The following is a 115,343-nucleotide window of genomic DNA, read 5'->3' on the forward strand; positions in this document are numbered from 1 at the left end:
GATCGAGTACTCCGCGATCGCGGGCAGCATCGGGGCGGGCGGAATCGGATACGTCGCGGTGACCTACGGCTATCAGCGCTTCGACAACGGGGTCATGTTGGCCACGATCATCGTGCTCGTTCTGCTCGTCGCGGCCGTGCAAAAGCTCGGCGACACCTTCGTCTTCCTCACGACGCCCCACGCCCGCACGCGGCGTTCTCTTCAGCCGAGTCGTCTTCAGCCCACCCCCTAGCCCCAAACTCGCACAACACCCCAGGAGATATCTGCCATGACAACGACACAGGACACCCGCACCACACCGCCGAACGACAACGACCACGGGTTCGCGGTCAAAACCCGTCGGCGCTGGCCATGGATCGTCGGCGGCGCGGCCGTTGTGGCCGTGATCGGCGCCGCCGTGGTGGTGCCGCTTCTCAACCCGACCCAGTCCCCCAACGAGATCGCTGGGGCAACGCTCGAGATCGCCACCGCCGAGGGCAACGCCTCGGAGCAGGCGCTCGTGGAGTTCATCGCGAAAGAGGTCGCTCCCCGGTACGGCCTCACGATCGCCTTCCGCGGTCTGGCCGACAGCAACACCATCAACCGCGCCGTGAGCGAGGGCGAGGTCGCCGGCACGATCTACCAGCACAAGCTCTGGCTCAGCCAGGTTCTCGAGGCCAACCCGGACTTCAGAGAGACGGCCGCGGTTCCCGTCTTCCGATGGGGCTTCGGCGTGTGGTCGGACAAGTACGACGACATCAGCGAGATCCCGGATGGCGGAAAGATCTCGCTCTACTCCGACCCCGCCAACGAGGCACAGGGTCTCTGGGTCCTTGAACGCGCGGGCCTGATCACCCTCGATCCATCGGTCGACAAGGCTTACGCCACGCAGGACGACATCGTTGCCAACCCCAAGAACCTCACGTTCGTCTTGCTGGACTTCGCTGCCCAGTCGCGAGCGCTTCCCGATCTCGACGCGGCAGTGGGCTACACCGAGTATTACCTCGCGGCGCAGATCGACATCGACAAGCAGATCTACGCCCCCGCCGCACCCGACGAGTTCGCGGGACAGCTCACGATCGGCTCGGACTACGCCGAAACCGACAACATCAAGAAACTTGTCCAGGCATTCCAAGACCCGGCCGTGCAGGAGTTCCTCCGCACCGACCCGTCGGTCAAGGACATCCTGCTGCCGATCGACGCACAGTAGCCATCGCCGGGGGGCGGGTTCTCAGCCCGCCCCCCGGGCACCTTCGTGGCAAGGCACGGGGGCACCGACGGGTACCGTGGACGGGTGCGTCTCGTCATCGCCCGCTGCTCCGTCGATTACTCCGGCCGTCTCAGCGCGCACCTACCCCTCGCCACCCGTCTTCTCGTTCACAAGAGCGACGGGAGTCTGCTGGTGCACTCGGATGGCGGCAGCTACAAGCCGCTCAACTGGATGAGTCCGCCGTGCTCGCTGGTATCGCAACAGCCGGGCGACGATGCCCGCGAAGCCGGCGTCATCGAGCAGTGGCGTGTCACGCACGCCAAGTCGGGCGATGCCCTGCTGGTCAACATCTACGAGATCATCCACGACACGTCCCACGAGCTCGGCACCGATCCTGGCCTGCAGAAGGATGGCGTCGAGGCCGACCTGCAGCGGCTGCTCGCCGAGCAGGTCGAACTCATCGGTGACGGCGTCACGCTCGTTCGACGGGAGTTCCCGACGGCGATCGGGCCGGTCGACCTGCTGCTGCGAGACCCCGCCGGCGGAACGATCGCGGTTGAGGTCAAGCGTCGGGGAGACATCGACGGCGTCGAGCAGCTCACGCGCTACCTCGCCCTGCTGGGTCGCGACCCTCACCTGGCACCGGTGACGGGCGTTTTCGCCGCGCAAGAGATCAAGCCGCAGGCGCGCGTCCTCGCGACGGACCGAGGCATCCGCTGCGTCACCCTGGACTACGACGACATGAAGGGCATCGAGTCGGGGGTCCCCCGCCTGTTCTGACCCGTCCGGGCGGATCAGCGGCTCCCCGTAGGCTGAATCTCATGCCCGACATCTGCCCCTGGTCCTGCATCCTCTGGGATGTCGACGGAACGATCGTGGATGCCTCGGACGGCATCCTGCGCCGACTGACCATCACGCTCGAGCACTTCGGCCGACCCGCGCCGACGCGCGCCGAGCTGGTGCACTGGATCGGTCCGCCCATGTTCGAGTCCTTCCAGGCCCAGGCCGGGATGTCGCCCGAAGAGGCGACGACGGCGGTCTCGTGGTATCGCGAGCTCGGGGCCCGCGACGGCTACACGACAGGGGCGCGGACCTTCCCCGGCATCGTCGACCTGATCCACGATCTGCACCGCGATGGGGTTCCCCAGGCGACCGCGAGCAGCAAGCCCGAGAACCAGGTGCGAGAGCTGATGCAGTTCTTCGGGCTGACGGACGACTTCACCACCATCGTGGGCGCAACCCCCGATGAGCGGACACTGAGTGCCAAGTCCGACATCGTGGCCGAGGCCCTGCGCCGGCTCGAGGCCGCGGGAGTCGACACGTCCCGACCCGTGCTCATCGGCGACCGACACCACGACGTCGAGGGCGGCGCGGTGCATGACGTGCCTGTCATCTTCGTGCGCTGGGGCTTCAGCTGGCCGCACGAGTCCGAGGGCGCCTCCGCCGTCGCGGATGACATGGACGCCCTCCGCGCGCTCCTGCTTCCCGGCGCGTAGGGCGCCGGGGCGGGCATCCCTCGCTACCCTGACAGCGTGAGCGACCCGAAACATCCGCACCCCGCACGCACCTTCGCGCGGCTCGTCCGCGCCATGCCCGGGACGCTGACGCTGCTGGTGTTGATCGTCGTGGTCGGCATCGTCGGGCAGGGTCTCTGGCGCCCGGTCACCGAACAGCCCTGGTTCGAGGCGGTCGCGTACGGTCTGCCCGCGCTCGAAGCGGGTCGGTGGTGGACACCCTTCACGGGCACGTTCTTCGTCGCGCATCCCGTCGTCTACATCCCCACGCTTCTCAGCCTCGCCGGCCTCGGCTTCCTGGAGATGAAGCGGGGTACGCGCATCGCGCTGCTGTACTTCGGTTTCGGTCAGCTCTTCGCGATCTTCGCCGCGGCGGCGTTCCTGATGTTCGGCCGCCTCCTGCCCTGGCCCTGGGCGATAACCCTCGCGGGGCAGCTCGATGTCGGCGCGTCCGGCGGAACGATGGCCTGCATCGCCGCCTCCATCGGTCTGCTCGCGGCGCCGTGGCGCCAGCGCGGCTGGGTCATCGTCTTCGCGTATGCGGCGATCAGCCTGTTGCTGCTGGGTTCACTCGCCGATGTCGAACACGCCTTCGCGATCACGCTGGTGCTCGTGATCGACCGTTCGTTCCGCATCCAGCGCACCACCGTTCGCGAACAGCGGCTGCTGGCGTTCGCGGTGATCCTCTCGCTCGCGGTCATCCAGATCCTGTCGCTGCTGCTGCCCACGAACGGGCCGTTCGGGCCGACCGCGCCGCTCGATGGTCCGTGGCTCGACGTGGCGATCGACACGGTCGTGGTGCTGCTCGTGTCGCGCGGGCTCCGTCTCGGTCGTCGGTGGGCATGGATTCTCACCGTCCTGTGGGCCGGTGTGAACCTGCTGGTCGCCGCCGCGATCATCACCCTGTTCGCGCTCTTCCCCGCCGAGGTCTACGACGTTTATGGCGACCCGGATGTCGCACTCGCCACCTCGCTGCTGTGGGCGCTGTTCTTCGTCTACCTCATCATGGCCCGTCGGGCGTTCCGCGCTACCCGCCGCCGACGCATCGGTGAGGGATCCGCGGTATCGACCGACAATGTCCGCGCACTGATCCGCGCGGAGGGCGGCGGCAACCTCTCGTGGATGGCAACGTGGGAGGGGCTTCGCTACCTGCGCACCGGCGACGGCATGGTCGCCTTCCAGCCGCGGCTCGGGGTCGCGATCGCTCTCGCCGATCCGCTCGGGCCCCCGGCATCCGTCCCCGATTCTGTGAGCACGTATGTCCGTACAACCGAAGGCCAGGGACTCATCCCGTGCTTCTTCAGTTGCAGCCAGGTCACCCGGGATGCGATGCCGGACGGATGGCGCGCGCTGATCATCGCGGATGACACGATCGTCGATCTGCCCGGGCTAGAGTTCACCGGCAAAGCCTGGTCGTATGTGCGCCAGGCGCTCAACAGGGGCGAGCGCGACGGGATGACATTCCGACTCACGACGCTGGCCGAGGAGCCCTGGGGCGTGCGTCAGCAGTTGCGCGCGATCTCGGAGTCGTGGGTCGGCGACAAGGGCCTGCCCGAAATGCGGTTCACGCTCGGCACCCTGCAAGAGGCTGCGGATCCCGACGTGCGTCTGGCGCTCGCGATCGCCCCGAATGGCGACGTCGACGGCTTTCTGTCGTGGCTGCCGGTCTACGGACCCGGCGGCGCTGTGCACGGCTGGACCCTGGACCTCATGCGTCGCCGCGAGGGCGGCTTCGGGCCGGTCATGGAGTTCTTGATCGGATCGTCCGCGCGGGACTTCGCGGCGGAGGGTGCGCTGACGCTCTCGCTATCGGGCGCACCTCTCGCGCACGAGGTGACACCGGACGAGGGCGCGATCGCCCAGTTGCTGGGTTCGCTTTCGAGCGCGCTCGAGCCCGTCTACGGGTTCCGGTCGTTGCACCGCTTCAAGACGAAGTTCAATCCGCGCTACGAGCCCATCTACCTGCTGTACCGCGACGAGGGAGACCTGACCCGGATCGCGGCGGGGCTCACGCGCGCGTTCCTGCCGGACGCGACCCTCCGCCAGTTCGCCGCTGCCGGAGTCGACATGCTCCGCCACGACTGAGACCACGCCGGAAAAGCAGAACGCACCCCAGAGCGTGAGCTCCGGAGTGCGTCCTTGTGTGATTCGCCCTTAGACGGGGCGGATGTTCTCGGCCTGCAGACCCTTGGGGCCCTGAGCCGTCTCGAACTCCACGCGCTGGTTCTCCTCGAGCGAGCGGTAGCCGCCCGCCTGGATAGCGGTGTAGTGCGCGAAGACGTCGGCGCCACCCTCATCGGGGGCGATGAAGCCGAAACCCTTTTCGGCGTTGAACCACTTGACGGTTCCCGTGCTAGACATGCCTTGCCATTCTCTTCAGCCGCGCTAGCCGGAGCCACGCGGGTATAGTCCGCGAGTCCGAAGATCCGCGGGGTTGTGGTACCACGCTACCCCGATCAGGGCAACATCGCGCAATGCCTTCGGAAGAAGGAGACACAAACGTTGCCCGAACGTGACCACGGAGGTCCTCTCGCGGGCCCCGCTCCTCGCGAGGAAGGCGACCCTCACTGCCGGTACCTTGCGCCCGTGCGTAAGATGACTCGAATTATTCAAGCGGCGGGTTTCCGCCGTGCCTTACCCGAAAAAGGCACCCGAAATGCCCCTTGATGCACCCGCTGAACGCCTCGAGGCCAGCGGTTCCGCGCTGGCCGACGACGTATATGCCTTGCTCGCTCGCGCCATCCTCGACGGGCGCCTGGCGCCCGGCGAGCGCATCCGCGATGTCGAGATCGCCGACCTGTACGGGATCTCCCGCACCCCGGTACGTGAGGCCATCCAACGCCTCGCCAATCAGGGCCTGCTCGAGATTGCAGCCCACCGCTATACCCGGGTGACGATTCCCGACGATTCCAGCCGCGCGGAAGCCATCGAGTACATCGGTCAGCTCAGCGGAGTCGCGGCCCGTCTTGCCGTGATGCGAGCGACGGATGAGGAGCTCGCGGAGATCAGCGAGATCCTCGATCAGGTCGCGGTCGCGGCCGCCGACGCCGATCCGCGTGAGCTGTCGACGCTCATGGTCGCGCTGTTCCGGCGAATCACGCATGTATCGCGCAATCGGATGCTCATCCAGACGCTCCGCGAGATCCACCTGCCCGTCGCGCGCCTACTCGTCGGGTGGACCCCGCACCCCGATGATCCGATCCTGCGCGCCGATTCGTTCGTGCGCCTGCGCGACGCATTCCTTGCGCGCGACGCAGATGAGGCAGAGCGGATCGTGCGCGAGCAGCATCCGCTCGCCTGATACGACTCTGGCCCAGTAATCCCGAAGGACTCTGGGCCAGCTGCGCCACCGGATGTCTCGAACCTCTCGACATCTCTGGTGCGCGAGGGGGGAGTTGAACCCCCACGCCCTTTCGGGCACTGGCACCTGAAGCCAGCGCGTCTGCCTATTCCGCCACTCGCGCGAATCTCGGGACTAACGCCCAAAACTCAACCTTGCGAGAATATCACGGGTCTACGGCAGCGCGAGACGAGGATTCCGGCGGCTGAGGAGGACCATGAACGCAGTAGAGCCCTCCTCTCGCGCCGATCTCCTCCCGCGACGGACAGCCCTATCGCGCACAACTCCCCGATCGTCGGGGCCTATCCAGCCTCGCTGACTACGATGGGCCTACCATCCGCCCCGCCTGAGGAGCCCCGTGGGTCTACTTGACAGCTTTGAGAAGGGTCTCGAGCGCGCCGTAAACGGTGCGTTCGCGCGCACCTTCCGCAGCGGCATCCAACCCGTTGAGATCGCCTCCGCCCTGCGCGGCGAGCTCGACAAGAAGGCCGCGGTCGTCAGCCGCGACCGCATCCTCGCGCCCAACACCTTCATCGTTGAGCTCTCGCCCGACGACCACGCCAAGATGGCGGCGCTCGGCGACACGTTGCTGACCGAGCTCGACACTCTCGTGCAGAAGCACGCGAAGGCACAGGGCTACACGTTTGCGGGTGCCGTCAGCATCCGACTCGGCGTCGACCCGAATCTCGCGGCGGGAACGTTGCGCGTCAGCTCCACGACCGAAGAGGGCCGCGTTTCGTGGCGTGCCGTGGTCGACATCGATGGCAAACGTCACCCCCTGACCTCGAGCCGAACGGTGATCGGCCGCGGCAGCGACGCTGACATCACGATCCCCGACGCCGGCACGAGCCGGAAGCACGTCGAGATCCTGTGGGACGGCGAGCGCGCCATGGTCCGCGACCTCGGATCGACCAACGGGTCTTCCCTCAACGGGCAACGCGTCACGCAGGCCGCGCTCGAGCCGGACTCGACGATTCGGATCGGACGCACCGACATCGTCTTCCGCGTCGTCGCGCAGGCGCGACCCCCCAAGCCGCCACCACCGCCGCCCGCCGATGTAACCCGAGCCTTCGACGCGCTCGGCGGAAACGGGGCGCGATGAGCGAGCTCACACTCCTCCTGCTGCGGATCGGCTTCCTCCTCCTGCTGTGGGCCTTTGTCTTCGTGGTCGTCTATTCGATGCGCGCGGATCTCTTCGGCGTTCGCGTGCGACGGATGCCTGAGCCCGCGGGTGAAGCCGCCGTCGTCGCAGGAGCAGGCGCCGCGGGGGCAGCTGCTTCAGCCACCGCGCAGGTCCCTCCCCCCGCCGCGCCACGCGCCCCATCTACGCCCGCCCCAGCGGCAGCGCCCTCTCCCTCGCGCCCCGGGAAGAAGGGGGGCGCTGCGACGACCGAGTCGGTGCAGCGCATCGTCATCACGTCGGGGCCGAAGGCCGGGCTCGAACTCCCTCTGACGAACGAACCGCTGACGATCGGCCGCTCGAGTGAATCGGGCCTGGTGATCCGCGACGATTACACCTCCAGCCATCACGCGCGCCTGGTGCTGTGGGGCGAGCAGTGGATGATTCAGGACCTCGATTCGACGAACGGCACCTGGCACGACGGCGCCCGCGTGCAGGCCCCTACCCCGGTGACGATCGGCGCGCCGATCAAGGTCGGCGCAACCACCTTTGAGCTGCGGAAGTAGTTGATGGTCTTCGAGGGCTCCGCGGCGGCCCTGTCCCACACGGGCAAGGTGCGCTCCAACAACCAGGACTCGGGTTATTCCGGGTCCAACCTCTATGTCGTCGCCGACGGCATGGGTGGTCACGCGGGCGGCGATGTTGCATCATCCATCGCGATTCGGCACCTCGAAGATCTCGATCGGCCCTTCGCGAGCACGGCCGAAGCCGAGCGCGTGCTCCGCGACACGATCACCGAAACGGCATCCGCTCTGATCGATACGGTCGAGCAGCGGCCCGAGCTCTCGGGGCTCGGCACCACGGTGAGCGCGCTTTTGATGATCGACGACCACGCGGTCATCGCCCACATCGGGGACTCGCGCATCTACCTCTTCCGTGACGATCAGCTCACACAGATCACGACCGACCACACCTTCGTCCAGCGCCTCGTCGATTCGGGCCGCATCACCGTCGAAGAGGCGCGTTTCCACCCCCGGCGCTCCGTGCTGATGCGCGTGCTCGGCGACATGGACGCCCACCCGGATGTCGACACGTTCATCATGGCGACTCAGCCCGGTGACCGTTGGCTGCTGTGCTCGGACGGTCTCTCCGGCGTCGTCGACGATCCCCATACGGCGAAGGCCCTCGCGCAGGGGCTCACACCCCAGCGCACCGCCGACGTGTTGCTGAAGCAGGCCCTCGACGCCGGCGCACCCGACAACGTCACCATCGTCATCGTCGACGTGGGCGGATCTCATCCCGTCGTGGTGGGAACGCCGACCATCGTCGGCTCGGCGTCGACCCCGCTCGACTTCGATGTTCCCGCCGCGCGCCCGGGTCGCAGCAGCTGGCTGCACCCCAATCGTCAGGCTGCGAACGAACCGACGCACTTCGAGCCGGCGGCCGAGTTTCTCGAAGAACTCATCGAAGAGGACCGCCGCCGTGCCCGTCGTCGCCGGATCGGCTGGATCGTCGGCGCCGTGGTCGTGGCCGCGCTGCTCGTCGTCGGCGCATTCCTCGCATACTCGTGGACGCAGACGCGATTCTTCGTCGGTGCCGATCAAGAGATGGTCGTCGTCTACCGGGGCATTCAGCAGGACATCGGCCCGATCTCGCTGTCCGAGGTCTACGAAGAGACGGGGATCGATCTCGACGACCTGGACGAATTCACGCGACAGGCGGTCGAATCGACCGTTTCGGCGGGGACGCTGACCGAGGCCCGTGAGATCGTCGAACGCCTGCGCGCCACAACCGAGCCATTGGGGGTGAACCCGTGACCTCGACCCAACAAGGCGATACCGCCGAACTCAAGGCCGACACGACCGTCATGAAGGCGCTCCGCACGCTCCGGATGCCTCAGACCCAGCGCAACCGCGAGCTCGGTCTGCTGCTGCTCGCCTTTGCGGTGAGCGGATCCGCGGTCGCGCTCGTGCAGCTGGGTGCGATCGGTGGCATCGAGTGGACGATCCTCTACTATTTCGGTGCCCTCGCCGTCTTGGTACTCACGCTGCACATCGTGCTGCGGTTCCGGGCACCCAACGCGGATCCGATCGTCGTACCGATTGCAACGACCCTCACGGGCCTCGGCCTCGCAATGATCTACCGCATCGATATCGCCATCGACGCCGAGGGTTGGGATGGTGCATCCACCCGCCAGATCGCCTGGACCGGCATCGCCGTCGCCGGTGCCGTGGCCGTGGTCATCCTGTTGCGCAACTACCGCGTGCTTTTCCGATACACCTACGTCTCGGGATTCGTGGGGCTCGTTCTGCTGCTCCTGCCGGCAATCCCCGGTTTGGCTCGGGAAGGCACGGGCGCGGCAGTCTGGGTCTCGATCGGTGGCTTCTTCAGTTTCCAGCCCGCTGAGTTGGCGAAGATCGCCCTGGCGATCTTCTTCGCCGGTTACCTCGTCCGCACGCGCGAGAGCCTCACCTCAACCGGCCACCGTTTTCTCGGCATGACCTGGCCGCGTGCACGCGAGATCGGGCCGCTGCTGATCATCTGGGTCGTCTCGCTCGCGATCATCGTGCTGCAGCGCGACCTCGGCACCGGCGTACTGATCTTCGGCATGTTCATCGCGATGCTCTACACCGCGACGGGCCGCACCAGCTGGGTCGTGATCGGGCTGGGCCTCGCGTTCGCCGGTGTGTTCATCGCCTCGCAGGTCATGACGTACGTCGGGTCGCGCATCTCGGCCTGGTGGCACGCCTTCGATCCCGAGGTCATCGAACGCACCGGGGGCAGCTTCCAGCTCGTCGAGGGCATCTTCGGACTCGCGCAGGGCGGCCTGATCGGCACCGGCCTCGGGCAGGGTCGCCCCTACCTGACGCCGCTGTCGCAGAGCGACTACATCGTCCCGAGCCTCGGCGAAGAGCTCGGTCTCATCGGTGTTTTCGCGATCCTGTGCCTGTACATGCTCTTCGTCAGCCGCGGCATCCGGATCGGACTCGCCGGCCAGGATGACTTCGGGAAGCTCCTCGCGACCGGTCTCGCGTTCACGATCGCGCTCCAGGTGTTCATCATGGTCGGCGGCGTGACCCGCCTGATCCCGCTGACGGGGCTGACGACGCCGTTCCTCGCCGCCGGTGGTTCATCGCTCGTCGCGAACTGGCTCATCGTGGCTCTCTTCTTGCGCATCTCGGACGCCGTGCGCTCACGTCCCCGGGTGGTCATCGGATGAACAAAGAACTCCGCCGCCTATCGGTCGTCATCCTCGCGATGTTCCTCGCGCTGTTCGGTGCGACCAGCTGGATCCAGGTCGTCCAGGTCGACGCCCTCGCCGAGAATCCCGCGAACACGCGTGCGCTGTACGACGCCTACCAGGTCCAGCGCGGCGCGATCATCGCGGATGGTGCGGCCATCGCGTATTCGGTGCCTTCGGACGACATCTACTCGTTCCAGCGGGTCTACACCGATGCGGCGATGTGGGCCCCCGTCACGGGGTACATCAACCCGCTGCTGAACTCCCGGACCGGGCTCGAGAGCGCGATGAACCAGGAGCTCAGTGGCACGTCGGGGTCGCAGTTCCTGCAGCGCCTCGATCAAATCATCACGGGCCAGAAGCCTCAGGGCTCAAATGTCGCGACCAGTCTTCTGCCGCGCGCGCAGCAGGCCGCCTGGGACGCCCTGCAGGGATACGAGGGTGCGGTGATCGCGATCGAGCCGTCCACCGGCCGCATCCTCGCGATGGTCACGACCCCGAGTTTCGACACCAACCTGCTCGCCGCGCACAGCTCATCCGAGGTCAATGACGCCTTCGACGTGCTCGACCTCGACCCCCTGCGTCCTCTCTCGAACCGCGCCATCGCGGGGACACTCAACCCGCCGGGCTCGACGTTCAAGCTCGTCGTTGCCTCGGCCGCACTGTCTTCTGGTCGCTACACGCCCGAATCGACCTTCGCAAACCCCGCGCAATGGCAACTACCGGGATCATCCGACTTCATCAACAACTCCGGCGGCGGCACCTGCGGGCCGGGCGAGACCGTCACCTTGGCCGACGCCCTCCGCCTCTCGTGCAACATTCCGATGGCCCAGCTCGCGGTAGAACTGGGCGACAACGCGATCCGCGAAGAGGCCGAGAAGTACGGCTTCAACTCGTCGTTCACGATGCCGCTCGAATCAACCGCGTCGACCTACCCGCGTGCGCTCGAGGATGCCCCAACGGCTCTCACGGGCTTCGGGCAGGGCGATGTCCGCGCTACCCCGCTGCAGATGGCGATGGTCTCGGCCGGAATCGCAAACGACGGCGTCGTGATGAACCCCCGCATGGTCGACCGCGTGATCGGCCCCGACCTGTCGGTGCAACAGACCTTCGATGACACCGAATTTGCAACCGCCCTGAGTGAAGAGGATGCAGCAACCATGACCCAGATGATGGTGGCGAATGTCCAGAACGGCGTGGCGTCGGGTGCAAGAATAGACGGCGTAGAGGTGGCTGGAAAAACCGGCACGGCGGAGAACGGTGCGACCGCTCCGTACACCCTCTGGTTCACGGGCTTCGCGCCCGCGGATGACCCGCAGGTAGCGGTCGCGGTTGTGCTGGAGAACGGCGCAGGGCGGGGCCAGCAAGGCGGATCGAATCTGCTCGCGGCCCCGATCGGCAAGGCGGTCATGGAGGCGGTGCTGGAGCGATGAGACCCACACAGGGAGTGTCCTTCGGCGGCCGCTACGAGCTGATCTCGCGCATCGCCATCGGTGGCATGGGCGAGGTCTGGGAGGCCACCGACCACGTCATCGGCCGCACCGTCGCGATCAAGATCCTTAAAGACGAGTACATGGGCGACCCGGGCTTTCTCGAGCGCTTCCGCGCCGAGGCGCGGCACGCGGCCCTCGTCAACCACGAGGGCATCGCGAGCGTCTTCGACTACGGCGAAGAGAACGGCAGCGCCTTCCTCGTCATGGAACTCGTTCCCGGCGAGGCTCTGTCGACGATCCTCGAGCGCGACGGCACCCTGTCGACCGACAAGACGCTCGACATCGTCGCTCAGACATCCGCCGCTCTCCAGGCCGCCCACGCGGCCGGCCTGGTGCACCGCGACATCAAGCCGGGCAACCTGCTGATCACGCCCGATGGGCGCGTGAAGATCACCGACTTCGGTATCGCCCGCATCGCCGACCAGGTGCCCCTGACGGCCACGGGCCAGGTCATGGGAACCGTGCAGTACCTCTCGCCCGAGCAGGCCTCGGGCCACCCGGCCTCAGCGGCGACCGACATCTACTCGCTCGGCATCGTCGCCTATGAATGCCTGGCCGGCAAGCGTCCCTTCACGGGCGAGTCGCAGGTCGCGATCGCGATGGCGCAGATCAACGAGCAGGCACCTCCGCTTCCGCCCACGGTCGCGGTCCCCGTGCAGAACCTGGTCTTCGCCATGATCGCGAAGAAGCCGGAGGACCGCCCGAGCTCGACCGCCGTCGTCGCGCGCGCCGCCACCGCCCTGCGTCGCGGGGACATCGCGGCGGCCGCCGCCGCGATCCCGGCGATCGCCACGGGTGTCGTCGCGACGGACGAGGCAACTCAACTGCTGACCGCTGCGGCACCCCTCGATGCCGCCACGCGCCTTCTCACGCCGGGTGATGCCACGGGAGCCACGGCGACGGCGGTCGACGAAGCCCCGCCACGCAAGCGCAGCCCGTGGACCTGGCCCCTGGTCGCCCTGATCGTTCTGCTGCTGCTCGTACTGGGCGGTGCCGTTTGGGCGCTGCTGGCGAACCAGGGCGGCGGCGCGGATCCGACAGGCTCACCCTCGTCAACCGCGCCGACTCCGTCCACCTCGAGCACCGAGCCCGCGCCGACGCCCACGACGGTGAATGTCGACGCGCTCGATCTCGTCGGCCAGGAGTGCGAGGCGGCGCGTCAGATCCTGACGGACGCCGGCATGAACTCCTCGTGCGTCGACGGCAACGCGGCGACGACGGAGGATGAAGTGGGGCTCGTTTACGACGTGAACCCCTCCGGCCCCAATGTCGCCCAGGGCACGACCATCGAGTTGACGCGGTACGCCTCGATCACCCCGATGAACACTCCTGGCGCCCCGACGATCCAGGACGGCGGAGCACCCGTCACCACCGTCACGGCAAATGACACCGTCGACGTCCAGTGGTCGGGGTACAGCTGCGCCGCGGGTACCGGGTCGGTACTCTCGTACAACCTGACGGCCTCGAACGGCCTGTTCTCGAACGGGCAGTCGTCGATCGTGATCGCCGCCAACCAGCGGACCGCACCGATCGAAGTCAGCGCGAACGCCGGCCAGTCGCTCATCGTCAAGTACACGGTGACGTGCACGGGCGGACCCGGGGGCGACCGCACGTCTCCGGAGTCGGCCGAAGCGGCCGCGACGATCGCCCCCGCGTCGACCCCCACGCCGAGCGCACCGAACCCGTAGGTCGCGTCGCCGCAATCCGATCCATAGCCGCCACCTAGGCTAGGAAGTCCCCCTTCCCCATCGACGAGGAGTACCCCGTGACGAATGAGCCACGCGTGCTGTCCGGTCGATATCGCATCGACGAGCTCGTCGGGCGCGGGGGAATGGCTTCCGTCTACCGCGGCTACGACCTGACACTCGGTCGCGCCATCGCGATCAAGATGCTCAAGCGCGAGCTGGCAGACGATGCGGCCTTCCGCACGCGATTCCGCCTGGAGGCCCAAGCGGCGTCGCGGATGGCGAACCCGACGATCGTGCGCGTGTTCGACGCGGGAGAAGAAACCGAGCGCGACGGCGACGGATCGACGCATCCGGTCCCGTACATCGTGATGGAACTCGTCGAGGGCGCCCTTCTGAAGGATGTCATCGACGCCGGCCCGGTCCCCGAGGCCGACGCCGTGCGCTACGTCGACGGGATCCTCGAGGCGCTGGAGTATTCGCACCGCGCGGGTGTCGTGCACCGCGACATCAAGCCTGGCAACGTGATGATCACGGATGCAGGACAGGTCAAGGTGATGGACTTCGGCATCGCGCGCGCGGTTTCGGATTCGTCGTCCACCGTCGCCGACACGACCGCGATCCTCGGTACGGCCGCGTACTTCTCTCCCGAGCAGGCCAAGGGTGAGGCCGTCGACGGACGCGCCGACCTGTACTCGACGGGCGTCGTGCTGTTCGAACTCCTCACCGGTCGCGCTCCGTTCCGGGGCGAGTCCCCGGTCGCGGTGGCCTACCAGCACGTGAGCGAGACACCGGATGCTCCCTCCGAACTCAATCCCGAGGTCTCACGCGCGCTCGACGCGGTCGTGCTGCGTGCACTCGCGAAGGATCCGTTCCAGCGATACCAGTCTGCCGAGCAGTTCCGCGGCGCTTTGTCGGCGGCCGTCGGCGGCGCCGCACCCAGCAAGCGTCAGCTCGGCGCACTGACCACCGAGCTGTACGGCGCGAACCCCCGCCAGGCGGCGGAGACCGCACGCTCGCTGCGTCAGTTGAGCACCGACGACACCATGGCCCGCACGCAGAGCGGACCTCCCGCGGCCTGGATCTGGACCGGGGTCGCCGTGCTCGCGGTGGTGATCATCTCTCTCTTCTTCTGGATCGTCACGATCCAGCCGCAATCGGAGGTTCCCTCTACGGCCCGGGTCGTCCCCTCCGTCGTCGGTCAGACGTACGAGGCAGCGAACAGCGCCCTCGCCGAAGCGGACCTGAATGCGGTCCGCCGTGATGAGGCGAGTGACACCGTCTCCGAGGGTTCGGTCGTGCGCACCGTCCCGGCGGCGGGCGTCGGCGTCACCGTGGGCCAGGACGTCACCGTGTACGTCTCGACGGGCGCGGAAACGACACCTGTCCCGCCCCTCGAGGGCTTGTCCGAGGCAGACGCCCGCGCCGCGATAGAAGCAGCCGGGCTCACGGTCGGGCAGATCACGTCGCGAAGCGTGCCGGGCAAGGGCGAGGGCACGGTCATCTCGTCATCGCCCGTCGCGGAAGAGAGCGTCATCGTCGGGTCGACGGTCAACCTCGTTACCGCGACCGGGCGGGTGCCGATCATCAACTACGTCGGATTCACACTGCAGGCGGCGACGGACAGCATCACCGGGCCGAGCATCCAGCTTACGGTCAGCCGCATCGAAGACCCGAGCTGTGTAGCGACGGATCCCGAGATCGTCACGCAGCAGTCGATTCCGCCGGGCGAAGCAGCGGTCGGTTCGACGATCGCGCTGACGGTCTGCACGGGCGTCGCCCCGTAACCACGCTCCGCGGAGCGGGCCGCGACTTGAGAGCGAAGAGCCGGCTACGCAGAGCCGACGAGCGGATGCTTGCCGTCCGCCGCGGCGACAGCATCAGGCATGCCCGACTCGGCGAGCCAGTTCGCGAGCAGACGGTGCCCTCCCTCGGTGAGCACGCTCTCGGGATGGAACTGAACGCCGCGGAGCGGCGCTTCGCGATGTTCGAGCGCCATGATGACGCCGCCATCTGTTCGCGCGGTCACGCGGAGTTCGGAGGGAAGAGAACCCTCCAGCACGGCGAGCGAGTGATACCGCGTCGCGGTGAACGGCTGCATGATGCCGTCGAACAGACCGCTGCCGTCGTGCACGACGGTCGAGGTCTTGCCGTGCATCAGCTCGGCGGCTGTAGACACGACGCCGCCGAAGGCCTCGGCGATGGCCTGGTGCCCGAGACAGACACCGAGCAGGGGCATCCGCATCTCTTCCGCGGCGCGGACGATCTCGATGGACGCGCCGGCCTCGCCCGGTGATCCCGGTCCCGGCGAGAGCAGAACCGCATCGTGTTTGCCCAGGATGTCTCGTACGGATCCAACCGGGATGTCCCGGCTCCGGACGACCTCCACCCGCGCGCCGAGCTGGGCGAGATAGTCGACAAGCGTGAAGACGAAGCTGTCGTCGTTGTCGACGACCAGAACGCGGAACGTCACTGGACCGTGACCTCTTCGGGCGTGATCCATACCGCGACGACGGGGAAGACGTAGAAGAACAACGCGTAGACGATCGCCGCAGCAGCCACGAGCAGAATCAGCGTCCGGATCCACCACGGACCGGGCAGTACACGCCACAGTGCGCCGTACATCAGGACACCGCCGATTCAGAGACAGGCGCCCCGGGTACACCCTCGGGAGGCCCGTCCGCACGAGGCTGGAAGGATTCGAAGACCGAGTACGCGATGATGCGCTCGGCGATGGTGTGCTTGGGTGAACAGCTCGTCATGGTCAAGTAGCGCCCACCCGCACCCGTGAGCGTGTCTTGCGGCACCGGGGCCAGTACGTCCACCGCTGAAGGCCGCACGTACTCGAGCGTGCGGAAGTGGTACGTGTACCAGCCGTCCTGGGTCTCGATGATGATCGAATCACCGACGCGCAGCTCGTCTATCGCGTAGAACGGCGCCCCGCCGAAACCGGTGCGGTGGGCGGCGACGGCGAAGTTGCCGACCTCGCCGGGCATCTGTGTCCCCGGGTAGTGCCCGATTCCGATCGTGTCGAGGGTGCGGGCACGCGAGACGCCGCCACCGATGCGCGCAGCGAAGTCCGCTCCGAAGCGCGGGACGTACATGATGCCGAACTCTTCGCCATCGTCGGGCTCGGCCGCGATGACGGGTTCGACGGGTGCGGCGGGCTCTTCAGGCTCGTCAGGCGCCACTGACGCAGACGGGCTCGGGTCCGCAATGGGTGGCGGGGAGTCCTGCCATTCTTCCGCGAGGGCCAGCGCATCCGCCCTGTTCTGGGCCGCCGCGATCTGATCGCCGATCCACATCTGCCACCCGACGAACAGCAATACGACAACGCCCGCTGTCAGAAGCAACTCGCCGGCGACCCCGATGACACTGATCCTGCGAGCGCGCCGAGCACGACCCCGCCGTGTGGCCGCGTCCGAGGGTACGACCGTCTCCGAGCTCGCCGGATCGGCAGCTGCTCGCTGTCCCCCCGGTTCGCGCATATCCACCCGCCGATCCTAGGCCACGGTGCTGTGTGCGGCTTAGTGCTGTGTACGGCCGCCCCGCTACAATGGCTCTCATGTCCCGATCTGACGACGTCGACCCCGGCGCGCCCCGTCGCGACGTCGACGCCCCCAATCCCGTTTGGTTCCTGCCGGTCATGGTCGGCTTCATGCTCCTGGGCCTCGCCTGGGTCCTCGTCTTCTACCTGAGTAACGGCACACTGCCCGTTCCGGGTATCGGTGCGTGGAACCTGGCCATCGGCTTCGGCATCGCTCTCATCGGCTTTTTGATGACGACACGTTGGCGCTGAGAGAACTAGTTACACGCGTGTAATTCTCCACAGCTGTGCAGAACCCTGTGGACAACGGCTCTCAGCCGATGAGCGCGGGCACCGCGCAGAGCGCGAGGAGCACCGCGGCGAGCCCGGCGAGCAGACCGTATTGCAGCCCACGTTGATCGGCACGACGGGTTCGCGCGAAGATCAGACCCGCGAGCGCTCCCGCGGCGAGACCGCCGACATGTGCCTGCCACGAGATCGAGAAGCCCGGCAAGAACCCGATCACCAGGTTGATGCCGACGATGATCAGGATGCCGGTGATGTTGGCGCCGATGTGCCGACCGATCACGAGTAGCGCTCCGAGCAATCCGAAGACCGCTCCCGATGCACCGATCACGGACGTCAGCGGCGCGAGCAGCGCGACCGCGACCGAACCCGCGAGGCCCGAGAGGAGGTACAGGAGAAGGAATCGGATGTGGCCGAGCAGCGGCTCAAGGCTTCGTCCGATCATCCAGACGGCCAGCATGTTGAGACCGACGTGCCAGAGCCCGGAGTGAGCCAGCGTGTCGGTGAAGACTCGCCACGGCTGGAAGAACCCGAGCGAAGGATCGAGGTAGGCGCTGTTGAACAAGAACGCGCTCGTCAGGTCGAGCCCGGGGATGTAGTCGAGTACGAACAGAGCGGCCGTCACCCCGATGATCCAATAGGTCACCAAGGGACGACCGCTCATTGCGCGGACCGATGCGCGAGCGCGCCGGACAGCCGGGGGTGTGTCCGCCCGCTGTGCTTTCATGCACTCGGGGCAGATGACCCCGACCGCTCCCTGTGTCTGGCACTCGGGGCAGATGGTGCGCAGGCACCGCTGACAGAGCACGTAGCTCCGGCGATCGGGATGCCGGTAGCAGAAGTCCTCGGGATTACGTGCCCCGTCAGCGCTCACGCGAGTGCGTCAGACCGTAGCGATGTCGACCGACTGCAGCACGACGGGCTCGATCGGCCGGTCGCCGCCCGCGGTGGGAACGGCGCCGATGGCGTCGACCACGGCGCGCGAAGCGTCGTCCGCGACCTCACCGAAGATCGTGTGCTTGCCCTGCAGCCACGGGGTCGGGTCGGTCGTGATGAAGAACTGCGAGCCGTTCGTGCCCTCGGCCTTGCCCGTGATGGCGTTGCGACGCAGGCCCGCGTTGGCCATGGCCAGCACGTAGGGCGCGTTGAAGTTGAGCTCGGGGCTGATTTCGTCGTCGAAGTTGTACCCCGGTCCTCCGGTGCCCTGTCCGAGCGGGTCGCCGCCCTGGATCATGAAACCGGGGATGATGCGGTGGAAGACCACATCGGTGTACAGGGCGCCTTCGCCGGGCTTGCCCGTGGCGGGGTCGGTCCACTCGCCGGTTCCGTCGGAGAGCCCGATGAAGTTGCGAACCGTGCGGGGAGCGTGGTCACCGTAAAGGTTGACGACAATGTCGCCGTGGTTGGTGTGGAGTGTGGCGACAGCGGTGTGATGCGGCATTGATCCATTCTGGCATAGGAGTTTGCCGCGAACTCTGGCCTCGCGGGCTCACCGTGGCAAGATGGGGAGGGGCGCATCGTCGCCCCCGACGAACAAGGAGGCAGCCGTGGGCCTGAGTCGTAAGCGCAAGAAAGAGCTCCGCAAGCTGCAGGATTCCGCCAACAAAGTGTGGCAGACGCAGCAGGTGCTCGTAGGAGAAGCCGCAGGTATCGCCCGTGAAGCGAGCCGTCAGCTCGGAAACTACTCACGTGAGCAGGTCGGCCCCGCCGTCCAGGCGACGTACGAACAGCGCGTCATGCCCGTGGTTCACAAGAGCGCAAAGGTCAGTCGTGACGTCCTCGAACACCGCGTCGTGCCGGCGGTCGGCGGAGTCGTGGGGGGCGCGCTTTCCGTATGGGACGCCGCGAACGACACCCGTTCCCGCCTGGCGAGTGGCCGCGGATTCTCGCTACCTGACGCCCGCACGTTCGGTAAGAATGCGGATTCGTACAGCAAGAAGGCCACCAAGGCCCTGTCGAAGAAGCTCGCCGTGCTGGAGCCCAAGAAGCCCGGCATGAGCACGGGCAGTGTCATCGCGATCGTCCTCGGAGTGATCGCCGCTGCTGGTGTGCTGTACGCCGCGTGGCAGACACTGCGTGCCGACGACGAGCTTTGGGTCGCGGACGACCCGCTTCGCTCCCCCGATGAGTGATCCGGATGCCGCCACCGCACGTGTGCGGTCGGCGGCATCCGATCTGGGTCTCGACATCGAGATCCGCGAGCGTCCGGAAGCCGGCAGCATCCATGAGGCTGCCGGCTTGCTGGGCGTTGAGCCACGAAACATCGTCAAGACTCTCGTCGTGAAACGAAGTGACGACACCTACCTCTTCGCTTTGATTCCCGGGGATCGGCAGATCGCGTGGGCGAAGTTGCGCGCCGTCGTGGGCGTGAACAAGCTGCAACTGCCGGATCCGGAACGAGCCCTCGCTGCGACCGGATATGAACGCGGCACGATCGTTCCCCTCGGGAGTTCGACAGCGTGGCCCGTCTACGCCGACGAGAACATCTCGGGGCGCGTGGCTCTCGGAGCCGGCGCTCACGGCTACAGCCTCTTCGCCGACTCAGACGCCCTGCTCCGTGCGCTCGGTGCAACCGTGGCCGACATCTCGCAACCGAACGGCTGACGAGTCAGATCAGTCCGGCCATGCCGAGCGCTATATCCACCAGCTTGACGCGATGCAGCGAGCGAATGGACGCGAGCGTGAACCAGTCCGCCCGATCGGTCGATCCGCCCACCTCATTGCGCAATCGACCACCCGTGACCCGGGCCCGGTAAACGATTCGCAAAGCGTGGAGCGGATCCGGCGGTCCCAACGGGATCCTGCGGGAGGCCGGGATCACGCGGGAGTGGATACCCAAGAGGTCACCGACCGCTACGCGGTAGCCCGTCTCTTCGCGGATCTCGCGGCGCGCGGCATAAGTCGGATCTTCACCCTCTTCGAGGCCCCCGCCCGGCAAAGTCCACGCGGCGCGACGACCCTCGTTCCAATGAGCCAAGAGCACGCGACCGGAAGAGTCGAGAACGACGCCGTAGGCCGCGACGCGGATGTCCATGGTCACGACACCATCCTCAGTCGCTGTCGACCAGAAAAACTGTGGAGCCTAGGAGAATCGAACTCCTGACATCCTGCTTGCAAAGCAGGCGCTCTACCAACTGAGCTAAGGCCCCGCGGGGACGGATTGGTGGGGCTACCAGGACTTGAACCTGGGACCTCTTCATTATCAGTGAAGCGCTCTAACCGCCTGAGCTATAGCCCCGCAACCTCCAAGACTTTACCCGACCTGCGCGCTCGGCGCGAATCGCGGGTGGCGTTGTCGTTTGCATGCCGAAGCGATTGACTGAGCCCATGACAGATGAGGTAGCCGGTCACGTCGGCGAGGCACACACGGGCGGTATCGGTCAGCGCCTCAATTGGCTCCGCGCGGGCGTGCTCGGAGCCAACGACGGCATCGTTTCTGTCGCCGCTCTTGTGGTCGGCGTTGCCGGCGCAACCACGGACTCGTCGGCCCTCCTCATTGCCGGAATCGCGGGGCTCGTGGGTGGGGCGATTTCGATGGCACTCGGCGAGTACGTCTCGGTGAGCAGTCAGCGCGACAGCGAGCGAGCGCTGATTGCGAAAGAGACGGCCGAGTTGCGCGATATGCCCGACGAAGAGCTGGAAGAGCTCGCGGGGTTGTATCGAGACCGCGGGCTCTCTGAGGCGACGGCGCGACAGGTCGCCGAAGAACTCACCCAGCACAACGCCCTCGCCGCACACCTCGAGGTAGAGCTACACATCGACCAGGACGACCTCGTCAGTCCGTGGCAGGCCGCACTGTCGTCTGCTGTCGCCTTTACGGTCGGCGCACTGCTTCCTCTGCTCGCGATCCTGCTTCCCCCGCCCGCTTGGCGCGTGCCCGTCACGTTCGTGGCGGTGCTGATTGCACTGGCGATCACCGGATGGGTCTCCGCCATCCTCGGTGGTGCGAGCCGCGGCCGCGCAGTCCTCCGACTGGTCGTCGGAGGAACGCTCGCGCTGGCCGTGACGTGGCTGATCGGTTCCCTGCTGGGAACCAGCGGGGTGGTGTGATCCGCCGCGATTAGTTCGAGGTGAATCCGACGAGCAGGCCGCCGGTGATCTTCACCGCGAGGTTGTAGATACCCGCGACCACAGCACCGAGCACCGTGACGACGATCAGGTTGAGGATCGCGACCACGGCGGCGAAGGCCATGACCTGCGGTAGGCCCACGAGATCGGAGATGCGGACTCCGTTCTCGGAGAAGCTCTGGAAGAATTCGTCGAATTGTCCGATCAGGCCCGTCGTCTGCACGACCATGAAGATCAGGAAGAACGACACCACGGTCACGATGGCGATCGCGACAGCAGCAAGGAACGACAGTTTCACAGCCGACCAGAAGTCGATGTAGACGAGTCGCAGGCGGACCTGCTTGGAGCTCCCCTGTCGGCTCGACTTCTTGGCCAGCTTGTCGGCAACGGTGCTCATGCGTCAGAACTCTCTTCCGTGGGCGTAACGGGTGTCGACTCCGCGATGTCGGTGGGGATGGATTCGACCGGCTGCTCCACGTCGACGCTCCTCTCCCCGTTACGGGCGATCGCGATGATCCGGTCGTCGTCGCCGGGACGGGCGAACACGACACCCATCGTGTTGCGACCCTTGGCGGGCACCTCGGCCACGGAGGAGCGTACCACCTTGCCGCTGGCAAGAACCACCAAGACCTCGTCGTCCTCACCCACGATCAAACCGCCCGCGAGCACACCCCGATCGTCGCTCAACTTGGCCACCTTGATGCCGAGTCCGCCTCGTGATTGACCGCGATATTCGGCCACCGCGGTGCGCTTGGCGTAGCCTCCGTCGGTCACGACGAAGACGTAGTGACCGGCAGCGCCGCCGTTCTGGGGGGCGACGCTCGCCGACAACAGACTGTCGTCTCCGCGGAACGACATGCCCTTGACCCCGGCGGTCGAGCGACCCATGGGACGCAGCGCATCGTCGTCCGCTGTGAAGCGGAGTGACATGCCGTGACGCGAGATGAGCAGGATGTCGTCGTCCGCCTCGACCAACAACGCGCTCTCGAGTTCGTCACCCTCGCGCAGGCTGATCGCGATGATGCCACCCTGGCGGTTGGTGTCGTACTCGGTCAGACGCGTCTTCTTCACGAGGCCGCCGCGCGTGGCCAGCACCAGGTGGGTCGCGACACTGTAATCGCGGATGTCGAGCACCTGCGCGATCTCTTCGCCCGGCTGCAGCGCCAACAGGTTGGCCACGTGCTGACCCTTGGCGTCGCGTCCGGCCTCGGGCAGCTCGTACGCCTTGGCGCGGTACACGCGGCCTCGGTTCGTGAAGAACAGCAGCCAGTGGTGGGTCGTGGTGACGAAGAAGTGCTCGACGACATCGTCTGCGCGCAACTGCGCACCCTTGACGCCCTTGCCGCCGCGATGCTGGGCCCGGTAGTTGTCACTGCGGGTGCGCTTGATGTAGCCGTCACGCGTGACGGTGACGACCATCTCTTCTTCGGGGATCAGGTCTTCCATCGACATGTCGCCGTCGAAGCCCATCAGGATCTCGGTGCGGCGGTCGTCGCCGTGCTTGGCCACGATCTCGGTCAGCTCATCGCGGACGATGGTGCGCTGACGCACGGGGCTGGCGAGGATGTCCTGGAAGTCGACGATCTGCGCCGTGATCTTCTCGGCCTCATCGATGATCGCCTGACGCTCGAGGGCCGCGAGGCGCCGCAGCTGCAGTTCGAGGATCGCACGAGCCTGCAGATCGTCGATGTCGAGGAGTTTCTGAAGGCCCACGCGCGCCTCGTCGGCCGACGGCGAACGACGGATGAGCGCGATGACCTCGTCGAGGGCGTCGAGCGCCTTCAGGTAGGCGCGCAGGATGTGCATACGCTCTTCGGCCTTACGCAGGCGATAGGTCGTCCGCCGAACGATGACCTCGATCTGGTGCGTGATCCACAGCGACACGAAAGCGTCGAGCGAGAGCGTGCGGGGCACACCGTCGACGATCGCGAGCATGTTCGCGCCGAAGTTCTCCTGCAGCTGCGTGTGCTTGTACAGGTTGTTCAGCACGACCTTCGCGACCGCATCGCGCTTGAGCACGATCACGAGACGCTGACCCGTACGACCCGAGGTCTCATCGCGAATGTCGGCGATGCCCGAAATCTTGCCGTCGCGGGCGAGGTCGCGGATCTTGATCGCGAGGTTGTCGGGGTTGACCTGGTACGGCAGTTCGGTGATGACCAGGCACGTGCGGCCCTGGATCTCTTCCACCGAAACGACGGCGCGCATCGTGATCGAGCCGCGTCCCGTCCGGTATGCCTCGTGGATCCCGCGAACACCCAGGATCTGCGCACCGGTCGGGAAGTCCGGACCGTGCACCCGCTGAATCAGGGCTTCGAGGAGCTCTTCGCGCGAAGCATCCGGGTTCTCGAGCGACCACAGCACGCCCTCAGCGACCTCACGGAGGTTGTGCGGCGGAATGTTGGTCGCCATGCCGACCGCGATACCGACCGAACCGTTCACCAGCAGGTTCGGGAAGCGGGCGGGCAGAACCGTCGGCTCTTGCGTGCGACCGTCGTAGTTGTCCTGGAAGTCGACGGTCTCTTCTTCGATGTCGCGCACCATCTCGAGCGCGAGCGTCGCCATCTTGGTCTCGGTGTAGCGGGGCGCGGCCGCCCCCATGTTGCCGGGAGACCCGAAGTTGCCCTGACCATCGGCGAGCGGGTAGCGCAGCGACCACGGCTGCACGAGACGCACGAGGGCGTCGTAGATCGGCGAGTCACCGTGCGGGTGGTACTGACCCATGACCTCGCCGACAACACGTGCACACTTCGAGAAGCCCTTGTCAGGACGGAAGCCGCCGTCGTACATGCCATAGATCACGCGGCGGTGGACCGGCTTCAGACCGTCACGAACGTCCGGCAGCGCGCGGCCGACGATAACGGCCATCGCGTAGTCGAGATAGCTACGCTGCATCTCGGACTGCAGGTCGACCTGGTCGATCCGGCCGTGATCGTGAACCGGCGTTGCGTCGGGGCGGTCTTCGTCAGTCATATCGTCTTTTCTTCGTCTGCGTCAGGTTCGGCGGGATCCGGATGTCGGACCTAGATGGCGGATCTAGATATCGAGGAACCGGACATCCTTGGCGTTCCGCTGAATGAATGTGCGTCGGGATTCGACGTCCTCGCCCATCAGGGTCGAGAAGATCTCGTCGGCGGCCGCGGCATCCTCGATCGTCACCTGCAAGAGCGTGCGGGTCTGGGGGTCCATCGTGGTCTCCCAGAGCTCTTTGTCGTTCATTTCACCGAGACCCTTGTAGCGCTGGATCGCGTTGTCCTTCGGGATTCGCTTGCCCTCGGCGAGGCCCGCGGTCAGCAGCGCGTCGCGCTCGCGGTCGCTATAGACGTACTCGTGTGCCGAGTTCGACCACTTCAGGCGGTACAGCGGTGGCTGCGCGAGATACACATATCCCGCCTCGATGAGCCCGCGCATGTAGCGGAACAGGAGGGTCAGGAGAAGGGTCGTGATGTGTTGGCCGTCGACGTCGGCATCAGCCATCAGCACGACCTTGTGGTATCGCGACTTGGCGATGTCGAAGTCTTCGCCGATGCCGGTGCCGAAGGCCTGGATCATCGCCTGGATCTCGTTGTTGCCGAGAGCACGGTCGATGCGCGCGCGCTCGACGTTCAGGATCTTTCCGCGGAGCGCGAGGATCGCCTGCGTGTGGGGGTCGCGTCCCTGCACCGCGGAACCGCCGGCCGAGTCACCCTCCACCAGGAAGATCTCGCTGATCGAGGGATCCTTGCTGGTGCAGTCCTTGAGCTTGTCGGGCATCGACGCCGACTCGAACACGCTCTTGCGTCGTGCCGTCTCGCGGGCCTTGCGCGCAGCGAGCCGGGCGGTCGCCGCGTCGATCGCCTTGCGAATGATGTTCTTGGCCTGCGTCGGGTTGCGATCGAACCAATCGCCAAGCTGATCGCCGACGACTTTCTGCACGAAGGCCTTGGCTTCGGTGTTACCGAGCTTGGTCTTCGTCTGACCCTCGAACTGTGGCTCGGAGAGCTTGACCGAGATGACCGCCGTCAGGCCTTCGCGGACGTCATCGCCCGACAGATTCTCGTCCTTCTCCTTGAGAAGGTTGTTCGCACGCGCGTACTTGTTGACGAGGGTCGTCAGAGCGGCGCGGAAACCCTCTTCGTGCGTGCCACCCTCGTGCGTGTTGATGGTGTTCGCGTAGGTGAACACGTTCTCGGTGTAGCTCGTCGTCCACTGCATCGCCATCTCCATGGCGATCTTCTTGTCCGGAGCCTCGGACTCGAAGTCGATGATGACGTCGTTGACCGCTTCGGCCTTACGCACCTTGTTGAGATATTCGACATAGTCGACGAGGCCGCGCTCGTAGAGGAAGCTATCGGTCGGCTGCTGCAAGACCAGCTGACCCTCGACCTCTTCGTCGTACGCCTTCTCGGGCCGTTCGTCGTGCAGGTCGATCCGCAGGCCCTTGTTCAGGAAGGCCATCTGCTGGAACCGGGTGCGGAGTGTGTCGTAGTCGAAGTCGACCGTCTCGAAGATTGTCTCGTCCGGCCAGAACGTGATCGTCGTCCCGGTTTCGGAGCTCTCTTCAGCTCGCTCGAGGGGCGCTTTGGGTACACCGCCGCCGCCGTAAGACTGGCGCCAGACATATCCCTGACGTCGAACCTCGACCTCGAGGCGCGACGAGAGCGCATTGACGACGGACGATCCGACACCGTGCAGACCACCGGACACCGCGTACCCGCCGCCGCCGAACTTGCCACCCGCGTGCAGAACGGTCAGCACGACCTCGACGGTCGACTTTCCCTCGGTGCGGTGGATGTCGACGGGGATGCCTCGCCCGTTGTCGATCACACGTACCGCGCCGTCGGGCAGGATCGTGACATCGATCGTGTCGCAGTAGCCGGCTAGTGCTTCGTCCACAGAGTTGTCGACGATCTCGTACACCAGGTGATGCAGCCCTCGGGGACCCGTCGAGCCGATGTACATACCGGGGCGCTTGCGTACCGCCTCGAGCCCCTCGAGAACCTGAATCTCGTCCGCGCCGTACGCGTGAGGTTCGGGCGCGGTCTTGCTGCCGGATTGAGCGCTATCGAATGAGTCAGAAGTCATAGAGAAGAGGCGCTCCAAATAGGGAAAGTCGTCTCTTTCAGTCTATCGGAGCGAGGACCGATATTTCGCATCACACGCCTCTCTGCGGGGATGAAATCGCTTACGGCACCCCAAATGCTCATTCAGCCGTAGGTATCGCGTGGACCGCGCCCTGGAATAGTCCTGGGGCCCCATTTCCACGAGGGAACGTCCGGCCCTACAAAGCGCACCGCCGTGATGCCCGCATCCGGGTGCTCGCGGATGATCCGCGTCAGGATCTCGGCGCGCAGACTCGAGAGCTGCCGCGCCCACGCCGTCGAATCACACTGAACCGTCATGATTCCGCCCTCGAGCGAGACCGGGCGGGCATGTTCCGCGGTCTGCGATCCCGCGACATCCGCCCAGCGTCGCAGTACGTCCTCGCTCGCCAGATGCGTATTCCAGCCGGCCTCCCGCGTCAGATCGGCCATGACATCCCCGAGACCATGGGGATCGCGTCCCGGCGCGAACGGAACGTTCTCGCCCTCGGCATCCCGAATCCTGCGGCGCTTGCGTGATCTCGGTGCCGCGATCCCCCGCAATCGCAAGTACGTCGCGACCGTCAGGGGAGGGGCATCGACCGTGTCCTCCCCCGCCGCGGGAGAGTCCTCGTCAGACACCGGATGCCTCGTCGGGCGGACCGGAGGGATCGGGAACGATGCGCCCGTTCTCGATACGGACCGTTCGAAGCCGAAGTGCCTCGGGGACGTCCTCCCACACGGCTGCGGTCACGATGACCTGTTCGAACTGGGCCGTGAGTTCGGACAGTCGCGCGCGCCGCTGGGCATCCAGCTCAGCGAAAACGTCATCGAGAATCAGTACAGGATCGCCACTGCGCGACTCGGCGCGCAACAGTTGCGCCGAAGCGAGCCGCAGGGCGAGTGCGACCGACCACGATTCACCGTGCGAGGCGTAGCCCTTGACCGGCAGACCCCGAATACTCAAACGGAGGTCGTCGCGATGCGGACCGACGAGGGTGAGCCCACGTTCCAGCTCCGCCGTGCGCTTGTGCGCCAACGCCTCGCGGAAGAGTTCCGCCGTTGCCCCGATCGGCGTCGTGCTTCCCGCTTCGTCGCCATCTTCCGGGTCCGCGCCACGGACCGACAGAACCCATTCGAGCTCCGGGTGGTGGTCCTCGCCGGCAATCGCGGCGTAAGCGGCCTCGATCGGTGCCGCGAGTTCGCTCGCGAGCACCTGACGCGCGTCGATGATCTCCGACCCGAGCGCGACGAGTTTGTCGTCCCACACGTCCAGTGTCGACAGCGTATCCCCCCGGATTCCACGCGCCCGCGCGGACTTCAGGAGTGCCCCGCGCTGACGCAGGACCCGGTCATAGTCCGCAAGGACCCCGGCCATCCGCGGCGAACGCTGCACGAGCAGCTGGTCCGCGAAGCGGCGTCGGGCGGACGGATCACCGCGGACGATACCCAAGTCTTCGGGAGCGAAGACGACCACCTGCGCGTAGCGCGGCAGCTCGGCCGGGCGAACATCGACGCCGTTCACCCGCGCACGATTGCGTCCGGTCCGGTTCAGCTGCGCCTCGAGCTGGACGCTTCGCTCGGCGTGGGCGACACGAATCCGCAAGATCGCGGACTCAGCGCCCGCTCTGACGAGTGCCTGGTCCCCCGAAACCCGGTGCGAACCGAGCGTGGCGACATAGGCGATCGCCTCGGCGAGGTTCGTCTTGCCCTGTCCGTTACGGCCGACGAACAAATTGGGTCCAGCGACCAACGCGACATCCGCGGTCGCGTAGTTACGAAAATCAACCAGGCTGACGTGCTCGACGATCACGTCAGCGCAGCAGCAGATTCGGTTGCAGGAGGTACTTGAAGGTGTCGGCGCCCGCCTTGTCGACCGACGTCTGGCTCGTGATGAGCACCGGGCTCAGCTTGTTGGCGTTGTCGGACGACGTGAACGTGATGCGGACGAATTCGCTGCGCACGGCGGTCAGGGCCTCGAGCAGGTACTGCGGATTCAGGCCGAGAACGACGTCTTCACCGTCGAGGTGTGCGTCGACGGACTCAGAGGCACGCGCCTGATCTCCTCCGGAGGCATCCATCGTCACGCCCTCGGACGAGAACGTGAAGCGGAGGGGAGCGGAACGATCGAGCACGATCTGCATGCGCCGAACGGCTTCCATGAGTTCGCCCGTGTTGACCACGGCGTGGTGAGCATTCTGGTCCGGGAAAAGCCGACGGACGGGCGGGAAGTTGCCCTTGATCAAGAGCGAGGTGACGGTGCGGTCGCCCGACGAGAACGCGATGATCTCGCGGTCGCCCGACCCCGAGAAGGCGATGCGGATGTCCCCCCCGTGCGCAAATGTCTTGCCCACTTCCTGCAGGGTGCGGGCCGGGACGAGTGCGGATGCCTCGCCCTCCCGCGCAGCGGCACCATCCCACGGGATCTCACGCAGTGCCACGCGGTAGCGGTCGGTCGCGACGAGGCTCAGTGTCGTTCCCGAAACCTCGAGTTGTACACCCGTCAGCACAGGAGTCACGTCATCGCGCGAGGCGGCGAACGCGACCTGAGCGATGGCGGTCGCAAAATCCTCGGCGGGCACAAGACCCGGCTCGGCCGTGACCTCGGGAATTGCGGGGTACTCCTGGACGGGCATCCCGGGGAGCGTGAACCGTGCGGAACCACAGCTCAGAACAATTCCGCCGTCATCGTCGACGACGACCTGGATCGGCGCATTCGGAAGGCGGTTGGCGATCTCGGACAACAAGCGACCGTGAACGAGGATCGTGCCAGGGCTGTCGACAGTCGCTTCGATGACGGTACGGGCGGAGGCCTCGTAGTCGAATGCGGAGAGGGAGAGTCCGTCAGGACCCGCCTCGATCAGAACACCCGCCAGGATCGGCTGCGGGTTCCGCTGCGGGAGCAGCTTCACAACGAAAGAGACCGCGTCGCTGAAGACATCGCGATTCACGTGGAACTTCACGGTCACTCCTTTGTCCTGTGGAGGGTTGTCCTGTGGATGTTTTGTCGTCCCAGGTCTGGGCTTACCCATGCTAGTGCCGGGCCATCGTTGTCGTGAGTCGTTGCTCGTTCCACAGCCTGCGCCGTAAAGGTGAGGGGAATCGATCTCTCAGAAGAAGAAGTAGTTAATGGTGTTAACGCCTGTGGATCATGTGGATAACTCCTGACTTGCCTGTCGGGAGTATGGAACTACACGCGTGTGACTTGTGGACGAGCTGCGAATGCCCGGGTTTACGCGGGAGCGGTGCCTCGTGGAGTTTCGCGCACTCTCCACAGGAGAACCCCAAGAGTGCACAGTCTGGACGTATTCCGTGAGGCTTATCCACAGGTTATCCACACTGTGAAATCGGAATCTTGGCGGTTCGGATCGACGCGTGTCAAGCGCGTATCGCGGCATATACGGCAGCGCGAAGCGTGACCGACGAGGCATCCGTCGGTCACATCCGTGGATCAGCGGCCCGCGCGGCCGATGATCGTCGTGATCTCGGTGACCTGGTTGTACAGCGAGCGACGTTCCTTCATCAGGTCACTGATCTTCTTGTATGCGTACATGACGGTTGTGTGGTCGCGGTTGCCAAAAAGCTGACCGATCTTGGGCAGGGAAAGGCTCGTCCGCTCGCGGCACAGATACATCGCGATCTGCCGTGCGGTGGCAACGGCTTGCGAGCGGCTCGAGCCGTACAGGTCGTCGACAGATAGCTTGAAGTACTGCGCGGTCGCCGTGATGATGTCTGTCGGCGAGACGACGTTCGCATCATCCTGATCGACGATGTCGCGCAAAACGGTCTGAGCCAGCTGCACATCGAGGGATGAGCGGTTCAGGTTGGCGAATGCCGAAACCCGGATGAGCGCACCCTCGAGTTCTCGGATGTTGCTCGACACCTTGGTGGCGATGTACTCGAGGACATCATCGGGTACCTGCAGTCGCTCGCTTTGAGCCTTCTTCCGCAGGATGGCCTCACGCGTTTCGAGGTCTGGCGCCTGAACGTCGGTGATGAGGCCCCACTCGAAGCGGCTGCGCATACGGTCTTCGAACCCGGTGAGGTGCTTGGGCGGTAGGTCGCTCGTGATGACGACCTGTTTGTCGTGGTCGTGGAGCGTGTTGAAGGTGTGGAAGAAGGCTTCCTGGGTCTCGGCTCGGCCCTGCAAGAACTGGATGTCGTCGATCAGCAGGATGTCGACGTCGCGGTATCGCGCCTGGAACGCGGATCCGCGGTTGTTGGCGATCGAGTTGATGAAGTCGTTCGTGAACTCTTCGCTCGAGACGTAGCGAACACGAATGCCCGTATAGAGATTGAGGGCGTAGTCGCCGATCGCGTGGAGGAGGTGCGTCTTACCGAGGCCCGATTCTCCATAGATGAAGAGCGGGTTGTAGGCCTTGGCCGGAGCTTCGGCGACGGCGACGGCCGCGGCATGGGCGAAACGGTTGGATTGGCCGATGACGAAGTTGTCGAACGTGTACTTGGGGTTCAGGCGGGTGTCGTTACGCGAGGCCGAAGCGGGAGTCTCGGGCGGCGCGTCGACGTAGGAACGCAACCCTGATTGAACCGGCGCCGGCGCCGGCGCGTCCTGAGCCGTCTGAACGGCGGGGCTCGAGCGGGAAACGACGTGGGCCTCGGCGAGATCGGGGTTGACGACGACCCGGAATGTCACGGCGCCGGATGCATGATCGATGCGTGAGAGTGCCTCGAGGATGGAGGGACGCATCCGCTTGTTGAACTGTGCGGCCGTCAGATCATTGGGAACGTCGAGATACAGCGTCCCGGCCATGACCCCCTGAGGGACGGCCAGGCTCAAGAATCCATAGAGCTGTGGAGTGATCCGGTCGTCCTCCGTGAGGGAGTCGAGCACGGCCGCCCAGATCGAGATGTCTGGAACATCGTGCTGTGACATGGGTCCCCCGGGGATTCGCGGCTATCTGTCAGCAACCTTGTCCGGGGGCGGTAGCGCCATCTTCGGACCTGTGGATAACTGTCGCGCCCACGCTAGCCAGGCGGTGCGGCGGAGCAAAATCCACTGTAGGACCTGGCGGCGTGTCGGTGCCACGCCGGAGTTCTCGAGGTGGGGATAATGCCTCGCGCTCACGCTCGGTTTGTGACCTACTCTCGAAGGACGTATTCTTACCAGGTTGACTTATGCCCTCGCGGCATCCTTCTTCCGCCTAGCATCGTCTCCGGTCGCCACGTCCCGGCGACTCGTCTCCCGGAGTGACTCTTATGACCAAGCGTACTTTCCAGCCCAACAACCGTCGTCGCGCCAAGAAGCATGGCTTCCGCGCTCGGATGCGCACCCGCGCGGGACGCGCCATCCTTTCGGCGCGTCGCACCAAGGGTCGCACCACCGTCTCGGCCTGACCCATCCCGGTGCTCTCCCGAGCGAATCGCCTCACCCTCGGTGTCGACTATCGATCCGTCGTCCGTCGGGGCACTCGCTGCGCCGGGGCGCACACGGTGACGCATGTCATGGCGCGATCGGATGACGACGTGCGCTTCGGTTTCATCGTTTCCAAGGCAGTCGGCAACGCGGTCGTGCGCAACACGGTGCGACGTCGACTGAAGGCCGTCTGTCACGAAGCTCTCCCTGAGCTCGATCCGGGTCGGGATGTCGTGATCCGTGCTTTGAACCCCGCGGCGGGTGCTGATTTCGCGACGTTGCGAGCCGAAGTACTGCGGTGTCTACGACGAGGTCGGGCATGAGCGCCCCCCTCCCCACGGCGATGACCGGTGACGGCCACTTTGATGTGGCACGCGGCTGGCGCGCCACCTGCCTGGTCCCCCGCAATGCCGCGATTGCTGCACTGATCGCGTATCGCGCAACTATTTCTCCGATCTACGGGGATGTCTGCAAGTACTACCCCACGTGCTCGGCCTACGCGGTCGGTGCCATCCAGCAGTACGGCGTCGTTCGTGGGTCCGTGATGGCTGCAACACGATTGGCTCGATGCCATCCGTGGGCGCAGGGTGGCATCGATGATGTCCGCCCGCGCACTGACTTCCGGGATGAGCTGACCCTTCACGGGTTCGTCGTTCCGTCGCCCCGAAGAAAGGACTGATCCGTGCCGGATCTCATCGGAATCGTCCTCTGGCCACTCAAATGGGTGGTCGAGCTGATCCTCGTCGCATGGCATTGGGTGTGGACCTCGCTGGGGTTCGGCGCTGCGGATGGCATCACCTGGGTTCTGTCGATCGTCGGGCTGGTGATCGTCGTTCGTGCTGCCTTGATCCCCCTCTTCGTGAGGCAGATCAAGAGCCAGAGAAAGATGATGGAAATCGCCCCTGAACTGCGAAAAGTTCAGGAGAAGTACAAGGGCAAGCGCGATCAGCTCTCCCGTGAGGCCATGAGTCGCGAGACCATGGCGCTGTATAAGAAACACGGCACGACCCCGGTCTCGAGCTGTCTACCGCTCCTGGTACAGATGCCGATCTTCTTCTCGCTGTACTCCGTGCTGTCGTCGATTGGTTCGCACGTCGACCAGGGGGTTGGTGGCGTCGGTGTTCTCTCCGCAGACCTGACACAGCAGTTCTTCGACGCCAAGCTGTTCGGCGTCGCTTCCCTGCATGACACTCTCGCCGGTGCGTGGGAGACACGACCGGATGGTTGGGAAGCAACCGTCGGGATCCTGGTTGTTCTCGTGATCCTCATGATCGCGTCGCAGTTTTTCACGCAGCTGCAGATCATCTCGAAGAACCTGTCGCCCGAGGCCAAGACGGGCCAGGCGTATCAGATGCAGAAGATCATGCTCTACATCCTCCCGCTGGCCTTCATCTTCTCGGGTGTCTTCTTTCCGCTGGGTGTCGTCATCTACTGGTTCGTCAGCAACGTGTGGACGATGGTCCAGCAGTTCATCGTCATCCGCGAAATGCCGACCCCGGGATCGGATGCCGCGAAGGCCCGCGAGGAGCGTCTCGCGCGCAAGGGTAAGGCCATCAACTCCGAGGGCAAGATCGTCTCGATGGAGCGCTACGTCGAAGAGCAGGCGCGTCTTCTGGCCGAGGCCGAGAAGAAGAAGGCCGTCGCCCCCAAGCGACAGCAGCCTGTGGGTAAGCAGCGCGCGAAGAAGCAGACGCGTCCAGGCACGCCGGGCACGGCATCCGCTCCCCCGGCATCGTCCCCTGTCAACGGAACCTCGGCTCCGGCCGGTGCGACCGTGGGTGGCGCATCCACAGGATCGGCGTCCGAGAAGGCGAATGCATCGGACGAGCCCTCGTCGCTGACGCCGCCCCCGGCAGCAGGACAGGCGGGATCTTCGACGAAGAACGCCAAGCAGAACCCCAAGAAGCGCCGCTGACGGCGCGAGGAGCTCACGACATGACGACTACATCTGACGCACAGATCCCTCAGGAATCCGCTCCCGACGAGACTGCCTCACTCGCGCACCTCGAGCAGGAGGGCGATGTCGCAGCGGACTACATTGAAGAGCTGCTCGACATCGCTGACATCGATGGCGACATCGAACTCGATGTTCGTGCGGGTCGCGCCTACGTTTCTGTCGAGGCACCGGCGGGCGGCACTACGCTCTCCGTTCTGTCGGACCCCGAGACCGTACGTTCCCTTCAGGAACTGACTCGCTTGGCCGTGCAGAACAAGACGGGTCGCTTCTCCCGTCTGATCCTGGATGTCGGAGGTTCGCGCGACACACGCCAAGGCGAACTCGAGCAGCTGGTGAACCGTGCCATTGAGCGCCTCGAAGAGGGCGCCGGGCAGGCTTCGCTTCCCCCGATGTCGAGTTATGAGCGCAAGCTCATCCATGACATCGTCGCCGATCGCGGGTTTGTGTCGGAATCGTATGGCGAGGGTGCCGATCGGCACACTGTCATTCGCCGGTCCTGAGCCGTTTCACGTGAAACGGTGATCGACGTAGAAGCGGAGCCGCAGGCCGCCGAGGATGTCTTCGGTGATCGCATCGATCTCGCGCGGGTGTTTGCGAAGCAGCTCGCAGAACACGGTGAGCAGCGGGGGTTGATCGGTCCGCTGGAACCTCCGCGGCTGTGGTCGCGACACATTCTGAACAGCGCGATTGTCGCGGGTGCGTTCGACGCACAGAGTCGTGTTGCGGATATCGGCTCAGGCGCGGGACTTCCGGGCATCGTTCTGGCAATCGCTCGCCCTGATGTCTCATGGATTTTGATCGAGCCCATGGAGCGTCGCGTTGCCTGGCTTGACGAGCAGGTGGGTCTGCTGGGTCTCGATAACGTCGAGGTCGTGCGCGCACGCGCGGAGGACTACCCGGCGAAGGCCGGCTTCGACGCGGTGACCGCGCGTGCCGTTTCCGCCCTCCGCACCCTGATCCCTCTCACCGCTCCCCTGGTTGCGCCGGGTGGGCAGCTCATTCTCATGAAGGGCGCATCGGTTCAGGCTGAGATCGATGCAGCGGATAAGCAGATTCGACGCTTTCGGATTAGCGAGGCGAGGGTTGAGTCGTGGGGCGACGGCGTTCTGGATCAGCCAACCACGCTGTTCCGTGGGACCGTGGGTTCCGCGACGCGGTAGGTTCGCGCGATGTTCCACGTGTAACCGGGACCTAAGGCGAGTCGAGACGACTGCTCGGGGCTCTGTCTGTGTGCGTTTCGTTTCGCTCGCTGAACCTACGGAGTCGCTCACTGAGCGAGGGTGTGGCCCGAGTCGAAACCCGAACCCGAAGATCTGTGCAGATGTGTTTCGTCTCGCTTCGCTCGCTCAACGGACGGCCCTGCTGTCGAAAGGCGCCCGCGTTTCACGTGAAACGGTGCAGCCATTCCCGGCCTAGGTCGTTGCGAGCGCGAAGCGAGTCGAAACGCGAACCGCCCGTATCTGACGGCGTTGTTTCGTCTCGCTTCGCTCCGCTTGCTCAACGCGCGGCGAGGCCGTCGAATGGGGCCTGCGTTCACGTGAAACAGAACGCCGACCGTTGGTGCCGGACGTCGGAGCGGGCCGAGTCTCGTTGGTTGGGTGATCGTGAAGCGCGAGTCGGAAACGAAGCCGAGCATGTGGCGGTGCGCTCCTTCTCGCTTCGCTCACTCAACCAGCGGCGCGGATATCGGATGGAGGTCTGCGTTTCACGTGAAACAGCAGACCGGCTTGCTGTCAGAGCCAGCATGATCCGCTCGTCGCTCGTCGCTCGTCGCTCGTCGCTCGTCGCTCGTCGCTCGTCGCTCGTCGCTTGTCGCTTGTCGCGAACGCGGAGCGCGGTTCGAAAGCGAATCTGAGGATCCGGGCGGCGGGGTTTCGTCCCGCTGCGCTTGCTCGACAAACAGAGACAAGTGCACCTGCGGAAAAAACATCGACACGCCGCGTTTCACGTGAAACGCCGTGCGACCAGGGACGACGTTCATGAGGGAAGTCTCATGATGCACGGATGTGATTTCCGGCTGAAGTGCGCACCTAGAGTAGAGGTCGTCCCCCTGCCGCGAGTGGAGCGTTTCACGTGGAACATGCCCGACGTTCGGATGTCCGATCATCCGCACAACTGATAGATGACACCCCGCTGGCACGAGAGATTGCAGACCTCAGCGCACGGCGTAGAGCTTTGGAGGGAGTCGCGATCGAACTACCGAACAAGACACGCGTCCTGACCGTTTCCAATCAGAAGGGCGGGGTCGGTAAGACGACCAGCACGGTCAATGTTGCGGCCGCGCTCGCCTCCCTGGGTGCACGAGTCCTGGTGATCGACCTTGATCCGCAGGGAAACGCGTCAACCGCCCTGGGTATCCCCCATGACGCAGATACGCCGAGTGTCTACGACGTACTCATCGATGAGTTTCCCCTCGCAGACATCGTGCAGGTCAGCCCCGAGTCTCCCAATCTTTTGTGCGCGCCCAGCACGCTTCATCTTGCGGGTGCCGAGATTGAACTCGTGTCTCAGGTTGCCCGCGAGCACCGACTTCGCGGCGCACTTCAGGACTACCTCGCAACGAGTGCTCTTCCGATCCATTACGTGCTGATCGACTGCCCCCCGTCGCTGGGGCTGCTGACCATCAACGCATTCACCGCAGCGGACGAGGTGTTCATCCCGATCCAGTGCGAGTACTACGCGTTGGAGGGGCTTACACAGCTTCTCGGAAGCGTCGGCATGATCCAGCGACACCTCAACCCGGGGCTTCAGGTGTCCACCATTCTGCTCACCATGTATGACGGGCGTACCCGCCTCGCGCAGCAGGTTGCCGATGAGGTCCGCGCCCACTTCCCCGGCGAGGTGCTCCAGACGGTGATACCCCGGTCGGTACGTGTTTCGGAGGCCCCGAGCTTCGGACAGACCGTCATCGCGTACGACGGGCAGTCGGCGGGTGCCGTCGCCTACCGTGAGGCCGCGATCGAGATCAGCAAGCATGTTCCCGCGGCGTCCGGCGCTGAGAACACCAACAAGGAAGGCACGCTCTGATGTCCACGAAGAGAACGGGACTGGGCCGCGGAATCGGTGCGCTCATCCCGACCAGTGAGGCTGAGAGTCGCCCGGTCGACGTATTCTTCCCCGGAGCTCGTCGCCTGGAGGCTGTCGAAGCGCTCCCCGCAGAAGAAGAGGTCGTCGAGGAGCAGCGGTTCGCAGAACTCGTGGCAGTGCCGGGCGCGCGCCTGGCGCACATCAACCCGCAAGAAATCGTCCCCAACCCGCGGCAGCCTCGTAGGCACTTCGACGCAGATGACCTGGCAGAACTCGTCCATAGTGTGCGCGAGTTCGGCGTGCTGCAGCCTGTTGTGGTTCGGCCCCGCGCCGAGGATGGCACGTACGAGCTCATCATGGGCGAGCGACGAACCCGTGCGGCTCGCGAGGCGGGCCTGGTGAGCATCCCCGCGATCGTCCGAGACACCGCCGACGAGAACCTGCTGCGCGACGCACTGCTCGAGAACCTGCACCGTTCACAGCTGAACGCCCTGGAAGAGGCTTCCGCCTACCAGCAGCTCCTCGAGGACTTCGGCATTACGCAAGAAGAACTCGCGACCCGCATCGGCCGCTCGCGTCCCCAGATCAGCAACACGATCCGGCTCCTTCGCCTGCCGGTGCCGGTGCAACAGCGGGTGGCCGCGGGCGTTCTCAGCCCGGGACACGCTCGTGCGCTCCTGGGCCTCCCCGATGACGAGGCCATCCAGCGCCTCGCTGACAAGATCGTGAACGAAGACCTCTCGGTTCGCGCCGCGGAGGCCATCGTCAAGGGGCGCCCGGACGCTCCCCAGCGGGCCACGAAGCCTCAGGCCGGTGCCCGCCGTGGCCATCTGGACGAGGTCGCCGGTCGCCTGGGAGACCGGCTCAATACCCGCGTCCAGATCTCATTGACCGCACGTAAAGGCCAGGTCAAGATCGATTTCTCGACCATTCAGGATCTCAACAGAATCCTGGGTGAAATGGGTGTCGATGGCTTCGGATCGGACTGATGAGATCAGCACTGCTGTCATAGCTACAAGAAACGCCCCGACTCTGAGAGCCGGGGCGTTTCTTGTAGCTGCTGAAGCAGATATCAGCCGATGAACGCGGCGAGATCCTTCTCGAGCGCGAACTTCGGCTTGGCACCGATGATCGTTGTCTTGACCTCGCCACCCTGGAAGACCTTCATCGCCGGAATCGACGTGATCTGGTACTTCATGGCGAGATCGGGGTTCTCGTCGACGTTCAGCTTGAGGATGGTGATCTTGTCGGGGTGCTCGGACTGGATCTCATCCAGAACGGGGGCGACCATGCGACACGGACCACACCACTCGGCCCAGAAATCGACTAGTACGGGGCCCTCGGCATTGAGAACGTCCTGCTCCCACGTGCTGGAGGTCGTGGCTTTGGCGGTCATACTCTTCTCCTTCTTTCGGAAGTCTCAGGTACAGGAACGTCGAGACGCCCTCGAATGTTCCGCGGCTCGACTCAGCCGACGCTGACGGGGTCTGCCTCGGGCAGCCCATCGATCTGCGCGACATCTTCTTCGGGTGCTCCCGCATCGTCGAGCGCAGCCAGGTAGTGCTCCGCGTCGAGCGCGGCGACAGTTCCCGAGCCCGCGGCTGTTGCTGCCTGTCGGTAGGTCGGGTCGATGACGTCACCGGCCGCGAAAACACCGGGCACGGAGGTGCGTGACGACCGTCCATCGACCCAGATCGTTCCCTCGGAGGTGAGCTCGAGCTTGTCGTGAACGAGGTGTGTGCGCGGGTCGTTGCCGATCGCGACGAACAAACCCTCGAGGGGCAGTTCGCGGGTGGTGCCATCCGTTGTGTCGCGCAGCACGACGCCGGAAACTGCCTCGTCACCGAGGATATCCGCGACCTCGGCGTTCCAGATGAACTCGATCTTGGGGTTCGCGAAGGCGCGCTCCTGCATGATCTTCGACGCCCGCAGGCTGTCCTTCCGGTGGATGACGTACACCTTGGAGGCGAAGCGTGTCAGGAAGGTGGCCTCTTCCATGGCGGAGTCCCCGCCACCGACGACGGCGATGACGCGGTCGCGGAAGAAGAAGCCGTCGCACGTGGCGCACCAGGAGACGCCGTGCCCGGAGAGTCGCTCTTCACCCGGCAGCCCGAGCTTGCGATACGCAGAACCGGTGGCGTAGATGATGGCGGCGGCCTCGTGCTCTGCGCCGCTGCCAAGCTTCACACGCTTGACGGGTCCGTCGACCGAGAGCTCGACGACATCGTCGTACAGGATCTCGGCGCCGAACTTTTCGGCCTGCTCCTGCATCTTGGCCATCAGTTCGGGGCCCTGGATAGCCTCGGGAAAGCCCGGGAAGTTCTCGACCTCGGTCGTATTCATCAGCTCTCCGCCGACCTCGACCGAACTCGCCACAACGAGGGGTGAGAGGTTTGCGCGTGCCGCATAGGTAGCCGCGGTGAAGCCCGCAGGACCCGATCCGATGATGATCACGTGACGCACTGTGTTTCTCCCTTTTGCTTGTCTCTGGGCTTCAACCCATGGTAGACCGGCAGCATTCCAGCCCTCGGTGAATTCCACGTGCTGGAACGCGGCGTGATCGCCGTACTCGTTAGCTCAACGCCGACGCAACCGGCGGAGGAGAGGCGCAACCACCGCGAGCTCGGGCGCACGCATGACCGCCAGGATCGCGATGTACACCGCCAGCGTCACCCCGCCGACGAGCGCGGCGCCGCCGACGCCAAGATAGATGGACGAGGCCGTCCACCCATCAAAGCCCCCGAGAAGCAGGAAAAGAACCCAACCGATGGCGGCCGCCGGCACCCCGGCGACAAAGAATCGTCCCAGAGCCAGCGCGGGTGCACGAAGGCCGAGCCGGCCGAGCCGGCCGCGGAGCAGAAAGACGGCGATCACGAGCTGAACGATGCCGGCGAGAGACTGGCCCAGCGCGATTCCCGCGGCGAGATATTCCAGCGGCAGAATGGCGCCGGCGAGCAGTGCGGTCACGACGACGAGAACGGCCTGCACGAGCGTGAAGACGAACGGGCGGAACGTGTCGCCATACGCATAGAAGGTCCGCTGCACGACGTACAGGATCGACAGCGGAACCAGACCCACGAGATAAGCACCGAGCACCAAAGCGGTGGCCACGGCATCCGAGGCACTGTTGCTGAATATGCGCGATACGGGAACTGCTGCCGCCACGACCGCGGCGAGGGCGCCCACAAGGAAGAAGCTGATCGTTCGGATGCTGGTGCCGAGGTCGGCACGAACGTCGTCGTCTCGTCCGGCCGCGGCATGCTCGCTGAGCTGTGTGAAGTACGGGGTCCCGATCGATACGGCGATCACCGAGTACGGGAGGATGAAGATGAACCACGCGAATGCCATGGTCGCTGCGGAAGCAGCGACGTCGGAGGCCGCGCTGACCACGCGGGTCTGGATGAGGCCCGCGACCTGCCCCACCACGACCATCCAGAACGTCCACCACGCGAGGGTGCCCATCGTTCGCAGGCCCATACCGCGCCAGGCGAAGTCTGGGCGGAAGCGCAGGCCCGAACGTCGCCAGAACAGCAGCAGAACGCCCGCCTGTACGGCGATTCCGAGAGTCGCGGTGCCTCCCAAGAGCGTGATCATGTCGGGCGTCCATGTCAGGACGTCGTTGCGCTCAGGCCCGAACAGCACGATGAACGTGACGAAACCGGCGATCGAGACGATGTTGTTGACGATCGGCGCCCACGTGTACGGACCGAACACGCGGCGGGCATTCAGTGTCTCGCCGACCAGGGCGTAAAGACCGTAGAAGAAGAGCTGTGGGATGCACCAGTACGCGAGGGCGATGGCGAGAGCCAACTGTTCGTCGGTGAACCTCGCGTAGAGCTGCATCAGCAACGGGGCCGCCAGGGTGGCGAGGCCCGTCACAACCACGAGGACGACGGTGCCGAGCGTCAGCAGCTTGGAGACAAAAGCTCCCCCACCATCCGCGTGCTTGGCCGCGCGCACGATCTGGGGAACGAGCACCCCGGTGAGGATGCCGGTGGAGATGATGGCATAGATGTTGTTCGGGAGCTGATTCGCGATGGTGAAGGCGTCGGCGGCACCACTGCCGACTGAGCCGAGGGCGGCCACGAGAACGATCGAGCGCACGACCCCGGTCAGACGCGAGACGAGGGTGCCCGCCCCGAGGATCGCGCTGGCGCGCCCGAGACTACTCATCGCGGCGGTCCACGGGTCGATCAGGCTCCGGCTCGCGTGCCGTGTTCTCTTCGGTCGTGCCCTGGTCGATCGTCGGCCCGTCCACACCCTCGGCGGCGCGTGTGCGGCGACGTCGGCGAATGGTCCGGATGAAACCCGCACCCAGCAGCAGGACGATGATGGCGCCCAGTCCGATGATGCCAATGCGCTCCCACTCGGCGCGCACGGTCACCTGAGCGCGCTGGACGGGCCCGACCTGCTCGAAAGTGGGGCTCAGGAGCCGCAGTTCGATCGTCACCTCGCCGCTGCCCACCCGCGCGCGGACGGGAACCTCGACCCGCGTGTTGACACCGGGCTCGGCTCGAACCGTGAGCGTCCGTTCGACATCGAGGCGCAGATTGTCGGGAGTCGAGACGAGGACGACATTGGCGGCGAACGGCAGATCGTTTCGCACGAAGAACGGCAGCACCGCTTCGGGGCTGACCAGTTGCACCGTGCTCGGCTCCTGAATCGCGACCGACGTCAGCGTGGTCGTTGTCGCCTCGGCGTGTGCGGTGAGCGCGGCCTGCCACGCGTTCGGCTCGTCGCGCCAGCCGGCGCCGATCAGCTGCAAGAGGTCGGAGCGTTCGGGCGCGGTCAGCAGCGACGGGTCGTCGATGATCGACGAAAACTCGGCGATGCTCGTCTCACCCGCCAGCAGCGTGTCCAGACGCGTCGCGGCCTCCTCGTCGGGCTGCGCGGCGCTCTGCGCACCGGCGGGCTCCGCGCTCAAGAGGGCGCTGAGAGTCGTGGGAACGACACCGGGGTAGCTGAAGACCGTGTCGATCGCGGCGCGGAGCGATATGGCGCTGACCTCAGCCATCCGCTCTGTCGTGACCAACAGGGGACCGCTCGGGCTCGACGCCTCGAGCGCAATCTGTGCGGATATGAGGGCGGACGCGGCCTGGGCGCTGCCCTCCGTTGCGGCGGCGGTTGCTCGTATCGCGCTCGATGAACCGGCTTCGTACACGAGCAGGGGTGCACCCTCGGCGGACGAAGCGGCGGCGCGGGCCTCGGACCGCTCGGTTTCTGCAGAGCTGAGCAGGGTGGTCGCCGGAGAGCCCGTTGCCGAGGGCTGTTGTGCCAGCACGTTCACGGCATTCGCGTCGGCGCGGCCCTGCGCGGGCCAATACATGGCGGCCCGTGCCCCGGGTACGGCGCGAAGTTCGTCGAGGTCGGGCAACGGAACGGTGTCTGTGTCTGTGTCACCGCCCTCGTCGGTCTGGGCGTCCGCAGTTGCCGAGGGGTTCGGACTCGGGGTCGGCGTCGCATTCACGAAGTCATCCTCGGACATGGCGTAGTCCAGGCTCGTGGGCTCGAGCAGGGTGGTGAGTCCCGCATCGGCCTGGACCGAGACATCCGCGTCGCCGAACTGCAGGGCGAAGCGCTCATTCGGGAGGGCTGCGAGCCGATCCAGCCACGCGAGAGCGCTGGCGGGCGCAGAATCCCCCATAACGCGGATCGATGCGAGCAAGGCGGGGTCGACAGCAAGGATCGCTGAGGTGCCGGCGACGCCGGCCAGGATGTCGGTGAGGCGACCATCTGTGCCCGTGAGTGTCGTGAGGTCTTCCGCGGAGAGCAGTCCGTCCGTCTGTGGGCCGGCCGTCACCGCCACGATCACGCCGATTGCGGCGGCCGTCGGGGTGTCGCCCTGCAGCACGATGGCACTTCGCGAGACGACGTCTCCACCGTAGGTAGCCGACAGCGCATATACACCGGGAGTTCGTCCTGCCAATGCCTCGACGGCAACCGTGGACACGACGATCTCGCTGTCGCCCGCGACGATCGCGGGCACGGCGGGGCGATCGATCACGGATGCCTCGGTCGCGAGTTCACCGTTGTCGATCCACTCGTCCAGCTCGGGGCTCGTGGTGAGCGGGCTGTCACTGAGCTCGACCGTGAGCGATGTCGGCGCGAGATCCGTCGAGGTCGGATTGGAAACCTCGATCGTGGACGTCAGCGCTGCGCCGGCCGCCACGACACCGTGGGCGAGCGGTGCGAGAACGAGGGTCGGCTCGGCCGGTGTGGGCGTCGGTGTCGGACTGGGCGATGCGACAGCTCCCGTGGCGCCGGCGAGAACGAGGGTGGTGGTGACCGCGAGGAGGGCGGCCGTGCCGCGTAGGCGCTCGACGACTCTGCGCCTGGCTGTGCTCATGGTTCCGGCGCCGAGACGGCTGTGGATCGTGTCTCGCCGCACGCCGAGCCCTCCGGGCGCGGAGCCGCGCCGCACGCCGGAGCCGAAGAAGAGGTGCTTCACGGTGTGTCCGGGGTTGTCATCGAGTGCGAGAGTTCGCACATTCGGCCCGATTCTACGGCGCACGCCTTCGCGTCACCGGTGCATCGCCGTGCGGCAGCGGGGTTCAGTGACCATCGGCGGCGTAGTTCTTCACGAGGCACGATTGAATGGGGGGATGATCCCCGAACCCGATCCGGCTCTGGCGCGCTCGCTCGCCGACGACCTGGCCGCGGCCGGCTACACCGGTGCGCGATTGCGTGCGCTCTGGGGTGTCGCGGCGGACGAAGCGATCGGGCGCGGCCGCGCGCTTCCGGCTCGACGAGAGGCAGCCGCGACGGACTCTGCGGTCGCCATTCTTGCGCGGCTCTTCTTCCTGGGGAGCCCGGTCCGTGAATCCGAGGCGAGCGCGGCCCTAACGAACGTCACTATCGACGGTGCCGAGAGGCTCGGCCTCGTCCGAATGAGTTCGGGGTCGGTCACGCCGTCGGTGATGATACGGCCGCAGGCATACGTCGATGAGCACGGTGCGGGCGAATGGTGGATAGCGAGCGATATCGACGAGTCCGTGCGCCCGGGACCTCTCCCGGAGGACCACGTCCTCGGCGTGGGAGGGGCTTCCCTGACGCTCGCGGGGCTGCAGCTCCCGACATCCGCCGCTCGCGTGCTCGACCTAGGTTCCGGTTGCGGCATTCAGTCGTTGCGCGCGCGCCGCGACAGTCCCGATGTCACGGCAACGGACATCTCGGAGGCCGCCCTGCGGTTCACCCGCCTGAACGCACAGCTCAACGCCGTGGACGGTATCCGCACCCTGCGGGGCAGTCTCTTCGACCCGGTACAGGGTGAGGTCTTCGACCGAATCGTGTCGAATCCTCCTTTCGTGATCACGCCGCGGGGCGCAGACGTTCCCGCCTACGAGTACCGCGATGGTGGCCTGACGGGCGATGCGCTCGTCTGTCACATCGTCATGGGGGCCGGAGTCCACCTCGTACCCGGAGGTATCGCGCAGCTGCTCGGTAACTGGGAGTACGTCGACGGAGAGGACGGACTGCATCGCGTGCGCGACTGGATCGCGGCATCTCCTGTGCCCCTGGATGCCTGGGTGATCGAACGAGACCGGATGGATCCGATCGCGTACGCCGAGCTCTGGATCCGCGATGGCGGCACCGTCCCCGGCACGGACGAGTTCGAAACGATGCTCGCGGCGTGGTTGGACGACTTCGAGGCGCGTGGCGTGCGCGAGGTCGGCTTCGGATACATCCTGCTGCGCCGGAGGACCGAAGGTAGCCCTGCCCTCTTACGATTCGAACGGGTCGAGGGTGCGATTGGGCCGAATGCCGCTCTGGGAATGCATCTTGCCGAGAGCCTGCGCGCACACGACCGCCAGGCTCGGCTGAGCGATGCCGAGCTCGCGGAAGCGGTACTGCTGGTTGCCGGGGATGTCACCGAAGCGCGCCACTACCTGCCCGGGGCGGAGGATCCGAGCGTGATCGAGCTGCGTCAGGGCGGAGGCTTCGGCCGCACCCTCGCGGTCGACCCGGCTCTGGCCGCGCTCGTGGGTGCGAGCGATGGTGACCTGCCCGTGGGACGTTTGATCGCGGCGATCGCGGAGTTGCTCGAGGTGGACCCCGACGCACTCCTCTCGGATCTCCTCCCCCGTGTTCGAGGCCTGCTCGATGACGGGTTCTTGACCTTCGCGGGGGGCGAGGCATCGCCGTCCGCGTAGGTGTCCGACCCGCCTCGGTAGGCTGGTTGACATGGTGAGTATGGCCGAGGGCCTCGGCCGACTCGCGAGTCTTGCGGCGTCGCCCGTTGTGGCCGAGTTGTCCGTCGCATTCGAGCGCGCCGGGTTCGAGCTCGCGATCGTGGGCGGGCCGGTGCGCGATGCGTTGCTCGATCGACCCACGCACGACCTCGACTTCACGACGAATGCGCGACCGGATGACATCCTGCGCATCGTCAAGCCGATCAGCACGGCGCAGTGGGACATCGGCCGCGCGTTCGGCACGATCGGCGCCCGCGTGCGTGGCGAGCAGGTCGAGATCACCACGTACCGCGCCGACGAGTACGACGGAGAGACCCGCAAGCCGGTCGTCGAGTTCGGGGACAGACTCGAGGACGACCTGCTGCGCCGGGACTTTACGGTCAACGCGATGGCCCTCCGAGTTCCCGGCCCCCAGCTGGTCGATCCGACGTCGGGCGTCGAGGATCTTCTCGACCAGGTGCTACGAACTCCCGTCGCCCCGGCCGTCAGCTTCGGTGACGATCCGCTCCGGATGCTTCGCGCTGCCCGTTTCGCGGCTCAGCTCGGCTTCATCGTCGCCGACGACGCGATCGATGCGATCACCACGATGCGCGACAGCCTGTCGATCGTCAGCCCGGAGCGTATTCAGGCCGAACTCGTGCGGATGCTGCAGACGAGGGATCCGGTGCGAGGCATCCGTCTTCTCGTCGAAACGGGACTCGCGGGCGTTTTCCTTCCCGAGCTGCCGGCGCTGCGGCTCGAGGTGGACGAACATCACCACCACAAGGACGTATACGAGCACTCGCTGACCGTGCTGAAGCAGGCGATCGACCTCGAGGGTGAGCGACACCCGGGTGCGGATCCGGATGTCGCGCTCCGACTTGCCGCTCTGCTGCACGACATCGGAAAGCCCGCGACGCGCAAGCTCGAGACGGCCGGCGGGGTGACGTTCCACCATCACGATGCGGTCGGGGCGCGTCTGGCACGCAAGCGGCTGCAAGCTCTGCGGTTCGATTCGGACACGATCACCGCCGTCAGCCACTTGGTGGATCAGCATCTGCGCTTCTTCGGGTATTCGGAGGGCGCCTGGACCGACTCGGCCGTGCGGCGCTACGTTCGCGATGCCGGTGATCAGCTCGAGCGCCTGCACATCCTCACCCGCGCCGATGTCACGACCCGCAACAAGCGCAAGGCGACGCGGCTGCGCACGGCGTACGACGATCTGGAGCGGCGGATCGCTGTGCTCGAGGCCGAAGAAGAGTTGCAGTCGATCCGCCCCGAGCTCGACGGCAACCGCATTCAAGAGGTCCTCGGGATTTCTCCGGGACGCGAGGTGGGCGACGCGTACCGCTTCCTCCTCGACCTGCGCCTCGACGAGGGGATCCTCGGCGAGGCCGAGGCCGAGGCGCGACTGCGCGCGTGGTGGGCCGCTCGGTCCTGAGGCGTGCGTAGGGCTCGCTCGCCTATCGTCCTGTATCGATCCACCCGATCGATCTCACTCGGTGAGTTGGACGGGAAGTGGGGCAGGTTACGTGCTGTGGGGCACATTCTGCCGTGCCCCACAGCATCCAACCTGCCCCACAGGGTGAGCGCTACTCACTCAGCTCGAGGCGGATCCGGTGAGTTCCGCGATCTCGCGTCCGGACCGCACGGCGTGGGTCTCGGCCGTCTGCTTCAGATCGGCGGCAACCTCGGCGAACGCATCGAGGGCCGGGTTCACGCCCACGAGCGTGAAGGGACGCTCGACGACCCGAAGATCCAGGCCCCAGACATCCGCGAGGACACGACGCAGCCACGACGTGGAATGGTCCCAGCCCTCTTTCGGCGTGCCCGGTGCATAGTTGCCGCCGAGGACCGTCACGAGGGTCGCGGGCTTGCCGTGCAGCGCGGTGCCCTGCGGGTCGATGCGGGGATCGGTGTACGCCAGGTCGAACCACGTCTTGAAGTGCTGCGACACCCCGTAGTTGTAGAGCGGGACGGCGAAGAGAAGTGCGTCGGCGTCGACGAGTTCGTCGGCGAGCTGGGTCGAGAGGGCGCGTGCTGCGCGCTGGCCGTCGGTGCGTTCTGCCTCGGGAGTGAAGTTCGAGGTGACAGCGTCTGCCCACGCGGTCGCCGGAATCGGCTCCACGGACAGGTCGCGACGGACGACGGTGGACGTCGGGTGCGTTGAGAGCCACTCTTTCTCCACGAGGTCGGCGAGTTCGCGGCTCGAAGAGGTGGTGGGGAGGATGCTGGCGTCGAGGCGGAACAGGGTGGTCATGTGATGTCCAATCTGGATTTCGAAGTTACTCATAAAAACATAGCGACTCCGGAGACTGTAGCACCCGTACGATGAATCCATGACGGATTCCGAACACGAGCTTCATGTCTGCGATGCAGCCGTGACCCTCGCGTTCTCGGTGCTGGGTAAGCGGTGGAACGGGATGATCGTTTCGGCCCTGGGAAGTGGCGCCTCGACATTCGGAGCCCTGCGGCGTGCGGTGCCGGGGATCAGCGACGCCGTTCTGTCGGAGCGTCTCGCGGGACTGGCTGAGGCGGGACTCGTCGTCCGCACGGTCACCCCCGGTCCACCCACAGCCGTTGCATACGCGTTGAGCGACAGCGGTGAACGGTTGTTGCCGATCCTCGATCAGCTGGGTCGATGGGCTTCGGGCAACCTCGCGGAGCAGCCGACGGCCTAGGCACGCCCCGACGTGCGCGGTAGCCTGTGCGGACCGTCAACGCAGATGGGGTCCGCATGTCGTCGCCGTGGTCGTCTCGGCGCGAGGTCTCGCCCGAGACGTCGCGCCTGCTGATCGAGCGTGCTCACGACGAGTTGGTGCACGGGAACTCCGGCGACCAGCGCCTGCTCGACGTTCGCCCTCTCGTGCGCGAGTCCTGGCGGCGCTCCCTCGCCGGCCTCGTGGGCGCCGAAGCGCTCCCTTCGGTCGCGCTCTCACCGACCGAGCTCGAGGAGTACCGCCGGACGCATCCACTCGCGGATGTGCTCGAGATGATCCGCGCGCTTCTGTTGCCCGGCGATGCAGCCGAATCGGGAGTTGCCGTTGCCGTGGGTGATGCCGCCGGGCGTCTGTTGTGGGTCGAGGGTGATCGGAACGTGCGCGCGCTGACGGGAGAGATGGGATTCGTCGCGGGTACGAACTGGTCCGAGTCGGCGGTCGGCACTGCCGCGCCGGGGACGGCCCTGGCACTGGATCGATCCGTCCAGATCCGCGGCGCCGAGCACTACAACCGCCTCGTTCAGCCGTGGAGTTGCACGGCGGCGCCCGTGCACGATCCCGAAACCCGGCGCATCCTGGGCGTCATCGATGTCACGGGCGGCTCGAGTGCGGTGACTCCGCAGGCGCAGCTTCTGGTCGATGCAACGGCGCGCGCGGTCGAGGGTGAGCTGCTCGTTGCGCGGCTGCGTGCTCGGGCGGCCACTCCCCCGCGCGTTGCCGAATCGCGTCGGCCCCTACGCCGGGCCCCGCGCCCCGAGGTCGCGCGCTCGACGCTGCGGGTCCTCGGACGGGACCGGGCGCTGCTCGAGATCGCGGGCGAAGGATCGGATCGGATGACGGAGCTCAGCGCTCGGCACGCCGAAATCCTGCTGATGCTCGCGACGCATCGGCAGGGCCTGTCGGCAGACGGCCTCGCCGAGCTGGTCTACGGCGAAAGCGCGTCGGCCGAGACTCTGCGGCCAGAGATGGTGCGCCTGCGGAAGGCGCTGGAGCGCACGGCTCCTCATCTGGTCCCCGCATCCCGGCCGTACCGGCTCGGACCCGAGCTCGAGACGGATGCCCAACACGTGCTGTCGCTGCTCGACCGCGGCGCGCATCGGGTCGCGCTCGCCGCATATCGGGGCGCGGTGCTGCCCGACTCCGTCGCGCCCGGGGTGGAGAGGGTGCGGGAGAGCGTTCGCCAGGCGCTGCGCGAGGCCCTGATCGCCGAGGCATCCGTCGACGTTCTGCTGGCCTATGCCGATACCGAGGACGCTACCGAAGACGTCGAGGTGCTGCGGCTGTGCCTGAGTCTGCTGCCGGCGCGCTCCCCCCGGCGGGCGGGGCTCGTCGCGCGGATCGCGCGGCTCGAGGACTGAGCGGCCTCGGTCGTTGAGCGACGAGCGCAGCGAGGAGACGAAACGGAGCGCTTCGTCGTTTCGTCTCGCCTGCGGCTCGCTCAACGACCGGGCGTGGGGGTCGCTCGCTGAGCGACGAGCGCGGCGAGGAGACGAAACGCAGGGGCGCAACGGGATGCAACGTTGCGCGGCCTACCGTCGACGCAGATCGCGGCAGCGCATGCCGTTCACTCATGACACGTCGAAGGAGACAGACATGACCATCGTCGAAGAGGGCGTCTCGAGCGTCTACGCAGCCCCCGGTCAGCGCGGGGCGCTCGCCGAATATCGCAGCCGCTATGGCCACTACATCGGGGGCGAGTTCGTCGAGCCCGTGAAAGGCCAGTACTTCGAGAACCTGAGCCCGGTCAACGGCAAGCCGTTCTGCGAGGTCGGCCGCGGCACGGTCGAAGACATCGATCGCGCGGTGGATGTCGCGTGGCAGGCGTTCGAGTCCTGGAAGAAGACGACGCCCGCCGAGCGCGCGAACATCCTCAACAAGATCGCGGATCGCATCGAGCAGAACCTCGAGATGATCGCCGTGGCCGAAACATGGGACAACGGCAAGCCCGTGCGTGAAACCCTGGTCGCCGACATCCCGCTGGTCGTCGATCACTTCCGCTACTTCGCCGGCGTGCTGCGCGCTCAGGAAGGATCGCTCAGTCAGATCGACGAAGACACCGTCGCGTACCACTTCAACGAGCCGCTCGGCGTGGTCGCGCAGATCATCCCGTGGAACTTCCCGATCCTGATGGCGACGTGGAAGCTCGCCCCCGCGCTCGCGGCCGGCAACTGCGTCGTGCTGAAGCCCGCGGAGCAGACACCGGCGTCGATCCTGTTCCTGTTCGACATCATCGGAGACCTGCTTCCCGCCGGTGTCGTCAACATCGTCAACGGGTTCGGCATCGAGGCCGGCGCTCCGCTCGCTCAGCACAAGCGCATCCGCAAGGTCGCGTTCACGGGCGAGACCACGACCGGGCGCCTGATCATGCAGTACGCGTCGCAGAACCTGATCCCGGTGACCCTCGAGCTCGGGGGCAAGAGCGCAAACGTATTCTTCGAAGACGTCGCCCGCCAGAAGGACGACTATTACGACAAGGCACTCGAGGGCTTCACCTTCTTCGCCCTGAACGGCGGCGAGGTCTGCACGTGTCCCTCCCGCGCTTTGATCCAGCGGTCGATCTACGACGGGTTCCTGAGCGACGGACTCGAGCGCGTCGGCAAGATCGTGCAGGGAAACCCGTTGGACCCGGCGACGATGCTCGGGGCCCAGGCATCCAATGACCAGCTTGAGAAGATCCTGAGCTACATCGACATCGGCAAGGCCGGTGGCGCGAAGCTGCTCACGGGTGGCGAGCGCGTCGACCTCGGCGGGGATCTGACCGACGGCTTCTACGTGCAGCCGACGGTGTTCGAGGGCACGAACGACATGCGGATCTTCCAGGAAGAGATCTTCGGACCGGTCGTCTCGGTCACGTCGTTCGACGACTTCGACGGCGCAATCGACATCGCCAACGACACCCTCTACGGTCTGGGCGCCGGGGTGTGGAGCCGCTCGGGTGACATCGCGTACCGGGCGGGCCGGGCGATCGAGGCTGGTCGCGTCTGGACGAACACGTACCACCAGTACCCCGCGCACGCGGCGTTCGGCGGGTACAAGCAATCCGGCATCGGCCGCGAGAACCACCTGAAGATGCTCGACCACTACCAGCAGACGAAGAACCTGCTGGTGTCGTACGCCGAAGGCCCGATGGGCTTCTTCTAAGTCACCTCCTCCCTTCTGTGTCCCACTTTCACTCGCTATGGACGCTTCATTCCGAGTGGAAGTGGGACACGATACGAAGGATGTGGGACATGGCGCCGGTGACAGGGTGAAGGGAGCGAGGGCGTGAGTACCGAGACGAACGAACGCGTGGCGGTGACGGATGCCGCGGCCACCATGGTGCGGCAGTTGACCCTGCAGCATGGGCCGCTGATGTTCCATCAGTCCGGCGGATGCTGCGACGGTAGCGCACCCATGTGCTACCCCGTCGGCATGTTCATCACCGGGCCCTCAGACGTGCTGCTCGGCGCGATCGACGTCGGGCTTGATGACCCCGTCGAGATCTACATGTCGGAGTCGCAGTTCGAGTACTGGAAGTACACGCACCTCACGATCGACATCGTGCCCGGCCGGGGCGCCGGGTTCAGCGTCGAAGGTCCGACCGGGATGCGGTTCCTGATCCGGTCGCGGATGCTCACCGAGCCGGAGCTGCAATACTTCGATCTGCGCTAGACACGCCGCGCTCGAAGCATCCGGAGTCGGCGTATTCCGGGACAGAGCAGGAGTGCAGCGATGAGCGAGAGTGGGAACCCCGACCAGCGCCCCGAGACTGCGCGACGGTTCGACCTCGCGCCGCACCCGGAGGGCGGATGGTTCCGGCGCACGTGGGCGTCCGGTGTGGCGGTCGAGACCCCGGGCGGCGAGCGACCGGCGGCGACCTGCATCCACTACCTGCTGACGCCCGGCGAAGAAAGCGCCTGGCACGTCGTCGCGAGCGACGAGATCTGGCTCTGGCACGGGCCGGGCACGCTCGAACTGCGGCTCGGCGGCGCGGGTGATGGGCCGGGCGAGGGCGAGTCCATCGTGTTGGGACCCGACCACGCTGGCGGACACGTCGCACAGGGCATCGTTCCCGCTGGCGTCTGGCAGACGTCACGCCTCGCCGGCGATGCGGAGGTGCTGGTGACCTGCATCGTCTCGCCGGGTTTCAGCTTCGACGACTGGCGGCTCGCCGAGTAACTCTCGAGGTTCGACCGTCGGTCAGAAGAAGATCGTGACCACCCAGACCGCCACGAACACGACGACCGCGATGATGCCGAGCACCGAAACCCTTCGCTTCAAGCGTCGGCCCTCGGGTGCGACACCGGGAGGTGGCCGGAGGTCCGGCGCTGCGGCGAACGGATCGGCAACGCCGCCCGCAACGAACCCCGCTCCAACGGCACCGGCCGCGCGGGCCGAGGCATCCGCTGCCAGTCGATCGTCGCGCCACCGCGACCATTGCGCGAACTTCTCCAAGAGCGCACCGACCGTCGCGAACAACCACGCCCACGTCGCGGGGTCGAGGGTCGACAGGTCGCGCTTTGCGTAGAGGAACAGCCAGTCGTCGACGATCTCGACGTCGAGCTCGGCGGCGTTGTCGATGAACCGGGCCATGATGTCCGGTGTGAACAGGTAGAGCGCGTCGCGCTCGTACCCGCGCGGGCAGAACAGCGAGAAGTACCTGTCGAAGTCGCCCTCCAGACCCAGCCGCTGATCGCGATCGAAGGACGTCGGCAGGTTCGATCCGAACAAACCGTTGTTGCCGACGGCATCGAGCAGAATGTGCGGCAGCGGCACGTCGAGTTTGATGGCGACGTAACCCCACTTGTGCGTCGACTGGTTCTTCCCCGACCCCGTCACGTAGCGATAGTTCGCGAATTCGACGAAGCGCGGGCTGTCGCCCCGCACGAGATCGCGTGCCGCGCGGGAGTGGCCCTGGCTGAAGATCATCCCGGGCAGTCCGGGATCGGCCAGGCTCGGCACGTAGGACATCGCGTTCGCCTCGGCGAAGCGAGCGAGTCGGTACCAGCGCTCGCGCCCCCCGGCATAGAGACGGATGGCGAGCCACACGATCGCGCCGATGGCGGCCAGGATGAGCAGAACAGGGAGGACGAACAGCCACCCGACCGAACCGCTGGTCACCATCGCGCCGGCGATGGTGCCGAAGATGCTCAGGAACACCAGGGCGAAAACCCCGCCCACCACGATCAGCAGAACGAGCTGCACCCCCTGGGTCCCCGAAAATGGTGACCCCAAACGGCCCTCGGCACGTAGGCGTGTCGTGAAAGCGCGGATGTCAGCGGCGCGGGCAGGCTCGATCAGCGGACGCGCGTCGAAGGGAACGGATGTCGCGGGACCGGCACCACTCACCGGTTCACCTCGTTGCCGTTCCACGAATCGCCGTCCCACGTGAGGTCGGCACCCTCGCGAAGGGGAAGTGCCTCGAGACCGGGCGAAGCGAAGATCGCCGCGATCAGCTCGGCGGACCCCGCGATGACGGTGGAGTCGAAGTCGATCTCGCTGACGACGGCCCAGGAGCGGTCGGCGGGCCACAGGACGTTCGGCGACTGCGCCCAGGCATGCGCCTCGTCGGGACCTACCCAGGGCGCGAGGTCGGGCCATGAAGCATCCGTGAACGCCGTCACCCCCGCGGCGAACAGCACGTAGGCGCGCTGCGGCAGCTCGAGACGCGGGCCGCGGGAGATTTCATCCGAGAGGATGCCCGGCTGCCACGTGGGTTTGCGGAACACGTTGTTGAAGGGGTCGCGCGTGCTCGCCTCGAGCATGGCCCGATGCCTGTCCTGCAGCGATGCGGCGTCGTCCACGGTCGGATCCGCCGAAAAAGTCAGGACCGCGCGCGACGGCGTCTCGCCCATGAATCCGACGAGACCGCCGTAGCCCTCCCACACGCCGGCATAGCCGTGGTGGGGGGTTGTGGTCGCCGCGGCGAGCAGCCGCGCGAGCGTGGCCAGCTGTGCGACGTCCATCCGTCCATCGCCCGGGGCGTCGTACTGCCAACCCTCGGGACCGCGAACCTGCTGCCACCCCTGCTCGAGGTCGTGCGCGCCGACGATGCGGTTCCACTGCGCCTCGGGATGCATCTGGGTTCCGAACGTCGCCGCGGTCTGCGCCCAAGTGACGTTCTCGGTGTCGATCTGGGGTTGCGAGCGGCCGAATGCCGCCCACGCTCGGGCGTGATCGTCGTAGGGAAGGGGCGGCCACGGCTGCCCGACCGGCCGGGAGCGGGAGGCGGGATGGAAGATCCGCGCGTACGCCGGGAAGCCACGAGGTACGACGGTGTGCATGCTCGAGGCACCCGTCCACGTCGCGTCGAGCCGGTCGCGCAGCCAGTCGCCCGGCGAAGTGTCCGCTATCCAGTCCATGAGGCCACGCTACCCACCGGAGCACGCGCGGTTGGGTGGATCCTCGACATCCGCTAGACTACGAAGGTTGTCCGGCCGCGGCCCGTCCGCGAAACCGTGACGACATGCACACACCCTCCTGCTGTCGAGAGATGCTCGGCAGCCGTTCTAGTCCGAAGGAGGTGGGTTAGTGACGCACCAGTACGAACTCATGGTCATCCTCGATCCCGAGATCGACGAGCGCACGGTCGCCCCGAGCCTCGACAAGTTCCTGAAGGTCATCACGAACGATGGTGGCTCGATCGACAACGTCGACATCTGGGGCCGCCGCCGTCTCGCGTACGAGATCCAGAAGAAGAACGAGGGCATCTACGCCGTCGTCAACTTCACGGCCACCAGCGCCGCCACTCAGGAGCTCGACCGTCAGCTGAAGCTGTCCGAAGCCGTCATGCGCACCAAGGTGCTGCGTGCGGAAGAGGGCTTCGCTCAGGTCGAGGCCGAGAAGAAGCGCGCCGAAGAGAAGGCCGCCCGCAAGGCTGCCGCGCCCGCCAAGGCCAAGAAGGACGCGTAACCGCGATGGCCGGCGAGACGATCATCACCGTCGTGGGTAACCTCACGGCCGATCCCGAACTGCGGTACACGCAGAACGGGCTCCCCGTCGCGAACTTCACGATCGCGTCGACGCCGCGCAACTTCGACCGTGCCGCCAACGAGTGGAAGGACGGCGAAGCGCTGTTCCTCCGCGCATCGGTCTGGCGCGAGTTCGCCGAGCACGTCGCGGGGTCGCTGACCAAGGGCATGCGGGTCATCGCGACCGGTCGCCTCAAGCAGCGTTCGTACGAGACGCGCGAGGGCGAGAAGCGCACCTCGATCGAACTCGAGGTCGACGAGATCGGCCCCTCGCTGCGTTACGCGACCGCTCAGGTCACGCGTGCCGCAAGCGGCGGCGGTGCCGGTGGCGGTCAGGGTCGTCAGCAGGTCGCCGAGGAGCCCTGGGCTACGCCCTCCGCCTCCTCGTCTGCTGGCGGCAACGCCGGTGGCGAAGCCTGGAGCGCTCCCGGCGCATACGGCGACGACACCCCCTTCTAAGCATTTCGGATGCCTGTGGCCCAGGCATCCCACCACAACCAAGGAAGACCACTTATGGCTGGAAAGTCGAGCGGCGACCGCCGCAAGCCGCGTAAGGGCGGGAAAGTCACCGCCCCCGCAAAGGCGATTCGCGTTGGCATCATCGATTACAAGGATGTCCCCACGCTTCGCAAGTTCATCTCGGAGCGTGGGAAGATCCGCGCCCGTCGTATCACCGGTGTCTCGGTGCAGGAGCAGCGTCTGATCGCCACGGCGATCAAGAACGCGCGCGAAATGGCGCTCCTGCCTTACGCCGGCGCGGGTCGTTAAGGAGCACCATGTCGAAGCTGATTCTCACGAACGAGGTCGCCGGGCTCGGTAGCGCCGGCGACATCGTCGATGTCAAGGCCGGGTACGCCCGCAATTTCCTCATCCCCCAGGGATTCGCCGTGGCGTGGAGCCGCGGTGGCGAAAAGCAGGTCGCGTCCATTCGCGCCGCCCGCGAATCGCGCGCGATTCACGACCACGAGTCCGCCGTCGCCCTGAAGGACGCCCTCGAGGGCGCCAAGGTGCGCCTGGCCGTCAAGGCGGGTGTCGAAGGGCGCCTGTTCGGTTCGGTCAAGACCGGTGACATCGCGGATGCCGTCAAGGCCGCCGGTCTCGGTGACCTCGACAAGCGCAAGATCCAGATCACCTCGGCGATCAAGTCGGTGGGCGAGCACGAGGCGACCGTTCGCCTGCGCGATGACCTCACCGCCGTGATCACCCTCCAGGTGGTTGCTGCCAAGTAGTACCGCAACGCGCGGGAACGGATGCCGCGGAACCAGCCCTTTCGGGTCGGCTCCGCGGCATCCGTCTTTTGTGTGGGCGCGTACCCCCCGGTCACACGCCCACACGGTCAGACCCGCGCGGTGCGGCGGCGGAGCGCCGCAGTACCCGCGAGCGCCGCGCCCGTGATGAGCGCGAGCAGGGCGATCCACAGACCGCTTGTCGTGGAACCCGTCAGAGCCAGCGCCGAGACCGACAGGGCCGCGGGGGCCGCACCGATGCCCGCGGTGAAGCCGACCGTGACGCCCGTGCTGGACGTTCCATCGCCGGGCTCTTCCGTACCCGGGGTGCCGGGATCGGTGGGGTCCGTGGGGTTGGTCGGGTCCGTCGGAACGACCGGACCGGTCGGGCCCGTGGTGGTGCTGTCACCCACGACCGAGATCGCGTTACCGCCGAGCGCCAGGGGCAGGTCGATCGGGGCGACGATCTGGCTGCCGCCGAGGGTTCCCTCGGTGCCGCCTGTGGTCGGGCCGTCGGTTCCTCCCGCCGCCGGGGTGGCGACCATGGATCCGGTCGACTCGCTGTCACCGATGACGGAGATGGCATTGCCGCCCGCGGTGACGGGTGCGCCGATGGGCGCGATCACCTGGGTGCCGCCGGCGATGCCGTTGTCGCCCGTGGTGCTTGCGTCCGTTCCGGTTCCGGTGCTCGAGTTACCGTTCGTGGTGCCGGCGTCGGTCGACTGGCTGTCGCCGAGGACCGAGATGGCGTTGCCGCCCGCGGTGACGGGTGCCCCGATGGGTGCGATGACCTGGGTGCCGCCGGCGATGCCGTCGTCGCCCGTGGTGATCGCGTCCGTTCCGGTTCCGGTGCCCGAGGTACCGTTCGTGGTTCCCGCGTCGGTCGACTGGCTGTCGCCGAGAACCGAGATGGCGTTGCCGCCGACGGTGATCGGCGCCTGAACGGGAGCCTGCACCTGGGTGCCGCCGGCGACGCCGTCGTTCCCGTTGGTGCTTGCACCCGACTCCGTGCCGGTTCCCGAAGTTCCGGTGGTGGTGCCGGCGTCGGTCGACTGGCTGTCGCCGAGGACCGAGATGGCGTTGCCGCTCACCGTGACCGGAACCTGGACGGGCGCGATCGCCTGCGTGCCGCCCAAGACCGCGTCCTCACCGGACGTGACGGGTGCGGGAGCAGGCTCGGCTGCCGGGGCCGGGGCCGGAGCCGGAGCTGGAGCGGGTGCCGAGGCATCCGTCGACTCGCTGTCTCCGAGTACCGAGACGGCGTTGCCGCCCACGGTGATCGGAACGGCGACGCTCACGACGCCCTGGGTGCCCGATGCGATGCCGTCCGTGCCCCCGGTGGTGACAGTCGGCGTGGCGGGCGCCGGGGCTGCCGCGGGCGTCGCGGCTCCCGAGCTGGACGAGTCGCCCAGAACAGAGATGCCGTTGCCGCCGATCGTCACCGGCAGGGTGACGCCCACGAGTGCCTGGGTGCCGGATGCCGTGCCGTCTTCTCCGGATGTCTCCGCAGCTTGGGCGACGGTCGCCCCGGCGAAGGCGAGTCCGCCTCCGATGAGCGCCCCGAGGAGCGCTCGCTTGATTGTCCTACGCATGATGATTCTCCTGACTGGATGGGTGTCAGCGCACCGAGTGGCGCACCGGATCGTCTGTCGCGCACGAGTGCGCGACGCGATCCCCGTCAGTCAGGAGAGACGTCGGTTGCGAAGACGGGCGCGCCCGGAAGGGCGTCGTCCGAGAGAGAGCGGATGGCGCCACCGTGCGGGTGCACACGCCACGAGAACTCGACGAGAGCGGCCCACAGCGTCGCTGCGGCCGATACCCCGGCCGAGAGCAGCCCGGGCGACCCTGAGGGCGCAGACGGTGCGTGAGGCCATCCCCAGCGCCCCGAGCCGGTCGACGATGCCGACACGATCGGCACGGCCGATCCGACGATGAGGGCGCCGGCGAAGAACCCACCGAACACCAGCGCCTGTTGCGCCGTGAGTGGCGCAGCGGAGGCCACCGGTTGCACCACCGGTATCGGTTGGGTTTCATCGCCGGGAAGCAGGGTGTCGGGAAGGGGCAGGATTCCCCCGGTGCCCGATTGCGCCGGGTTGCCGACGATCGTGGTGGCTGTGCCGCTGACCACCGTGAGCAGGTGGTCGACCACGGACACGGTCGAACCCACGGTGTCCGTCAGGCCCGTGCCCGTGGTCACGGCGCCGAGCAGCGGGAGCCCATCGATCGCCGCGAGCAGCGGATCGAGGGCCTCTCCGATCGAGACGTTTGAGACGATGCCGGTGGTCGTGTCAGCCACAACGCCCGTGAGCGCGTCGACCGTGTCGGCGGTGCCGTGGAGAGCGGATGTCGTGGCGCCGGTCACACCCGACACGGCCGTGGTCGCGACATTCGCGACCCCCTGGACGAGAGGTGTGACGAGCGGCATGACAGTCGGCGCGGGGGCGGCCCCGGGTGCTGGGGCGGCGGCCGCGGGTGCCTGCGATGCGGGGGCGGGCGCCGGTGCCGGTGGGACGACGGTGTGAATGACGTCGACGACGACGGGTTCGACGGTGTCGATCACGTTCGTGACGGCGGATGTCGTCTGTTGCACGGTCGAACTGACGGCGCCGAGCAGACCGCTCGAATCGTCTTCCGTGGCTGAAGCACTGGCGGAGTGACCGAAAGTCGTGAAGGCGCACCACGCGAGACCGACTCCGCCCGCGAGCAGGAGCAGGCGTGACCATCGACTCTGTCGTGGTTCAACGTCAACGTTCATGTCCTCACCCCCCGGTTGGACAATCTGGTTTGCGCGCCAATGCGTTGTAGGCAGCGAGATTACGCCGGACGCCGGCATTCGTAAACCCCTGTATCGCAAAACGTCCCGAGGTTGTGCACACCCCGACCCTCAATGACGAACCTTCAAGCAGTGCTTCAAACACATCCTGTTTCCACAGGCTGTGGGATTGTGAATCCCAGCTCACGTGATAAAAAAATGCCAAGATGAGATGCTTCTCATCTAGTTGTCCACAGGTTCCATACACAGGCATAGCGGCGTGTCTGACCGAGTTTCCACAAAGTTATCCACAGGGCGTGTTGCGGGCGAATCTGCGGCCCCATACCGTGAGGGAGCGCACTTCGGGGGAGGCTGGAACAGGACGTTCCGGGCGAGTGTCGGAGGTGTCTGATCTGCTGTCGGGGGACCCGGCGATCAGACACACCCGCTCGGCGTTTTCCGAAAGAGATGCGCTCGTCAGGGCTGCATGACGTACTCCGCGCCCCGAGACGGGCCGGACATATTTCCCCTTGCGTGAAGCGAGTGGAGGGCCGGTTTCGGCGGAAGGGAGCGCGGTGTCGATAGCTGACATCTCGGAGGACCGCATGGGCGGAGCCCCCCGCGGCCCCGAAAGGACTCCCCCGCACGACACCCTCGCCGAACAGTCCGCTCTCGGTGGCATGCTGCTGTCGAAGGATGCTGTCGCCGACGTCATCGAGACGCTCCGTGGACCCGATTTCTACGTGCCCAAGCACGAGCTGATCTTCGACGCCATCCTCTCGCTCTATTCGCACGGCGAGCCCACCGACGTGGTCGCTGTCACCGACGAGCTCATCAAAACGGGAGAGCTGCAGCGCGCCGGCGGCGCGGACTACCTGCACACGCTCACGTCGATCGTGCCGACGGCGGCCAACGCCGGGTACTACGCGTCGATCGTCGCCGAACGCGCCCTGCTGCGCCGCTTGGTCGAAGCCGGAACGCGCATCGTGCAGATGGGCTATTCGGGTCAGGGCGAGGCGCTCGACCTGGTGAACAACGCCCAGGCTGAGATCTACTCGGTCAACGGCAACGAGAACACCGAGGACTACGTTCCGCTGACGGTCGCCGTCGATGCGGCCGTCGAAGAGATCGAGGCTGCTCGCGGGCGTGACGGTCAGATGATGGGCGTTCCTACTGGCTTCGCCGACATGGACGACCTGACGAACGGCCTGCATCCGGGCCAGCTGATCATCATCGCCGCGCGGCCCGCCCTCGGTAAGTCCACGCTCGCGCTCGACTTCGCCCGGGCCGCCGCGATCGGGCACAACCTGCCGACCATCTTCTTCTCGCTCGAAATGGGTCGGAGTGAGATTGCGATGCGCCTGATGAGCGCCGAGGGTGCCGTCCCGCTGCACACGATGCGCAAGGGCACGCTCGACTCGCGCGACTGGACGACCATCGCGGCGACCCGTGGCCGCATCAACGACGCCCCGCTCTACATCGACGACAGCCCGAACATGACGCTCGTCGAGATCCGGGCCAAGTGTCGTCGCCTGAAGCAGCGGGCGGACCTGAAGATGGTGGTCATCGACTACCTCCAGCTCATGACGAGCGGTAAGCGCGTCGAGAGCCGTCAGCAAGAGGTCAGTGAGTTCTCGCGTGCGCTCAAGCTGCTCGCCAAGGAGCTCCGGGTGCCCGTCATCGCGCTCTCGCAGCTGAACCGTGGCCCCGAGCAGCGGCAGGACAAGAAGCCCGCCCTCTCGGACCTCCGTGAATCCGGATCGCTCGAGCAGGACGCCGACATGGTCATCCTGCTCCACCGCGAATCGGCCTACGAGGCCGATAGCCCCCGTGCGGGCGAGGCCGACCTGATCGTGGCGAAGAACCGTAATGGTCCGACCCGCACGGTGACGGTCGCCTTCCAGGGTCACTACTCGCGCTTCACCGACATGGCGCCCGGTGGCTGAGCCGATGTTGTAGGTTTTTTTTGAAGTTGTCCATTTCGCAGATGAAATGTCCACGGTGTGTCCATCTGGACATTTCGGAGCACCGAGTTCGCTCGCACCACCATTTGGTTGAGTGTCAACATGGCGTCAGTCATGGTCACCTGGCAGCGCCGGTTGGCGCTACCGACCTCGATCCCGATCGGTGTCAGGCCCACCGCTCGGCGTGACTCCCGGTGCGGCCGAGCGGGGCGAGCACACAACGGTCGCAAGTGTGGGGGACGAGGTTGAGACGCGCGATAAGCTCCGCCGATAGTGTTTCCACGTGGTACTGGACTCCTATGACGCCTTCATCTCACATAGGTCGACGTCAAAGGCTCAGGCCCGCCGCGTCAAGGCCGCGTTGGAGCGATTCGCCCAGCCCAAGAAGGGTGACGAGCCCTTCCGTGTATACCTCGACGAATCCTCGCTGCGAGTGGGCGACCTCACCACTGAGATTGAAACAGGGCTCCAGCGCAGCCGCGCGTTGATCGTTCTGATTGCGCGGGACACTGTCGGGTCTCGGTGGGTTGAGCTCGAGGTTCGCTACTGGCTCTCTCACGGAGGTTCGCCCGATCGCCTGTTCATGGTCCGCGTAGATGACATCGACCTGTCATGGAACGAGACAAGTGCAGACTGGGCACACCCCGATTTGGTCCCGTCGGCGCTACACGGCTTGTTCAGCCGCGAGCAGAAGTTCATCGATCTTGCCTCAGCGGCGAAGGGTGCCGAACGGACCGCGCTGGCTCCCGTGTTCGCTGCCGTCCGCGAACGGCCGATCGAGTCCCTGCTCCTAGAAGAAGCCGACCGGGCACGACGCCGACAGCGGACGATCATGGTCGTCGCGGCGACGATGAGCGTGTTTTTCCTGTTAGCCTTGGCGGCCGGGGTCTGGGCGCTGATCAGCCGCAACCAGGCCGAGGCGGCCACCCGGGAGGCGCTCGGTCAGGCGAACGCGGCACAGGCCATCCTCGCGAGCCAGACAGACCCCGTCCAGGCTGCGCAGTACGCGCTCCGGGCGTCTGAGTACTCGGAGTCGCTGCCAGTTCGCGCGGCCATGCTCGCTGTCGCTGGAAGTTCCGCGAACCTGATCCACAGTTTCGACGTTCCCGAGGGGTCCAGCGCGGACAGCGCGATTTTCACGCCCGACGGCAGCATCGTCGGCACTATTACCCGCTCGAGCACGGACCGCGACGAGACCCAGCTCGAGCTCCGCGAGGTGGAGACAGCCGAAGTGATCGCCTCCACGTCACTGCCGCATCAAATCGCCTGGGTGCGACTACTCTCGGACGCCGTTGGGGTCCTCTGCTCCTACCGGACGGGGACGCACCTCATTCAGGTCGACGACGGTACGGTGTCCTTCACCGATCTGGACGCGCAGCCCGATGCCGGGGGGTTGCCCGACGGCGCGCAGGGGATGCCGGAGACATACTCGTCCTGCGCCGAGCCGGTCGCAGTCCGTGACGGGCTTCTCGTCTCCACGATCAACGGCAACGCCACAACTGGCAAGCAGCGACTTGACCTCGTGCGAGCCTCGGGCTACGCAACCACGTTGGCAACTTTCGACAGTCCGAGCCGGTCGCTGTCCTTCGAGGCCGTCGCCACTGGCGCCGGTCACGTCCTAGTTCTTGACCCCACGGGCGCACAGATCATCGATACGGCTGCCGGCACGATCACTCCGATCAGCGGCGCCGCGGTGCCGACAGATATTGACATCACCGACAGCGACTACAAGGGTGAGTTCTTCGGCAAGACCGACGAGCACGAGTGGCTGCTTGTTCGTCGAGACGACTCAGGATTCACCGCGACCTCCGTTTCGCTCGACAACACCGTCTGGGGTGCAGCGCCCTTGGTCGACGCCGACGGGCTGTTCACCGGGCAGGTGGTGGCGCTCGACCACGGCAGCGTGATCTCGCTCCCCGGATCGGGCAAGGAGTACACCCTGGGCGATGACCGCAGCCGGAACACTGGCGCATCCAGCAGGCAGTGGAACCAGTACCTCCCGACGCTGCGTCGGCTCGACGATGCGAAGTACGTAGCGGTTTTCGGATCGTCCGTATTCGTCGTCGACCTCAACCCGTCGTACCCCCTCGAGCAGGGGTGGGGCAGGGCCGCGGTCGGCGACGAGTCGTCCGATACCTCCCGCACCGACGATTGGGCGGTCGTCAACGTTGGCGTAAGCCTGCAGAGCGCGGGTTCGCAGGGAATGAATCCGATCGCTGCGACATGCGGCAGTGACGTCCTGCTCCAGGCGTCGCCCACCGGGTTCGAAGAGCCCGCCTATGCCAATGGCGGCAAGCTCCTCGTTCGTGCCAACGGCACATACCGCTTGGTGCCCGACTCGACGACGTTCTCAGCAGGCTGCGCGGTCTTGGAGTCGACGCCAGCGGTCGCGATCCTCAGCACCGACCCCGCGGACGACCAGGTGCTGCTGCCGGGCGTCAGCGCCAATGCGCGGGTGCACGTCAGTGAGCAGGGCGAGGTCGCGGTTCTTCGTGGAGAGACACCGGTGGCGATCTTCCGCTCCTATTCGCAGTCTCGCGCGTGGTCGATGGAGCACCACATCAATTACACATCGCTGAACCCCCACACCATCGGAAGCAGCGGCGAGAACACCATCCGGCAGACGGAGGGCGGATTCGACTTCACCCAAGCTGACAGCTCAGCCGCCGAGATCTCGTTCGATAACCCCGACGGATGGCAGGCCGTGTCGCCGGACGCGACGCAGCTTGTCGCGCTCGACGCTGCCTCCGAACCCCAGCTTGTGACCGCGGACGGAGTGAGAGGCCTGGCTGCCTGCGCCGCGAAAGACGACTCGACCTGGCAGGAGTTCGCCTGGATTCCCGCCGACGGCTATGCAGAGAGCGCCAGCTCAGCGCGCGGCGCGGTACTCGTGAGCAAGCAGTACGACGGGGCCGGCGACGAGCCGACCACGGTCGTCGACTGCGTGACGGGCGAGGAACGGACAGAGTCGACTTTCGCAGGTCAGCGCCTACAGCTCGAACGATACGAGGTGCGCGCCGACGGGGGCGTCATCGAGACGATCGCGCGCCCCCAGGACGACGATGATCCCACGATCGTGACCCAGATCACGTGGACCGGCGACAAGCAGCCGGACACACGCACCCTCTCGACCTCGGACGCCCTCAACTCCGCCGTCTGGTCGCAGGACGGTCGCTTCGTCGTCACGGACAACGGAGCAACAAAGACCGTCCAGGAATGGGCCGATGGCCAGTGGCAGCCGCGCACGGCCCTCGCTTCTGCAGGCACTGCGCAGTTCAGCCCAGACGACCTGCTCGTGCTCACGAACTTCACCTCCACGCAGAGCGCACTCTCCATCGTCGACCCGAGCACCGGTCACGTGATCCTCTCCGACGACCTCGGGGACACCGACTACCTCCGCAACAGTGGCCTACCGATCAGGGTCTCGGACGGGAACATGGTGCTCCAGCTGTGGGAGAAGTCCGACACGGCCGGATCCGCCCTTACCGACGCGCCACTGACCATCCCTGTCGACGTCGATCGCCTCCGCGGCATCCTGTGCGAAGTGAATCGGATCGCGATCTGCGACGGAATAGCGATCGGTGGCTCCAGCGACGCCCCTCGGCCTTCCACGACGCCCAATGCCATGGAGACCGCTCCTTCGCCGAGCGCTTCCGCGGACGCGGCGCTACCTGCGGGCTGGCCGGACGAGCTCGCGGGCGACTGGTGCCCGGCCTCCGATCCCGGGAGCTGCTTCAGCGTCGCGAGCCTGCTCGACGAGTGGCCGAACACCCAACTCAGGTACACCGACCCGTCGACGGAGGTCGACGGGACGACGGACATGACGATCTGCCTGGACCTCGACCTCGAGGACTCTTGCACGACCTCGATGTCGATGTACCTGCGCTACTTCCCGGTTGGAGTCGAATGGGACTGCACGGCGCTCGAGGTCGAAGAGCACGGGTGGCCCGACTGCTACCCCGACTACACCAGTTCGCACGATTCGTCGAAGCCGCGACTGGTCGTGCTGCCCAATCATCAGCATTCGACCGACTACGTCGACACGGAGCCGATGTACCGGGCAACGGACTGAGTTGACACCAACTCGCGGAGAGAGGCTGCAACTGGGAGGAATTTGTGCTCTGGGCTTCAGCACCAAGAGCTATTGGGGACGATCAGCCAATCTTCTCGTTAACCTCACCACGGGAAGCCAGCCACATGGTGTGCTCTCGGCTGATTGCCTCCTCCGCGTCGGCAACGGACCCTGGCCATTCGCTCGCATCGGCGGCGAGCAACGATGTCCTCTGCTTCTCAAGCTCGGCAGCGGTCAGTGCATATGCCGCGCGAAGTGTGACGTGTTGCTTGAGTGCCAGCCAGGCCGCACCCGCACCTATCGCTGCCGCGAGGATCCCGGCGAGATCGAACGTCCAGCCGCCGAAAAGACGTCCAGCCGCGAGTGCTACCGCGATAGCTTCGGCGCACAGTAGAAGCGTTCGCCACCAAGCTGCCGCTCGGCGGTTCGCCTTCGCCTTGCGCGTGTACCAATCGCGTTGTGCCTCCGTTCTGTCGCGCAAGTACACCGAGCGACGAGTGTCAAGATCGGACGCCCTCAGCGCGTCCATCGCGACGGTCGGCGAACTACCGTCACCCGTTGGCACAGACACTGCCTGCGCCACTTGGTGGGCGACCTGGCTCACGCGAGACCTGAAGAGGGTCCTCGCCTCGCTCGGTTCAAGCGATAGGAAGAATGGATCGGCGCCGACGGCGTAGCGCCAGCTGAGCGTCTTCACGGACTCAGCGCCGGCCCGAGCTTGGTACCAGTCTCTCTCGGGTCGAACAAGTGTGATGTAGATCTCTGACCCCAGCGCGAGAGCGAACCCGAGTAGCGCCACCGCGGCCCACACGTCGACCTTCCCGACGAAGAGCGAGTACGACGCCCCAAGCGCAGCGATGACCGTGCCCCCGAGACGAAGGCGGCTACTCCATAGCGTGGCCTTCTGCGCGGAGTTCGAAGCCTCATCAGCTGAGGCAAAGAAGGGTGGCAGATCGGAGTCAACGAGGTGAATCATGGCGTCACGCGTTCCGCATCCGCAGTGCTCGCGTGTTGTTGACCTTGTCAGCGTGAGAGGTTCGACGATTGAACGCGTCATCGATCATTCTTGCAAGGCTTGCAGCGGATGTAGGGTACTTCATCCATCGCGCGTAGCCGTTCTCGCCATCAATGTTGTCGCTCACGCGCGCGGGAGGCTGCCGCCCCGGGGTCTCCGACATGGAGGGCAGAGTGATCGCGACGAGACCGTTGCGTGAACTCGTCACGGTGTTGCGAAGGGAGGCGGCGATCTCCCAATCGACGAAACGACGCCCCCAGGTTTGGGCGCCGACCAAGACGAGCGTCACGCTGCTATCGCGTAGGTAGAGTTCGCGGATACGACGCTTGATGTAGTCGGCGTCGGTGCTGTTGATGACGTCTCCAGCCATCGATGCGCCGATTCCCCGCGAGATGAGCACGTCGTGGTCGTGGTCGAAGTAGTCGATGAAGGCCGCCACTTCAGCTTCGTCCGCATGGTGATAGGACACGAACGTCTTGTGTCGTGTCTTGAGTCTGAGCAGGCTGGTCATGAATGTCCTCCTTTAGGGCTTAGCAAACTCTCTCTGATCGCGTCCACGCACTCCACGGCTACGCGCTCTCGAAGCCGGAGCTCGGGTCGAACTTGAGCACGCGCGCGTTCTCGGAGATCGTGCGCACCTCGCCTTCGCCGAAGCCGTCGCTCTTGCTCGCCTGGATGTCGATCGTGATCTCGAGCTTCGCGCCGGCGCCCGCGAGTCGATCGATGATCTCGCGGGTCACGTTTCCGATGTCCCTCGAGTACCGATCCGGGTCGACCTTCACAGAGCCGAAGTAGCGGCTCGGGCGCCGCGGTGCAACGATGTCTTCGCCCGTCGTCGACGACTCATCCGCTTCTTCATCGACAAGGACGATGTCGATCGGGCCAACCTCCGCGGCACTCTCCTCAGCCGCGCGCGCAGCAGCCTCACGAGCCGCGGCGATGCGATCGGCGGACGCCTGCTCGTCGGCCGTGTTCCAGTCCACCAGGAGCGTGCTGTCGGTCACCTGCATCGCGGTGTTGTGCGCTGGCGGCACGATCAGCCCGCGATAGCGTCCGGACTCGGTGTCCTTCGCCGCCGCGATCGCGAACTTCTCGCCGTCGACGAGGACGGAGTTCAGCGAGCGTTCGATCGCGGAATCGAGGGTCTCCCGTCCGACGAGGCGCGGCAGGTAGACGTACCGGGTGAAATAGCCCCACAGCTCGCCCACGCTGATCTCGCCCTTGTCGCGCCACAACTGTCCGAGCTCCTGATGTAGAGTCGCGCCAAGAATCGGTGCACCGAGTTCGGTGACGAGCTGATCGTCGCGGGACAGCTTCGCGGCGACACGCTCCGCGAGAGAGCGGCCGCTCGAGTCAGGCACCTTGTCCGTGATCAGCTCGAACGGCTTGGTGGCGTCGAACTGTTCAGGGTAGACCGCCCACACGAAGGTGTCGCGGATCCGGTCTGACACCGTCCGGTCGAGACGCGTGACCCAGTCGTCAGTTTGCTTGCGCTGCTGCACCGACAAGTTGAGGCTCTCGCTGGTCGCCTGCACACGCTTCCACGCGAGGTAGCTGCGCGCGGCGGCCTCCAGGCTCTCCAGCTCGCTCTTGTCGGCGATGAGGAAGACGAGGGTGTTGCGATGCACGCGCTGGCTGGCGCCCTTGGTCTCGATCGCGTCGCGCACCCACTGGTGGGCGGACGAGTCGGCGCCGTCCGACTTCCGCCGTGAGTGGCGCGGGTGAACAATCACCAGTCGCGCATCCTCGAGGTCGGGGACGTCGGCGCTGGATGCTGGGGCGACGTGTACACGATCGAACACACCGCGCGCGCGTTCCTCGCCGCGGAGGCGATCGGTGATCTCGTTCCACACCGTCTCGACGTCTTCACGGAGCCGCTCGGCATAGTCGTTAGCGGTCTTTGTCACCGATGGCTGGGTATCGAACCAGTAGTGGCCCTGCTCTTCGTAGAAGTACGTCGAGCGCTGGGCAAGCAGCTCGATCGCACTGCCGAAGTTGCCAAGGGTGTCACCGGGTGCTGCGGTTCCGAGCCAGACGTACTGCTTGTCGAGACCCTTTCGCGACGCCTTGATCCTGGGCGCGGCGCCCATGAAAATCGTTCGCGCGATCCGCTGCGTCACGAACCTCTGCCCCAGGTTGGGGCGGTCCAGGTCGATCTGCTGCGCCATCGATCCTGGGCCGTCGATGTCGGAATCGATGATCGGCTTCCACTGATCCTCGAGGTACTGGGTGAGGTCGGTGTTGACTGTCGTCGCCTCCAGCGGCACGTTGCCGGGGAGGATCAGCGGGGACGTGTCGTTGGACGCCCACAGCTCGTGCACGATCGACGACACGAGCTTGAGCACGCCGCGAGTGCGCTGGAACCGCTCCAGCGTGGACCAGTCCTCGTACAGGCGGTCCAGCAGCTCAGGGTGCAGCGGATACGAAGCTCGGATGCGCTGTTCGTAGTCGTCGCTCGGAGCCGCGGCATCCCGAGGGAACAGCGCCGTATTGCTCCGATACAAGGTGACGAAGCTTCGAGCTACCGCAGAGATCGTGGTGAGGCCCTCAGCGTTGGGCGCCTGGAAGAGTCGGCGCCGCACGATCTCGAAAGACTCGTCCTTGCTCGACGGCCGCCACTGGTCAGCGACCCGGCGGATCACGTTCTGCAGTCGTTCCAGGGCGAGCTGACCGTTGGCGCCACCGATCTCGATGTCGCTTCCGCTCCCCGCTTCGCCGGTGTCGGATGCCGGGATCGAGACGACGAGCATCGCGCCAGGCACCGATCGGACGACTTCCGTCAGCGACTGCGCGAACGTGAACTGCGTCTCGAACGAACCAGACGGAAGCTCCTTGTCCGTCACTAGCTGCCGCGCGTACGCGACCCACTCATCGATCAGGATCAGTGCCGGCGAGTGCTTCGCGATCAGCGTGCGCAATGCTTCGCCCGGGTTCGTCCCGGCGCGGTCGTCCTCAGCAATGAGGTCGTACGCTTCGCGGCCGCCGAGCTGCCAGGCGAGCTCGCCCCAGAGCGTGCGCACCTCGGTCCCGTCGTCCTTGATGAGCGGCGATCCCGCCTTCAAGTACGTGCCGACCAGTGCGACGCGCTTCACGCCCAGCGCCGCAAGATCCGGGCTCCCGGTCTCAGCAATGAGTTCCTGCAGCTCCTGCGGGAAGTCCTTCGCGGGCGTGCCGCTGAAGAGGTGGTAGAGAGCGAGCATCGAGTGCGTCTTGCCGCCACCGAAGTTGGTCTGCAGGTTGACGACCGGGCTCGCGTTGCCGTCCCCGCCGCCCACGCGTCGGAGCGCGCGCGACAGCAGGTCTCGCAGACCCTCCGTGAGGTACGTGCGGGTGAAGAACTCGACCGGATCGCCATACTCGGGGCTCGTCGCCTGACCGGTTCGCACCAGATGCAGGTCGGCTGCGAATTCGGATGCTGTGAACTCGCCTCGTGCCACATCATCGTGCGGGCGGATCACCTCGCGCCAGGGACGCAGACCCGAACCCGGGTCGAGGGTCACCGTCGTCCGCTTGACCTGCTTGCGCGTCTGATCCTCGAAGACCGTGCGCTGCAGGTCGACGCGGAGCTTGCGGACGTCCTCGGCGGAGTCGACCGCGCCGACGGCATGGAGCAGTCGCTCGATCGTGTCGAGCGCGCGCGCCGCGTCATCAGAGCTGAACGGCTCGTTGTGCGCCCACAGGTTGCGTGTCTCGCGGAGCTCAGAGCCGAAGCCCTGCTGTGCCCGTGACAGCATGTCCTTGAATCGGTACCCCTGCTCTGTGATGGCGCGCAGCTGCACCTGGACATCGTGCTTTGTCAGCGTTCGTGCCGGTCCGCCACGGCGTTGAGCATCTTCTTGTGCCCACGCGGCCGGCCAGTCCGATGTGCTGTAGGCGGCGGTCATCACTTCATCGACGGAATCAAGCAGTCCCTCCGACAACAGGTCGAAGGCCTTGCCCACGCGGTCACGGTTGTTCATCGCCATCGAACTCAGTCCCCGTCCTCATCGAAGTCGAACGCCTGCTGAACCGAGCGCGGCGAACCGGCGTGCTTCCGCGCCTGTTCATTCACGTCACCCCACGCACTCACCAACCCGTTGAAGAGGATCGCGTCCTTGGTGTCCCGCTTTTTCTCCGCCTCATGGAACAGAAGGAAGCCCAGTTCCTTCACCGCGTCGAGATTCACCCGTGTCTGCACCGACGGGAGCAGGGCGGCGACCTGGTCGGCGCCATGCTTCGCCATCACTGCGGCGAGTCGGACGGTAGCCTCCCACACACTTACTCGTTCATCCGCTGCAACGTCCCATGCGTTCTCGAGCTGAGTCGGAGACAGTAGCCGCGCTTTGCCACCTCTTGCTTCGAATATGCCCCCACGCTCAAGTGTGCCTAGGGAGGTGTCCGAAGATCGCGCGAGCTGGTCCGCAACGCCTGAGCTTTCTTCGGTCCAGCCGTACTGTCGGTACCACTTGACGGCGAATCGGGTATCAGGATCGAAGTCGGACTCCTGTTCACCGATTACCTCATCGAGCGTGGCGTTCACGAGTAGCAGCGCGTCCTTCACGCTCATGTCGGAACCATCGGCTTCGCGAACCCGCGAGTAGCGAGAGAAGACCTCAATGCCGGGCCCGATAGCAGCCTGCGCAAGATCGACCGGGGCAACATCGCCCTGAATCATCTTGCGGAGCGCATCCGGCAGCTCTGTCTTCAGAGCGGCGACGAATGCTCGTCTGGTGGTAGCGGGGGCGTCGACAGGTCTGGGCCTGCACGCCAGCACGATCGACGAAGCAAGGGCATTCGTCCCGAAGCTCAGCATCCGGCCAGCGCGCTCGCTACGCAGGGGCCAGGTTGCGGTGATCGTCCACCCACCGTCGATCAGCCCGCCGAGCATCGTGTGCCATCCCGTAGATGTTGTGCCGGTATCCCGCACGTCCTGTTGCTTGTAGGCGTAGTAGACGGTGAGTGGGACAAGTCCGTTCGCGGACTCACGCATGCGCGCAAAGACGCTGTTGAAGCCGCTAACAAAGAACTCCGCAGCGCCCGCCTTTCCGCCGTGTCGTGCAGAGTTCGCCACCAACTCGTCCGCCTTCGGTGTCAAGACAGTCTCGAAGAGGGACGGGTGTATGTCGCGCAGCGAGCGTCGGAGCCATACGTAAAAGAAATCGGAGAGATCCGAGTATCCGATGTTGTCGTAGTAGGGAGGATCAGTCGAAACGACAGTCACTGCATAGTCACGCGCGGCTGCGTCGGCTTGGGTGGCTCGTCCAGGGTTACGGGGGTCAGCGGGCATGGCATCAACACCAGCAGCCACCCATTCGACGTGGGCACTGAAGTTGCCGACTGAGTTCGAGAACGGGTTGATTTCCACGTAGTCCCAAACCATGGGCAAAGCTTGTCGCGAGAAGGTGTCCCGAACGCCCTCGATCTGCGTGATCCAGCTACACAAGGTGGACGACCAATCCGCGAGCTTGCTCACCGCGAAAGCGAGGTACGTCGCGACTGCGTCTGCGTACGCAATCGCCCCGTTCCCACCAAGAGCGATTCCCTCTCCGTCTTCCATCCCGGCGCTACGCGCATCGTCCACCACGCGCCCGTGGACCTCACCGATGAGATCACTGAACGTCGACAACGCGGCCAACTGACGGGACGAGAAGAGGTCGGTGAAGTGCCTGAAACCATAAAGGGAAACGTTCCGTGATGCAGGTCCCCCCTCGGGGATCTCGCCAATCGGGAGATCCTGTGGTGGGGGAGTGACTGCGGCACGGATTTGCACGTCGTCTGCGGGAAGGTAGAGCCGCGACCGAGAGCCTTCGGCGACCGTCGCCATGAGCTGTGTGCCCATTCGTCCTGCCGTGGCTTCGGAGCGCAGATAGTCCCAGGACATAGGCGTTCCATCGACGATCGAGATAGCGCCGCCCTTGTCCCGACCGACGGATCCATCCTCGCCAACCGGGCCTGAGCGCCCGTGTTCGATCCTGAAGCTCACACCGCGCCCGCTCACCTCGGGGGTCAGATAGGTTTCCCGACCCTTCTTCTTGCTGAGCCACCACGTCCGCGCTAGCGGAACGCTTATCGGGTTGGCGGGGTTCGGGTTTGTGACAGTTCGAGCCCAGATCCAGCCGACGACCGTGTGCTCGGTGCCTTCCGCAGTCGTCGCTTTGGGATACAGGTGGCCAATACGAGCCCATGCCGCCTCCCGGAGCCACTCGCCGTAACGGCGCACATCCTCGGCGAGCCCGGCAGCTCGGCTCCATGGGACCGTGCGTGACTCTGCATCTGGGTTGACCGGCGCCCTATCCGCGAAGACTGGGGGGATTTCGATTAGACCCTTGTTCTTGAGGACAGCGACTGGGTTCAGATCGGACGCCGATGCTTGCAGGCCGAGCCTCTGCGCCTCGAGGGGAATCGCTCCGCCGCCGGCAAAGGGGTCTAGGAATGTCAGGGGCGTGTCGCCATTGCTGCGAACGATCTCCGCGCGCGCCTTCGCGAGCAGCTCCTCGTTGGAGGAGTTCTCCCACTTGCACAGCTCCTCAAGGAGTCCGTGGAGTCGACGTCGTTCCGCGTCCTGGGCATCCACTGAGGGGAACTCATCGGGCCGCGATGAGGGATCGTCGACCAGCTGAGCAAACAGCACCGCACGCGCTGCCGCGAGCGGGCGTGGGGCCCAGTACAGGTGCATTGTGGAAGGATGACCCTTCCTGGGGACTGACTTTTCATGTTCCGCCGCCGCGTTGATGGCTTCGAGCGGAAGAGAGGTTTCGATGAGCTTCTTCTTGGGCGTTGCGTTCACGGCTGCGTCTCTCGTAGGTCGATGGCTGTTTCGATCGGGCCCGTCATCGCGGTGGGCCTCCGCGATCCCAGTAGTCGCGCCATTCCTCGTTGTACGACCGAGTTGTTGCTGACGGCTCGATGTGCGTGAATGCGTCGAGGACATACCGAAGCCGGTCGTGCTCCTCGCCATCGGGCGACACGAGCACGAGCGCGAGTCGGTGACGATCGCCTTGAGTCTGGGCAAAGGTGACTTCGTTGGTCGTGATGGTGAAGGTGTCGGATCCTTCGACCCGCCCCTTCACTTCGATGTAGTGGATGCGTCCCTCGTTGTCGTACGACTGGATGTCGTAGCCGGGGTTGTTCCGGGGCATCTCGAGAGGGTTGCGGCCGAGTGCGAGCTCCGCGGCGAAAACTGCCTCGACTGCACGTCGCTCGACTAACTCGGTCTCGCGCGCAAATGTCCGAGGGGCGGCATCCTCATCTCCCGGAGCGAGACGCTGACTCGGCACAACGATCGCTGATCCACGGACGACCGCGGGCAACGCGACGAGCTGCGTGCTTTCGTCGAGCGCGCGGAGCCGCTTCTCGAGTCGTTCGTCGAGCTGTCGCGCTCGTTGGAGCGCGGCTTCTGCGCGGATGCGGCCAATGGTACCGGCGCGTTCGAGAGCTTCGAGGCGGTTGTGCTCGCGATCCCAGTGGTTGATCTCGGCGAGCAGTCGCTCTTTGACCTGCACGCGGGTGCGGTCGACGTCTACCGAGATCCGCGCGCTGAGCTCCTCCATGCGGGGGGCGAGTCCGTCGCGGTATGCCCACGCGCGGATGGATCGTTCGTGATCGCTCTTCGACCACTCGGCGTCAAGGACCGTCGCGATTGCATCGGCCTCGTCGGGGTCTGGTGCGTCGTAGTCGAGGTACGGAGGCGCGGCTGCCAACGTTACGTCGCCTGCGGTGTCGAGGACAGGGTAGTCGAAGTGGTGCGAGACAGTGTCGGGGTCGGGGGTGGCGTTCTGGATACGCTGCTCGACCGCGTAGAGCAGTGCGGTTCGGTCGCACTGCTGTTCACGACGGTCGACGAACACTGTGCCCTGCTTGAGGACCGGGCCGAGATCCTCAATGGTGAGCTCGATGACGGCCTGCAACAACGGGTGGCCGGGTGCGAGCAGCGCGGCCTGAGTCTGACCCTCGGGACGAACATGCACGGTCTCGAACGTGACCCGTTCATATCGCTCCGGCACGGGCGCCCACCTGTTGAGCCTGCGGGCGGTGTCGATGACACGCTGGGGCACGCGAGTGATCTCGTAGCGCCCCTTCTCGCGGCGCCGGATTCGGCCGCCCAGTCGTTCGAAGGCGGGAATGAAGAAGGCTGCGATGTAGCCGGGCTGCAGTCGCCGCTCGCGGGCTTTCTCCATGCGTCCACGGATCTCTTCGAGGTTGAGCGAGGAGTACATCTCGGGGTGCAACGCGCGCTCGGCCACCATCGTGTCGAGACCGTGAGCGACGCTCGCGTCGATGACGCGGTCCAGCTCAGCCTTCCGCTCAGGCTGGTCACCGTAGCGGATCGCCTCGATCAGCAACTCGCGGAGAGACTTCTCCTGGAAGGCATCCGCGTCGCCAAGAACGTTGAAGAGGTTGCCGCTGTACGCGATCGACATCTGGTCGATCTTTGACAGCAACCGCGTGAAGACATCTCCTTCGCGAGTGTCCTTGGCGACCATGTTCCACAGATGACAGACCTCGCGCTGTCCGATGCGGTGGATCCGCCCGAAGCGCTGCTCGATCCGGTTCGGGTTCCACGGCAGGTCGTAGTTGACCATGAGATGCGCGCGTTGCAGGTTGAGGCCTTCACCCGCGGCATCCGTCGCCAACAGCACGACGGTATTGCGGTCGTAAGTGAACTGCTCGCGCGCCGCTTTGCGATCTTCACGGCGGGTGCCGCCGTGAATGGTGATGACTGACTCGGGGCGTCCCAGCTGCGTCGTGATCTTCTGCCGCAGGTAGTCCAGCGTGTCCTTGTGCTCGGTGAAGATGATGATCTTGCGCGGCTCGCCGGAGTCGTCGTGGACGAGGAGCTGGTCGTCGAGGATCGCTCGCAGCTGCACCCACTTCTTGTCGTCGTCGAGCAGCCGAACTCGACGTGCGACACGGATGAGGTCTTCGAGGATCGTGATCTCCGCGCGGAGCTCTCCGATCGACTCCGCGGCGGTGGCGAGGTCCACGACCTCGTCGACGCGCGCTTCGAACTGTGCGCGCTCTTCCTCGGCGACCTCCTCGTCGAGGTCGTCGAACGAGTCGGGGTCGAAGTTCGGGATCGAGTTGGACGCGTCCTCGAAGTCGAGAGTCGTGCGGCCCGTCGACCACTCGTCGATCGTCGCCGTCATCGAGGTGCTGTACCGTGCCTCGTCGGTCGCACGCTGCCATTCGCGCAGACGCGTCTCAAGTCTCACCTGGCGCCGCTCAAGCGATCGGAGGATCGCTTCAGGGCTCGAGGCGAGGCGTCGCTGCAGAACGGTGAGCGCGAACCCCACGTTGTTGCCGCGCTTCTTGTCGCCGGCCTGCGCGAGGCGTTCCGCGCGGCCCATCTCAGTGCGGACATAACCGGTGACGAGTTCGTACAGTTCGCGTTCTGCGTCGCTGAGCTCGTACTCGACCGTGTAGGCGCGGCGTTCAGGGAACAGTGGTTTGCCCTCGAAGGTGAGGAGCTCTTCCTTCACCATTCGGCGCATCAGTCCACGCGTGTCGGTCCGATGAACACCGGCGCGGAACTGTCCCTCGAACCGATCCCGATCCAGCAGCGACATGAACAGCTGAAAGTCCTCTTCCTTCCCCGCGTGCGGTGTCGCTGTCATCAGGAGGAAGTTGTGCGCGGTCTCGGCGAGCAGTCGGCCGAGCCGGAACCGCTTCGTCTCGTCGACTTGACCCGCCCAGGAGGAGTAATGCGCAGACATCCGGTGCGCCTCGTCGACAACGACCGCGTCCCACGTCACGTCGGAGAGCTGCTCGATCAGGTCGTCGCTGCGGGAGAGCTGGTCCATCCGTGCGATCAGGAACGGGTGCTCGGCGAACACGTTGCGGCCTTGTGCATCGTCGATCATCTGGCGGTTGAAGATCTCGAACGAGAGGTCGAACTTCTGCGACAGCTCTTCACGCCACTGCTCTACGAGGCCGCCGGGGGCGACGATCAGCGCTCGTTCGCAGTCGGCGCGGAGGATGAGCTCCTTGAGGTAGAGGCCGGCCATGATCGTCTTGCCGGCGCCGGGGTCGTCGGCGAGCAGGAACCGCAGCGGGATCCGCGGGAGGAGCTCTTCGTACACCGCGCGGATCTGATGCGGCAACGGGTCGACGTCCGAGCTGTTCACCGCCGCCATCGGGTCGTAGAGCGCGGCGTACTTGATGCGCAACGCTTCGGCCGCAAGCCGGAACTCGTCAGGGTCGCCGTCGAACGCGGGTGCGTTACCCAGCTCCGTGACTAGTTCGAGCTTGCCGGCATCGAGCTCGGTGATGGTGCGTTCGCCGGTCCGACCCGAGTCATCGCGGAAGAAGATCTCGACGAGCGCGTCGTCCAGCGGTGTCACGCCGACGAGTGTCACCGGCTGCCCGGGCAGGACACCGCGCAGGCGTTGCCCGGCGCGCAGCGATGCGAGCGTCACTGTGGGTGCGTGCACGTGGTTCCTCCCCTGGAAAATGGCAAGTCGATCAGGATACGTCGTGCCGCCGACATCGCGGCCGACTGGGTCAGTCCGGAGATCCTGCGTCCCCCCTGCGTACCCAGTCGTCGACCTCGCTCGCCTGGAACTTCCACAGACGCCCGACCTTGTGCGCCGGCATCCCCTTGTCGGAGATCCAGGCGTAGATCGTGTCTTTGGTCACGCCCAAGTGCTCAGCGATGTCGTCGGCAGAGAGCCACGGCTCTGACATTCACGCCCCCATGCGGATCGAGCCGGATTTTTCCGGGTATGGCCGATCCTATCGGGAACCCTCGCCCTCGTCGCCATTGAGGTGCCCGACTTCGTCAACGGCCGCCAGCAGCTCTTCGAGGTGCATGTGAAGTTCGTCGTACGCCTGCATAAAGAACATCAAGCCCATGTTGAGTGGGGGCGTGCCGTCCAGGTCGGCGAGGACCTCTCGAGCCTCGCGGACCGCTGTCTGCAGCCGCGTCTCGATTCCGGGCAGCCTCTGGATCCACGCGTCGATGACGCTGAACGGGACTGGTGAGAAGTCGTGGGCGTCGACGCCGACGTGGAACTGATGCCCATTCGGGCCATGGTCCCGCGCGTGCGTGTGCCCGTGGATGAGCGGGATGCCGTCGTCCCACCGTGGGCGATGCGACGTGTGGCGGTCCTGTTCCTGGCTGTCGCCGGCGTAGGGGTAGTGCGAGGCGATGATCCGGTACCCGTGGCGGGTGCCCTCGATGACCTCTGGGAGGATCTCCCAGCCCGCCGCTTCGTACATGGGCAGGAATCGCTCTATCGCCCGTTTCGACTGTGTCGCGGGTGAGACGCGATCGTGGTTCCCGGGTACGAGCAGCCTGCGCCCGTTGAGCCGCGCGGTGAGCGCGATCGATTCCTCGATCGAGCCGAGCGCCACGTCGCCAAGGTGAAGGACGACGGCGCCTGGCGACACCGTGTCGTTCCATCGGCAGACGAGATCCTCGTTCATCTCCTCGACGGTGGAATAGGGCCGACCGGCGAGTTCGCTGATGCGGGCGTGGCTGAAGTGCGTGTCGGAGGTGACGAAGTCGACCTGATCGAAGTCGAACGTCGGATAGTCAAGCACCTCGAACCTCGTCGTTGGCGTTTATGTCGAAGGCGCGCAGGAGGAGCCGTTCCACGTCGCTCACCGGCTCAGGAGGAAGATCCTTCATCTCGTCGCGGAGCCGGTCCAGCGCCTGTTCGATCAGTGGGCGGTGTTGGTCACGCCAGGCGCGGATCCCAGGATCGCGCAGGAGGCCGGACTCTGCGCTCCCCTCGTAGCCGAGCAGCAGCTCGGTGTCGATAACCGACGCCATGACACGCGCATCGATGTTTGGCGACGAGCGCAGGCTCGACAGGTGGGTGACGGCATCCGAGCCAGACACATCGATGCGGTAGCGCTGGATGTCGCCATACTCCGTCGTCTCGGTCTTGACGTGGGAGACCGTGATGGAGCGCCCGCCGATGATGATTTCTCGCACGCGTGCCCCTCGATCCGAACTGGCCAATCTACTCGGACTCGGTTCGGTTCGCCTCGGCCACAACGTCGACGCGTCCTGGCCGGACGATGTCGTCGTATCCGGGGACGAACGCTATCGTTCCGAGCCGGGTCCAGTAGCTGATGAGCCATCGCTGGAGCAGGTCGCGTTGTTCGTGGCGTTCGAAGAGTGTCCGTCCGGGATCCTCGATCGCGGCATCCCAATCGTCGATCTCGAAGACCGCCTCGATGAGTTCGGCGCACGTCGGTCCGTTGCCACGTTCGTCCCACCAGGCCACCGTGAGCATGCCGGCGCGATTGGCAGTCGAGGTTCCGCCGGGCTCATCGATCGTCCCAAGGAGGGCGCCGAGGTACGGGTCCTCAGCCGCAGTCGCGAATGCCTCGTAGTGGTCCTCGGCAACGCTCATAGAGGAAGGATGCCATACCGATTAGGCATACGACCTTCGTGAGCGTCTACTAGCGACGCGCCGTGGTTGCTTCCCACTGGATGGTGAAAGTTCCGGCTGCGCGTGCGTCTGCCTCTGCTTCAAGCCGTAGTGCGTAGTCCCATGTCGGGTGCACCGCGCGCTGGTAGATCCTGATCCGCTCGGCGGTGACCTCATCCGTTCGCCGGACAAGCCCCAACTGCTTGAGGCGCTTCAGCAGGGCGTGGATCGTGCTGGTCGACAGCCCCGTGGCTGTTGCGACGGAGGGCGTGGAGAACTTTCCGTCAGGGGACCGTGCGATCTCGGCCATGAGCGCGAGCATGTGGTTGCTTCCGAAGGCAAGCTTCGAAAGCTCCTCGCTCTGTTCGCTCGGCACGGTCTCCACCGCCTCATTTTCGCATGAGGCGCTCAGCGCAGCAGGAGCATCGCGGGGCGTGGTCCGACGGCGTGGCGCGTGTTGTGTATCTGACCTCCCCAGCGTAAATGTCACATTCACTGCTCGCAGCCATCGGCATGCGAGAGAGCTCCAACGCGAAGAACTCGACCCGCGTGTCGAACCTCAAGAACAGAAGAGACCTCCGTACGTTAACGAATCAAGAGTTATGACTCATTGTTCGCGACTCGTAGGAGTTGACGTGCCAACATCGCCACCGCAGTACACGCTGCGACTCGACGGGAATGACCTCGAGCGGGGCAAACTCGCGGATCTCGAGGCTCGACACGTCTTCGAGGCCGAGCCTCGGCGGACGTTCCGCTGGCATCGGGGACAGCGGCATTACCCAGGGCGCTACTGGTGCGCCACCACGGAAGGCTTCGTCGGGTACGAGAGTCGCCTCGAGCTCGCGGCGCTTCTCCTCGAGGACTTCGACCATCGGGCGGTTCGGATCGCATCGCAGCCGTTCGAGTTGATCGCCGATCGAAACGGTGTTGAGCGAAGCTACGTGCCCGACTACATGATCGAGCACGATGACCATCGCTTCACGGTGATCGAGGTCAAGCCGAAGCGCCGGCTGGAAGACCCGGAGATCGCGGGTGCACTCCGGTGGGCGGGCGACATTATCCAATCCCGCGGATGGGGATATCGGATCGCCACCGAGCCCGACCCAGCGCTGCTCTCCAACGTCCGGTTCCTTGCGGGGTATCGACGCCTCTGGCAGTTTCCCCGGCGCGACGTCGAGGTGGTCGAGGCGGCGATAAGCGAGGCGCCCACATTTGGCGCGGCCATGCGGAGCGCCGGGGCCGCCTTGGATGACATCCCCTATGCGCGAGCGGTCGTGCTCCACCTGCTCTGGCGCCGCTCGATTCTCTGCGACCTCACATCCGCCCTTGCCAACCACACCGCATTGGAGACGCCATGAGCCACACCTTCGACATCCGCATCGGAAGCACCGTCTCGTTCGACGGCAGTCTCTGCACTGTCATCGAGATCGCCGGCGACGCCCTTGTCCTCGTCGACGGCGCGAAGAAGACCCGACGCGTGCGACTCGTCGAACTTCTGCGCGGCGCCACGGATGCGTTCGGGATACCGTCCGAGGAGGTTGCACTCACACCGCTCGCCCTGATCTGGGCGGACGCGACGGAAGAGCAACGCGACGAGGCAAGGCGGAAGGCGGCGCACGTCCGAGAGATGCGCACCGGGTTCGCGTCGGGGATGCCGACTCTTGCTCAACCGCACGAGCCGCGACCGGAGTACAACCCGAAGCTCACGACCATCCACGAGCGGCGTCGCGCCAAGGCCGCAGAGCTTGGCGTCAGCCCGAAGACGCTGAAGCGCTGGGACGATCGGTTCGACGAGGGCGAAGATCTCGCGCTGCTCGACTTCCGGAAGACGTCCTGGACGCCGGCGCTCTCCGGGCTCGATCCGCGCTGGGTCGACATGTGCCGACGTGTCGTTGAGGAGAACGTTCGCGGCGCGAAGCGCAGTGTCACGACCACCCTCGCCATCGTGTTGGCGAGGGTCAAGCGCGAGTACCCGGATGTCGAGGTGCGGATACCTTCCGAATCCAGCGCTCGTGACGCGGTCGCCGAGCTCACCCGCGGGAAGGGCACGTTCGGCGCCAGCATGCGGGCCCAGCGATCCATCGAAACGCGGCCGCCCGTGCCGTACGGACGATTGGTCGCGACGAGACCCGGTGAGTACGTCGTTCTCGACACGACGCCCCTCAACGTCTTCGGCGTCGCACCCGTTACCGGCAAGTGGATGCGCGCCGAGCTGACCGTCGCCCTCGACCTCTATGACAGATCCATCCTCGGCCTCCGTCTTGCACCCATCTCCACCAAGGCGGTCGACGTGGCGGGCGTGCTGATGGAGGCTCTCTCACCCCGCGAGATGCCGGCCGAGTGGGGCGACCGAGCAACCTGGCCGTTCCATGGCGTGCCGGAGAACATCGTCATCGACGTCGAGAACCTCAAGGCGCTGCGGTTCCGCCGTCCCGGCATCCTTCCGGACACGATCATCATCGATCACGGCAAGCCGTTCATGTCGATCCATGTCGCGAGCGTGTGCCAGCGGCTCGGGATCTCCATCCAGCCCGCACATGTCTACACCGGCACCGACAAGGCGTGGGTCGAACGCTGGTTCCGCACGATTGACGAGATGCTGCAGGAGCTGCCCGGCTACAAGGGCAAGGACATCGCCTCCCGAGGGGAGGCGCCGGAGAGCGAGGCGGTCTACACGATCCCTCAGCTCGAGCAGATCATCCGTGAATGGATCGCCACGGTCTACCACCTCCGCCCGCACGGCGGACTCGTCGACTCGCAGCTGCCCGCAGCCAAGATGAGCCCTGCGCAGAAGTTCGAGCAGGGGATCGCGGTGGCCGGCCGCATCCGTGTTCCGTCGAACCCCAACCTGCTGCTCGAGATGCTCCCTGTCGTCAAGCGCAAGTTCAACCACTACGGCGTCGAGGTCGGCACGCTCCGCTACAACGGCGACATCGTGGGGAAGTACTACGACCGGTCGCGGGCGATGGCGAAGAGCAAGCGGAAGTGGCAGTTCTCGGTGAACCCTGACGACTTCTCGCAGATCTACTTCAACGACCCCGACGACAACACGTGGCACGTCTTGCGCTGGGAGCACGCACCGAAGGTGCCGGTGCCATTCAGCCTCGACGCGCTCGAGTACGCCAAGGGCATCGCGCTCGACCGGCGCAACGGCGTGAATGTGTCCGAGGCGCTCGGCGAACTCCTGGAGCGGTGGGGTGCCGGCCGCGCGAGCACGCCCGCGGAGAAGCGCATCAGCGCGCGACTTGCCGCGCAACTGGCCGAGACCGCGGACGGCCCGGACAGCCCGTTCTTCCCGCACATCGCTAGGCAGATCGCGCAGCAGATGGCCGGACCGGACCTGAGCGACGAGCTGGGCATGCTCCCGCTCGCGCCGGCACTGGCGAGCGAGAATGACGATCCACTCGCGCTCACCGCCGAGGTGCTTATCGAAGAAGATCTCGACGACATTGACCTCCTGGAGGACCTGTGATCCTTCCGCTCGAGCGTGACGAACTCCTCTCCCGCTGGGAGGGGTGGCGACACTTCGCTGAGGGGCCGGCGCTCGAGAAGCCCGAGCATCTGTCTGCGAAGCAGATCAAGAGGCTCGGGGAGGATGATCGGGTCGCCTATGACTACCAGCGCGAGCGGTATCACGCGAACTTCCTCGTCACGACTCCTCAGGTCAAGCGGCTCAACGTGCGTTTGTGGGACCTTCTCGACGCAAACCAGCAGGGGCCTTCACGAGTCAAGGGGGCGGCGGTCATCGACTCGCCCCCAGGCCTGGGCAAGACCACTGCCGTGGACGCGTTCGGGCGAGCCTTTCATCGACGGCAGATCTTGAGGCACGGGCGTGACTTCGACGACGGGCAGACGCTCCACATCCCGGTCTGCCACGTTGCATTCAAGGGCCACACGACCACGCGTGCGCTCAACGAGGCAATCCTGAACTTCTACAACCACCCCTCCGCCGACGCGGCGGAGACTCGGCATCTGCGAAACCGCAACCTTGCTACTCTCGCGGCGGAATCGGTCCGCCGTCACGGCACGCGGTTGATCATCGTCGACGACGTGCACTTCCTGAAGATCCACACGGACGAGGGAGTGGCGCTGGCGAACGAGCTGAAGTGGCTCGCCAACGAGTACCCCGCGACCTTCCTGTTCACCGGCGTCAACATGACCGACACGGGACTGCTCAGCGAGAGCAAGACCACCAAGAAGCTGGCAATGTCACAGATCGCGCGACGCTGGACCAGGCTCGCCCTTCCCCCGTTCGCGCACCCCGTTGATGAGCATCGAAAAGCCTGGCTCTCGCTCCTCGGCACGATCGAGACTCACCTCGTGCTTGCCAACGCAAAGCCCCGGATGCTGCGCGAACAGGCGGACTATCTCTACGAGCGCTCGACCGGCATGATCGGCTCGCTCTTCAAGCTGATCACCCTCGGGGCTGTGCATGCGATGCGGGACGGCATCGAAGAGCTGACTCGAGAGGTGCTCGACGAGATCGACATCGATGTCGCAGCCGAAGACGCTCGGGAGGTTGTCGCGAAAGAGCTCGAGGAGATGAAGCGTGCGGCGGCCAAGCGGAGCACGTCGCGGGCCATCGCATGAGCCTTCGTCGCCTGCCGCACGTCGCCATGCCACTTCCAGATGAACCTCTCGATTCGTGGGTCGAGTTCATGGCCCACAGCTACGGGGCCACTGTCGGCGAGATGGCGCGAGCACTAGGACTGGTCGGTGGGAAAGGGATCCCTGCCGCGGGAGCGCAATCCTCACGGGCGTGGTCCACCGCGCTCGAACCGCAGCAACTCCGCAACCTCGAACTCACGACCGGGCGGTCGGGCGATGAGTATCGGGCGATGACGCGCACCACGTTCGCGGCGAACGCCATCCGCCTCACACCTCAGGGGCGCATCAGCGCGTCGTGCCCGGCCACTGGAGTCGCTGCTCGGTACTGCCCGGAGTGCCTCGCCGACTCGGGAGGTCGATGGCGCCTGTCTTGGCAGTTCCCGTTCGGGTTCGCCTGCCTCCGCCACAAGCGTCTCCTCGTCGACGCGTGCCCGGGATGCGGCCAGCCTCCGCGGCTCATCGGACATCCCCTCACGCTTGTTCCGGAGCCGGGACGCTGCCACAACCGACCAGCAACCGAATCGACCGTGTTGCGGGCGCGTTGCGGTGCGGACCTGACCTCGAGCGAGGAGTTCGTGGCGGCGCACTCCGAGACGCGCGAAGCGCAACGACTGATCTTGAGGGTCGTAGCCACCGGCATCGGCGAGTTCGGCATCTACGCAGACGGTCGACCGAGCACGATCCAGGTCCTGTCCGACATGCTGTTGCTGTCTCGCGCGGGACGACAGGCGCTCGTCGACGGAGAGCGATTCGAGTGGATGCCGGAAGGCCAGGCCGACGCGAGCCCGATCACGTCCCACCGACGTACCGGAAAGGTGGAGCTGCGGCCAAGCACCGCCCGAGAGGTCGCGCTCGGAAACACCATCGCCTTCGAGGCGCTGCAGGCAGGCGAACGAATCACCGACCTGCTGCGCGGACGCGTGAGCATCCATACGGCACTCGACCACTACTCCCCACCCCTGCGAGACCACGTGAGTCGTGCGCTCGGCCGAACGAGACGCCCCACAGCGACCCTTCAGGCCGTGAAGGTGTGGGTGACCAACCCGGAAGTTCGCGCTGCGAAGCTCCCAGCGGTTCTCTGGCCCGAATGGACCGCTCGGCTCGCACCACGGCGGCTCGACGCGGAGATCGCCGGCGGCGCTTTGGCGGCGGCGGTGGTCTTCGTTGGGACGCGACTCACTCACGGTTCAGCGATCAAGCTCCTCGATCAGGAGGCCAAGGGACGTCAGGTCAGCCACGTCATGCGCTCCTTTGGCCGCAATGCGCCCGAGGCCGACACGATCCGCGCGATCGCGCGGATCGCTGCGTTCCTCGACGAGACGCCGACGCCGATCGACTTTGCACGCCGCCGGGCGATCGACTACTCCGGCATCCTGCCTCGCGACGAGTGGCGCGAGATCTGCCGAAGCAGGAACGTGCTGCCGGGTGGGGTTCGCCGTTGGCAGGTCGCTCGAGCACACCTCTACGTGCTGCTCAGCGGGAACAGGCTGGCGCGGGCTCCGTTCGCCGACGAGCCCGGGTTCCCTCCTTTCGCGGCGGTACGGGACCTTCGAGCCGGCATGCCAGCTGCCGTCGCGGCGGCACTCGACGCGGTTGGCGCTGACTTCCTGAGGCTGCAAGGCGTCGACGAGCCCGTCTCGTGGGTGCCGGAGCTGGGGGTTGTCGGGGTCTCAGACGAGGTCGCCAGCCCGAACGAAGGACGATGGCCGCAAGCCCGCCCCGCCCGGGCTGCGGTGAACTCGGTGCGTGCGGTCGCTGCATACTCCGCCGGGCGCTCGGTCAGCGAGATCGCGTTCGACCACGGTGTCGCCCGTCAGACTGTCGGTCGCGTGCTCGCGGCCGAGGAAGTGGAGACGCGCCGCGGTCGCAGAAGCACCGTGATCGACCCGGAGTGGCTACGGGAGCGGTACATCGTCGAGCGCCACACGATCCCCGAGATCGCGGCCGAGGTGGGGGTGACGATGACCACGATCAATCGCCACCTCGAGGCCGCCGGTATCCCGCGTCGTGCCCGCGGGAGCGCGAGCCGAGCGACTGCGATCCGCGTCGACCCGCGCGCCGGAGACTCGCCGCTCTTGCGCACGATCCTCGTCGGTCAGGATGCCACGCAGCGAGCAGAGCGGTTCCTCATCGTTGCCCGGCACGACACCATGACGGCAGCCGCTCGCGAGATCGGCGTGACCCTCAGCATCCTGGCGAATCAGATGAAGCGCATTGGGTCGGATGCGGGTGGTGCGCTGATCACGCGAGCCCAGCGGGGACAGCCGCTCACCCTGACGGAACTGGGGGTCGAGGTGCGGCGCGAGCTGGCCGAGGCGTTCGGCGTCAGCGGAGCCGAAGGTCGGGAGCTTCTGGCGGAAGGATGTCCGTGAGCGCGACGCCCAGGGTCTGCGACATCGCGAGAAGGGTGCGGATCGTCGGATTCGCCGGCGTCCCCGGCTTCGACTCGCCCTTCTCGTACTTCTGGTACGTGTAGCGCGTTAACCCCGAGCGGTACGCGACGTCCTCTTGACTGAGCCCGCGCTCGTGTCGAAGTCGCTGAAGGTTCGTGGCGAGCTGCCCGGCGTAGTCGCTCCAGGCCGCATCCTCGGGTCTGGTCCGCTTCGCCACCGATCCAGCGTTCCCGCGAACGGGCGTCGGTATGGCCTAATCGGTATGGCAGACTCTCGCTGAACTGGCGCTCAAAGCGGTGCCGCAATCACTCGGACTGTGGCTGGGTCAAGTTCGAGGAGGGAGTCGGCGTTGGCATGACCGGCGTCAGTCATCCGTTCGTTCGCCGCGAAAACCACGCAGTTTGTGACCGCCGGATCTTTAGATGAGCGCCACAGTATGCCGTCCACGGGACCTGCGGGACCGCGCAGCTCGTATCGCAGGTACTCCGCCACGATCTGTGTCGGGACGTAGTCCAGGTTCTGGCGATCACTCGGATCAGCGACGCGAGCGACATCCTCAACGAAGTCGCGCATGAAGGCAATCGGTGCCCGTTCATGTCGTCGATCGGGATCAAAGAGTGAGGGCACCTCGTCGACCATCGTCAGATCCACCACCGTGATGTCGCGCAGCAGCTTGAACGCCCCGATCGTCCCTTCGTCCTTCGGCCCCGCGTACCCAGCGACTTCCGCTTGGGCGCCGACGGCGGTGGTCGCACCGTAGAACGCTCCCATGCCCTTGGCTGTCATGCGGTTGTCCTTCGCCCATTGGTCAGGTGGCGATCCGAGCGCTGTCGCCGAACGATGGTGCTCCCCAGACGCGTGTACACGCACACGCCACCACTTCGTTCCCGCGTCGAGTGTCCGTATCTGGCCCGCGGTCTCCACTGCGTCGGCAAGTGCCGCTGGGATCGCATCCATCGTGATCTCGCCTGCGCCGTACATGGATGTGGTGTCGCGGACAAGGAACGTGTATCGCCGTCGATGCTTCACATATTGGCGAAACGCCTCCCATCCCCACCGCAGGGCGTCTGTCGGTGAGGCCGCGTAGGGGTCTCGTTGGACCCATGCGTCTTGCTGGATCGCAGTGGCTAGGTCTTCAAACAGGCGCCCATCTTCCGTAACCTCGTGATTCCCCAGGAGGTCCCACGGATCCAGCAGGCCCATCTGGTATCCACCGTCTGCGGAGGAGTAGACCACCTGCTCTACCGGATCCTCGTACTCGTACCGGAAGCCGTCGACGATGAGGTCGAGCACGACGTTGACGGACGCGCTTGCCTCGGGGTGACTGGGTGAGTTGTGACAGTAGTCACAAGGCGCCCGTCCGCCGGATTCACGGACCGCCGCGCTGAGCGCGTAATCGGTCAAGCATGCCGAGCAGACTGTCTTCCCGACGTCTGACCATCCGCGCGATTCGATTTCGTCGAGGAGTCGTTGAACACCACCCATGACGATCCACGCTACTCAATGAAGTGACTGCGTCAGCAGGTTCGGGTGGCACGGAACGCCATGTCGAATGTTGTCGATAGTGTTGATCCACGTTGCCCGCTGCCCGAGGAGCGTCGATGCCCGGAACGCCTTGCCCGTCGTGGTTCCAACCGGGAACGCGATGCCATACGTCTCGGGTGTCGACGAGTCGGATGCCGTGATGTTCGGCCGTTCCGCGGCACAAGACCCGCAGACTCGGCCGGCGCGGCTGGCAAGGCTCGCGCGAAGCGGGAACCCGGAGCTTCGCGCGCTCGTTGCGTGCAACGCCAGCACCCCCCCGAGTGCTCTGGCTGCTCTGGCGGGCGACAGCGTACTCGGCATTGTCGCCACGGTCGCTGGTAACCCCTCCACCCCTGAAGCCACGCTGGAGCGTCTCGCGAATAGCCGGGATGAGCACGTTCGAGCCGCCGCGCTTGGCAACCCGAGCACGCCTGCAGCTGCTCTCGGAAACATACTTAGCAGCCGGGGAGCCACTCTCGCGGAGAAGGTTGCTGCGGCTGGTAATCCTTCGACACCGGCAGCGACTCTCTCCCGCCTCACCTGGCACGATGCGCCGCAAGAGATCAAGCTGGCGGTGGCGAGGAACGCGCGAGCCTCGGCGGAGACCTTGTCTGGCCTGTTCAGTTGGCACGACCGGGAGAAAGCGAAAATGCGGGCGATTGCCCGGGCCCTTGCAGAGAATCCCGCAACACCAACATCGACGCGAGCGTATCTCTACGAGCAGGAGGATCTGCGTGCGATCGTCGTGGCCACGACTCCTGTGGAACCGATCGCGAAGCGGATCTCCCAAGTGCGCAGCAGTGGGTACGTAAGCTCGGCGACCTTCGAGCTTCTCGCGAAGGACAAGGACCAAGCGGTTCGACGAGCCGTCGCGATTGCACCCGGTACTAAGGAGGCCGTCCTCGAGCAGCTCGCGAACGATTCTGCGGAAGGGGTCGCGGGTGTGGCCCGAGCGCGACTGGCGAAGGACAGCGCCGAGATTCGGCGCCTCGCGCAAAAAGAAGACCCGGTGCTTCTAGAGGCCATCGCGCGCAACCCGCGAACACCACCCGAGCTGATGCCTGAGCTCGTTCTGGCCATACTCGATACGGCTGGAGAGGATCTCCTTCGTGACTACGCCAAGGAGGCGTCTACGCCGGCTGACGTGTTGCGGCGCCTTGCGGAGCACACAAGTGCAAGTGTCCGATTTGCGGTTGCGTCGAGATCGGCCGCACCTTCGGACGTGCTGAAGATACTCGCCCTCGATTCTGCACCAAACATTCGAGCGGCAGCGGCGAGTATTCAGGGGATGCCCGTCTCCAGTCTCGTCAACCTCGTCGCTGACCCAGACAACACCGTGCGAAAGGCCGTCGCAGGCAACGTGTCCATGCCGCCAGAGCTGTTGATGCGGCTCGCGGTGGATGATGTGGCTGACGTCGTCGCAGCTGTGGCGGCCAACGCATCAGCCACAGGACCAGTGCTCACGAAGATTGTGAACGACCAGCTCGCTCGTAGAGCTGGGCGACCTGCGAGACCCGCATACAGCACCGAGCGTGACACTTTTTCGCTCGAACCTCTCATATCGGCTGGGGCAAACTCGAACACGCCCGATGAAGCTCTGACAGTGCTTGTCAACTCGGTCGCGGGGGTAGTTGCGCGGTCGTCCTCTCCCCGCGATGAGCGACGTCTCGCAGAGGAGGCTCGTGTGTGGGCCGCTGTCGCCAGGAACGACAAAGCATCTCCGGATGTGCTGGAGGCTGTGGCTCGCCGCGCCCATCGCGAGCTTTGGATGAAGGGTGACCCTGATCGGGTACCTCGCGATCTTGAGGGGTCGCGTGAACGCATTTTGAGCGACATCGTTGATAACAGTGGCTCCGGGGTCGGGACTCTCGAGTTTCTCAGCGACGGCGAATGGGTAGCCCGTCGGACTACGACGCGCAGCGAACGTGACGATGGTCACACCATCACATGGACAATCTGGGATGGCAGCGCAACGGCCGCTGCGAAAGCCGACATGGCGCGCAAGGTTCGGCGCGAGATCTCGCGCCGGAGTTGGCTGCGGGAGGGTAGTCAAGCGGACCGGATCGGATTTGCTACCAATCCAGACGCGTCGCCTGAGATCCTCGACGAGCTCGCCAACGATCCGGCGGATGCGGTCCGCCGGGCAGTCGCCGCGAATCGTTCGACGCCGGCTGCTGCATTCGCGCGCCTCGCGGCGGACACCGAACGTCTTGTTCGCATTGCCGCCGCAGGCTCCTCCCATCCAGACGCGGCGATTCGCGAGCACGAGCGTTCCGGATATACGCGAGAACCTCGTGAGGTCGCATATCGCGATGGGTTTGAGTCGCTCGCCCAAGATGTTGATCCGGAAGTGCGCACCGCGGTCGCTTCGAACACAGGCGCGTTCTGGGTCGCGCTGTCCGAGCCCGCTCGTAGCCGCATGGCATTCGATGAGCACCCGTCAGTCCGAGCGGCCGTGCTTACGTCGATCAGCGAACTAGATCACGTGTTCGGTGGCCTCGAAATCTCAACAGCCGCGCTCCAGCACATGATCAAGACGGGCGGTCCTGAGACTTGGCGGACCCTGGCCGCGCGCTACGGGGAACTCCCGATCGCCATCCTCGAACAGCTGGCAAGCAAGGGAGATGTCGCGACGACCCTGCTTGTCGCGAAGGACTACTACGCGAAGGGGGACCTACTCGTCCGCCTTGCAGGATCGAACGATGCAGCTGTCGTGGATGCTGTTGCATCACGGCTCCGTTTCGGCGATGACCGCGGCGATGACGAAGCGGTCCGAAAGGCGCTGATCCGCAACCCGCATGCACCTGAACTCTTTCTTCGACAGGTCGCGTACGGCGGGACCAAGGATCAAGAGATGATCGACCTGGCGATCAAACATCCAAACTTTCCGGAGTCGATGTTGATTGGGTTCGCGGAGGGGACGGATCAACAGCGGATCATGGCCGCGGCATCCAGCCGCAATCCGAAAGTGGTCGCCGCCGTTGCCGCAAACGAGCACGCGTCATTGGAGGCGCTGAGTTACGTCGCGGCGCACGGCGGAGCAGAGGCTCGAGAGGCGTTGCTAGTCAACAAGAGCACTCCTCCCGAGTTGCTCCTCCGGCTGATCGAGCAGAATCCCGGGGGCTAGGTATGCGGACACTGGCGGTTCATGGTCGAGCTGTCCAGTCGAAGATGAATCCCCGGACGGCCACGTCGTCAGATGGTTCTAGAGGGGTCCGGCCCGTCCCAGATGTGGCTGAAGGTCTTCTCCACTTCAGGCCAGAGCTCTCGCACCGCGTCTTCTACCGATGAGATCGCGTCGGAGGTTGGTGAGAACACGATGAACTCGTGAGGGATGATGCGTCCGGCGGAGTCGCGCCTACCCAGAGGATCGGGGAAGCGGGCGACGACGACGTCGCCGTCCCTTCCATACGCGGTCATTGCATTCTCGACACCGGCGAAACGGCGGAGGTACTCTGTCCGCGGATCCTCGAGGCCGGCGTCGAGCAGGAACCGAAATCCCCAGGTCCTGCCGCGCGTCGCCCAGATGAACGTCACCTACTGCTCCGGAGAAAGACCTCGTCGGCTTCGGCTTCATCGAGTTTCAGTTGGAAACCAGTGAGGGTGCTCCGCAGGTTCTCGTGCTTGGAAACCGCATCTCGGTTGGCCGCTGTGAGCTTGTCGCCGCCCATCTTTGCCAGATCCTCAATCGCGGAGCCGAAGTGAGTCAGGATGAGGCCCAGGGAGGTCAGAAGCTTGTTGTCCTTACCCGCAAGCTTCGTTGCCAGAGCGCCCAGTCCTCCGAGCGCGGCTGCCATCGAAACCCCTCCCGCCACAAGATGCTCGTAGACCTTGCCCCGATCCGTCATCCCCTTCGCCCACTTGACGTGACGCTCAAACGGCAGCATGGCCGCGAGCGGAAGGATCAGGTCGAGCCCCACACGCTCCGTGACTTCGATCTTGCCGGGCTCGAACTTTGCGGACGAGAGCAAGATGAAGTCCTCGCCCACTGACAGTGCTTCGGGTGCCTCGATCAAGCTCGCAAGCGTGCTCTCGAGCTCGTTGAGTTCATGGGTGGCCTTGCCGATAACGAGGTCGCGAAAATCGATCACGCCCATGTCCGGGAGCAGGTCGCACTTCGAGAGGGCGAGCACCCAGATTCTGGGGAACTCGACGAACTTCTTGCCTCCCTCGAGCAGATCGTCTCGCATCAGGCGGAGACCGTTGCTCACGTTGGCGAGGAGCGATTTCAGGTATCGCTCCTCCTCACCAGCGTTGTCGAGGAGCCGTTGTCCATCCACGAGGAGCAGCGCGACATCCGAACGAAGGAGCCGCCGAAATGTGGCTACACGCGCATCCGCTTCGGGTCCCTCGAGATCCTGGGCGAACCATTCGCCGGGGTAGTCATGCCAGGCGATCTGCACTGCATCGAAGGGGCGCCGCTTCTCGTCGTCTCCCTGCGGAGAGTCCTTTGCCCTAATCGTGAAGGCATAGGTTTCCGAGTCGAAGCGCGTGGTGAGTGGAACCGTCGCAGATCCGCGCATGCCGAGGTACGCCTGGTACAACGAGCGACCCTGGGACTGCTTGTCCGCGACCACTTCGTACGGGTGCTCGGCCTTATACGCCTGTTGCTGTGTCGCCCCATAGAACGATGAGACCAGGACGGTCTTGCCGCTGCCGCTCTCTCCAAAGACAGCGATCTGCTGCTCGATCTTCCGGTTCTTCGCCATATGTGAAACCTACCGAGCCCGGTACGGCCTCCGAGCGAACCTCGAGATGGACAAGTCGCGTGCCACTGGCTGTCGCCGAACGTGGACATTTCGTCTCGTCCTGCCTTGGACCCGTCGCACACGGGCGGACATCTCTGAGCGTTTCCTACAGTAGGGATTTTTTTGAAATGTCCATTTCGCAGATGAAATGTCCACGCGATGTCCATATGGACATTTCGACGCGTCGACGACTCCCTGTGGGATGTCGGTCGACTGAAGACTTGTGCGAGGGTTTGACTCGGGGCTACTCAGGGTCCATGCCAAGCCGCTCGGCGGCCCGATTGATGCGTGTGAACAGACCGATTGACTCCCATGTACTCACGAGCAACGCGTTCTCCCGCCCGTGCGTTTCGTCTAGTGCGGGGTTGAGTAGCATTACGTTGTCTTCAGCGGCACCTGCGCACGTGAGCAAAGCCTGACCGAGCTCGTTCGCGCTTAGGAGGACGAGCGTCTCGAGCTCGCCGATCGAAAGCACGCCGAGGGGGAACTCGGCCTGATCTAGCCGCTCACGAATCAGCCAGTTCTGATTGAGATAGAACGGCTCCAGAGTGACCACGATGCCCACTCGCGGTTTGGTGGTGTCGATCTCCGTTCGCACCGAGCTGATCGCCTTGATGTGCGTGTGCGAGCGGTTGAGTTGACGGATGCCTTTGCCGATGCTGTCCTCGATCGACCGGAGCCAGTCAGCCCCGCCAACACGGAGTGACTCGATTGGCTGCCGGGCCTTGCACTCAATGAGCACGAGCACATCAGGGAGGTCCAGGAACCAGTCGCACGAGTCGATCTCCTGCTTTCCCAGCTTGTAGCGCTCTTCCGGAAGGACCTGCTTCGCCCCGTCGATGAGTTCGAGCTGCCGACCGGTGTAGTGCTGGAAGACGGGGCCGAGGTCGTCGGCAAAGGATTTGCGAAGATCGGTTGGGGGCAGAAAGTAGATCGACGGAGGAAGCGCTTTGGTGATGATTGCCTGCACCCAGGGCGCGACAGCCCCAGACGCGATGCCCTCTACGATCGGTCGGTTCGTGAGCGGATTGAAAGCGAACTTCTTCTCCGCGGAAGGTAGTGGATCCTGCCAAACGCGGTTCGTTGCCTTGAACTCGGCAACTCTCGTCACAAGATGATCGGCAAAAACTCGTCGCGCGGCGTCTAGCGAAAACACGTCCGCGAGCTCCAGAAGCGCAGGGGAGTCCAAGTCATCGAGCGAGACGCGGCCACTTTGCTGTTGCGCGATGACCGAGAACAGGAAGACCGACTCGACGTAGTCATCGAGCGTGAGGCCCCCCGTTAGCCGCTCGAACCAGCCCGGGGTCATCAGCTTCGGGGCATACCCGCTAGGGATCTCAGACGCGGAGCCGAAAAGCAAGATCGACCGGGCGACCTCGGCGAGGATGGATCTTTGACCGGGGAATTGCTCGAAATAGATCCGAGCAAGAATGCGGCCGAGCCGCTCGCGAGATGCCTCGATCTCCTCGGGGGACTCGTCAGGGATCACTCCGTTAGCTTCGTTGTCCGAACGGACCGAAGAGCCGCTCTCCTCATCGATCAACAGAGCATTCATGTTGCACAACCGGAAGAGCGTCTGCCGCTCTGCCCGTGTCCGCCCGGGCCCTCCCCATGCGAGCGAGGTGCGAGCTACGTCAGCGACGGTCCACGGGGTCACGCCCAATCGTTTCCATTCGGTGGGATCCTCGCCATTGGCGAAAATGGCAGTCACCGCTGCTGCCTCCATAAGCAGGCTGTCGCGGTCCGCGCGACGGACAGCCGACTTGAACCCGTCCCATGTGTATGCTCCGCCGGTGTAGCGGCTGGGATGCACCAACTTAGTCATTGGCTTCTCTTCTTGCTCAGTAGTACTCCTGGACATACCCCAGGGCCTTCTCAAAGACATCGTTCTCACGGATCTTGAACTGGACGTACAGCGTCTGTCGCAAGGCCTTTCGCACCTCGCGGTCGCCTTCGAGGGTCGACTGCCACCCGTCGAACCGCACCGCTCGAACAACCTCGTCGATGCGGTCGACGACGTTCGACACGATGATCGGTGTCTCGTCGCCCTTTAGCGCTTCGAACAACTCAGTGAGCGCCGCCTTGCCCTTCTCTTCGCGCGGGATCTCGTTCTCCGCCTTCTCCGCAGCGACCGTGTCCTTCGCGAGCTCGAGCAAGTCGCGCAGGAAGTCGAGGCTCGACTGCTGGATGTCGGCGTACTTCTCGCGCAGCGCGTTAAGGCGCTGACCGAGTTCGATGAAGACGGGGTTGTTGAGGTGACGGGCGATACGCGCTGTAATCTGCTTCTCAATCTCGTCGGTCGGCACGTCCTTGCGCTTGCCGTTCATCAGGTCTTCGATCGTCTGCGCGTCGAGAACGATCGTCTCGTCGCCCTGCGGGATTTCGACGTGGATGCTCTCGTTGATCAGCTCGATGGTCTTCGCGCCCAACGCATGCCACACCAGCCGCCCGGTGATGTCCGCCGGCCGAACTGACTCGTAAACGTCGGTGAGCCACTTGTAGTCGTCGCGGAAGTCTCTCAGCATCGGGTCAGGACTGAGCGCCTCCCACAATTGCGACACGACACTGTAGGCGAGCCCGAACGCGTCCTTCACCGTGTCGACGGCGATTGCGGCCTGCGCCTGTATCAGCCCTTCGTAGCCGCCGATCGAGCGGTCGACTCCGGGGAAGAAGACGAGCGCGGCAGCCATGGCCGGCGCGAGCTGATCCTTGAGCTCTTCGATGTTCGAGATGACCTGTTGCACGGCGGCATCGTCGAAGGCGAGCGACTTGGCGACGTCATCAAAAATGCCAAGGTAGTCGACGATAAGGCCGTGCGTCTTGCTCGGCGGGTAGACACGGTTCGTTCGGGTTATTGCTTGGAGCAGCGTGTGCTCCTTGAGAGGCTTATCGAGATACTGGGTCTGCAGGATCGGTGCATCGAACCCTGTGAGTAGCTTGGCGGTGACGATGATGATCTTCAGCGGATCGGACGGGTCGTTGAACCGCGCGACAATCTGCTCCAGCTCATCGGCATCGGGCGTCCATTGTGCCCAGGACGCGGGATCAGTGCGCGCCTTCGACATCACGATGGTCGATGCCTCCGGCCGCAGCATCGTGTCGAGCGCTTCCTTGTATGCGACGCAGGATGCCTTGTCGTACGCCACCAGCTGAGCCTTGAAGCCTTCGGGCTCGACCTTCGCAGTGAAGTGCGTGACGATGTCGTCGGCGATCTGTCGGATGCGGTCGGGCGCCTTGATCAGCACCTCGATGGATGCCGCCTTTTTCGACAGCGTGATCTTCTCACCTTCACTGAGGTTGCGCTCCGCGGCGAGCTCTTCGAAGGCGGTGTCGATCTTCTCCTGATCAAGGTGTATCTCGCTCAGCCGGGGCTCGAAGTGTAACGGGAGAGTCGCCCCGTCGCGGATCGAGTCCTGGAACGAGTATCGCGACAGGTAACCGCCCTCGTCTTCGGCCGATCTGAACCACATGAACGTGTTGTGGTCCCGCTTGTTGATCGGTGTGCCGGTGAGGCCGAACAGGAAGGCGTTCGGCAAAGCCTCGCGCATCCGTTGTCCGTAATCACCCTCCTGCGAGCGGTGGGCTTCGTCGACCATCGCGATGATGTTCTGCCGGTCGTCGAGCACACCATCGACCTCGCCGAACTTGTGGATCGTCGTGATGATGATCTTGCGCGCGCCCTGGCTGAGCAGCGTTTGCAGTTCCTTGCGTGAATCGGTTGACACCAGGCCGGGCACGTCCGAGGCGTTGAAGGTGCCGGTGATCTGCGTGTCCAGGTCGATGCGGTCAACGACGATCAGAATTGTTGGGTTGGTCAGCTCGGCCGTGGCACGTAGCTTGAGCGCGGAGAACAGCATCAGCAGCGATTTGCCGGAGCCTTGGAAGTGCCAGATGAGCCCCTGCTTGATGCGCCCGTGCAGTACCCGCTCCACGATCAGGTTCGTAGCCTGGAACTGCTGGAATCGAGCGATGACCTTGATCTTGCGGTGCTTCGCATCGGTCGCGAACACTGTGAAGAACCGCAGGAAGTCGAGAACGGATGCTGGCGACAGGACTCCGTCGACCGCATCCTTCACGATCTCGAGGCCGACCTTCGCCGGCACGCTTGGATCGGTCTGTTCGTCGCGCCATGGGCCCCAAAGCTCTACCGGCATCCCGACGGAGCCGTATCGGAAGTCCTTGCCCTCGGTCCCGAACACCAGCACGTTCGGCACGAAGAACTGCGGCACGCTCGCTTCGTAGTCGTCGTGAATTTGCGCAGCAGCGTCGATCCATGAGTAGGCGGCGCGTATAGGAGTCTTCGCTTCGCCGACGACCAGCGGAAATCCGTTGCACCACAGCACTAGATCGAATCGCTTGCCCAGCCGCCCCAACTGGAACGTCACCTCGGTCGACACGATCCATTGGTTCGATGAATCTTCGTTCGGGTGATCGAAGTCGATGAGGCGCACTGTTGTGTGCTCGCCGTTCGGCCCGAACGGCATGGACTTCTGCCCTGTCAGCCACGCCATGAACTCTTCGTTTGCGACGACTGGATGCGGGTTGTTGCGTGCCGTGATCAGGATGGCGCGCAACACGTGAATGACCTCGTCGGCCTTCCGCGGATCGGCCGCGATCTCAGGGTTCAGGCGGGTCAGCGCGTCGATGACGAGTCCTTCGAGCAGTACCTCGCTGGGGAGCCGCGGTAACTGACTGCCCGGCAAGAACTGCACGTCCGGGGACGTGATCAGATCGCGAACGAAGTCGCGCACGGAGTTTGCCTCATTGAACTGCGCCATCAGTTGCCTCCGAAGATCTCCGCGATGAGAGCACTGCGTACTCGCGAAAGCTCGGTGGCTTCGCTAATGGCCTGGTCTCGTGCCGTGTTCAGCGCTAGGACTTTCTGCGCCGCCGCCTTCTGGCTCTCGCGCGACAGATTTGGGAACGGCTCAGTGACAACAAGAGCCTTCGAGAGATTCTTTTGGGCAGCGCCCGCACCTTTGCTACGAAGCTCAGCCTGCCTCGACCGCAACCAGTAGTAGAGGAAGTCCGGATCCGCCATCGACTCGTCAGGCACAAGTGCCAAGACAGCCTGGTTCGTACACATGGGCGTCCCCAAGCGGCCTACTTGCCCGCGAGTCTTGCCGTCCCCATACATCGCGACCACAATCGAACCGGATGGCGCTAGCCAGGTTGCGGAACGCGCAAGGCCAGCGTCGCTGATGGACTCTTCCGTCGCAGTGATGTCGTCACCAATGACCTCCCCGGATTTCAACCACGGAATTCCGCCGCCGTAAAAGCTCTTGTTGGCCCGCAACGGGGTCGCACCACTTCGCGCAATAGTCACCACATCGTCCACCGTGACGAATGATTCGGCATCCACGGCCATGAGCGGGGCTTGCGACTCGGTCAAAGCAACGTCTACTGCCCCGAGTGCATTCTTGTGACGCTCGATCGCCCAGATAACGTCAGCGATCGGCTTCTGCTCGGGGAATGGTGGAAGGACGAACTCCTGGGTCTTGAGCTGCCCCCAATTGACTGTAGGCGAAAGAGATCCCACGGAGATCTCGATAGCTCGGTCTAGGAAGTAGTCGCTGGCCACGAAGACAGGGAGGAACGAGGGATCGATGAGACCAGGGCGCGCGCGCAAGACAAGTGCGTGTGCCGAGCAGATGCCTTCGAAATCCGCACGAGCGACCTTCTTCTGATAGGCCCGCCGCCGGCCGAAGATGACGTCCTCGGGTTTGAACCGCAGCTTCTGTGCTTCAACCTTGTCCGGCCTGTCCCAACGCTGAACTGTCAGGACGCCGGGGTCGAGGTGCTCGAGACCGACGTAGCGGTCGACGCCAGCCATGGATGGGTCATCGACGCGATCGGTGATGCTGTCGATAACGTCGCCGAAGGCGACGCGCTTCCAGGTGGACTTGTCGAGGTTCAGTCTCATTCGGTCGCCTCCGAGCGAAGAAGGGCGATCGCGGCCACGATCGCGTCCTCCGAGGCATCCGCTATCTGACGCCAGCCAGCGAGTGCATCGACGCTGCCGATCTGCTCGCTCGCGTCAACCGCCTTCGCGCTGGCGACGTACAGCGGGATCGCGAGGCTGTATCCCTTGTCGGAGATCTGGCCGAGGGTCGCGACGGCGGCGAACCGAGGCGCGTCGGAAAAGTCGTGATATGCGTCGAGGATCTTCGTCTGGTGCGAGTCGCGCAAGAACGACTGCGCCTGTTCGCGCGCGACCTCGTTGATGGCGTTGATGAACAGCACCTTGCCGCGGTGCTCGGCGGGTTTGGTGGCGCGGAGTGTGATGACGACAGCCTCCATCGGCGAGTTATAGAAGAGCCCCGCACCCAGTCCGAGCACGCACTCGATAAGATCGGACTTCACCAGCGCTTCGCGCAGCGCGGCCTCTTCTCGACGGAATAGAACGCCATGCGGAAAAAGGATGGCCGCGCGTCCAGTCCTAGGATCGAGACTCTTGGCAATGTGCTGGAAGAAGGCGTAGTCGGCGCGTCCTTGTGGTGGCACGCCCCACATGTTGCGACCGTATGGGTCCTTTGCGAAGGCATCCTTGTTCCAGGCTTTGATCGAGTACGGCGGGTTGGCGAGCACCACGTCGAAGGTCTGCAGCCCACCCTTGTTGTCCAGGAACGAGGGCCGAGCGAGGGTGTCGCCATGTGCGATGTGTCCGTCGGCGATGCCGTGCAGGAAGAGGTTCATTCGGGCGATGGCCGAGGTTCCGTGGTTGAGCTCCTGGCCGTAAAGCCGAAGGTTGCGCCACTCCTTGCCCTGCCGCTTCACTTCGGCGGCGGTGGAGATGAGCATGCCGCCAGTGCCGCAGGTCGGGTCGTACACTGATTCGCCCGGCTGTGGTTCGAGCATGAGGGTCATCAGGCGTACGAGAGTGCGGTTCGTGTAGAACTCCTGAGCGGTGTGACCGGAGTCGTCCGCGAACTTCTTGATGAGGTACTCGTAGCCATTGCCGAGTTCATCTTCGGGCAGGTTCGCGATCGACAGTGTTTGCGTCGACAAGTGCTCAATGAGGTCGGCCAGCGTGGAGTCTGGCAGCAGGTTCTTGTTGCCCCAGTCGCCGTCCCCGAACACGCCCGGCAGGGTGTCGGGGTTGGCGGACTCAATGGCGCGCATCGCCCGCAGAACAGTCGCGCCGATGTTCTCGGTCACTGTACGTACGTCAGTCCAGCGGCATCCATTCGGAATCGCGAAGCGGTGATTCTCAGGAAGGTCGGCGAGCTCTTCGTCGCTGTACGTATGGACTGCGGCTGCGTGTTCCTCGTCGTAGACGTCCGAAATGCGTTTGAGAAAGACGAGCGGAAAGATGTACTGCTTGTAGTCTCCGGCATCGATAAGTCCGCGCAGGATGACCGCAGCGCCCCAGAGATAATTCTCCAGCTCGCGTTGGCTGATCTGGCCGGTCACGCGCTCAACCCCCACTTTGCAAGCTCTGCTTCCAACGCTGCCCGAGTTTCCTTCGCACGCTCATGCGCGGCTTCGAGGTTCGACAGCGCGTCGGCAAGTGTGGCCTGCTCTCCCGTGTCGGTGGGAGCGACGTACAGCGGAATGTTGAGATTGAATGCGTTTCTCTCGATGTCGGCGAGATCGGCGACGTGCGCGCGGCCCTTGAGGTCGGCGAACCCGCGGTAGGCGTCAAACAGCTTGGTCGCGTGTTCGGTTTCGAGGGTGTTCTGGTTGCGACCCTTCTTCATCAGGTCCTCGCCGTTGATGAACAGCACCTTGTCTTGTTGATCGGCCGGCCGCTGATGGCGCAGGATCAGGACGCAGGCCGCGAGACCGGTGCCGTAGAACAGGTTGGGCGCCAGGCCGATCACGGCTTCCACCTTCTTGGCCTTCAGGATGTGTGTGCGGATGCGTGCTTCCGCGCCTTGCCGGAACAGGGCACCCTGCGGGAGCACAACCGCGACGCGGCCGGTCTTTGGGTCGGCCGAAGTGAGCATGTGCTGCACCCACGCCCAGTCCGCGTAGCCCTTCGGCGGCACTCCGCCGAGCTGGTTGCGACCCCACCGATCGGAGGCCCACTCGACATCGCCCCAGGCCTTGAGTGAGAACGGTGGGTTCGCGAGAACGTTGTCGAATCGCGCGAGATGGTTGCCCGTGTAGAACGCGGGGTTGCGAAGCGTATCCTCACGGACGACCTTGAAATCCTCGATGCCGTGCAGCAGCAGATTCATGCGTGCGATCGCCGACGTCGCGAGCACCTTCTCCTGGCCGTAAAGCTTCCCCCAGAGAGTCTTTGGTCTGCCGCCGGTAGCCTTCACGTGCTCGATGACCTCGATGAGCATGCCGCCCGTCCCGCACGCTGGGTCGTAAACGCTCTCGCCCTCTTGCGGGTTGAGGATGTTCACGAGCAGGCTGACCACCGAGCGTGGGGTGTAGTATTCGCCGGCTTTCTTGTTCGATTGGTCGGCGAACCGCTTGATGAGGTATTCGTACGCGTTGCCGAACACATCGGGGGCAACGTTCGCGTTGCCCAACGTCTTCGTCGCGAAGAGCTCGATGAGGTCGGCGAGCTTACGGTCAGGCAGCTTGTCTTTATTCGTCCAGTTGGCGTTGCCGAAGATGCCATAGAGCGTCTCGGGGTTCGCCTTCTCTATTTCGCGGAACGCAGTCTGCAAAGCGGTGCCAATGTTCTCGGTCTTCTTGCGGACGTCGGACCACAGATTGCCATCAGGGATCGCGAAGCGGTGATTCTCTGTGAACGCGGCGAACTCATGATCGCCACCCGATTCATCGAGCGCCTGCTCGAACTCCTCGAGGTAGACGTCACTGATTCGCTTGAAGAACATCAGCGGGAAAATGTAGGCCTTGAAATCAGCCTGGTCGATGCTGCCGCGGAGAAGGTCAGCGGCCTTCGCAAGATACTGCTCCAGCTCGGGAAGCGTGAGCTGTGCAGTCATCTAGGAAGTCCATCGGTCGGGGTCGTGGTCAAGCTGATTCCGTGCCGCACAGCCGTGAGCATGGTCCCCGCCAGGCTATCGGCGGCCTTCGCCGCTTCCATTGCCAGATCTCTGCCGCGTCGTGCCTCGCTCACTGCGACGTGAATCGCGCGCTGCTCTTGAAGCGACGGAACCGGCACCTCGATCTCGCGCACCGGGATCCGGGGGATGCTGGCGCCGGAAGCGAGGCGCAGGTTCCACTCGCCAGTAAGTGCGTCAGCCAGATAGTGCGGATCGAGCTTCGTGGGGTCGGCGACACGGATGCGATAGACGCTTCCCACCGGGAGGTGCCCGCCCTCTTCATCGACCATTGCCTGGATGTCGTGCATGGCCGTGAGCAGTACATCGCCAGGGGCAGTGAGCTCGCGCGCTTGGACGCGGTTGAGGTGGCTGACGGAGGGCAGCTCGCGCCTTCGAACTGCGGCCGCGTCGACATGACGGCCGTCGAGTTCGGCTGCATCCGCTTCTCTCAGCGGCCGTGCGGACGCCGTTTCGATCGCGCCGGCTTCAACAAGTTCGGCCACCGTGAGGACCGGCGGCGTACCAGACAGCGCGGGAGCCGCCACAGCCCGCGAGATTTCGCTGAGCGCTGCGGACGCGCGGCGCATGTCCTGACGGGTGTGTTCGAACTCTCGCTCGACTTCGACTTCGTCGACTTCTTCGGACAGCATCCATCGGCCAGGGCTGAGGTCTGCGTCGCCAGCAGTGAGCTCTTCGACCGAAACTCGCATGTGGGGGACCTTCGCGAGGGCTTCGTCGCCACTCAACCAGTCCGCCACCTCGTTCTCCGGCGCATCGACGGACGACGCATCGATCAGCAACACCTCGGTTCTCGTCACCGCACGTGTCTTGCCAAGCACCCAAAGCGCCAGAGGGATCGAAGTGTGGGGCAGCATCTTTCCAGGTAGGCCGACGACCGCATGGACCCACCCGCCGAGAAGGAGATTGCGCCTGATTTCAGCTTCGGCGCCGCGGCGGAAGAGCATGCCGGGGGAGGTCAGCACGTAGCCGACGCCGTCGTCGGCGAGATGCGCCACGACGTGCTGAAGCCAGAAGGCGTCACCGCTTGAGCGTGGAGGAATCCCGAATCGCAGCCGTGGGTCGATCATCGTCGTCGTTGGATCGATGCGCAGGCCGAAGGGAGGTTCGGCAATCACGACGTCGGCTCGAAGCTCCGGGTCCGGGTCGTGGTGGAGAACGTCAGCGATCCGGAGATCAAAGTTGACACCACGCAGAATCGCTCGGCCTCGCGCGATCTCAGCTGCCGCAGTATTGATTTCGTCGCCCACGATGCGGTTTGGGCGGGCGCCCATCTCGACGGCCTCCAACAAAGCGACGCCAATGCCGCATGCGGGGTCGTAGAGCGTGCCACCGCGAAGGCCTGACGCAAGCGAGGCCAGAAGAGAACTGGTGCGCGAGCCGACGAACCCGGTTTCGCCTGCGGACCTTCCCAAAGATCGGGACGTCCGCTCGAGGACGCGATCGATCACGTCTGCGAGCTCAGCGCGCGGGATGTCGGCGAGCACTTCTCGCAGCTGGTCGACTGATGCTTGCTGGATGCCGCTCCCCACATAGGAGGGCCGCTCCTTCACGAGGTCGACCGCCGTCTGGACAAAGATCTCGCCCATGGCGTGAACTGATGTGTGCCCGCGGAAAAGGTTAGCGACGCCCCACAGTTGCGCTTCCCATTGCTTCGCGGCTGAATTCACGATCGACTCGACCCGCCTCTTGTCCGGATGAGCCGCGAGCCAGCTCTCAACCTCGGATGCGCTGAAGAGTGGCTTGTTCGCTGTGCCACCTGCAGGCTGGGGAAAGTCAGTCATGCGCTTGCGCCAGTTGCTCACTGCTGCGCGGGAGACACCAGCGAGGTCTGCAATGTCGCTCGGCGCGAGGAGACCCCCGACGGGTTGCGGGGTCATGCTGCCTCCATGATTGCGTTCGGGTCGTAGTCGATGTCGAGCACGCGCTTCGCGGCCATGCGAAGTCTCCGAGAGCAGGATTCAGTGCGCGATGCGACCGAGACGTCGGCGTGAAGCCCCAAGCGCGAGACGACCTCCGCAAAGATGCCATCGCCCGAGACGAGCACGATCTCAGCGAACCGGTCTCCGACCCTTTCGGTCTCCAGAATGTCGAGGAGCTCGAGGTCTGCGCCGTTCATGCCAGCACGAAACACGAGGCGGCGGGGTCCCCGCCACTCAAAGCCGACGACGTCAATACTGAACCGGCCGCATGCAATCACCACTTGGTCGTCGTTGCGCGGGACGACCGCCGCCGCGATTGCCGCCTGTGCTGCCTGAACCTGTTCGGGCATTAATACTCCACCTCCCACGATGTTCTCGATGTCGATAAGGACAATGCGACGACCGAACGCCGGCTTTCGTGTGTACATTATAGCTGCCAATCTGTTTGTGAATCCGATTCCCACCTCCGGGTTGATTCACTGTAACGCAGATCTGATCGCCACGCAAGTGAACCCAATTCACAGCCTTTGTGAATCACGGGTGGTTCACATCCTCGCGGGGCTGACCACTACGGCTAGAGCGCTACTTCAGAAAATCAGGAGACCGATTGTCGATCCGTTCGGGCAACGCCGCGAGCAGCTCTTCGAGATGCAGATGGAGCACGTCGTACGCCTGCATGTAGAACATCAAGTCCATGTTGGATGGAGGTGTGTCGTCCAGGTCGGCGAGGACCCCTCGAGCTTCGCGTATCGCTGTCTGGAGCCGACATAGTCGCTCCAGGCCGCATCCTCGGGTCTGGTCCGCTTCGCCACTGATCCAGCGTTCCCGCGAACGACCGTCGGTATGGCCTATTCGGTATGGCATGGACAATCATCGTCGTCACCATGTCCGTCCTGGTGCAGCTAGTTCCAAGCTCGCAGTGCATCCGTGACGGTCGGGGCCCCTCGAACCAGCGACGTTCGCCAATTCAGCAATCCCTTGTGCTGAAGGTGGCCGATGACCATCAATGGGTGAACGTCAAGGCTGTCCGCGACAGAGTCAACCCAGGCTTCACCAATCCGCGCTGGCGCAGCGGGAAGACCGTCTCCAAATGACCAGCGGGCAGCAAGGGAGTTGGCGGCGTCCTCGACGTTGGTCTCAGGCCCGTTATCGGCGTCCGTCTCATCAACGATCGGCGCCGATCCCACGTGCCCGAGTAGGACGTGCGCCGCCTCATGCAGAAGCGTAAAGAAGACCTTGTCTAGCCGTTTGCCGCGCCCGGTGAGTCCGATGACAGGGGCCCCATCAACAACGAACGCGCATCCGTCCAACTTGCTCGTCGGGAACGTGTCGATATGAACGAGCTTCACTCCCGCGCCGGCGAACTGGATGGGCAGACTTTCAAAGTCTCGGGGGGACTTGATTCGCTGCGGCAAGTTAGATGCCAGTTCGCGAAACGAGGTCTCGCTGTAGACCCCAGCGGATTGCCTCTCTGCCTTATCGCGAACACTGACAAACCAAGCCTCCTGCAACTGAGTCATGGGCTCAGTCGCGTTTGACCGCCGAGCGGCAAGCGCGAACTCCGGGCGCTCGTCGAGGGATGAGATCTTGTACAACCGCAGGATGTCTTGTTCCTGGCGCTGGGGGTCGGTCGGGTGGACCAGCCCGCGCTGCGCGAGGAGCGAGATCGGGAAGTTTGCGCGAAGGCTGGCCCTCCTGCGCACGGACTCGAGACGCGCAGCCGACTCAGAGTCCGAGCGTTGCTGTGCAAGGTAATAGCCGTCCTGCAACTGCAACCAGTATTCGGGCGACGTTCCAAACGCGGCACCGATCTGCGCTGCTGATTCCCTCGTGATCTCCTTCTTGCCGTTGATGATCTCGGACACGAACTGGACGGGGCGCCCAAGTATCCCTGCGAACTCCGCCTGGCTCCAACCGCGACTGTTCAGCTCGCCGAGAAGGTGCTCGCCAGCGTGAGCAATGTCCTCAACGCGAAACTCATGCATTCCGATCTCCTATCGGCGTCGCGGGTGCTATCCCTCGGATGAACACTGTCGGCGGGGCATCATGTGAGAACTCGATCTGAAGCCGGTATCCGCCGGTCACCCGCACGGTGCCTCCATCCTCACTGGCCGGCACGAAGTTCATCGACGCTAGAGCCAGGATGTCATCAGCCGTCACTGCGGCTGCTAGGCCCTGAAGGCGCATCATCAGCGTGCGGTGCAAGCCAACGTCCCATGGGTACGCGTGATCTGTGCGCCGCTCGCAGAACGCGCGCACCAGATCGTCAGTGAACTCGATGCGCAACTCGTTCCCGGCCCGTTGTGTATCTTCATCGTAGCCACATCCTCAGTTGCAATCATACATTCACCCTTGGGGTGAAGTCTGCATGTATACTGATGAGACCGGCGTGACCGACACGCGGGTGAGAGCGCTGAGGTTCACATGCAGTACACGGCACGGTCCTTCGGAGACACGGTCCTGGAGCACTTCGGGGAGCGGCGGCGCCTTTCGAAGGGGCAGGTCTTCGCCCACGAAGCGATGGAGACGCGAAGCGGCACCGCACTGGGGCACCCCGACTTCGAAGATCTGGCGATTGGCCAGAAGCGTACGACCTCCATGACTGCGATGTTCATCGACCTCCGCGACTTCACGGGACGCACGTTCTGGGACCCGCAGGACGAAGTGGCCGATCTCGCAGACGCAGTGCTTGCCGGCTTCGTCGAGACCGTTCTTCGTCATGGTGGATATCCGCTCGGCCTGCGCGGCGACGGACTCTTCGCGGGCTTCGGACCGGGTGATCCGCGGGTCGGCGCGTCGTGCGCGCTGGCTGCCAGCGCCTTCGCGCTCAACGCGGTGAAGGAGAACGTGAACCCGCGCCTCGAGCAGATGGGTGTGGCGCGCGTTCAGGCGCGCGCCGGCTTGGACTTCGGGCAGATCACCTTCGTGCGCACCGGCTCGGTCGGACATAGCGAGATCAACCCGGTTGGGTTCGCGGCAAACTTCGCTTCGAAATGCGAGAAGAAGGCGCTGTCGTGGGAAATCGTAACCGGGGAGAACCTGGCGGGTTTGTTTCCCGACGCTACCCAGTTCACGAAGCTCGACCCGCCGAAGACGTACACACGAGATCACGTCACGAAGAGCTATCACTTCTACGACTACCGGTGGACGGGAACCCTGGCGCACTCGGAGTCGCTAGTCCACGAGCTCGCCGGCAACTCGGTGTCGTCCGTGACCGTCGGCTAAGGAGGCCAACATGTCAATCGCATCCCTTCTCAGCCACCACGGAGTTGAAGTCCCGCGATACGTCACCGTCGACGGGCGGATCGTCTTCGATGGCGTTCACGTCTCAGATGCTGGCGTCGCCGTGCATGACCGTCTCGGCCCCGTCACCCCGGTACAGAAGCACACCTTTCACGGCGGTGCAGATGCTGGCCAGATCAATACGCCGAACGCCTGGTGGGACGACAGTGCGCAGGTCAGGCTTCATCGCGACGCGATGGATCGCTCGTTTCCCGGGTTCGAGTACAACGAGGGGAACGCGAGTCACGGACCACGCTGGACCGGCCAGATCGACACCGGCCGCGGACGATTCACGCTCCAGGTTGAGTTGCGTGCGGATCAGGGACTCCCAGCGCTTCGGGTAATCGGCCCGAAGCTCGGCGCGTTCTCGTCGGGACGATGGGTGCCATCCCCGCACCTCTACCTCAGCGGCAACCTCTGCGTGGCGGATCGCAGCGAGTGGAACCCGGTGGTGCATGACGCCGCGACCGCCGTCGCATGGGGTGCCCATTGGCTGGCCGCATACACCGAGTGGCGCATGAGTCGTCGCTGGCCGATCGATGGAGTTCAGGTAGATGCGGCGTAAGGGCCGTCAGGTGTCTGCATCACCGCCTGACTGGGAGCAGAGCAAGCTCGCGATCCAGGAGACGGGAGGTTGGATCAAGAACGCGGACGCGAAGGCGACGATCCTTGCAGGATCCTTTGGCCTCAGCCTGACCTTCGCAGTCCCTCGACTGCTGGAGTCGGTGCCGGATGTGATGGCCGTTCCGTTCGCGTTCGGGATCTGGACGGTGTTCGCCATCGCCTTTCTGCTCTCCGCGTCAATCACAGGGTTTAGCCTCGTCCGAGCGCTCATTCCACGGATGTCCTCGGATCCGAACTCGCCCAACAGGTTCGCTTGGCCGAGCCTGGCGCAGGCATCCGTCGGCGGACTCGCGCCCGTGGTAGCGACAGACGACCAAGTTCGACAAGAAGCCTGGGCGCAGGCAGCATCGCTTGCGCGAGTCGCAGTGACAAAGTTCCGCTACTTCAAGATCGCGCTCATCAGCTTCTGCATCTGCCTCGGGTCGCTGGTCGCGCTTCTCATGACCCAATCGGCTGCCACGGTTCTCGGCTGACGGGGGCCATTCGCCGCCCTAGGATCGTGTCATCGGGGAGGGTGTGCAAGGTGAACGAGAAGGAACCCAAAGTTCGGCAGTTCATCGTGGACGCCGATGCGCTGGATGGAGACGGCGAGGATATCGCTGACGATCAGTTCGGATCCGGAGGGGCCCGTCGCGCAGACGGCACGCTCATCAATCAGTACAAGAACCCGCGCCCGTACAACGCTGCCACTGCCGATGAAGATCGCGAGTTCGATGCTTGGCTCGATCGCGAGAGCAAGGCTCGGACTCAGCGCGAGGAGGCGGAGTCTCAGGCGGCATACGATCGCCGCGTACAGCAAACCGCGGATGGCATCCTGTGGGTCCTACGCGAAGTAGTCGCGCCCATCGCTCAGGCGTACTGGGATGCGCGTGGCAAGAAGGACGTGCAGCGCTTCGGCCGATGGGTGGCCAGCCGGGTTGGGCGAGGTTCGCGCAAGACGGCCGCCGAATCGAGCACGAACGAGGAAGTTGCCTTCCCGGTTGGCGCCGCCGATGCGTCCACGACCACCATCGACACGCCTGTGGGCATCATCAATCTTGACGATTATCGCGGCCGCCGCGCTGTTGCGGCGGACAACGTGAGCGACGGTGAGGACGCCACGACCGCATAGCCGATTCGGGCCCCAACTCGTTGGCCGTTCTCGGCGCCTTCCGCTGCTCGAAGCACGGCACGACTGTGCTCGCGGTTGAGCCTCGGATTACCTACGCATAGTGCGGGGTGAGCTACTGCGCCGTCGACCGTTCTCGTAGCGCCGATGTTAGCGTCCGGGACCGCCGCTACAGTAAAGCTTCATGGGGTCTGCCCGACAGGTTGGGGTGGGAAATGGGCAAGGGAAGTTCGGCGCGCTGGTCGCGTCCGGCCACGGGCCGACAGATCGCGGCGCTGAGGGCGCACGGCAACTATGACGGCAAGTACTACTCAATGGGGAGGGCGAGCCAAGCTATAAGTCGCTCTTCGTCGAGCGGATCATTGAGCCAGGGTGGTTCCGGAAGCTCGTCCTACCCGACCAGGTTCTCGGCTTCGTACTCGCCGGCGTCGTTCCTGTCCCAGCTCTTGGGAGTCCCTGACGATCTCCAGTCGATTCTCCAAACTGCTATGGAGCAGAGTTCCGCTCCGGTGGGCACGGACGGCAACGACGCGGTCCGGGCCGTAACGTTCGACGTTGCGCCGGATGAGTCTGACCAGAACACCCCACGGATCGTGTTCGAAGCCGAAGTGATCCGTAGCCGCACCTACACGGGAGACCCGGAGCTGAGGGTTCGTTTCCTCAGCAACGTCACCTTTGGGGGCGAGGCGCCCGTTGCCGTGCGGCCTTCCTTCCAGAGCGGTGTTCAGTTCAATGAGTAGCACTACCGAAGAACTGCTCACGTTCGATCCAGCAGACTTGGTGGGCCCAGATTCCAGGCTGTTCATTGACACGAATGTCTTTATGGACACCGACCGCACGCGAAAAGGTGGACTCCAGCAGCTTTTCCTGCGCATCGACGAAAAGGTTCGATCTGGAGGAAGCCCGATCGTCGTGCCTACCAAAGTGATGGCGGAGCTAACCAAGCAGAGTAAGGCGGATCCGTCGGGTGAAGACGAAGGGCGGATCGAGGCGATCAAGAAGGCCGCGAACGCACTGAACTTTCTCGAAGCCGCGACTCAACGAGGTCTCGTTCGGACGAACCTCGGCGACGGTTCGAATCCCTACGCGGACGACCTGTTCGTTGATCTGTTTGAGGCATACGCAGGCAAGTACGCGATGGCGCTGCTCACGAACGACATCACCCTTTCATTGAGGGTCAACGCGCTGGGCGTCCGGCTTGACGAGTGGATCGTTGCGGGGCGGCTGACAGCTGAAGGCATGATCGAGTGCTCACCGCCCCAGCAGCTCTACGAGCGAGGACTCGCGAAGTTTCGCCGGATTCAGAAGCGCATCGCGGACGGTCGGGAGAACGCGAAGGATCACCTCGAAGTCGCCAGCCTCGAGCTAGCGCTCGGCGAGTTCGCGGAGTTCTTCGGGGTCAGCGACTTGGCGAGTGCGCCGCAAGCGACTGGAGCGGATCGCCCGCGCGCAATAGGCGCACCGAGCCTGGCCCCATTCTCCTCGACCGCGACCTTCGTAGGCCCGGACGAGGTGCTCGCCGTGAAGGACGTCCCCGGCGAAGGTGATGAGGTCGTCCTCACGGCACCCGGGGAGAGTACGGTCTTTCGCCTTGGTGAGAAGCTTGGAGAGGGCGGTGAAGGCAGCGTCTACGCGGTAACAGATACCGCCGTCGTGAAGGTCTTCGACGCGGGAAACATCACCACACATCGTCGAGCGAAGATCGAACTCATGGTCTCCCGGGGCCTAACCGCAGACGGTATCTGCTTCCCACACGCAGTCGTCAACAACACACATGGGGAGTTCGTCGGTTACGCGATGCCACGAGCCTCCGGTCGGGAGTTCTCCAAGGCCCTCTTCAACCCCCGACGATTCAGGGCAGATTTTCCAACGTGGACCAAGGCGGATCTCGTGGACGTGGCGATCGAATTTCTCGAGAAGGTCGCCTACCTCCATTCGATGAACATCGTTCTTGGTGACATCAACCCGAAGAACCTACAGGTCGACGCCAACAAGAAGATCTGGATCATCGACGCTGACTCGTGGCAGATCGAGGGCTTTCCCTGCCCCGTCGGAACCGACATGTTCAGCGCTCCAGAAGTGATTGGGCAGCGCTACCCCGACTTCCTACGAACGCTTGAGCACGAGAATTTCGCCATTGCGACCATGGCCTTCATGATCCTGATCACTGGGCAGTTCCCATATGCCCGCTCCGGATCAGACGGCGACATCATCAGACTGATCAAGGAAGGCAACTTCGCTTTCCAGTACAAGGAATACTCCAACCAGGATCAGCCCGCTGGCAACTGGAAGTACATGTGGAGCCATATCGAGCCGACGGTGAAGGGACTGTTCTGGAACACCTTCCACCGCGAAGGCAGCCGGTATGGCACCCGACCTACCGCCGCCGAGTGGCTTGAGGCTTTCCGCAACTACCAGCGTTGGCTTCGAAGTCCGGAGAACTTCGACCCGATGTCGAGTGACGTCTATCCGAGTCGCTTCAAAGCGATGGCGCGAACGACCCCCATCTACGACTGCGCCGAATGTGGCAAATCAATGGCCGGTATTTACAGCGCAGAGACGGGCACGTACGCGACTCCAAAGCTCTGCAACGAATGCCGCGCGAGACTTCCCAGGTGCATCGACTGCGGCAAGCCGAAGTCCTCCCTCAGAGACGGAGTGTGCTGGGGCTGCAATCGAAAGCGCAACTTCGCTCACTGCTCGCAGTGCGGCCAGGAGAAGCCGAAGTCGTCCCTGATCGATGGTCGGTGCTACGACTGCAATCAGGGTGAGTGCGGTGACTGTGGACGACCCATGCCGAAGCGGTACCTCACAGATGGGCTGTGCGAGCGATGCGCGCCGGTCGCCTGCAAGGATTGCGGCCGGCGCTTCAAGAAGTCCTCTCTGACGTATGGCCGATGCGCGGATTGCCACCGGATGGATGTGGAGCGAGCTGCACGTGCGAAAGAAGCGGCGGCGGCGAAGGCGAAGCATGACGCCGAACTGGATCCCGAACGACTTTGTACGAGGTGCGGCAAACCCTTCATTAGCCGTGGGAATGTCGCGTGGCACCAGCGCCTCGGGAAGTCGGTCCCGACAACCCACAAGCAGGGTTACGGATACACGTATCCTCCCGAATGCGTCGCGTTGCCCGCGTCGACCACGAAGGGAACGATCGCGACCTCGGGCTCCACTTCCACAGAGCCGCTCGATGAGAAGAAGTCGGGAGGGTGCTACGTTGCGACCGCCGTCTACGGCTCATACGACTGCGGACCCGTCTGGGTCCTCCGACGGTGGCGGGACTCGGCACTCGCTTCGTCCGCTTCGGGGCGCGCGGTCATTCGCACCTATTACCTTCTGAGTCCGAGGCTCGTCGCGGCGTTGGGAACACGGCGCGCGTTTACGGTCCCGGCGAAAGCAGTCTTGGACAGACTCGTGGGTCGTCTGCAGCGGAGTGGGTACTCCGACGCTCCGTACACGGACAACTGAATCCCTACCGGCCGACAACCAGAATGGAGCATCCATGGCGAAGCTTGAGATCGAGACAGATGATCTGATTGAGAACCCGACCCCGAGAGTGCCCGTTGTCCTTTGCATCGACACGAGTGGTTCAATGGCAGGCGCTCCCATTCTCGAACTCGTCGACGGGGTGAACCAGTTCTACGACGCCATCAACGATGATGACGATGCGCATGACGCTGCGGAAGTTGCGATCGTCGAGTTCAATTCGGGCTCGAAGTTGATCCAGGAGTTCGCCAGTGTGGACCGAGTCCAGCGGATCAGTTCCATTCAGGCGACCGGCGGCACGTCGATGGGTGAAGGGGTGAACCTCGCGCTCGATACCCTCGATGCGCGCAAGAGGGTCTACTCAGACAACGGTGTTCTCTATTACCAGCCTTGGCTTGTCCTCATGACAGACGGCGCGCCGAATGGCAGCGCGGCAGAGCTCGAGCGGGCAGTGCAGCGTGTGACAGAGCTGATCGGAAACAAGAAGCTCACGATATTTCCAATCGGGATCGGATCGAACGCCGACATGAACGTTCTGGCTCGCTTCAGCCCGACCAAGCCTCCCCTGCGTCTCCAGGGGCTGAGCTTCAAAGAGTTCTTCGAGTGGCTATCGAAATCGGTGTCCCGAGTGTCGCAGTCGAGTCCCGGAGCAGCGGCGCCGAAGCTCGACCTTGAGGGCCTCGCTGGGTGGGCGGAACTCTAGATTGTTCCGTGAGTTCCATCATCAGGTTCGCGGGCGCGGCCATGCCGCTGAAGGCACGCCGTGCCAAGACCGGACGGCGTACCTCACACGCGCCGGCGTCCAGGTAGCGTGCCTTGCGGATGGGGCTGGATCGGCCGCTCGGTCTGAGCATGGAGCGCACGCGGTTGTGCGCGAAGGCTGCAGGTTGCTCGCGGAACGCTTCCACGAGTTCGACTCCCGAGACGATGGCGCACAGATCAAACGCGAGATCATCGACGAACTACGCCAACAACTCCACAAGACCGCAAGGCGGCAGAGATGCGAGGTTCGGGATCTCGCCTCAACCTTCCTCGCGGTAGCAGTGAGCGGCGATCGGTTCATCGCTGTGCACGTGGGTGATGGCGTCATTGGGTACTTGAAGGCCGGAGCACTGAAGGTCGTCTCCGCACCCGACAACGTGGGGATAGCAAACCAGACCACCTTCGTGACCTCCGAGGCCGCAGTCGCGTCGATGAGGCTGCTCCGAGGATCGGCGACCGACGTATCGGGCTTCATATTAATGAGCGACGGAGCTGAGACCAGCCTCTACAACCAGAAGACACAGCAGCTCGCGACCGCGTGTCGGAAGATCATCAACTTGCTCGGCGCAGGCGGCGCGCTTTCCGTTCCGGTATCGAGACTCCAGATTCGGCGCTTGCTGGGTGGGGTTCTCAGGAACGGGACAAAGGATGACTGCGGCCTTGCCGTGCTGGCTCGTGAGTTGCGCGCGGCCTGAAGGGTGCACTTCTCGGAACAGGTGGACGTCCTCGCGCGATGGCGCCCGCGAGCACTGGCAATGCGTGAGATTGGGGTATTTGTGACTGATTCGACCGAGTGGTGCAACGCACTGTACTTTCCACACGGACGACGCAAGTTCGGCGGAGTGTTCTGTCGTCTTCCAGACGGGCACGACGGTGATCACTGGTGCGAGCATGAGGATGAGATTGATGAGTAGACCTACGGCAGTCGGGGAGGCAGTTCTCTGCCCGGTCGCCCTCGCATCAGGTCCATCATCGAACGATTAATGAGGAGTGAGTGATGGACCGAGCAGAGCTAAAGGCCCAGATCGACGAGCTGATGCGCCAGTACGGCGACGGTGAGATCGACGGCGATACCTATGCCCAGCGGATGATGGAGCTGACGACGTCCACGCAGGAGTGACGGCTCCAACTCCGCGCACGGGCAGTGCCGGAGGTACTGGGAACGCGGGCTGGCGAGAGATGGACATTTGCGTCGGTACGACCTGCTCGTGTCTGCGGACATTTCGCGACCGGGCACCGCCTACTGCCGCGGGCGCCACCGACATCTCTGAGCGGTTCCTGCATCGGACGCCAGATCGGGAACCTATCCGATTCCGCTGCGATCGAAGCCCTCACTCAGCCCGGTCGTTGGCGCAGAAGGTACGCGCGGACGACAGGATCCGAGGTGAGCCCGATCGCGTTGTCCAGCGCCGTACGCTCGCCCGAGCTGTCGCCGACGGCACGCGCGAGCCGGGCGCGGCACACCCAATACGGCTGATGGTCGCGGACGAACTCCTGGGGTAGCGCGCTCAGAAGTTCGGATGCCTCTCGCGTCTGGCCGATCTCGATGAGCGCACTCGCCGCACCGACGGTCGCTCCCACCGTCGGCGCGATGCGCAACAGCCCGCGATAGAGGAGCGCGATGCTCTCCCAGTCGGTTGATGAGTTCCGGGCGCGCGACGAATGAATCGCGCTGATCGCGGCCTCGAGCTGGAAACGTCCGCTCCTGCCCAGCGCCGACGCGTGCCGCAGGCTGTCGTCGGCTCGGTCCCGGATTGCTGGCGTCCACAGGGTCGTGTCCTGGTCCATGAGGGGAATGAATCGTCCGTTCACCACGCGCGCCGGCCGGCGACTCTCGGTGTGCAGCAGGAGTGCGTTCAGGCCCCAGGTCTCGGGTTCCGTCGGGAGCAGCTCGGTCAAGAGGCGCGCTAGTCGAAGCGATTCCTCTCGCAGAGCCGCATTGCGGTCATCGGCGAGGTCGGCGATCGGATCTGCGAGGCCGTAGGCCGCATATACCGCCTGGAGCACGGAGTTCAGGCGAGAGGCGGACTCGTCGGTCTCGGGACGCCGGAACCTTGTTCCGGCGTGACGAATCTTCGTCTTGGCGCGGCTCAGCCGCTGGCCCATGGTCGCGGCCGGCACCAGGAACACCGTCGCGATGCGGGCGGCATCCACTCCGAGGACAGCCTGCAGCATGAGCGGTGCGTGCATTCGTCGGTCGATCGCGGGGTGGGCGCAGACGAACATCAGCGCCAGCCGGTCGTCGATGTGCCCGTCGACGCCTCCGGTGGCAGTCGGTTGTGCGAGCTCTGCGAAGTCCTCGGGAGGCACGGCGATCATGCGGTTGTCGCGCTTCAACACGCTCCGCGCATGGTTCCGTGCCACCACGCGCAGCCACGCCTCCGGTGAATCGGGTACCCCGGACGTCCTCCAGGTAGACAGGGCCGTTGCGAAGGCCGTGGCGACGGAGTCCTCTGCCAGCTGCAGGTCTCCGGTCACGCGGAAGAGCCAGCCGACGAGACGCCCGAACGAGACCCGGTGGGCCCGCTCAAGCGCCTCGTCGGCGGCGTGCTGGATCATCCCATCGGCGGGATCACGGGCCGGACTTCGACGCTCCCGAGAGCGGCGGCGGGGCATCGAGCGGCCCATTCCAGGGCCGTGTCCAGGTCGGGGGCGTCGATGAGAAAGACCCCTCCCAAGTGTTCTTTGACGTCGGCGAAGGGGCCATCTTGCACGTCGATGGACCCGCCGCGCAGCCGGATCGTCGTCGATGTCTCGGGTGGTTGGAGGCCCGCTGCCGCGCTCATGATGCCGCTTTCTCGAAGCGCGGCGACATACCCGGCCCAGGATGCCCAGTAGTCGGCTGCGAGGGCGGGGTCGGTGCGTGCGGCGAAATCAGCGGGCGATTCTTGCGCGAGGATGGCGTACTGCATGCGTCTTCCTTCACTTTCCGTCGGGAGCGGCGGGGACGAGCGGTGAACCGGTCTCGAGAAGGGTCTTGAGGCCCGAGAGGATGAGGACCCAGCCCATCTCGATGTTGTGCGCGGATTCTGTTTCGGGGAGCCCGCCGTGAGTCAGTGTGAGGGCCGTGATGCCGGGGACACCCATGGCGGTCTCGCCGAGCTCATAGGTGACGAAGCTCTCGGGCAGCTCGGCGACATCCGGCGCCCACGTGCCCGCGAAGGTCATGCTCAGCTTCTCTCGCTCGACGACGTCCGTCACCCGTCCGGTGATGACTCGCTCTCCCGCACTGACGTAAGAGTAGGGCGCTCCGGGGCTGAGGTCGTAGTGTGCTTCGAACCCGTAATAGTAGGCGGGCGTGATGGATGGGTCGGTGAGCGCCGTCCACACCTGCTCCGGTGTCGCCTTGATGACGATCTGGATCCGTCGAGTTGTCATGGTCGTTCCTTTCGTTCGCCGGGTGGCGTCACGTGGTAGACCATCGGGACGGCTTGATTTCGACAAGCGCGCGCAAAACCGCCCCTCGTCGTTTACGTCGGAACCGCATCCGCCCGCCGCATGTTGACGTCCGGCCGCGCAGCGAGGGCCGTCGCTGTCTGAGCCAGGGTGCGTTGCATCGCTTCGGCTGCAGCGCTCGGGGCAATTCCCGCAACCTGCGCGATGCTGATCGTGCGGGTGAGGGTGGGATTGACGAGACGCGTCGCTCGCAGGAGCGGACGATCGAGAAGGACTGTCGCGGGGACGATCGCGACGCCGATTCCTCGCTCGACGAACCGCAACACCGCATCCATCTCGACGCCTTCGATGATCACTTTTGGCGCGATACCCGCCGC

General features: G+C 64.9%; 100 protein-coding genes, 3 tRNA genes and 1 pseudogene (2 of these 104 cut by a window edge). 52 read left to right on the forward strand and 52 right to left on the reverse strand.

Going from position 1 to position 115,343, the window contains the following annotated elements; genetic code table 11:
- From CGU34_RS15095 to CGU34_RS15115, 5 genes are all read left to right on the forward strand, one after another.
- Nucleotides 1-232 carry the 3' portion of a methionine ABC transporter permease gene (locus CGU34_RS15095; protein WP_036296643.1) on the forward strand. It extends 491 nt beyond the left edge of the window, so only the last 232 of its 723 coding nucleotides appear in the window; its start codon lies beyond the left edge, outside the window; the stop codon is at nt 230-232.
- A gap of 36 nt (nt 233-268) precedes the next feature.
- Nucleotides 269-1,189 (forward strand): MetQ/NlpA family ABC transporter substrate-binding protein, encoded by a 921-nt coding sequence (locus tag CGU34_RS15100; RefSeq protein ID WP_036296645.1) that lies wholly within the window; start codon nt 269-271, stop codon nt 1,187-1,189.
- 84 nt (nt 1,190-1,273) lie between these two features.
- The gene (gene nucS, locus CGU34_RS15105; protein ID WP_100814578.1) at nt 1,274-1,969 is read left to right on the forward strand and encodes an endonuclease NucS; all 696 of its coding nucleotides are present in this window, start codon (nt 1,274-1,276) and stop codon (nt 1,967-1,969) included.
- A 41-nt stretch (nt 1,970-2,010) separates the two neighbouring features.
- Nucleotides 2,011-2,685 carry an HAD hydrolase-like protein gene (locus CGU34_RS15110; protein ID WP_036296651.1) on the forward strand — a complete coding sequence of 225 codons (675 nt, stop codon included), beginning with the start codon at nt 2,011-2,013 and terminating at the stop codon, nt 2,683-2,685.
- 36 nt (nt 2,686-2,721) lie between these two features.
- Complete coding sequence (locus CGU34_RS15115; protein WP_036296653.1) at nt 2,722-4,788, forward strand: bifunctional lysylphosphatidylglycerol flippase/synthetase MprF; 2,067 nt, start codon at nt 2,722-2,724, stop codon at nt 4,786-4,788.
- A gap of 69 nt (nt 4,789-4,857) precedes the next feature.
- Here CGU34_RS15115 and CGU34_RS15120 read toward each other — a convergent pair whose 3' ends face one another.
- On the reverse strand, nt 4,858-5,064 hold the full coding sequence (locus tag CGU34_RS15120) for a cold-shock protein (RefSeq protein ID WP_036296657.1): 207 nt from the start codon (nt 5,062-5,064) through the stop codon (nt 4,858-4,860).
- Between the two features lie 295 nt (nt 5,065-5,359).
- Between CGU34_RS15120 and CGU34_RS15125 the strand changes: the two genes are divergently transcribed.
- Nucleotides 5,360-6,004 (forward strand): GntR family transcriptional regulator, encoded by a 645-nt coding sequence (locus CGU34_RS15125; RefSeq protein ID WP_036296660.1) that lies wholly within the window; start codon nt 5,360-5,362, stop codon nt 6,002-6,004.
- Nucleotides 6,005-6,080: 76 nt separating this feature from the next.
- Here CGU34_RS15125 and CGU34_RS15130 read toward each other — a convergent pair.
- Nucleotides 6,081-6,167 (reverse strand) — tRNA-Leu (locus CGU34_RS15130).
- Between the two features lie 234 nt (nt 6,168-6,401).
- Between CGU34_RS15130 and CGU34_RS15135 the strand changes: the two genes are divergently transcribed.
- From CGU34_RS15135 to pknB, 7 genes are all read left to right on the forward strand, one after another.
- Nucleotides 6,402-7,145: an FhaA domain-containing protein gene (locus tag CGU34_RS15135; protein ID WP_100814579.1), complete on the forward strand. Its 744-nt coding sequence runs from the start codon at nt 6,402-6,404 to the stop codon at nt 7,143-7,145.
- Nucleotides 7,142-7,729 carry an FHA domain-containing protein FhaB/FipA gene (locus CGU34_RS15140; RefSeq protein WP_100814580.1) on the forward strand — a complete coding sequence of 196 codons (588 nt, stop codon included), beginning with the start codon at nt 7,142-7,144 and terminating at the stop codon, nt 7,727-7,729. The genes CGU34_RS15135 and CGU34_RS15140 overlap by 4 nt, the downstream gene beginning before the upstream one ends.
- Before the next feature lie 3 nt (nt 7,730-7,732).
- Nucleotides 7,733-8,980 carry a PP2C family protein-serine/threonine phosphatase gene (locus tag CGU34_RS15145; protein ID WP_100814581.1) on the forward strand — a complete coding sequence of 416 codons (1,248 nt, stop codon included), beginning with the start codon at nt 7,733-7,735 and terminating at the stop codon, nt 8,978-8,980.
- A 50-nt stretch (nt 8,981-9,030) separates the two neighbouring features.
- Nucleotides 9,031-10,383, forward strand: coding sequence for an FtsW/RodA/SpoVE family cell cycle protein (locus tag CGU34_RS15150; RefSeq protein ID WP_036296779.1), 1,353 nt, complete (start codon nt 9,031-9,033; stop codon nt 10,381-10,383).
- Nucleotides 10,380-11,837 carry a peptidoglycan D,D-transpeptidase FtsI family protein gene (locus CGU34_RS15155; protein WP_100814582.1) on the forward strand — a complete coding sequence of 486 codons (1,458 nt, stop codon included), beginning with the start codon at nt 10,380-10,382 and terminating at the stop codon, nt 11,835-11,837. Before CGU34_RS15150 ends, CGU34_RS15155 begins: the two co-directional genes overlap by 4 nt.
- A complete protein-coding gene (locus tag CGU34_RS15160; protein ID WP_100814583.1) occupies nt 11,834-13,585 on the forward strand; it encodes a serine/threonine-protein kinase in 1,752 nt (583 codons plus the stop codon). The genes CGU34_RS15155 and CGU34_RS15160 overlap by 4 nt, the downstream gene beginning before the upstream one ends.
- A 77-nt stretch (nt 13,586-13,662) precedes the next feature.
- Complete coding sequence (gene pknB, locus CGU34_RS15165) at nt 13,663-15,369, forward strand: Stk1 family PASTA domain-containing Ser/Thr kinase (RefSeq protein WP_100814584.1); 1,707 nt, start codon at nt 13,663-13,665, stop codon at nt 15,367-15,369.
- A gap of 44 nt (nt 15,370-15,413) precedes the next feature.
- On the opposite strand, the gene CGU34_RS15170 is transcribed toward pknB, so the two are convergent.
- The 3 genes from CGU34_RS15170 to CGU34_RS15175 are packed head-to-tail and all read right to left on the reverse strand — an operon-like array spanning nt 15,414 to nt 17,070.
- Nucleotides 15,414-16,055: an anthranilate synthase component II gene (locus tag CGU34_RS15170; protein ID WP_232711703.1), complete on the reverse strand. Its 642-nt coding sequence runs from the start codon at nt 16,053-16,055 to the stop codon at nt 15,414-15,416.
- Entirely contained in the window at nt 16,052-16,207 is a 156-nt protein-coding gene (locus CGU34_RS17265; protein WP_036296682.1) for a hypothetical protein, read from the reverse strand. Before CGU34_RS17265 ends, CGU34_RS15170 begins: the two co-directional genes overlap by 4 nt.
- Complete coding sequence (locus CGU34_RS15175) at nt 16,207-17,070, reverse strand: class E sortase (RefSeq protein ID WP_100814759.1); 864 nt, start codon at nt 17,068-17,070, stop codon at nt 16,207-16,209. Before CGU34_RS15175 ends, CGU34_RS17265 begins: the two co-directional genes overlap by 1 nt.
- 77 nt (nt 17,071-17,147) lie before the next feature.
- Here CGU34_RS15175 and CGU34_RS15180 point away from each other — a divergent pair, with 77 nt between their 5' ends.
- Nucleotides 17,148-17,381 carry a cell division protein CrgA gene (locus CGU34_RS15180; RefSeq protein WP_036296787.1) on the forward strand — a complete coding sequence of 78 codons (234 nt, stop codon included), beginning with the start codon at nt 17,148-17,150 and terminating at the stop codon, nt 17,379-17,381.
- A 61-nt stretch (nt 17,382-17,442) separates the two neighbouring features.
- Here CGU34_RS15180 and CGU34_RS15185 read toward each other — a convergent pair whose 3' ends face one another.
- Nucleotides 17,443-18,078, reverse strand: a complete 636-nt coding sequence (locus CGU34_RS15185; protein ID WP_332870629.1) for a rhomboid family intramembrane serine protease — start codon at nt 18,076-18,078, stop codon at nt 17,443-17,445.
- Nucleotides 18,079-18,297: 219 nt separating this feature from the next.
- The gene (locus CGU34_RS15190) at nt 18,298-18,855 is read right to left on the reverse strand and encodes a peptidylprolyl isomerase (protein ID WP_036296685.1); all 558 of its coding nucleotides are present in this window, start codon (nt 18,853-18,855) and stop codon (nt 18,298-18,300) included.
- Between the two features lie 106 nt (nt 18,856-18,961).
- Between CGU34_RS15190 and CGU34_RS15195 the strand changes: the two genes are divergently transcribed.
- Together CGU34_RS15195 and CGU34_RS15200 are read left to right on the forward strand one after the other, a co-directional pair.
- The gene (locus CGU34_RS15195) at nt 18,962-19,546 is read left to right on the forward strand and encodes a hypothetical protein (protein WP_036296688.1); all 585 of its coding nucleotides are present in this window, start codon (nt 18,962-18,964) and stop codon (nt 19,544-19,546) included.
- The gene (locus tag CGU34_RS15200; RefSeq protein ID WP_036296691.1) at nt 19,539-20,018 is read left to right on the forward strand and encodes an aminoacyl-tRNA deacylase; all 480 of its coding nucleotides are present in this window, start codon (nt 19,539-19,541) and stop codon (nt 20,016-20,018) included. Before CGU34_RS15195 ends, CGU34_RS15200 begins: the two co-directional genes overlap by 8 nt.
- A 4-nt stretch (nt 20,019-20,022) precedes the next feature.
- Here the strand turns inward: CGU34_RS15200 and CGU34_RS15205 are convergent, their stop codons facing one another.
- From CGU34_RS15205 to CGU34_RS15215, 3 genes are all read right to left on the reverse strand, one after another.
- Nucleotides 20,023-20,448, reverse strand: a complete 426-nt coding sequence (locus tag CGU34_RS15205) for an NUDIX hydrolase (protein WP_100814587.1) — start codon at nt 20,446-20,448, stop codon at nt 20,023-20,025.
- A gap of 42 nt (nt 20,449-20,490) precedes the next feature.
- Nucleotides 20,491-20,563 (reverse strand) — tRNA-Ala (locus tag CGU34_RS15210).
- A gap of 12 nt (nt 20,564-20,575) precedes the next feature.
- Nucleotides 20,576-20,652: transfer RNA gene (locus CGU34_RS15215), tRNA-Ile, on the reverse strand.
- An 89-nt stretch (nt 20,653-20,741) separates the two neighbouring features.
- Between CGU34_RS15215 and CGU34_RS15220 the strand changes: the two genes are divergently transcribed.
- Complete coding sequence (locus CGU34_RS15220; protein ID WP_100814588.1) at nt 20,742-21,464, forward strand: VIT1/CCC1 transporter family protein; 723 nt, start codon at nt 20,742-20,744, stop codon at nt 21,462-21,464.
- A 10-nt stretch (nt 21,465-21,474) separates the two neighbouring features.
- On the opposite strand, the gene CGU34_RS15225 is transcribed toward CGU34_RS15220, so the two are convergent.
- The 7 genes from CGU34_RS15225 to dnaA form a co-directional block, all read right to left on the reverse strand.
- Nucleotides 21,475-21,879, reverse strand: a complete 405-nt coding sequence (locus CGU34_RS15225) for a DUF3566 domain-containing protein (RefSeq protein WP_036296699.1) — start codon at nt 21,877-21,879, stop codon at nt 21,475-21,477.
- Entirely contained in the window at nt 21,876-24,455 is a 2,580-nt protein-coding gene (gyrA, locus tag CGU34_RS15230) for a DNA gyrase subunit A (RefSeq protein ID WP_100814589.1), read from the reverse strand. The genes CGU34_RS15225 and gyrA overlap by 4 nt, the downstream gene beginning before the upstream one ends.
- Before the next feature lie 63 nt (nt 24,456-24,518).
- Nucleotides 24,519-26,546 carry a DNA topoisomerase (ATP-hydrolyzing) subunit B gene (gyrB, locus tag CGU34_RS15235; RefSeq protein ID WP_100814590.1) on the reverse strand — a complete coding sequence of 676 codons (2,028 nt, stop codon included), beginning with the start codon at nt 26,544-26,546 and terminating at the stop codon, nt 24,519-24,521.
- Between the two features lie 122 nt (nt 26,547-26,668).
- A complete protein-coding gene (locus CGU34_RS15240) occupies nt 26,669-27,184 on the reverse strand; it encodes a DUF721 domain-containing protein (protein ID WP_100814591.1) in 516 nt (171 codons plus the stop codon).
- Nucleotides 27,177-28,355: a DNA replication/repair protein RecF gene (gene recF, locus CGU34_RS15245; RefSeq protein ID WP_100814592.1), complete on the reverse strand. Its 1,179-nt coding sequence runs from the start codon at nt 28,353-28,355 to the stop codon at nt 27,177-27,179. The genes CGU34_RS15240 and recF overlap by 8 nt, the downstream gene beginning before the upstream one ends.
- Before the next feature lies 1 nt (nt 28,356).
- Nucleotides 28,357-29,505 carry a DNA polymerase III subunit beta gene (gene dnaN, locus CGU34_RS15250; RefSeq protein ID WP_100814593.1) on the reverse strand — a complete coding sequence of 383 codons (1,149 nt, stop codon included), beginning with the start codon at nt 29,503-29,505 and terminating at the stop codon, nt 28,357-28,359.
- A 488-nt stretch (nt 29,506-29,993) separates the two neighbouring features.
- Complete coding sequence (dnaA, locus tag CGU34_RS15255) at nt 29,994-31,436, reverse strand: chromosomal replication initiator protein DnaA (RefSeq protein WP_100814594.1); 1,443 nt, start codon at nt 31,434-31,436, stop codon at nt 29,994-29,996.
- A gap of 323 nt (nt 31,437-31,759) precedes the next feature.
- On the opposite strand from dnaA, the gene rpmH reads away from it, so the two are divergent.
- The 8 genes and pseudogenes from rpmH to CGU34_RS15295 all read left to right on the forward strand — a co-directional run bounded on the left by rpmH (nt 31,760) and on the right by CGU34_RS15295 (nt 37,889).
- Entirely contained in the window at nt 31,760-31,897 is a 138-nt protein-coding gene (gene rpmH / locus CGU34_RS15260) for a 50S ribosomal protein L34 (protein WP_081766188.1), read from the forward strand.
- A gap of 9 nt (nt 31,898-31,906) precedes the next feature.
- Complete coding sequence (gene rnpA / locus CGU34_RS15265) at nt 31,907-32,239, forward strand: ribonuclease P protein component (protein WP_100814595.1); 333 nt, start codon at nt 31,907-31,909, stop codon at nt 32,237-32,239.
- Nucleotides 32,236-32,595, forward strand: a complete 360-nt coding sequence (gene yidD, locus CGU34_RS15270; RefSeq protein ID WP_036296717.1) for a membrane protein insertion efficiency factor YidD — start codon at nt 32,236-32,238, stop codon at nt 32,593-32,595. The genes rnpA and yidD overlap by 4 nt, the downstream gene beginning before the upstream one ends.
- Before the next feature lie 3 nt (nt 32,596-32,598).
- A pseudogene (yidC, locus tag CGU34_RS15275) lies at nt 32,599-33,615 on the forward strand (membrane protein insertase YidC); the annotation flags it as partial.
- A gap of 236 nt (nt 33,616-33,851) precedes the next feature.
- On the forward strand, nt 33,852-34,373 hold the full coding sequence (locus CGU34_RS15280) for a Jag family protein (RefSeq protein ID WP_100814597.1): 522 nt from the start codon (nt 33,852-33,854) through the stop codon (nt 34,371-34,373).
- A gap of 18 nt (nt 34,374-34,391) precedes the next feature.
- Complete coding sequence (gene rsmG, locus CGU34_RS15285; RefSeq protein WP_100814598.1) at nt 34,392-35,033, forward strand: 16S rRNA (guanine(527)-N(7))-methyltransferase RsmG; 642 nt, start codon at nt 34,392-34,394, stop codon at nt 35,031-35,033.
- A gap of 913 nt (nt 35,034-35,946) precedes the next feature.
- On the forward strand, nt 35,947-36,900 hold the full coding sequence (locus CGU34_RS15290) for a ParA family protein (protein WP_036296726.1): 954 nt from the start codon (nt 35,947-35,949) through the stop codon (nt 36,898-36,900).
- The gene (locus CGU34_RS15295; RefSeq protein ID WP_100814599.1) at nt 36,900-37,889 is read left to right on the forward strand and encodes a ParB/RepB/Spo0J family partition protein; all 990 of its coding nucleotides are present in this window, start codon (nt 36,900-36,902) and stop codon (nt 37,887-37,889) included. The genes CGU34_RS15290 and CGU34_RS15295 overlap by 1 nt, the downstream gene beginning before the upstream one ends.
- 83 nt (nt 37,890-37,972) lie before the next feature.
- Here the strand turns inward: CGU34_RS15295 and trxA are convergent, their stop codons facing one another.
- The 4 genes from trxA to CGU34_RS15315 all read right to left on the reverse strand — a co-directional run bounded on the left by trxA (nt 37,973) and on the right by CGU34_RS15315 (nt 43,387).
- Entirely contained in the window at nt 37,973-38,296 is a 324-nt protein-coding gene (gene trxA, locus CGU34_RS15300; protein WP_036296732.1) for a thioredoxin, read from the reverse strand.
- Between the two features lie 71 nt (nt 38,297-38,367).
- Entirely contained in the window at nt 38,368-39,363 is a 996-nt protein-coding gene (trxB, locus tag CGU34_RS15305) for a thioredoxin-disulfide reductase (RefSeq protein WP_100814600.1), read from the reverse strand.
- 114 nt (nt 39,364-39,477) lie between these two features.
- Nucleotides 39,478-41,073, reverse strand: a complete 1,596-nt coding sequence (gene murJ, locus CGU34_RS15310; RefSeq protein WP_100814601.1) for a murein biosynthesis integral membrane protein MurJ — start codon at nt 41,071-41,073, stop codon at nt 39,478-39,480.
- Entirely contained in the window at nt 41,066-43,387 is a 2,322-nt protein-coding gene (locus tag CGU34_RS15315; protein ID WP_100814602.1) for a DUF6049 family protein, read from the reverse strand. Before CGU34_RS15315 ends, murJ begins: the two co-directional genes overlap by 8 nt.
- A gap of 115 nt (nt 43,388-43,502) precedes the next feature.
- Between CGU34_RS15315 and CGU34_RS15320 the strand changes: the two genes are divergently transcribed.
- On the forward strand, nt 43,503-45,050 hold the full coding sequence (locus tag CGU34_RS15320) for a DUF7059 domain-containing protein (protein WP_100814603.1): 1,548 nt from the start codon (nt 43,503-43,505) through the stop codon (nt 45,048-45,050).
- Nucleotides 45,051-45,081: 31 nt separating this feature from the next.
- Complete coding sequence (locus tag CGU34_RS15325) at nt 45,082-46,509, forward strand: CCA tRNA nucleotidyltransferase (protein WP_100814604.1); 1,428 nt, start codon at nt 45,082-45,084, stop codon at nt 46,507-46,509.
- Nucleotides 46,510-46,668: 159 nt separating this feature from the next.
- On the opposite strand, the gene CGU34_RS15330 is transcribed toward CGU34_RS15325, so the two are convergent.
- On the reverse strand, nt 46,669-47,328 hold the full coding sequence (locus tag CGU34_RS15330) for an FMN-dependent NADH-azoreductase (RefSeq protein ID WP_100814605.1): 660 nt from the start codon (nt 47,326-47,328) through the stop codon (nt 46,669-46,671).
- A gap of 79 nt (nt 47,329-47,407) precedes the next feature.
- On the opposite strand from CGU34_RS15330, the gene CGU34_RS15335 reads away from it, so the two are divergent.
- From CGU34_RS15335 to CGU34_RS15355, 5 genes are all read left to right on the forward strand, one after another.
- Nucleotides 47,408-47,749, forward strand: a complete 342-nt coding sequence (locus tag CGU34_RS15335; RefSeq protein WP_036294240.1) for a winged helix-turn-helix transcriptional regulator — start codon at nt 47,408-47,410, stop codon at nt 47,747-47,749.
- 56 nt (nt 47,750-47,805) lie between these two features.
- Nucleotides 47,806-49,146, forward strand: coding sequence for a GAF domain-containing protein (locus CGU34_RS15340; protein WP_100814761.1), 1,341 nt, complete (start codon nt 47,806-47,808; stop codon nt 49,144-49,146).
- Nucleotides 49,147-49,381: 235 nt separating this feature from the next.
- Nucleotides 49,382-50,929 carry an acetaldehyde dehydrogenase ExaC gene (exaC, locus tag CGU34_RS15345; RefSeq protein ID WP_100814606.1) on the forward strand — a complete coding sequence of 516 codons (1,548 nt, stop codon included), beginning with the start codon at nt 49,382-49,384 and terminating at the stop codon, nt 50,927-50,929.
- A gap of 174 nt (nt 50,930-51,103) precedes the next feature.
- On the forward strand, nt 51,104-51,439 hold the full coding sequence (locus tag CGU34_RS15350) for a DUF779 domain-containing protein (protein ID WP_100814762.1): 336 nt from the start codon (nt 51,104-51,106) through the stop codon (nt 51,437-51,439).
- A 60-nt stretch (nt 51,440-51,499) separates the two neighbouring features.
- A complete protein-coding gene (locus CGU34_RS15355) occupies nt 51,500-51,946 on the forward strand; it encodes a cupin domain-containing protein (protein WP_036294246.1) in 447 nt (148 codons plus the stop codon).
- A 21-nt stretch (nt 51,947-51,967) separates the two neighbouring features.
- Here CGU34_RS15355 and CGU34_RS15360 read toward each other — a convergent pair whose 3' ends face one another.
- Both CGU34_RS15360 and CGU34_RS15365 read right to left on the reverse strand, forming a co-directional pair.
- Nucleotides 51,968-53,116, reverse strand: coding sequence for a hypothetical protein (locus tag CGU34_RS15360; protein ID WP_100814607.1), 1,149 nt, complete (start codon nt 53,114-53,116; stop codon nt 51,968-51,970).
- Nucleotides 53,113-54,129, reverse strand: a complete 1,017-nt coding sequence (locus CGU34_RS15365) for a hypothetical protein (RefSeq protein ID WP_036294253.1) — start codon at nt 54,127-54,129, stop codon at nt 53,113-53,115. The genes CGU34_RS15360 and CGU34_RS15365 overlap by 4 nt, the downstream gene beginning before the upstream one ends.
- A 169-nt stretch (nt 54,130-54,298) precedes the next feature.
- On the opposite strand from CGU34_RS15365, the gene rpsF reads away from it, so the two are divergent.
- The 4 genes from rpsF to rplI are packed head-to-tail and all read left to right on the forward strand — an operon-like array spanning nt 54,299 to nt 55,967.
- On the forward strand, nt 54,299-54,679 hold the full coding sequence (rpsF, locus tag CGU34_RS15370; protein ID WP_036294257.1) for a 30S ribosomal protein S6: 381 nt from the start codon (nt 54,299-54,301) through the stop codon (nt 54,677-54,679).
- A gap of 5 nt (nt 54,680-54,684) precedes the next feature.
- Nucleotides 54,685-55,197, forward strand: a complete 513-nt coding sequence (locus CGU34_RS15375) for a single-stranded DNA-binding protein (RefSeq protein ID WP_100812532.1) — start codon at nt 54,685-54,687, stop codon at nt 55,195-55,197.
- Nucleotides 55,198-55,251: 54 nt separating this feature from the next.
- The gene (gene rpsR / locus CGU34_RS15380) at nt 55,252-55,506 is read left to right on the forward strand and encodes a 30S ribosomal protein S18 (RefSeq protein ID WP_100812531.1); all 255 of its coding nucleotides are present in this window, start codon (nt 55,252-55,254) and stop codon (nt 55,504-55,506) included.
- Between the two features lie 8 nt (nt 55,507-55,514).
- Nucleotides 55,515-55,967 (forward strand): 50S ribosomal protein L9, encoded by a 453-nt coding sequence (rplI, locus tag CGU34_RS15385; RefSeq protein ID WP_100812530.1) that lies wholly within the window; start codon nt 55,515-55,517, stop codon nt 55,965-55,967.
- Between the two features lie 107 nt (nt 55,968-56,074).
- Here the strand turns inward: rplI and CGU34_RS15390 are convergent, their stop codons facing one another.
- Both CGU34_RS15390 and CGU34_RS15395 read right to left on the reverse strand, forming a co-directional pair.
- The gene (locus CGU34_RS15390) at nt 56,075-57,556 is read right to left on the reverse strand and encodes a chaplin family protein (protein ID WP_100814608.1); all 1,482 of its coding nucleotides are present in this window, start codon (nt 57,554-57,556) and stop codon (nt 56,075-56,077) included.
- 86 nt (nt 57,557-57,642) lie between these two features.
- Entirely contained in the window at nt 57,643-58,719 is a 1,077-nt protein-coding gene (locus CGU34_RS15395) for a hypothetical protein (protein ID WP_100814609.1), read from the reverse strand.
- Nucleotides 58,720-59,321: 602 nt separating this feature from the next.
- Here CGU34_RS15395 and dnaB point away from each other — a divergent pair.
- Both dnaB and CGU34_RS15405 read left to right on the forward strand, forming a co-directional pair.
- Nucleotides 59,322-60,662, forward strand: a complete 1,341-nt coding sequence (dnaB, locus tag CGU34_RS15400) for a replicative DNA helicase (protein ID WP_440344742.1) — start codon at nt 59,322-59,324, stop codon at nt 60,660-60,662.
- 301 nt (nt 60,663-60,963) lie between these two features.
- Nucleotides 60,964-64,752 (forward strand): toll/interleukin-1 receptor domain-containing protein, encoded by a 3,789-nt coding sequence (locus CGU34_RS15405; RefSeq protein WP_036294295.1) that lies wholly within the window; start codon nt 60,964-60,966, stop codon nt 64,750-64,752.
- A gap of 82 nt (nt 64,753-64,834) precedes the next feature.
- On the opposite strand, the gene CGU34_RS15410 is transcribed toward CGU34_RS15405, so the two are convergent.
- The 10 genes from CGU34_RS15410 to CGU34_RS15455 all read right to left on the reverse strand — a co-directional run bounded on the left by CGU34_RS15410 (nt 64,835) and on the right by CGU34_RS15455 (nt 78,511).
- Entirely contained in the window at nt 64,835-65,809 is a 975-nt protein-coding gene (locus CGU34_RS15410; protein WP_081766081.1) for a DUF4231 domain-containing protein, read from the reverse strand.
- Complete coding sequence (locus tag CGU34_RS15415; protein ID WP_036294301.1) at nt 65,733-66,278, reverse strand: TIR domain-containing protein; 546 nt, start codon at nt 66,276-66,278, stop codon at nt 65,733-65,735. Before CGU34_RS15415 ends, CGU34_RS15410 begins: the two co-directional genes overlap by 77 nt.
- Before the next feature lie 58 nt (nt 66,279-66,336).
- Nucleotides 66,337-69,732, reverse strand: coding sequence for a DUF499 domain-containing protein (locus CGU34_RS15420; protein WP_036294304.1), 3,396 nt, complete (start codon nt 69,730-69,732; stop codon nt 66,337-66,339).
- A 5-nt stretch (nt 69,733-69,737) separates the two neighbouring features.
- Complete coding sequence (locus tag CGU34_RS15425) at nt 69,738-72,533, reverse strand: DUF1156 domain-containing protein (protein WP_036294307.1); 2,796 nt, start codon at nt 72,531-72,533, stop codon at nt 69,738-69,740.
- 43 nt (nt 72,534-72,576) lie between these two features.
- Nucleotides 72,577-76,176 carry a helicase-related protein gene (locus tag CGU34_RS15430; RefSeq protein WP_051512831.1) on the reverse strand — a complete coding sequence of 1,200 codons (3,600 nt, stop codon included), beginning with the start codon at nt 76,174-76,176 and terminating at the stop codon, nt 72,577-72,579.
- Between the two features lie 70 nt (nt 76,177-76,246).
- Entirely contained in the window at nt 76,247-76,429 is a 183-nt protein-coding gene (locus tag CGU34_RS15435; RefSeq protein ID WP_036294314.1) for a helix-turn-helix domain-containing protein, read from the reverse strand.
- A gap of 48 nt (nt 76,430-76,477) precedes the next feature.
- A complete protein-coding gene (locus CGU34_RS15440; protein WP_100814611.1) occupies nt 76,478-77,287 on the reverse strand; it encodes a hypothetical protein in 810 nt (269 codons plus the stop codon).
- Nucleotides 77,280-77,684 (reverse strand): hypothetical protein, encoded by a 405-nt coding sequence (locus CGU34_RS15445; protein WP_036294802.1) that lies wholly within the window; start codon nt 77,682-77,684, stop codon nt 77,280-77,282. The genes CGU34_RS15440 and CGU34_RS15445 overlap by 8 nt, the downstream gene beginning before the upstream one ends.
- A 28-nt stretch (nt 77,685-77,712) precedes the next feature.
- Nucleotides 77,713-78,108: a hypothetical protein gene (locus CGU34_RS15450; protein ID WP_036294805.1), complete on the reverse strand. Its 396-nt coding sequence runs from the start codon at nt 78,106-78,108 to the stop codon at nt 77,713-77,715.
- 49 nt (nt 78,109-78,157) lie between these two features.
- A complete protein-coding gene (locus CGU34_RS15455) occupies nt 78,158-78,511 on the reverse strand; it encodes a MarR family transcriptional regulator (RefSeq protein ID WP_036294808.1) in 354 nt (117 codons plus the stop codon).
- Nucleotides 78,512-78,761: 250 nt separating this feature from the next.
- Here CGU34_RS15455 and CGU34_RS15460 point away from each other — a divergent pair, with 250 nt between their 5' ends.
- Genes CGU34_RS15460 through CGU34_RS15475 form a run of 4 tightly spaced genes read left to right on the forward strand, consistent with a single transcriptional unit; the run spans nt 78,762 to nt 85,106 of the window.
- A complete protein-coding gene (locus tag CGU34_RS15460) occupies nt 78,762-79,484 on the forward strand; it encodes a TnsA-like heteromeric transposase endonuclease subunit (protein ID WP_051512879.1) in 723 nt (240 codons plus the stop codon).
- The gene (locus CGU34_RS15465) at nt 79,481-81,598 is read left to right on the forward strand and encodes a DDE-type integrase/transposase/recombinase (protein ID WP_051512882.1); all 2,118 of its coding nucleotides are present in this window, start codon (nt 79,481-79,483) and stop codon (nt 81,596-81,598) included. The genes CGU34_RS15460 and CGU34_RS15465 overlap by 4 nt, the downstream gene beginning before the upstream one ends.
- The gene (locus tag CGU34_RS15470) at nt 81,595-82,716 is read left to right on the forward strand and encodes an ATP-binding protein (RefSeq protein WP_036294811.1); all 1,122 of its coding nucleotides are present in this window, start codon (nt 81,595-81,597) and stop codon (nt 82,714-82,716) included. Before CGU34_RS15465 ends, CGU34_RS15470 begins: the two co-directional genes overlap by 4 nt.
- Nucleotides 82,713-85,106, forward strand: a complete 2,394-nt coding sequence (locus CGU34_RS15475) for a TniQ family protein (protein WP_036294814.1) — start codon at nt 82,713-82,715, stop codon at nt 85,104-85,106. Before CGU34_RS15470 ends, CGU34_RS15475 begins: the two co-directional genes overlap by 4 nt.
- Here CGU34_RS15475 and CGU34_RS15480 read toward each other — a convergent pair.
- Nucleotides 85,060-85,344: a helix-turn-helix transcriptional regulator gene (locus CGU34_RS15480; protein WP_036294817.1), complete on the reverse strand. Its 285-nt coding sequence runs from the start codon at nt 85,342-85,344 to the stop codon at nt 85,060-85,062. The genes CGU34_RS15475 and CGU34_RS15480 overlap by 47 nt on opposite strands.
- Before the next feature lie 71 nt (nt 85,345-85,415).
- Nucleotides 85,416-86,612 carry a HEPN-associated N-terminal domain-containing protein gene (locus CGU34_RS15485; protein WP_051512884.1) on the reverse strand — a complete coding sequence of 399 codons (1,197 nt, stop codon included), beginning with the start codon at nt 86,610-86,612 and terminating at the stop codon, nt 85,416-85,418.
- A 199-nt stretch (nt 86,613-86,811) separates the two neighbouring features.
- Here CGU34_RS15485 and CGU34_RS15490 point away from each other — a divergent pair, with 199 nt between their 5' ends.
- The gene (locus tag CGU34_RS15490) at nt 86,812-89,778 is read left to right on the forward strand and encodes a hypothetical protein (protein ID WP_198517854.1); all 2,967 of its coding nucleotides are present in this window, start codon (nt 86,812-86,814) and stop codon (nt 89,776-89,778) included.
- A gap of 68 nt (nt 89,779-89,846) precedes the next feature.
- Here CGU34_RS15490 and CGU34_RS15495 read toward each other — a convergent pair whose 3' ends face one another.
- The 10 genes from CGU34_RS15495 to CGU34_RS15540 all read right to left on the reverse strand — a co-directional run bounded on the left by CGU34_RS15495 (nt 89,847) and on the right by CGU34_RS15540 (nt 104,293).
- On the reverse strand, nt 89,847-90,188 hold the full coding sequence (locus tag CGU34_RS15495) for a hypothetical protein (RefSeq protein ID WP_100814613.1): 342 nt from the start codon (nt 90,186-90,188) through the stop codon (nt 89,847-89,849).
- The gene (locus tag CGU34_RS15500; RefSeq protein ID WP_100814614.1) at nt 90,185-91,360 is read right to left on the reverse strand and encodes a TRAFAC clade GTPase domain-containing protein; all 1,176 of its coding nucleotides are present in this window, start codon (nt 91,358-91,360) and stop codon (nt 90,185-90,187) included. The genes CGU34_RS15495 and CGU34_RS15500 overlap by 4 nt, the downstream gene beginning before the upstream one ends.
- Nucleotides 91,361-91,643: 283 nt before the next feature.
- Complete coding sequence (locus CGU34_RS15505; protein WP_100814615.1) at nt 91,644-93,224, reverse strand: hypothetical protein; 1,581 nt, start codon at nt 93,222-93,224, stop codon at nt 91,644-91,646.
- 16 nt (nt 93,225-93,240) lie between these two features.
- Nucleotides 93,241-96,177 carry a type I restriction endonuclease subunit R gene (locus tag CGU34_RS15510; protein ID WP_100814616.1) on the reverse strand — a complete coding sequence of 979 codons (2,937 nt, stop codon included), beginning with the start codon at nt 96,175-96,177 and terminating at the stop codon, nt 93,241-93,243.
- Nucleotides 96,177-97,322, reverse strand: coding sequence for a restriction endonuclease subunit S (locus tag CGU34_RS15515; protein WP_100814617.1), 1,146 nt, complete (start codon nt 97,320-97,322; stop codon nt 96,177-96,179). The genes CGU34_RS15510 and CGU34_RS15515 overlap by 1 nt, the downstream gene beginning before the upstream one ends.
- Nucleotides 97,319-98,812: a type I restriction-modification system subunit M gene (locus CGU34_RS15520; protein WP_100814763.1), complete on the reverse strand. Its 1,494-nt coding sequence runs from the start codon at nt 98,810-98,812 to the stop codon at nt 97,319-97,321. Before CGU34_RS15520 ends, CGU34_RS15515 begins: the two co-directional genes overlap by 4 nt.
- Nucleotides 98,809-100,308, reverse strand: coding sequence for a type I restriction-modification system subunit M (locus CGU34_RS15525; protein WP_100814618.1), 1,500 nt, complete (start codon nt 100,306-100,308; stop codon nt 98,809-98,811). Before CGU34_RS15525 ends, CGU34_RS15520 begins: the two co-directional genes overlap by 4 nt.
- On the reverse strand, nt 100,305-102,266 hold the full coding sequence (locus tag CGU34_RS15530; RefSeq protein WP_100814619.1) for an N-6 DNA methylase: 1,962 nt from the start codon (nt 102,264-102,266) through the stop codon (nt 100,305-100,307). The genes CGU34_RS15525 and CGU34_RS15530 overlap by 4 nt, the downstream gene beginning before the upstream one ends.
- Nucleotides 102,263-102,772, reverse strand: coding sequence for an NYN domain-containing protein (locus CGU34_RS15535; RefSeq protein WP_157811350.1), 510 nt, complete (start codon nt 102,770-102,772; stop codon nt 102,263-102,265). The genes CGU34_RS15530 and CGU34_RS15535 overlap by 4 nt, the downstream gene beginning before the upstream one ends.
- Nucleotides 102,773-103,210: 438 nt before the next feature.
- Nucleotides 103,211-104,293, reverse strand: a complete 1,083-nt coding sequence (locus CGU34_RS15540; protein WP_100814621.1) for a helix-turn-helix domain-containing protein — start codon at nt 104,291-104,293, stop codon at nt 103,211-103,213.
- A 439-nt stretch (nt 104,294-104,732) separates the two neighbouring features.
- Here CGU34_RS15540 and CGU34_RS15550 point away from each other — a divergent pair, with 439 nt between their 5' ends.
- The 9 genes from CGU34_RS15550 (at nt 104,733) to CGU34_RS17600 (ending at nt 112,690) form a co-directional block, all read left to right on the forward strand.
- The gene (locus CGU34_RS15550) at nt 104,733-105,533 is read left to right on the forward strand and encodes an adenylate/guanylate cyclase domain-containing protein (RefSeq protein WP_157811351.1); all 801 of its coding nucleotides are present in this window, start codon (nt 104,733-104,735) and stop codon (nt 105,531-105,533) included.
- Nucleotides 105,534-105,543: 10 nt separating this feature from the next.
- Nucleotides 105,544-106,155, forward strand: a complete 612-nt coding sequence (locus CGU34_RS15555) for a hypothetical protein (protein ID WP_100814623.1) — start codon at nt 105,544-105,546, stop codon at nt 106,153-106,155.
- Nucleotides 106,156-106,165: 10 nt separating this feature from the next.
- Nucleotides 106,166-106,687: a Pycsar system effector family protein gene (locus CGU34_RS15560; RefSeq protein ID WP_157811352.1), complete on the forward strand. Its 522-nt coding sequence runs from the start codon at nt 106,166-106,168 to the stop codon at nt 106,685-106,687.
- 50 nt (nt 106,688-106,737) lie between these two features.
- Entirely contained in the window at nt 106,738-107,325 is a 588-nt protein-coding gene (locus CGU34_RS15565) for a hypothetical protein (protein WP_157811353.1), read from the forward strand.
- 506 nt (nt 107,326-107,831) lie between these two features.
- A complete protein-coding gene (locus CGU34_RS17070; RefSeq protein WP_157811354.1) occupies nt 107,832-108,062 on the forward strand; it encodes a hypothetical protein in 231 nt (76 codons plus the stop codon).
- Complete coding sequence (locus CGU34_RS15575; protein WP_100814627.1) at nt 108,055-110,790, forward strand: CFI-box-CTERM domain-containing protein; 2,736 nt, start codon at nt 108,055-108,057, stop codon at nt 110,788-110,790. Before CGU34_RS17070 ends, CGU34_RS15575 begins: the two co-directional genes overlap by 8 nt.
- 34 nt (nt 110,791-110,824) lie before the next feature.
- The gene (locus CGU34_RS15580) at nt 110,825-111,511 is read left to right on the forward strand and encodes a vWA domain-containing protein (protein WP_100814628.1); all 687 of its coding nucleotides are present in this window, start codon (nt 110,825-110,827) and stop codon (nt 111,509-111,511) included.
- A 1-nt stretch (nt 111,512) separates the two neighbouring features.
- Nucleotides 111,513-112,265 carry a PP2C family serine/threonine-protein phosphatase gene (locus CGU34_RS15585; RefSeq protein WP_157811355.1) on the forward strand — a complete coding sequence of 251 codons (753 nt, stop codon included), beginning with the start codon at nt 111,513-111,515 and terminating at the stop codon, nt 112,263-112,265.
- Nucleotides 112,266-112,567: 302 nt separating this feature from the next.
- Nucleotides 112,568-112,690, forward strand: coding sequence for a hypothetical protein (locus tag CGU34_RS17600; protein ID WP_269800312.1), 123 nt, complete (start codon nt 112,568-112,570; stop codon nt 112,688-112,690).
- 215 nt (nt 112,691-112,905) lie between these two features.
- On the opposite strand, the gene CGU34_RS15590 is transcribed toward CGU34_RS17600, so the two are convergent.
- The 4 genes from CGU34_RS15590 to CGU34_RS15605 form a co-directional block, all read right to left on the reverse strand.
- Complete coding sequence (locus tag CGU34_RS15590; RefSeq protein WP_157811356.1) at nt 112,906-114,129, reverse strand: RNA polymerase sigma factor; 1,224 nt, start codon at nt 114,127-114,129, stop codon at nt 112,906-112,908.
- On the reverse strand, nt 114,126-114,482 hold the full coding sequence (locus tag CGU34_RS15595) for a YciI family protein (RefSeq protein ID WP_100814631.1): 357 nt from the start codon (nt 114,480-114,482) through the stop codon (nt 114,126-114,128). The genes CGU34_RS15590 and CGU34_RS15595 overlap by 4 nt, the downstream gene beginning before the upstream one ends.
- 10 nt (nt 114,483-114,492) lie before the next feature.
- A complete protein-coding gene (locus tag CGU34_RS15600; RefSeq protein WP_100814632.1) occupies nt 114,493-114,948 on the reverse strand; it encodes an SRPBCC domain-containing protein in 456 nt (151 codons plus the stop codon).
- 92 nt (nt 114,949-115,040) lie between these two features.
- Nucleotides 115,041-115,343: the end of a LysR family transcriptional regulator gene (locus CGU34_RS15605; RefSeq protein WP_100814633.1), read on the reverse strand. Its footprint extends 636 nt past the window's final position; 303 of the gene's 939 nt are visible here — the last part of the coding sequence; its start codon lies off the right edge, out of view — the gene reads right to left on this strand; its stop codon occupies nt 115,041-115,043.

Source organism: Microbacterium lacus, from assembly GCF_002812805.1.
Classification (GTDB): domain Bacteria; phylum Actinomycetota; class Actinomycetes; order Actinomycetales; family Microbacteriaceae; genus Microbacterium; species Microbacterium lacus_A.

Excerpts from the sequence above, each read along its gene's own strand:
- CGU34_RS15575 (WP_100814627.1), top strand. The coding sequence starts at position 108,055 with ATGAGTAGCACTACCGAAGAACTGCTCACGTTCGATCCAGCAGACTTG.
- CGU34_RS15390 (WP_100814608.1), bottom strand. The coding sequence starts at position 57,556 with ATGCGTAGGACAATCAAGCGAGCGCTCCTCGGGGCGCTCATCGGAGGC.
- CGU34_RS15340 (WP_100814761.1), top strand. The coding sequence starts at position 47,806 with ATGTCGTCGCCGTGGTCGTCTCGGCGCGAGGTCTCGCCCGAGACGTCG.
- CGU34_RS15580 (WP_100814628.1), top strand. The coding sequence starts at position 110,825 with ATGGCGAAGCTTGAGATCGAGACAGATGATCTGATTGAGAACCCGACC.
- CGU34_RS15320 (WP_100814603.1), top strand. The coding sequence starts at position 43,503 with ATGATCCCCGAACCCGATCCGGCTCTGGCGCGCTCGCTCGCCGACGAC.
- CGU34_RS15160 (WP_100814583.1), top strand. The coding sequence starts at position 11,834 with ATGAGACCCACACAGGGAGTGTCCTTCGGCGGCCGCTACGAGCTGATC.
- CGU34_RS15365 (WP_036294253.1), bottom strand. The coding sequence starts at position 54,129 with ATGGACTGGATAGCGGACACTTCGCCGGGCGACTGGCTGCGCGACCGG.
- CGU34_RS15125 (WP_036296660.1), top strand. The coding sequence starts at position 5,360 with ATGCCCCTTGATGCACCCGCTGAACGCCTCGAGGCCAGCGGTTCCGCG.
- CGU34_RS15110 (WP_036296651.1), top strand. The coding sequence starts at position 2,011 with ATGCCCGACATCTGCCCCTGGTCCTGCATCCTCTGGGATGTCGACGGA.
- CGU34_RS15175 (WP_100814759.1), bottom strand. The coding sequence starts at position 17,070 with ATGCGCGAACCGGGGGGACAGCGAGCAGCTGCCGATCCGGCGAGCTCG.
- CGU34_RS17265 (WP_036296682.1), bottom strand. The coding sequence starts at position 16,207 with ATGTACGGCGCACTGTGGCGTGTACTGCCCGGTCCGTGGTGGATCCGG.
- CGU34_RS15350 (WP_100814762.1), top strand. The coding sequence starts at position 51,104 with ATGGTGCGGCAGTTGACCCTGCAGCATGGGCCGCTGATGTTCCATCAG.
- CGU34_RS15465 (WP_051512882.1), top strand. The coding sequence starts at position 79,481 with ATGAGCCACACCTTCGACATCCGCATCGGAAGCACCGTCTCGTTCGAC.
- CGU34_RS17600 (WP_269800312.1), top strand. The coding sequence starts at position 112,568 with ATGGACCGAGCAGAGCTAAAGGCCCAGATCGACGAGCTGATGCGCCAG.
- CGU34_RS15185 (WP_332870629.1), bottom strand. The coding sequence starts at position 18,078 with ATGAGCGGTCGTCCCTTGGTGACCTATTGGATCATCGGGGTGACGGCC.
- yidD (WP_036296717.1), top strand. The coding sequence starts at position 32,236 with ATGAGCGCCCCCCTCCCCACGGCGATGACCGGTGACGGCCACTTTGAT.
- CGU34_RS15475 (WP_036294814.1), top strand. The coding sequence starts at position 82,713 with ATGAGCCTTCGTCGCCTGCCGCACGTCGCCATGCCACTTCCAGATGAA.
- CGU34_RS15200 (WP_036296691.1), top strand. The coding sequence starts at position 19,539 with ATGAGTGATCCGGATGCCGCCACCGCACGTGTGCGGTCGGCGGCATCC.
- gyrA (WP_100814589.1), bottom strand. The coding sequence starts at position 24,455 with ATGACTGACGAAGACCGCCCCGACGCAACGCCGGTTCACGATCACGGC.
- murJ (WP_100814601.1), bottom strand. The coding sequence starts at position 41,073 with ATGAGTAGTCTCGGGCGCGCCAGCGCGATCCTCGGGGCGGGCACCCTC.
- CGU34_RS15205 (WP_100814587.1), bottom strand. The coding sequence starts at position 20,448 with ATGGACATCCGCGTCGCGGCCTACGGCGTCGTTCTCGACTCTTCCGGT.
- CGU34_RS15395 (WP_100814609.1), bottom strand. The coding sequence starts at position 58,719 with ATGAACGTTGACGTTGAACCACGACAGAGTCGATGGTCACGCCTGCTC.
- CGU34_RS15590 (WP_157811356.1), bottom strand. The coding sequence starts at position 114,129 with ATGATCCAGCACGCCGCCGACGAGGCGCTTGAGCGGGCCCACCGGGTC.
- rplI (WP_100812530.1), top strand. The coding sequence starts at position 55,515 with ATGTCGAAGCTGATTCTCACGAACGAGGTCGCCGGGCTCGGTAGCGCC.
- CGU34_RS15180 (WP_036296787.1), top strand. The coding sequence starts at position 17,148 with ATGTCCCGATCTGACGACGTCGACCCCGGCGCGCCCCGTCGCGACGTC.
- CGU34_RS15530 (WP_100814619.1), bottom strand. The coding sequence starts at position 102,266 with ATGACCCCGCAACCCGTCGGGGGTCTCCTCGCGCCGAGCGACATTGCA.
- exaC (WP_100814606.1), top strand. The coding sequence starts at position 49,382 with ATGACCATCGTCGAAGAGGGCGTCTCGAGCGTCTACGCAGCCCCCGGT.
- dnaB (WP_440344742.1), top strand. The coding sequence starts at position 59,322 with ATGGGCGGAGCCCCCCGCGGCCCCGAAAGGACTCCCCCGCACGACACC.
- rpmH (WP_081766188.1), top strand. The coding sequence starts at position 31,760 with ATGACCAAGCGTACTTTCCAGCCCAACAACCGTCGTCGCGCCAAGAAG.
- CGU34_RS15190 (WP_036296685.1), bottom strand. The coding sequence starts at position 18,855 with ATGCCGCATCACACCGCTGTCGCCACACTCCACACCAACCACGGCGAC.
- CGU34_RS15515 (WP_100814617.1), bottom strand. The coding sequence starts at position 97,322 with ATGAGACTGAACCTCGACAAGTCCACCTGGAAGCGCGTCGCCTTCGGC.
- CGU34_RS15485 (WP_051512884.1), bottom strand. The coding sequence starts at position 86,612 with ATGGGTGGTGTTCAACGACTCCTCGACGAAATCGAATCGCGCGGATGG.
- CGU34_RS15410 (WP_081766081.1), bottom strand. The coding sequence starts at position 65,809 with ATGACGCGTTCAATCGTCGAACCTCTCACGCTGACAAGGTCAACAACA.
- CGU34_RS15120 (WP_036296657.1), bottom strand. The coding sequence starts at position 5,064 with ATGTCTAGCACGGGAACCGTCAAGTGGTTCAACGCCGAAAAGGGTTTC.
- CGU34_RS15540 (WP_100814621.1), bottom strand. The coding sequence starts at position 104,293 with ATGCATGAGTTTCGCGTTGAGGACATTGCTCACGCTGGCGAGCACCTT.
- CGU34_RS15510 (WP_100814616.1), bottom strand. The coding sequence starts at position 96,177 with ATGGCGCAGTTCAATGAGGCAAACTCCGTGCGCGACTTCGTTCGCGAT.
- CGU34_RS15415 (WP_036294301.1), bottom strand. The coding sequence starts at position 66,278 with ATGACCAGCCTGCTCAGACTCAAGACACGACACAAGACGTTCGTGTCC.
- CGU34_RS15140 (WP_100814580.1), top strand. The coding sequence starts at position 7,142 with ATGAGCGAGCTCACACTCCTCCTGCTGCGGATCGGCTTCCTCCTCCTG.
- trxA (WP_036296732.1), bottom strand. The coding sequence starts at position 38,296 with ATGACCGCCAAAGCCACGACCTCCAGCACGTGGGAGCAGGACGTTCTC.
- CGU34_RS15325 (WP_100814604.1), top strand. The coding sequence starts at position 45,082 with ATGGTGAGTATGGCCGAGGGCCTCGGCCGACTCGCGAGTCTTGCGGCG.
- CGU34_RS15595 (WP_100814631.1), bottom strand. The coding sequence starts at position 114,482 with ATGCAGTACGCCATCCTCGCGCAAGAATCGCCCGCTGATTTCGCCGCA.
- CGU34_RS15100 (WP_036296645.1), top strand. The coding sequence starts at position 269 with ATGACAACGACACAGGACACCCGCACCACACCGCCGAACGACAACGAC.
- CGU34_RS15145 (WP_100814581.1), top strand. The coding sequence starts at position 7,733 with ATGGTCTTCGAGGGCTCCGCGGCGGCCCTGTCCCACACGGGCAAGGTG.
- gyrB (WP_100814590.1), bottom strand. The coding sequence starts at position 26,546 with ATGACTTCTGACTCATTCGATAGCGCTCAATCCGGCAGCAAGACCGCG.
- dnaA (WP_100814594.1), bottom strand. The coding sequence starts at position 31,436 with ATGTCACAGCACGATGTTCCAGACATCTCGATCTGGGCGGCCGTGCTC.
- CGU34_RS15505 (WP_100814615.1), bottom strand. The coding sequence starts at position 93,224 with ATGACTAAGTTGGTGCATCCCAGCCGCTACACCGGCGGAGCATACACA.
- CGU34_RS15490 (WP_198517854.1), top strand. The coding sequence starts at position 86,812 with ATGTTCGGCCGTTCCGCGGCACAAGACCCGCAGACTCGGCCGGCGCGG.
- CGU34_RS15225 (WP_036296699.1), bottom strand. The coding sequence starts at position 21,879 with ATGAGCACCGTTGCCGACAAGCTGGCCAAGAAGTCGAGCCGACAGGGG.
- CGU34_RS15330 (WP_100814605.1), bottom strand. The coding sequence starts at position 47,328 with ATGACCACCCTGTTCCGCCTCGACGCCAGCATCCTCCCCACCACCTCT.
- CGU34_RS15335 (WP_036294240.1), top strand. The coding sequence starts at position 47,408 with ATGACGGATTCCGAACACGAGCTTCATGTCTGCGATGCAGCCGTGACC.
- CGU34_RS15600 (WP_100814632.1), bottom strand. The coding sequence starts at position 114,948 with ATGACAACTCGACGGATCCAGATCGTCATCAAGGCGACACCGGAGCAG.
- CGU34_RS15375 (WP_100812532.1), top strand. The coding sequence starts at position 54,685 with ATGGCCGGCGAGACGATCATCACCGTCGTGGGTAACCTCACGGCCGAT.
- CGU34_RS15435 (WP_036294314.1), bottom strand. The coding sequence starts at position 76,429 with ATGTCAGAGCCGTGGCTCTCTGCCGACGACATCGCTGAGCACTTGGGC.
- CGU34_RS15220 (WP_100814588.1), top strand. The coding sequence starts at position 20,742 with ATGACAGATGAGGTAGCCGGTCACGTCGGCGAGGCACACACGGGCGGT.
- CGU34_RS15150 (WP_036296779.1), top strand. The coding sequence starts at position 9,031 with ATGAAGGCGCTCCGCACGCTCCGGATGCCTCAGACCCAGCGCAACCGC.
- CGU34_RS15420 (WP_036294304.1), bottom strand. The coding sequence starts at position 69,732 with ATGGCGATGAACAACCGTGACCGCGTGGGCAAGGCCTTCGACCTGTTG.
- CGU34_RS15450 (WP_036294805.1), bottom strand. The coding sequence starts at position 78,108 with ATGAGCGTTGCCGAGGACCACTACGAGGCATTCGCGACTGCGGCTGAG.
- CGU34_RS15280 (WP_100814597.1), top strand. The coding sequence starts at position 33,852 with ATGACGACTACATCTGACGCACAGATCCCTCAGGAATCCGCTCCCGAC.
- CGU34_RS15355 (WP_036294246.1), top strand. The coding sequence starts at position 51,500 with ATGAGCGAGAGTGGGAACCCCGACCAGCGCCCCGAGACTGCGCGACGG.
- CGU34_RS15550 (WP_157811351.1), top strand. The coding sequence starts at position 104,733 with ATGCAGTACACGGCACGGTCCTTCGGAGACACGGTCCTGGAGCACTTC.
- CGU34_RS15500 (WP_100814614.1), bottom strand. The coding sequence starts at position 91,360 with ATGGCGAAGAACCGGAAGATCGAGCAGCAGATCGCTGTCTTTGGAGAG.
- CGU34_RS15295 (WP_100814599.1), top strand. The coding sequence starts at position 36,900 with ATGTCCACGAAGAGAACGGGACTGGGCCGCGGAATCGGTGCGCTCATC.
- CGU34_RS15155 (WP_100814582.1), top strand. The coding sequence starts at position 10,380 with ATGAACAAAGAACTCCGCCGCCTATCGGTCGTCATCCTCGCGATGTTC.
- CGU34_RS15555 (WP_100814623.1), top strand. The coding sequence starts at position 105,544 with ATGTCAATCGCATCCCTTCTCAGCCACCACGGAGTTGAAGTCCCGCGA.
- rpsR (WP_100812531.1), top strand. The coding sequence starts at position 55,252 with ATGGCTGGAAAGTCGAGCGGCGACCGCCGCAAGCCGCGTAAGGGCGGG.
- CGU34_RS15525 (WP_100814618.1), bottom strand. The coding sequence starts at position 100,308 with ATGACTGCACAGCTCACGCTTCCCGAGCTGGAGCAGTATCTTGCGAAG.